The organism is Acidovorax sp. 210-6, assembly GCF_010020825.1.
Taxonomy (GTDB): Bacteria; Pseudomonadota; Gammaproteobacteria; order Burkholderiales; family Burkholderiaceae_C; genus Simplicispira; species Simplicispira sedimenti.
Map to the genome: position 1 here is coordinate 3,160,591 of NZ_JAACJE010000001.1, position 114,813 is coordinate 3,275,403.

The 114,813-nt window shown below is 66.3% G+C and carries 98 protein-coding genes and 2 tRNA genes (2 of these 100 cut by a window edge); 45 read left to right on the forward strand and 55 right to left on the reverse strand.

Translation table 11 applies throughout. The features are described from left to right. On the forward strand, window positions 1-311 hold the 3' end of the coding sequence (gene xdhB / locus GWK50_RS14660; RefSeq protein ID WP_162017108.1) for a xanthine dehydrogenase molybdopterin binding subunit. It extends 1,972 nt beyond the left edge of the window; only the last 311 of its 2,283 coding nucleotides appear in the window; its start codon lies off the left edge, out of view; the stop codon is at window positions 309-311. A gap of 152 nt (window positions 312-463) precedes the next feature. On the opposite strand, the gene GWK50_RS14665 is transcribed toward xdhB, so the two are convergent. Both GWK50_RS14665 and GWK50_RS14670 read right to left on the reverse strand, forming a co-directional pair. Then, entirely contained in the window at window positions 464-2,482 is a 2,019-nt protein-coding gene (locus tag GWK50_RS14665) for a diguanylate cyclase (protein ID WP_242455393.1), read from the reverse strand. 261 nt (window positions 2,483-2,743) lie between these two features. Further along, entirely contained in the window at window positions 2,744-3,367 is a 624-nt protein-coding gene (locus GWK50_RS14670) for a Crp/Fnr family transcriptional regulator (RefSeq protein ID WP_162017110.1), read from the reverse strand. A 273-nt stretch (window positions 3,368-3,640) separates the two neighbouring features. On the opposite strand from GWK50_RS14670, the gene GWK50_RS14675 reads away from it, so the two are divergent. After that, window positions 3,641-5,524 (forward strand): EAL domain-containing protein, encoded by a 1,884-nt coding sequence (locus tag GWK50_RS14675; protein ID WP_162017111.1) that lies wholly within the window; start codon window positions 3,641-3,643, stop codon window positions 5,522-5,524. Between the two features lie 8 nt (window positions 5,525-5,532). Here the strand turns inward: GWK50_RS14675 and GWK50_RS14680 are convergent, their stop codons facing one another. From GWK50_RS14680 to GWK50_RS14690, 3 genes are read right to left on the reverse strand one after another with little or no spacing between them, the layout of a single operon-like run. Then, window positions 5,533-6,933, reverse strand: coding sequence for an efflux transporter outer membrane subunit (locus tag GWK50_RS14680; RefSeq protein ID WP_162018135.1), 1,401 nt, complete (start codon window positions 6,931-6,933; stop codon window positions 5,533-5,535). A gap of 16 nt (window positions 6,934-6,949) precedes the next feature. Beyond that, complete coding sequence (locus tag GWK50_RS14685) at window positions 6,950-10,108, reverse strand: efflux RND transporter permease subunit (protein WP_162017112.1); 3,159 nt, start codon at window positions 10,106-10,108, stop codon at window positions 6,950-6,952. A gap of 12 nt (window positions 10,109-10,120) precedes the next feature. Continuing rightward, window positions 10,121-11,404 (reverse strand): efflux RND transporter periplasmic adaptor subunit, encoded by a 1,284-nt coding sequence (locus GWK50_RS14690; protein ID WP_162017113.1) that lies wholly within the window; start codon window positions 11,402-11,404, stop codon window positions 10,121-10,123. 188 nt (window positions 11,405-11,592) lie between these two features. On the opposite strand from GWK50_RS14690, the gene GWK50_RS20055 reads away from it, so the two are divergent. Then, entirely contained in the window at window positions 11,593-12,219 is a 627-nt protein-coding gene (locus tag GWK50_RS20055; RefSeq protein WP_162017114.1) for a TetR family transcriptional regulator, read from the forward strand. Window positions 12,220-12,231: 12 nt separating this feature from the next. On the opposite strand, the gene GWK50_RS14700 is transcribed toward GWK50_RS20055, so the two are convergent. Further along, window positions 12,232-13,464 (reverse strand): urate hydroxylase PuuD, encoded by a 1,233-nt coding sequence (locus GWK50_RS14700; protein WP_162017115.1) that lies wholly within the window; start codon window positions 13,462-13,464, stop codon window positions 12,232-12,234. Window positions 13,465-13,634: 170 nt separating this feature from the next. After that, window positions 13,635-14,468 carry a xanthine dehydrogenase accessory protein XdhC gene (xdhC, locus tag GWK50_RS14705; protein WP_162017116.1) on the reverse strand — a complete coding sequence of 278 codons (834 nt, stop codon included), beginning with the start codon at window positions 14,466-14,468 and terminating at the stop codon, window positions 13,635-13,637. Window positions 14,469-14,545: 77 nt separating this feature from the next. On the opposite strand from xdhC, the gene GWK50_RS14710 reads away from it, so the two are divergent. Continuing rightward, complete coding sequence (locus GWK50_RS14710) at window positions 14,546-15,010, forward strand: hypothetical protein (RefSeq protein WP_197905067.1); 465 nt, start codon at window positions 14,546-14,548, stop codon at window positions 15,008-15,010. A gap of 101 nt (window positions 15,011-15,111) precedes the next feature. On the opposite strand, the gene uraH is transcribed toward GWK50_RS14710, so the two are convergent. Further along, window positions 15,112-15,462 (reverse strand): hydroxyisourate hydrolase, encoded by a 351-nt coding sequence (uraH, locus tag GWK50_RS14715; RefSeq protein ID WP_162017118.1) that lies wholly within the window; start codon window positions 15,460-15,462, stop codon window positions 15,112-15,114. 97 nt (window positions 15,463-15,559) lie between these two features. Between uraH and puuE the strand changes: the two genes are divergently transcribed. From puuE to GWK50_RS14740, 5 genes are all read left to right on the forward strand, one after another. Further along, window positions 15,560-16,510: an allantoinase PuuE gene (puuE, locus tag GWK50_RS14720; protein WP_162017119.1), complete on the forward strand. Its 951-nt coding sequence runs from the start codon at window positions 15,560-15,562 to the stop codon at window positions 16,508-16,510. Between the two features lie 63 nt (window positions 16,511-16,573). Continuing rightward, entirely contained in the window at window positions 16,574-18,349 is a 1,776-nt protein-coding gene (gene uraD, locus GWK50_RS14725) for a 2-oxo-4-hydroxy-4-carboxy-5-ureidoimidazoline decarboxylase (RefSeq protein ID WP_162017120.1), read from the forward strand. Next, entirely contained in the window at window positions 18,346-19,605 is a 1,260-nt protein-coding gene (locus GWK50_RS14730) for an ArgE/DapE family deacylase (protein WP_162017121.1), read from the forward strand. Before uraD ends, GWK50_RS14730 begins: the two co-directional genes overlap by 4 nt. Window positions 19,606-19,664: 59 nt before the next feature. Next, on the forward strand, window positions 19,665-19,877 hold the full coding sequence (locus GWK50_RS14735; protein ID WP_162017122.1) for a hypothetical protein: 213 nt from the start codon (window positions 19,665-19,667) through the stop codon (window positions 19,875-19,877). A 335-nt stretch (window positions 19,878-20,212) separates the two neighbouring features. Beyond that, window positions 20,213-22,525, forward strand: a complete 2,313-nt coding sequence (locus tag GWK50_RS14740) for an NADP-dependent malic enzyme (RefSeq protein WP_162017123.1) — start codon at window positions 20,213-20,215, stop codon at window positions 22,523-22,525. A gap of 36 nt (window positions 22,526-22,561) precedes the next feature. Here GWK50_RS14740 and GWK50_RS14745 read toward each other — a convergent pair whose 3' ends face one another. Next, the gene (locus GWK50_RS14745; protein ID WP_162017124.1) at window positions 22,562-23,641 is read right to left on the reverse strand and encodes an adenylate/guanylate cyclase domain-containing protein; all 1,080 of its coding nucleotides are present in this window, start codon (window positions 23,639-23,641) and stop codon (window positions 22,562-22,564) included. Between the two features lie 206 nt (window positions 23,642-23,847). Here GWK50_RS14745 and GWK50_RS14750 point away from each other — a divergent pair. Further along, window positions 23,848-23,935 (forward strand) — tRNA-Ser (locus GWK50_RS14750). A gap of 58 nt (window positions 23,936-23,993) precedes the next feature. On the opposite strand, the gene GWK50_RS14755 is transcribed toward GWK50_RS14750, so the two are convergent. After that, entirely contained in the window at window positions 23,994-24,977 is a 984-nt protein-coding gene (locus tag GWK50_RS14755; protein ID WP_162017125.1) for a quinone oxidoreductase, read from the reverse strand. 102 nt (window positions 24,978-25,079) lie between these two features. On the opposite strand from GWK50_RS14755, the gene GWK50_RS14760 reads away from it, so the two are divergent. Continuing rightward, entirely contained in the window at window positions 25,080-25,979 is a 900-nt protein-coding gene (locus GWK50_RS14760; protein WP_162017126.1) for a DMT family transporter, read from the forward strand. 16 nt (window positions 25,980-25,995) lie between these two features. On the opposite strand, the gene GWK50_RS14765 is transcribed toward GWK50_RS14760, so the two are convergent. From GWK50_RS14765 to GWK50_RS14775, 3 genes are read right to left on the reverse strand one after another with little or no spacing between them, the layout of a single operon-like run. Further along, a complete protein-coding gene (locus tag GWK50_RS14765; RefSeq protein WP_162017127.1) occupies window positions 25,996-28,629 on the reverse strand; it encodes an EAL domain-containing protein in 2,634 nt (877 codons plus the stop codon). Continuing rightward, window positions 28,626-29,705: a TRAP transporter substrate-binding protein gene (locus GWK50_RS14770; RefSeq protein ID WP_162017128.1), complete on the reverse strand. Its 1,080-nt coding sequence runs from the start codon at window positions 29,703-29,705 to the stop codon at window positions 28,626-28,628. The genes GWK50_RS14765 and GWK50_RS14770 overlap by 4 nt, the downstream gene beginning before the upstream one ends. A 43-nt stretch (window positions 29,706-29,748) precedes the next feature. Then, window positions 29,749-30,579 carry an SDR family oxidoreductase gene (locus tag GWK50_RS14775; RefSeq protein ID WP_162017129.1) on the reverse strand — a complete coding sequence of 277 codons (831 nt, stop codon included), beginning with the start codon at window positions 30,577-30,579 and terminating at the stop codon, window positions 29,749-29,751. A 79-nt stretch (window positions 30,580-30,658) separates the two neighbouring features. On the opposite strand from GWK50_RS14775, the gene GWK50_RS14780 reads away from it, so the two are divergent. Beyond that, a complete protein-coding gene (locus GWK50_RS14780) occupies window positions 30,659-31,231 on the forward strand; it encodes an SH3 domain-containing protein (protein WP_162017130.1) in 573 nt (190 codons plus the stop codon). A 10-nt stretch (window positions 31,232-31,241) separates the two neighbouring features. Beyond that, on the forward strand, window positions 31,242-32,210 hold the full coding sequence (locus GWK50_RS14785; RefSeq protein WP_162017131.1) for a M48 family metalloprotease: 969 nt from the start codon (window positions 31,242-31,244) through the stop codon (window positions 32,208-32,210). A 185-nt stretch (window positions 32,211-32,395) separates the two neighbouring features. On the opposite strand, the gene GWK50_RS14790 is transcribed toward GWK50_RS14785, so the two are convergent. The 7 genes from GWK50_RS14790 to hisF form a co-directional block, all read right to left on the reverse strand. After that, complete coding sequence (locus GWK50_RS14790) at window positions 32,396-32,842, reverse strand: thioesterase family protein (RefSeq protein ID WP_162017132.1); 447 nt, start codon at window positions 32,840-32,842, stop codon at window positions 32,396-32,398. Window positions 32,843-32,853: 11 nt separating this feature from the next. Beyond that, window positions 32,854-34,161 (reverse strand): DUF3422 domain-containing protein, encoded by a 1,308-nt coding sequence (locus GWK50_RS14795; RefSeq protein WP_162017133.1) that lies wholly within the window; start codon window positions 34,159-34,161, stop codon window positions 32,854-32,856. Between the two features lie 14 nt (window positions 34,162-34,175). Next, on the reverse strand, window positions 34,176-35,984 hold the full coding sequence (locus tag GWK50_RS14800; protein ID WP_162017134.1) for a GspE/PulE family protein: 1,809 nt from the start codon (window positions 35,982-35,984) through the stop codon (window positions 34,176-34,178). Window positions 35,985-36,011: 27 nt separating this feature from the next. After that, the gene (locus tag GWK50_RS14805) at window positions 36,012-36,776 is read right to left on the reverse strand and encodes a spermidine synthase (protein WP_162017135.1); all 765 of its coding nucleotides are present in this window, start codon (window positions 36,774-36,776) and stop codon (window positions 36,012-36,014) included. 10 nt (window positions 36,777-36,786) lie between these two features. Further along, window positions 36,787-37,326: a DNA-deoxyinosine glycosylase gene (locus GWK50_RS14810; protein WP_162017136.1), complete on the reverse strand. Its 540-nt coding sequence runs from the start codon at window positions 37,324-37,326 to the stop codon at window positions 36,787-36,789. 96 nt (window positions 37,327-37,422) lie between these two features. After that, the gene (locus GWK50_RS14815; RefSeq protein ID WP_162017137.1) at window positions 37,423-38,247 is read right to left on the reverse strand and encodes a TatD family hydrolase; all 825 of its coding nucleotides are present in this window, start codon (window positions 38,245-38,247) and stop codon (window positions 37,423-37,425) included. A 72-nt stretch (window positions 38,248-38,319) separates the two neighbouring features. Beyond that, a complete protein-coding gene (gene hisF, locus GWK50_RS14820) occupies window positions 38,320-39,120 on the reverse strand; it encodes an imidazole glycerol phosphate synthase subunit HisF (protein WP_162017138.1) in 801 nt (266 codons plus the stop codon). Between the two features lie 156 nt (window positions 39,121-39,276). Between hisF and GWK50_RS14825 the strand changes: the two genes are divergently transcribed. Genes GWK50_RS14825 through GWK50_RS14835 form a run of 3 tightly spaced genes read left to right on the forward strand, consistent with a single transcriptional unit; the run spans window position 39,277 to window position 41,581 of the window. Further along, the gene (locus GWK50_RS14825) at window positions 39,277-40,575 is read left to right on the forward strand and encodes a SpoIIE family protein phosphatase (RefSeq protein ID WP_162017139.1); all 1,299 of its coding nucleotides are present in this window, start codon (window positions 39,277-39,279) and stop codon (window positions 40,573-40,575) included. Then, window positions 40,572-41,153, forward strand: a complete 582-nt coding sequence (locus GWK50_RS14830; RefSeq protein WP_162017140.1) for a SiaB family protein kinase — start codon at window positions 40,572-40,574, stop codon at window positions 41,151-41,153. The genes GWK50_RS14825 and GWK50_RS14830 overlap by 4 nt, the downstream gene beginning before the upstream one ends. 38 nt (window positions 41,154-41,191) lie before the next feature. Continuing rightward, window positions 41,192-41,581, forward strand: a complete 390-nt coding sequence (locus tag GWK50_RS14835) for a DUF1987 domain-containing protein (protein WP_162017141.1) — start codon at window positions 41,192-41,194, stop codon at window positions 41,579-41,581. A gap of 4 nt (window positions 41,582-41,585) precedes the next feature. On the opposite strand, the gene GWK50_RS14840 is transcribed toward GWK50_RS14835, so the two are convergent. The 6 genes from GWK50_RS14840 to GWK50_RS14865 form a co-directional block, all read right to left on the reverse strand. Beyond that, window positions 41,586-42,323 (reverse strand): lysophospholipid acyltransferase family protein, encoded by a 738-nt coding sequence (locus GWK50_RS14840; protein ID WP_162017142.1) that lies wholly within the window; start codon window positions 42,321-42,323, stop codon window positions 41,586-41,588. Window positions 42,324-42,539: 216 nt separating this feature from the next. After that, complete coding sequence (locus GWK50_RS14845; protein WP_162017143.1) at window positions 42,540-43,835, reverse strand: dihydroorotase; 1,296 nt, start codon at window positions 43,833-43,835, stop codon at window positions 42,540-42,542. Between the two features lie 220 nt (window positions 43,836-44,055). Beyond that, entirely contained in the window at window positions 44,056-45,018 is a 963-nt protein-coding gene (locus GWK50_RS14850; RefSeq protein ID WP_162017144.1) for an aspartate carbamoyltransferase catalytic subunit, read from the reverse strand. Between the two features lie 5 nt (window positions 45,019-45,023). Further along, window positions 45,024-45,545 (reverse strand): bifunctional pyr operon transcriptional regulator/uracil phosphoribosyltransferase PyrR, encoded by a 522-nt coding sequence (gene pyrR, locus GWK50_RS14855; RefSeq protein WP_162017145.1) that lies wholly within the window; start codon window positions 45,543-45,545, stop codon window positions 45,024-45,026. Beyond that, a complete protein-coding gene (gene ruvX, locus GWK50_RS14860; RefSeq protein WP_162017146.1) occupies window positions 45,542-45,967 on the reverse strand; it encodes a Holliday junction resolvase RuvX in 426 nt (141 codons plus the stop codon). The genes pyrR and ruvX overlap by 4 nt, the downstream gene beginning before the upstream one ends. Before the next feature lie 126 nt (window positions 45,968-46,093). Further along, window positions 46,094-46,696: a YqgE/AlgH family protein gene (locus GWK50_RS14865; RefSeq protein ID WP_162017147.1), complete on the reverse strand. Its 603-nt coding sequence runs from the start codon at window positions 46,694-46,696 to the stop codon at window positions 46,094-46,096. Between the two features lie 20 nt (window positions 46,697-46,716). Between GWK50_RS14865 and GWK50_RS14870 the strand changes: the two genes are divergently transcribed. Further along, window positions 46,717-48,189 (forward strand): deoxyribodipyrimidine photo-lyase, encoded by a 1,473-nt coding sequence (locus GWK50_RS14870; protein WP_162017148.1) that lies wholly within the window; start codon window positions 46,717-46,719, stop codon window positions 48,187-48,189. On the opposite strand, the gene GWK50_RS14875 is transcribed toward GWK50_RS14870, so the two are convergent. From GWK50_RS14875 to GWK50_RS14900, 6 genes are read right to left on the reverse strand one after another with little or no spacing between them, the layout of a single operon-like run. Further along, complete coding sequence (locus GWK50_RS14875) at window positions 48,170-49,351, reverse strand: PilT/PilU family type 4a pilus ATPase (RefSeq protein ID WP_162017149.1); 1,182 nt, start codon at window positions 49,349-49,351, stop codon at window positions 48,170-48,172. The genes GWK50_RS14870 and GWK50_RS14875 overlap by 20 nt on opposite strands. A gap of 31 nt (window positions 49,352-49,382) precedes the next feature. Further along, the gene (locus GWK50_RS14880) at window positions 49,383-55,532 is read right to left on the reverse strand and encodes an Hpt domain-containing protein (RefSeq protein ID WP_162017150.1); all 6,150 of its coding nucleotides are present in this window, start codon (window positions 55,530-55,532) and stop codon (window positions 49,383-49,385) included. Between the two features lie 42 nt (window positions 55,533-55,574). Next, a complete protein-coding gene (locus tag GWK50_RS14885) occupies window positions 55,575-57,836 on the reverse strand; it encodes a methyl-accepting chemotaxis protein (protein ID WP_162017151.1) in 2,262 nt (753 codons plus the stop codon). 21 nt (window positions 57,837-57,857) lie between these two features. Further along, entirely contained in the window at window positions 57,858-58,385 is a 528-nt protein-coding gene (locus tag GWK50_RS14890) for a chemotaxis protein CheW (protein WP_162017152.1), read from the reverse strand. 19 nt (window positions 58,386-58,404) lie between these two features. Then, on the reverse strand, window positions 58,405-58,770 hold the full coding sequence (locus GWK50_RS14895; protein WP_011794058.1) for a response regulator: 366 nt from the start codon (window positions 58,768-58,770) through the stop codon (window positions 58,405-58,407). After that, the gene (locus GWK50_RS14900; RefSeq protein WP_162017153.1) at window positions 58,770-59,168 is read right to left on the reverse strand and encodes a response regulator; all 399 of its coding nucleotides are present in this window, start codon (window positions 59,166-59,168) and stop codon (window positions 58,770-58,772) included. The genes GWK50_RS14895 and GWK50_RS14900 overlap by 1 nt, the downstream gene beginning before the upstream one ends. Before the next feature lie 322 nt (window positions 59,169-59,490). Between GWK50_RS14900 and GWK50_RS14905 the strand changes: the two genes are divergently transcribed. Genes GWK50_RS14905 through GWK50_RS14915 form a run of 3 tightly spaced genes read left to right on the forward strand, consistent with a single transcriptional unit; the run spans window position 59,491 to window position 62,631 of the window. Then, entirely contained in the window at window positions 59,491-60,435 is a 945-nt protein-coding gene (locus GWK50_RS14905) for a bifunctional hydroxymethylpyrimidine kinase/phosphomethylpyrimidine kinase (protein ID WP_162017154.1), read from the forward strand. Continuing rightward, on the forward strand, window positions 60,419-61,726 hold the full coding sequence (hemL, locus tag GWK50_RS14910; protein WP_162017155.1) for a glutamate-1-semialdehyde 2,1-aminomutase: 1,308 nt from the start codon (window positions 60,419-60,421) through the stop codon (window positions 61,724-61,726). The genes GWK50_RS14905 and hemL overlap by 17 nt, the downstream gene beginning before the upstream one ends. Window positions 61,727-61,773: 47 nt before the next feature. Beyond that, a complete protein-coding gene (locus GWK50_RS14915; RefSeq protein WP_162017156.1) occupies window positions 61,774-62,631 on the forward strand; it encodes an acyltransferase in 858 nt (285 codons plus the stop codon). 135 nt (window positions 62,632-62,766) lie between these two features. On the opposite strand, the gene purH is transcribed toward GWK50_RS14915, so the two are convergent. The 3 genes from purH to dusB form a co-directional block, all read right to left on the reverse strand. After that, entirely contained in the window at window positions 62,767-64,365 is a 1,599-nt protein-coding gene (gene purH / locus GWK50_RS14920; protein ID WP_162017157.1) for a bifunctional phosphoribosylaminoimidazolecarboxamide formyltransferase/IMP cyclohydrolase, read from the reverse strand. 79 nt (window positions 64,366-64,444) lie between these two features. Further along, complete coding sequence (locus GWK50_RS14925; protein ID WP_162017158.1) at window positions 64,445-64,678, reverse strand: Fis family transcriptional regulator; 234 nt, start codon at window positions 64,676-64,678, stop codon at window positions 64,445-64,447. Then, complete coding sequence (gene dusB / locus GWK50_RS14930; protein ID WP_162017159.1) at window positions 64,675-65,724, reverse strand: tRNA dihydrouridine synthase DusB; 1,050 nt, start codon at window positions 65,722-65,724, stop codon at window positions 64,675-64,677. The genes GWK50_RS14925 and dusB overlap by 4 nt, the downstream gene beginning before the upstream one ends. Window positions 65,725-65,869: 145 nt before the next feature. Between dusB and GWK50_RS14935 the strand changes: the two genes are divergently transcribed. Then, window positions 65,870-66,334: a YqaA family protein gene (locus tag GWK50_RS14935; protein WP_162017160.1), complete on the forward strand. Its 465-nt coding sequence runs from the start codon at window positions 65,870-65,872 to the stop codon at window positions 66,332-66,334. Here the strand turns inward: GWK50_RS14935 and GWK50_RS14940 are convergent. The 5 genes from GWK50_RS14940 to GWK50_RS14960 form a co-directional block, all read right to left on the reverse strand. Next, window positions 66,322-67,926, reverse strand: a complete 1,605-nt coding sequence (locus GWK50_RS14940; RefSeq protein WP_162017161.1) for a bifunctional aminoglycoside phosphotransferase/ATP-binding protein — start codon at window positions 67,924-67,926, stop codon at window positions 66,322-66,324. The genes GWK50_RS14935 and GWK50_RS14940 overlap by 13 nt on opposite strands. Beyond that, a complete protein-coding gene (locus GWK50_RS14945; protein ID WP_162017162.1) occupies window positions 67,907-69,214 on the reverse strand; it encodes a GGDEF domain-containing protein in 1,308 nt (435 codons plus the stop codon). Before GWK50_RS14945 ends, GWK50_RS14940 begins: the two co-directional genes overlap by 20 nt. Window positions 69,215-69,490: 276 nt before the next feature. Next, the gene (gene rarD / locus GWK50_RS14950; protein ID WP_162017163.1) at window positions 69,491-70,369 is read right to left on the reverse strand and encodes an EamA family transporter RarD; all 879 of its coding nucleotides are present in this window, start codon (window positions 70,367-70,369) and stop codon (window positions 69,491-69,493) included. Window positions 70,370-70,406: 37 nt separating this feature from the next. Then, the gene (gene ychF, locus GWK50_RS14955; RefSeq protein WP_162017164.1) at window positions 70,407-71,501 is read right to left on the reverse strand and encodes a redox-regulated ATPase YchF; all 1,095 of its coding nucleotides are present in this window, start codon (window positions 71,499-71,501) and stop codon (window positions 70,407-70,409) included. A 70-nt stretch (window positions 71,502-71,571) separates the two neighbouring features. Then, the gene (locus GWK50_RS14960) at window positions 71,572-72,453 is read right to left on the reverse strand and encodes an MOSC N-terminal beta barrel domain-containing protein (RefSeq protein WP_162017165.1); all 882 of its coding nucleotides are present in this window, start codon (window positions 72,451-72,453) and stop codon (window positions 71,572-71,574) included. A gap of 124 nt (window positions 72,454-72,577) precedes the next feature. Between GWK50_RS14960 and GWK50_RS14965 the strand changes: the two genes are divergently transcribed. From GWK50_RS14965 to miaB, 7 genes are all read left to right on the forward strand, one after another. Further along, the gene (locus GWK50_RS14965; RefSeq protein ID WP_162017166.1) at window positions 72,578-73,705 is read left to right on the forward strand and encodes an FAD-dependent monooxygenase; all 1,128 of its coding nucleotides are present in this window, start codon (window positions 72,578-72,580) and stop codon (window positions 73,703-73,705) included. Window positions 73,706-73,773: 68 nt separating this feature from the next. Further along, window positions 73,774-74,484: a DsbC family protein gene (locus GWK50_RS14970; protein ID WP_162017167.1), complete on the forward strand. Its 711-nt coding sequence runs from the start codon at window positions 73,774-73,776 to the stop codon at window positions 74,482-74,484. Beyond that, window positions 74,485-76,290, forward strand: a complete 1,806-nt coding sequence (locus GWK50_RS14975) for a M61 family metallopeptidase (RefSeq protein WP_162017168.1) — start codon at window positions 74,485-74,487, stop codon at window positions 76,288-76,290. It abuts the gene before it with no gap. A gap of 123 nt (window positions 76,291-76,413) precedes the next feature. Further along, complete coding sequence (locus GWK50_RS14980) at window positions 76,414-77,193, forward strand: enoyl-CoA hydratase (RefSeq protein ID WP_162017169.1); 780 nt, start codon at window positions 76,414-76,416, stop codon at window positions 77,191-77,193. 58 nt (window positions 77,194-77,251) lie between these two features. Then, window positions 77,252-77,328, forward strand: a tRNA-Met gene (locus tag GWK50_RS14985). Between the two features lie 83 nt (window positions 77,329-77,411). Next, window positions 77,412-77,831: a hypothetical protein gene (locus GWK50_RS14990; protein ID WP_162017170.1), complete on the forward strand. Its 420-nt coding sequence runs from the start codon at window positions 77,412-77,414 to the stop codon at window positions 77,829-77,831. Window positions 77,832-77,909: 78 nt separating this feature from the next. Next, window positions 77,910-79,244 (forward strand): tRNA (N6-isopentenyl adenosine(37)-C2)-methylthiotransferase MiaB, encoded by a 1,335-nt coding sequence (miaB, locus tag GWK50_RS14995; protein ID WP_162017171.1) that lies wholly within the window; start codon window positions 77,910-77,912, stop codon window positions 79,242-79,244. 211 nt (window positions 79,245-79,455) lie between these two features. Here miaB and ffh read toward each other — a convergent pair whose 3' ends face one another. Continuing rightward, complete coding sequence (ffh, locus tag GWK50_RS15000) at window positions 79,456-80,832, reverse strand: signal recognition particle protein (RefSeq protein ID WP_162017172.1); 1,377 nt, start codon at window positions 80,830-80,832, stop codon at window positions 79,456-79,458. An 89-nt stretch (window positions 80,833-80,921) separates the two neighbouring features. Here ffh and ccsA point away from each other — a divergent pair, with 89 nt between their 5' ends. From ccsA to GWK50_RS15040, 8 genes are all read left to right on the forward strand, one after another. Then, window positions 80,922-81,719, forward strand: a complete 798-nt coding sequence (gene ccsA / locus GWK50_RS15005; RefSeq protein ID WP_162017173.1) for a cytochrome c biogenesis protein CcsA — start codon at window positions 80,922-80,924, stop codon at window positions 81,717-81,719. Next, window positions 81,716-81,943, forward strand: a complete 228-nt coding sequence (locus tag GWK50_RS15010; RefSeq protein ID WP_162017174.1) for a PP0621 family protein — start codon at window positions 81,716-81,718, stop codon at window positions 81,941-81,943. The genes ccsA and GWK50_RS15010 overlap by 4 nt, the downstream gene beginning before the upstream one ends. 13 nt (window positions 81,944-81,956) lie before the next feature. Then, window positions 81,957-83,654, forward strand: coding sequence for a HAMP domain-containing sensor histidine kinase (locus GWK50_RS15015; RefSeq protein WP_162017175.1), 1,698 nt, complete (start codon window positions 81,957-81,959; stop codon window positions 83,652-83,654). 5 nt (window positions 83,655-83,659) lie between these two features. Continuing rightward, a complete protein-coding gene (locus GWK50_RS15020) occupies window positions 83,660-85,156 on the forward strand; it encodes a sigma-54 dependent transcriptional regulator (protein ID WP_162017176.1) in 1,497 nt (498 codons plus the stop codon). Beyond that, window positions 85,137-85,736 (forward strand): 1,6-anhydro-N-acetylmuramyl-L-alanine amidase AmpD, encoded by a 600-nt coding sequence (gene ampD, locus GWK50_RS15025; RefSeq protein WP_162017177.1) that lies wholly within the window; start codon window positions 85,137-85,139, stop codon window positions 85,734-85,736. Before GWK50_RS15020 ends, ampD begins: the two co-directional genes overlap by 20 nt. A 251-nt stretch (window positions 85,737-85,987) precedes the next feature. Continuing rightward, window positions 85,988-88,846: a ribonucleoside-diphosphate reductase subunit alpha gene (locus GWK50_RS15030; protein ID WP_242455487.1), complete on the forward strand. Its 2,859-nt coding sequence runs from the start codon at window positions 85,988-85,990 to the stop codon at window positions 88,844-88,846. A gap of 130 nt (window positions 88,847-88,976) precedes the next feature. Continuing rightward, window positions 88,977-90,176, forward strand: a complete 1,200-nt coding sequence (locus tag GWK50_RS15035) for a ribonucleotide-diphosphate reductase subunit beta (RefSeq protein ID WP_162017178.1) — start codon at window positions 88,977-88,979, stop codon at window positions 90,174-90,176. A gap of 170 nt (window positions 90,177-90,346) precedes the next feature. Continuing rightward, entirely contained in the window at window positions 90,347-91,003 is a 657-nt protein-coding gene (locus GWK50_RS15040) for a histone (protein ID WP_162017179.1), read from the forward strand. A gap of 62 nt (window positions 91,004-91,065) precedes the next feature. Here the strand turns inward: GWK50_RS15040 and GWK50_RS15045 are convergent, their stop codons facing one another. From GWK50_RS15045 to GWK50_RS15075, 7 genes are all read right to left on the reverse strand, one after another. Further along, window positions 91,066-91,980, reverse strand: a complete 915-nt coding sequence (locus tag GWK50_RS15045; protein ID WP_162017180.1) for a carbohydrate kinase family protein — start codon at window positions 91,978-91,980, stop codon at window positions 91,066-91,068. Between the two features lie 43 nt (window positions 91,981-92,023). Next, on the reverse strand, window positions 92,024-93,541 hold the full coding sequence (locus GWK50_RS15050; RefSeq protein WP_162018137.1) for a zinc-ribbon and DUF3426 domain-containing protein: 1,518 nt from the start codon (window positions 93,539-93,541) through the stop codon (window positions 92,024-92,026). A gap of 48 nt (window positions 93,542-93,589) precedes the next feature. Beyond that, on the reverse strand, window positions 93,590-94,477 hold the full coding sequence (gene prmA, locus GWK50_RS15055) for a 50S ribosomal protein L11 methyltransferase (RefSeq protein ID WP_162017181.1): 888 nt from the start codon (window positions 94,475-94,477) through the stop codon (window positions 93,590-93,592). Between the two features lie 46 nt (window positions 94,478-94,523). Then, window positions 94,524-95,873, reverse strand: a complete 1,350-nt coding sequence (accC, locus tag GWK50_RS15060) for an acetyl-CoA carboxylase biotin carboxylase subunit (protein ID WP_162017182.1) — start codon at window positions 95,871-95,873, stop codon at window positions 94,524-94,526. A 177-nt stretch (window positions 95,874-96,050) separates the two neighbouring features. Next, window positions 96,051-96,512 carry an acetyl-CoA carboxylase biotin carboxyl carrier protein gene (gene accB, locus GWK50_RS15065; RefSeq protein ID WP_162017183.1) on the reverse strand — a complete coding sequence of 154 codons (462 nt, stop codon included), beginning with the start codon at window positions 96,510-96,512 and terminating at the stop codon, window positions 96,051-96,053. Window positions 96,513-96,631: 119 nt separating this feature from the next. Beyond that, window positions 96,632-97,234: a TlpA disulfide reductase family protein gene (locus GWK50_RS15070; RefSeq protein ID WP_242455394.1), complete on the reverse strand. Its 603-nt coding sequence runs from the start codon at window positions 97,232-97,234 to the stop codon at window positions 96,632-96,634. After that, a complete protein-coding gene (locus tag GWK50_RS15075; RefSeq protein WP_162017184.1) occupies window positions 97,231-97,827 on the reverse strand; it encodes a hypothetical protein in 597 nt (198 codons plus the stop codon). The genes GWK50_RS15070 and GWK50_RS15075 overlap by 4 nt, the downstream gene beginning before the upstream one ends. 160 nt (window positions 97,828-97,987) lie before the next feature. On the opposite strand from GWK50_RS15075, the gene mpl reads away from it, so the two are divergent. Then, a complete protein-coding gene (mpl, locus tag GWK50_RS15080; protein ID WP_162017185.1) occupies window positions 97,988-99,415 on the forward strand; it encodes a UDP-N-acetylmuramate:L-alanyl-gamma-D-glutamyl-meso-diaminopimelate ligase in 1,428 nt (475 codons plus the stop codon). Window positions 99,416-99,490: 75 nt separating this feature from the next. Here mpl and GWK50_RS15085 read toward each other — a convergent pair whose 3' ends face one another. The 6 genes from GWK50_RS15085 to GWK50_RS15110 all read right to left on the reverse strand — a co-directional run bounded on the left by GWK50_RS15085 (window position 99,491) and on the right by GWK50_RS15110 (window position 107,140). Next, complete coding sequence (locus GWK50_RS15085) at window positions 99,491-99,802, reverse strand: hypothetical protein (RefSeq protein ID WP_162017186.1); 312 nt, start codon at window positions 99,800-99,802, stop codon at window positions 99,491-99,493. Between the two features lie 39 nt (window positions 99,803-99,841). After that, window positions 99,842-100,972 carry a 3-deoxy-7-phosphoheptulonate synthase gene (locus GWK50_RS15090; RefSeq protein WP_162017187.1) on the reverse strand — a complete coding sequence of 377 codons (1,131 nt, stop codon included), beginning with the start codon at window positions 100,970-100,972 and terminating at the stop codon, window positions 99,842-99,844. Between the two features lie 228 nt (window positions 100,973-101,200). Next, entirely contained in the window at window positions 101,201-101,743 is a 543-nt protein-coding gene (locus GWK50_RS15095) for a hypothetical protein (protein ID WP_162017188.1), read from the reverse strand. A 245-nt stretch (window positions 101,744-101,988) separates the two neighbouring features. Then, entirely contained in the window at window positions 101,989-103,473 is a 1,485-nt protein-coding gene (gene tldD / locus GWK50_RS15100) for a metalloprotease TldD (protein WP_162017189.1), read from the reverse strand. Between the two features lie 35 nt (window positions 103,474-103,508). Further along, the gene (gene rodA / locus GWK50_RS15105) at window positions 103,509-104,681 is read right to left on the reverse strand and encodes a rod shape-determining protein RodA (protein WP_162017190.1); all 1,173 of its coding nucleotides are present in this window, start codon (window positions 104,679-104,681) and stop codon (window positions 103,509-103,511) included. 38 nt (window positions 104,682-104,719) lie between these two features. Beyond that, a complete protein-coding gene (locus tag GWK50_RS15110; RefSeq protein ID WP_162017191.1) occupies window positions 104,720-107,140 on the reverse strand; it encodes a serine/threonine protein kinase in 2,421 nt (806 codons plus the stop codon). A 95-nt stretch (window positions 107,141-107,235) separates the two neighbouring features. On the opposite strand from GWK50_RS15110, the gene GWK50_RS15115 reads away from it, so the two are divergent. Genes GWK50_RS15115 through mtgA form a run of 5 tightly spaced genes read left to right on the forward strand, consistent with a single transcriptional unit; the run spans window position 107,236 to window position 112,395 of the window. Continuing rightward, window positions 107,236-107,820, forward strand: a complete 585-nt coding sequence (locus tag GWK50_RS15115) for a YqiA/YcfP family alpha/beta fold hydrolase (protein WP_162017192.1) — start codon at window positions 107,236-107,238, stop codon at window positions 107,818-107,820. A gap of 37 nt (window positions 107,821-107,857) precedes the next feature. Then, window positions 107,858-109,936, forward strand: a complete 2,079-nt coding sequence (locus GWK50_RS15120) for an RNB domain-containing ribonuclease (protein WP_162017193.1) — start codon at window positions 107,858-107,860, stop codon at window positions 109,934-109,936. Further along, window positions 109,933-110,796, forward strand: coding sequence for a TonB family protein (locus GWK50_RS15125; protein WP_162017194.1), 864 nt, complete (start codon window positions 109,933-109,935; stop codon window positions 110,794-110,796). Before GWK50_RS15120 ends, GWK50_RS15125 begins: the two co-directional genes overlap by 4 nt. Next, a complete protein-coding gene (gene aroE, locus GWK50_RS15130) occupies window positions 110,793-111,647 on the forward strand; it encodes a shikimate dehydrogenase (protein ID WP_162017195.1) in 855 nt (284 codons plus the stop codon). The genes GWK50_RS15125 and aroE overlap by 4 nt, the downstream gene beginning before the upstream one ends. Before the next feature lie 13 nt (window positions 111,648-111,660). Next, on the forward strand, window positions 111,661-112,395 hold the full coding sequence (gene mtgA, locus GWK50_RS15135) for a monofunctional biosynthetic peptidoglycan transglycosylase (RefSeq protein WP_162017196.1): 735 nt from the start codon (window positions 111,661-111,663) through the stop codon (window positions 112,393-112,395). Window positions 112,396-112,406: 11 nt separating this feature from the next. On the opposite strand, the gene GWK50_RS15140 is transcribed toward mtgA, so the two are convergent. Next, complete coding sequence (locus GWK50_RS15140; RefSeq protein WP_162017197.1) at window positions 112,407-113,027, reverse strand: LysE family translocator; 621 nt, start codon at window positions 113,025-113,027, stop codon at window positions 112,407-112,409. 114 nt (window positions 113,028-113,141) lie between these two features. Here GWK50_RS15140 and GWK50_RS15145 point away from each other — a divergent pair, with 114 nt between their 5' ends. The 3 genes from GWK50_RS15145 to GWK50_RS15155 all read left to right on the forward strand — a co-directional run. After that, window positions 113,142-114,158, forward strand: a complete 1,017-nt coding sequence (locus GWK50_RS15145) for a helix-turn-helix domain-containing protein (RefSeq protein ID WP_162017198.1) — start codon at window positions 113,142-113,144, stop codon at window positions 114,156-114,158. Between the two features lie 95 nt (window positions 114,159-114,253). Next, entirely contained in the window at window positions 114,254-114,721 is a 468-nt protein-coding gene (locus GWK50_RS15150) for a low molecular weight protein-tyrosine-phosphatase (RefSeq protein WP_162018139.1), read from the forward strand. 43 nt (window positions 114,722-114,764) lie between these two features. Continuing rightward, a protein-coding gene (locus GWK50_RS15155; protein ID WP_162017199.1) for a lysophospholipid acyltransferase family protein crosses the window boundary here: on the forward strand, window positions 114,765-114,813 show its start. 680 nt of this gene lie beyond the right edge of the window; only the first 49 of its 729 coding nucleotides appear in the window; the start codon lies at window positions 114,765-114,767; its stop codon lies beyond the right edge, outside the window.

A 114,813-nucleotide genomic window follows, 5' to 3' on the forward strand; every position in this document is an offset into this window, starting at 1 on the left:
GCATGGGCTGGCTCACCACCGAGCAGCTGGTGTGGAACGACCAGGGTCACCTTGCCACGCACGCGCCCAGCACCTACAAGATCCCGGCCACGGGCGACATCCCCGCGCATTTCGCGGTGCAGCTCTGGCCCGAGGCCAACCGCGAGGACAACGTGGGTGGCAGCAAGGCCGTGGGCGAGCCGCCGTTCATGCTGGCCATCAGCGTCTATGAGGCGCTGCGCAATGCCGTGGCGGCAGCCCGCGGCGGCGAAGGCCCCGTGCACCTGACAGCGCCCGCCACGCCGGAGCATGTGCTGCGCGCCTTGGCGTGAGCCTTTGAGGTCTTCACGTTTGCCGCGCAGACTGCGGCGAGCGCGGCCCCGCCAGGGCTCCCGCGCAAGGGCCGCCAGTATTCCCACATGCGGGCGCTGGGAACGTCCCCCTGCCCGCGTTGCGCAGCAATGCGAGAGCGGGGGGGGTGCCCCTACCCCACCACAGCACTGTGCAGCACCGGCCTGCGCTTGATGCAGTTGCGCCCGGCACGCTTGGCGTCGTAGCAGGCCATGTCGGCGGCGTGGAGGATGGCAGGCACATCGTGCACCGCGCCATCGAGCACCACCAGGCCGATGCTCACCTCCAACTGGAAGCTGCGCCCCTGCACGGTGGGCTGCCAGTCCTGCACGGCGTGGCGCAGTTGCTCGGCCAGGCTGCGCGCATGCGCTTCGGAGCAATCGGGCAGCAGCACGGCAAATTCGTCCCCGCCCAGCCGGGCAATCCAACCCGCCTTGCGCACCTGGGCCGCCAGCAGCAGGCCAATCTGGCGCAACACCTCGTCGCCCGCTTCATGGCCCAGGGCATCGTTGACCACGGTGAAATGGTCCAGATCCAGAAACAGCAGCACCGCTGTGGCTGGCGGGTCGCCCTCCAGCGGCATGGGCGCACTGTGCGCCACCCCGGCCATGGCCTGCAGGCGCAGTTCCAGGCCCTGGCGGTTGTCCAGCCCCGTGAGCGCGTCGTGCGTATGCGCCCAGGCGCCCAAGCGGCGCGCCTGGCGCAGGGTGGTGGTTTCTTCCATCAGCCACAGCGTGCCTGCCTGGGGATCGTCGTCGCGCACCGGGCGCGCCTGGGCCTGCACCCAGACGGTGCTGCCGTCCTTGCGGCGCAAACACAGTTCCCCGTCAATGCGCCCCTGTAGACCGCAGGGCCCGCCCAGGGTCAGGCCCAAGCCTTCGCGCGCCATGGGGGTGCACACCACCCCTGCCGGTCGCCCGCGCAGGTCTGCCGGCTGGTAACCCAGCATCTGGGCCAAGCGGTGACCCACGGATTCGAGCCGCCCATTGCGCGTGACCGCCACCCCTACCGAGGCGTGGTCCAGCATGGCCTGCAATTGGTCCTGCACCGTGCGCCAGTGCTGGTACTGTGTTGCCTGCTGGTCCAGCAAGCCCTCGAAGGCCTGCACGAGCTGGCCCACTTCGCCCCCCGCGCGAGGCCACGGTACCACGCCAGCGCTGGGCAGTTCCTGCCCACCCTCGCCAACAAGATGCTGTGCCTGCTGGCGCAGGCGGGACAGCGGCAGCGTCAGCCACCACAGCGCCAACACCAGCACCAGGGCCAACGTGGCCACCACCATCAGCACCTGTCCCCAGGCCTGGCGCTGCGCACCTTGCAAGGGCGCGGTCAGCGCCTGGGTATCGGTCACACGGGCCACGGTCCACTGCGCCAGGGGCATGCCGGCCAGGCTGACCATGGCCTGCGGCACACGGCGTGTAGTGCCGGTGCCGGACACCGACGCATCGCTGTGCATCCCCTGGCCCTGGGCCCAGACTTCGGCCAGGCCGGGCTCATCGCGCACCTGTCCCATGACCCGCACAGGATTGGAGTGGGCAACGATGGTGCCACCCTTGGTAAAAACCAGCAGCCGGGTATCCGCCCGCTGTGGCAGCGCCATGGACGCCGGGAGCAGGCCTTGCGATTGCAGGCGCAGCATGCCTGCCACCACGCCCAGCAAGGAGCCGTCGCTGCGGTGCAAGGGCATGGTCAACACGATGCGGGCGTCGTCCACCCCACCTTGCAGCAACTCCGCGACATGCGGTTTGCCATCGCGCAAGGTGCTCTCCAGGGCCTCCCGCACCTGGGGTTCCACCTGAGCGTTGCGCTGAAACCGTCCCTGGTGCAAGTGCACACGCACCTCGCCGTCCACACGCGCCACCAGCATGGCGTCAAAGAACTGCACGGAGGGCAGCCCGTGCTGCAGCAGCCATTCCAGCGTGGAGGGCAAATCCATCATGTCGGGGGTGATACCGGCCGTCACGGCGCGCAACACCTTCTGGCTCTGCTCGATCTTGCTCGACAGCAACCGGGCAAACACCTCGACTTCGTCGTTCTGTTGCGCCTCCAGGCGCTGGACGAGGTCGTGACCCGAGGCACGCGCCATCAGCCAGCCTGCGGCCCCGGCCGCCAGGCACAGCGCTAGCAAGGCCACCAGCACCGTGCGCAGCACCATGGGGCCAGGCAGGACACGCCCAGGCACCGCCTCCTCAATGGGGAGACTGCCTTGCGCCAGGGAGCCGGCGGCATGAAACGGGGCGGTGGGGACGGCGGGCATCGTTGCGGTGCGGCTATGCAACGAATATACGCAGCGCCCTGGCGCCAGGTCTTGGGTGGAACCCTCACCCCAGGGCAAGGAAAAACCCTGAGTTCAGCCGTGGTTCCGAGGCAGTGCAGAAAGCCCCGCGCAGTCAGCCAACCGACTCGGCGGGAAAGTTCAGCCAGCGGCCACCAGTTCCAGTGCGCTGGGTTGTGGGAGCTTGAGCACGTTGCCCGAGCCCATGATCAGCCCATGCTCGCGCAGGTTGCGCAGCACGCGCGAGAAGGTTTCCGGTGCAATGCCCAGTTGGGCAGCGATGATTCGCTTGCGCTGGTTCAGAATCACGCTCATGGCACCGCTGTCGTCGTGCTGAGCGTGCTGAAGCAGCCACTGGGCACAGCGCGCCTCGGCATCCTGTGCCAGACGGCTGATGGCCAGTTCGGTCTGCTGGCGGTAGCCTGCAGCCATGTCATGCAACAGCACCTGCACGGACTTGGGCAAGGACTCCAGACCGCGCTGGAATGCCTCGAGCGACTGGCGTCGCAACTGCACGCGCGTTTCAGCCACCATGTCCACCACACAGGGCAGGTTCAGCATCGCCGAGGAGGCATCCAGCCAGAAAGGCCCCTCCACCACGCCCAACTGGTGACGCATCTGGCCTTCCTCACGGATGCCCAACTGCACCCGGCCACTGACCAGGTAAAGCACGGAGTTGAGCTGCTCCTGACGCACCCGCAAGACTTCGCCAGGGGCGGCGGTCTCGCACTCGGAGTACATGTCGGGGGAAAGATTCGGCCACATAGGAGATGGACTTTGCAGCGCCCGCATGGCCAGGACATTGACACACATCAAACGACAACCGCAGACATTTTTGTGTGTTTGCCCGCATTTGCGCTGGGTCAAGACAGCGACCAAGGGCTCTTCGGGTTGACCCTTAGAACTTGTCCGTGCCCTGTGCTGGTGTCACTCGCCTGTCACCGCGCCCGGATACCGTAACTACCTGTTACCCACCTGCTGTGGGGCCTTGCCTCGGCGCCACCCGCGCCAGCGGCCGGGCCCGACCTGAAAGCCACTATGCCCGAACCCACCAACGACCCGCGCCAACGGGTGCTGGCCGCCCTGTCGCCCGCCTTGCGCCAGGGCCAAGGGCCGCTGGCGCAAATCATCCGCGAAGACCGCCTGCACTGCGTGTTTCAGCCGCTGGGCGACCTGCAGTCCGGCCATGTCTATGCCCATGAGGCGCTGATCCGCGGCCCGGTCGGCACCTCACTGCACCGCCCGGACGCACTGTTGGACATGGCGCGCTGCGAGCGCATCCTCACCGATTTCGAGTTGGTCTGCGTGTTTACCGCACTGCAACATTGGGCGCAGGTGCGCAGCCCAGGGCGCCTGTTCGTCAACATCAGCGCCGATGCGCTGGTGCACGGCGTGAACCTGTGCGGCTCCAACCTGCTGCTGCAGACGCTGCGCTCGCTGGGCCTGCCGCCACGCATGGTGGTGTTCGAGATCACCGAGCACGAGCGCGTCACCGACATGACCGCCCTGCGCGAGGCGGTACAGCATCTGCACCGAGCGGGCATGCGCCTGGCACTGGACGACTTTGGCGACGGGCGCTCCAGCCTGCGCCTGTGGTCCGAGGTCAAGCCCGAGTACGTGAAGATCGACAAGTACTTCATCGCCGAGCTCGCCGAACACCCCGAAAGCCTGCAGATGCTGCGCGCCATCAAGGGAATTGCAGAGATCTTTGGAACCCAGCTGGTGGCCGAAGGCATAGAAACGGCCGAAGACCTGCGTGCGCTGCGCGATCTGGACATCGCCTATGGCCAGGGCTGGCTGCTCGGGCGCCCAGCCCTGCAACCGCGCGCCAAGCTGGAAGCGGGCGCCCTGGAAGTGTTGCAGGACCGCCGCGTGGCCGTGCTGCCGCAACTGGAGCAATCCATCCGGCCCGGCATTCTGCGTGGCCTCCAGGTGGTGCAAGCCCCTACCGTGACCCCGGCCACCACCAACGATGAAGTGGCGCAACTGTTCATGCAGCACAACGCCCTGCATGCGCTGTGCCTGGTCGAAGGTGCGCGGCCGGTGGCGCTGATCAACCGCCACGACTTCCTCAACCACTACGCAGCGCTGTACTTCCGCGAAGTGCACGGCCGCAAGCCCTGCACCACGCTGGCCAACCATGCGCCGCGCATTGTGGAGTTGGACTGTGACGTGAACCAGCTCATCGGCATCCTCACCTCACAGGACCAGCGCTACCTGAGCGATGGATTCATCGTGACCGACAACGGGCGCTACGTGGGTTTGGGTACCGGGGACCAACTGGTGCGCGCCGTGACGGAGTCGCGCATCGAGGCGGCACGCCACGCCAACCCGCTGACCTTTCTGCCGGGCAATATTCCGATCAGCATGCACATCGAGCGCCTGCTGGCCAGCGGCAACCCGTTCGTGGCCTGCTATGCGGACCTCAACGACTTCAAGCCCTTCAACGACCACTATGGCTACTGGCGCGGCGACGAGATGATCCGCCTGGCTGCCCGCCTGGTGGTGGCGCACTGCGATGCACGGCGCGACTTTGTCGGCCATGTGGGCGGCGACGATTTTGTGGTGCTGTTCCAGAGCGACGACTGGCTGCTGCGCTGCCAGGCGATTGCGGACGCCTTCGCGCACGAAGCCCGGTTGCTGTACGACGAAGCAGGCCGCAAGGCCGGAGGCATCCACGCCGAAGACCGCCACGGGGTGCAGCGCTTCTTCCCCTGTACCAGCCTGTCGCTGGGCGTGGCACAGATTCTGCCGGGGAGCTTTCGCCACCCCGAGGAAGTGGCCAACCTGGCCGCCCGTGCCAAGCACGAAGCCAAGCAGTCGCGCAGCGGCATTGCCGTGCTGCCCTGCCCGGCCACGGCACCCGACAGCGGGTTGGCAGCCCCAGCGCCCCCGCAAACTGCCGACGCGCTGGTGGCCTGATCCGCCTGTCAGTCGGTCTCTGGCGCCTGGTCGGCCCAGCCACCCCCCAGGGCCTTGTACAGCGCGACCTGGTTCTGGCGCAGCGCGAGCCGGGTTTGGGCCAGCGCCTGCTGGGCACTGAACACCGAGCGCTGCGCGTCCAGCACTTCCAGTGAACTGGCCACACCGTTGCGATAGCGCAGGTCGGCCAGGCGCAGGCGCTCGGCCTCCGCCTCGGCCTGTGCCTGCTGGGCACTGACCTGGTCGGCCAGCGTGGCGCGACCGGCCAGCGCGTCGGCCACCTCGCGGAAGGCCATCTGAATGGCCTTTTCGTACTGCGCCAGGGCCATGCTGCGCGCCGCCTGCGCCGACTCCAGCGCGGCCTGGTTGCGTCCAGCATCAAAGATCGGCAACAGGGCCTGGGGCGCGAGCGACCAGCCCCAGGTGCCGTCCTTGAACAGGCCCGACAACGCACCACTGGCCGTGCCCGCGCTCGCCGTCAGGCTGATGCGCGGGAAGAAGGCAGCACGCGCCGCACCGATGTTGGCGTTGGCGGCCCGGAGGTTGTGCTCGGCCTGGCGCACATCAGCGCGCTGCACCAAGAGGTCGGAGGGGAGCCCCACCGGAATGTCGGCCAGCGCAGCGTGCGGGCTGGCAGTGCTCTCCAGCAGCGCCAGCGCCGGCGCCTTGCCCAGCAGCAGGGTCAGTGCATTGGTGTCGAGCGCGCGCTGGCGCTCCTGCTGCGCCAGGGCGACACGCGCCGTGGCCACCAGCGATTCGGCCTGGCGCAGATCCAGCGCCGAGGCCACGCCCTGCCGGTAACGCATTTGCACCAGGCGCAGCGACTCTTCGCGCGTGGCCAAGGTGCTGCGCGTCAAGGCCAGCAGCTCTTCGTCGGTCTGCAGGTTCAGCCAGGTGCTGGCCACGGCGGCCACCAGGCTGGTTTGCACCGCACGGCGCGCTTCCTCGCTGGCCAGGACCTGGGCCAGCGCAGCTTCCTTGAGGCTGGCAATGCGGCCGAAGAAGTCGATCTCCCACGAGGCAAAGGTCAGCCCCACGGTGTAGGCGCTGCTGATGCTGTCCTGGGAGGTCGTTTGCCGGCTGCCCGTGGCGCCCAGGTTGACAGTGGGGGTGAGGTCGGCGGCGCGGATCTGGTGCTGGGCGCGGGCCTGCTCGATGGCCAGCACGGCCACGCGCAGGTCACGGTTGTGCTCCAGCGCCTGGGTGATGAGCGCACGCAGGCGCTCATCGCGCACAAAGTCCTGCCAGGGCGGCATGGCCACAGGGGCGCTGGCGCCCTGGGGCGCGGCAAGGCCCGGCCAGTGCTCGGCCACCGGCGCAGCGGGTCGCTCGTACACCGGCATCAGCGAACAGCCGCCGAGCAGCAAAGCCACCAGCGCTGCCGCCACAGGCGCCGGACGCGAGGTCATCGGCTTAGACAAGGAATCACGCATGGGGGTCCTCCAGACCGGTCTGGTGCGCATGCTGCGCATCAAATTGGCGCTGGCGTGCGCTGCCCTTGAAGAAACCACGCACCAGCACAAAGAACAAGGGCACAAAGACCAGCGCCAGCGCCGTGCCCGTGAGCATGCCGCCGATCACGCCGGTACCGATGGCACGTTGGGATGCCGAGCCTGCCCCGGTGGCCAGCGCCAGCGGCAGCACCCCCAGCGTGAAGGCCATCGAGGTCATCACGATGGGGCGCAGGCGCAGGTGGGCGGCGGCCAGGGCGGCCTCGATCACGCTGCGACCCTGGGCCTGCAGGTCCTTGGCGAACTCGACGATCAGGATGGCGTTCTTGGCCGTCAGCCCGATGATGGTGATCAGGCCCACCTGGAAGTACACGTCGTTGGCATAGCCGCGCAGCAGCGTGGCCATCAGCACACCGACCACGCCCAGCGGCACCACCAGGATGACGGCAAAGGGAATGGACCAGCTCTCGTACAGTGCCGCCAGGCACAGGAACACCGCCAGGATGGCAAACGCATAAACGATGAGCGCCTGCGCACCCGCCAGCTTTTCCTCGCGCGACTGGCCGGTCCATTCAAAGCCAAAGCCCTGGGGCAACTGGCCGGCCAGGCGCTCCATCTCGGCCATGGCGGCACCCGTGCTGTAGCCCGGTGCGGCACTGCCGGTGATGCGCATGGCCGGGTAGCCGTTGTAGCGCACCGCCTGCATGGCGCCGGTCACCCAGCGCGTGCTGGCAAAGGCCGACAGCGGCACGGCCTGCCCCTTGTTGTTCAGCACCGTCAGACGCAGCACATCCTCGGGCTGCATGCGCGCGGGTGCATCGGCCTGGACCACCACGCGCTGCAAGCGCCCTGCGGCGGGAAAGTCGTTGACATAGGCCGATCCCAGCCCGGTGGCAATGGCGGCGTTGATGGCATCGAAACCCACGCCCTGCGCCTGGGCCTTGTTCCGATCGATGTCGATCTGCAACTGGGGTGCATCCTCCAGGCCGTCGGGACGCACCTGGGTGAGCACCTTGCTTTGCGAGGCCATGCCCAGCAACTGGTTGCGTGCAGCCACCAGCGCATCGCGCCCCTGGCCTGCGCGGTCCTGCAGGCGGAAGGTGAAGCCCGACGACGAGCCCAGTTCAGGGATGGGCGGCGGGCTCAGCGGGAAAATGAATGCGTCGCGCACCTGGGACAGCGCACCAAACGCACGCCCCGCCAGGCCCTGCGCCGAGCTGCCGGGACCAGGGCGCTCGGACCAGTCCTTGAGCGTGACGAAGGCCAGCGCCGCGTTCTGCCCTTGGCCCGAGAACGAGAAGCCCAGCACACCCACCATGCTCTGCACCTCGGGCTGCTTGAGCACGAAGCCTTCGACCTGCTCCATCACGGCCAGCGTGCGCTCGCGCGTGGCGCCCGGGGGCAACTGCACGTTGACGATCATGGTGCCCTGGTCTTCGTTGGGCAGGAAGGACGTGGGCAGGCGCTGGTACACCACCACCGCAGCCCCCACCACCGCCACATAGACGAACATGGTGCGTCCGGCGCGCGGCAACCAGCGTGCCAACCAGCCCTCGTAGCCCTTGGCCGTGCGGGAAAAGCCCCGGTTGAACCAGCCGAAGAAGCCGGTCTTCTCGTGGTGGTGCCCGGCAGGCACCGGCTTGAGCAAGGTGGCGCACAGCGCAGGCGTGAGCGACAGCGCCATCAGCGCCGAGAACGAAATGGACACGCCCATGACCGCCGCAAACTGGCGGTAGATATTGCCCACCGCACCGCTGAAGAAGGCCAGCGGCACAAACACCGACACCAGCACCACCGTGACGCCGACGATGGCGCCCGAAATCTGGCCCATGGCCTTGCGCGTGGCCTCCAGGGGTGGCAGGCCTTCCTCGCTCATGATGCGCTCGACGTTCTCGACCACCACGATGGCATCGTCCACCACGATGCCGATCACCAGCACCATGCCGAACATCGTCAGCACGTTGATCGAGAAGCCCATGGCCAGCAGCGACGCGAATGTGCCCAGCAGCGCCACAGGCACCACGATGGTGGGAATCACCGTGTAGCGCCAGTTCTGCAGGAACAGGAACATCACCATGAACACCAGCGCCACGGCCTCCAGCAGGGTGATGGCCACCTGCTGGATGGAGATCTTGATGAAGCGTGAGCTGTCGTAGGGCACGGCCCACTGCATGCCCTTGGGGAAGTAGCGCTCCAGCTCGGTCATCTTGTTGCGCACGGCCTGCGCCGTCGCCAGGGCGTTGCCCGAGGGCGAGAGCTGCACGCCGATGGCGGTGGACGGCTTGCCATTGAGGCGCGCCGAAGTGGCATACATCTGGCCGCCCAGTTCGATGCGCGCCACGTCCTTGAGGCGCACGGTGGCGCCGTCGGTGGTGGCACGCAGCACGATGTTGCCGAACTGCTCCACCGTGCTGAGCTGGCCGTTGACCACCACCGTGGCGGCAATGGACTGCCCGGCCACGTTGGGCAGCGCGCCGATCTCACCGGCCGACACCTGGGCGTTCTGCGCACGGATGGCGGCGGTCACATCGGTGGCACTCAGGTTGTAGCCCTGCAGCTTGGCCGGGTCGATCCAGATGCGCATGGCACGCTCGGTGCCGAACAGCTGCGCCTGGCCCACGCCGGGCAGGCGCTGGATTTCAGGCAGCACGTTGCGCGAGGCGTAGTCGCCCAGGGCCACCGGGTCCCAGTCCGGGTCGTCGGAGGACAGTACGGTGACCAGCAGGAAGTTGCTGCGCGACTTTTCGACGCGCACGCCCTGCTGCGTCACCGCCGCAGGCAGGCGCGGCGTGGCGCGGGCCAGGCGGTTCTGCACATCCACCTGGGCCAGGTCGGCGTTGGTGCCGGTTTCAAAGCTCAGCGTGATGGAGCCCGTGCCGTTGGCCTGCGCTATGGCCTCCATGTAGATCAGGCCGGGCGAGCCGTTCATCTCCTGCTCGATGACGGACAGAACGCTTTCCTCCAGCGTCTTGGCCGATGCCCCAGGGTAGGTGGCAGAGACAACAATGGCCGGCGGCGCCACCGGCGGGTACTGGGCGATGGGCAGCTGCGTGATGGCCACGCCCCCCGCCACCATGATGAACAGCGCAATGACCCACGCAAAGATGGGCCGGTCAATAAAGAATCGTGCCATGAAGCAGCTCCTTCAGCGGCTGGCCGCAGGGGCCGCGCCCGATGCCGCAGGCGCGGCGGCGGCGGCCGGGGCGGCACCCTCCGGCTGCCACGGCACGGCCTTGACGGGCGTTCCGGGGGGCAGCATCTGCACCTTCTGGAAGCCGTCCACCATCACCTGCTCGCCGGCCTTCAGGCCATCGAGCACCACCCAGCGCCCGCCCTGCTGGCCACCCACCTGGATACGGCGCTGCTCCACCTTGCCCTCGGGCGTGACGACCTGCACCGCGTCGCCCTGGGCCGAACGCATCACCGCCTGCTGCGGCAGCGTGATGGCGTTGGACGCACGCGCCTGCTCCAGGCGCACGCGCACGTACAGGCCCGGCAGCAGGCGCCCGCCGGGGTTGGGCAGTTCGGCGCGCAGGCTGACCTGGCCGGTGGCGGAATCCACGGTCAGGTCGGTGAACAGCAATTTGCCTGCTTGCGGGTGTTCACTGCCATCGTCCAGCACCACGCGCACCTCGGCCGAACCCTTGCCTGCGGCCTTGAGCTGGCCCGCTTCGAGCGCCCGGCGCAGTTGCAGCGCCTCGGACGCCGACTGCGTGAAGTTGACGTACAGCGGATCGACCTGCTGCACCACGGCCAATTGCGTGGCCTCGCCCTGGCCCACCAGTGCGCCCTCGGTTACCAGCGCGCGGCCCACGCGGCCTGCGATGGGGGATGTCACCGTGGCGTGCCCCAGGTTGATGCGCGCGTTGCGCACGGCGGCGGTGCCTGCGGCCACATCGGCCTCGGCCTGCTTTTGCGCGGCCACGGCGTTGGCGTAGTCCTGCTGGCTCACGGCCTGTGCCTCCACCAGCGGCTGGTAGCGACCGGCCAGCGCACGGGCCTGCGACAGGTTGGCCTCGGCACGCGCCAGTTGCGCCTGGGCGCTTTGCAGCGCGGCCTCGTAGGGTGCGGCGTCAATGCGGAACAGCACCTGCCCAGCCTTCACGTCGCTGCCTTCCTGAAAGAGCCGCTGCTGCAGGATGCCCGTGGCGCGCGCCCTGACCTGCGCCACGCGCGAGGCCTCCAGGCGGCCGGGCAGTTCGGTCTGCAAGCCCACGTCGCCGGGCTGCACGGTCAGCACGCCCACTTCGGGCGCAGGCATCTGGCGTGCGCCGCCGCCCTGCGCGGTCTTGCCGCCATCCCCCTGGCCGCAGGCCGCAAGGGTCAGGGCCAGGGCCAGCACGCCCAGGCGTGGCGCAGGGGATGCGCCCAAGGCGCCCAGCCACCCTCCGGGTGGCACTGAATGGGAGGGGGAGCGGAACAGTTGCATGGTGATCCTTTGAGGCGGAAGCGACAGCCAAGCCCGCAAGTCTAGTGAAGGCATGTGAAGCGCATGTCATCGGTCCATAAAAGCCTTGCGAACGCGGACAGGAAGGGCTTTTCGGGTGCGCAATTATACATACATTGATGTATGTATGTTGCGGTATAGTGTGTCCGGCGAGACTTTCCAACCAACCCATGGCACGACGCACCAAGGCCGAAGCACAGGCCACCCGCAATGCGCTGATCGACGCCGCCGAGCGGCTGTTCGACAGCCAGGGGGTGTCGCGCACCTCGCTGCAGGACATTGCCCAGGCCGCAGGCGCCACGCGCGGTGCGATTTACTGGCATTTCAAGGACAAGGCCGACCTCTTCAACGCCATGATGGAGCGCGCCACCGCGCACCTGGACGACATGGCGCAGCAGACCCCCGACGCCGAGGCCGCGCCCGACATGCAGGGCTATGTGGACGGCATGGTCCAGGTGCTCGGCCGCATTGCAGAAGATGAAGCCCTGAGCCGCGTGCTGCGCATTGCCACCTACCGCATCGAATACGTCGAGGAACTGGGCGCCGTGCAGGCCCGGCACCTGCAGGTGCACCGCCAATGGCTGGCCCACAACCGGCTGGCGCTGGAGCGCGCCTTTGCCGCCAGCCCCCACCCGGCGCAGGTACCACCGGACATGGCGGCGCTGGGGCTGCAGGTGCTGATCGAAGGCCTGCTGCACAGCTGGCTGCTGGACCCCGGCGCGTTTGATCTGGTGCAGGCCGGGCGCAGCACCATCACCACCTACCTGTGCGGGCTGGGCATCCGACTGCGGCCCTGACAGAACCTGTTCTCAGCGCACCGGCGCGCCCGCCTGGAACCAGCGCGCGACGAGCGCACGCTCGGCCTCGGTCATCTGCGTGGCGTTGTTCAGCGGCATGAGCTGTTGCTGCACCACCTGCTGGTAGATGAGCGACGCACGCGAGGCCACCTGTTCGGGCACATCGAGGCGCAGGCCCTTCATCTGCACCTCGGCACCGTGGCACTGCACACAGCGCTGTTGCAGCACGGCCTGCAATTCCTTGGTATCAAATTGGGCTCCAGCGCCCGTGGATTGGGCGCCGATAGCTATATTTTTAATAGCATCTCCCGATGCAGGCGCGGGCCGCAGCCAGGCGACCACGGCCAGCAACACGGCCACGCCCACCAGCGCATACGGCCAGGGGTGGGCATTGCGCCCGAGCTTGAAGCCGTGGCGCAGCACAAAAAACTGCCGTATGGCCGCGCCCGCAGCCATCATGAGGATGAGCACCAGCCAGTTCTGCGGGTGGCTCCAGGTGAAGCTGTAGTGGCCGCTCAGCATCGCAAACAGCACCGGCAGCGTGAAGTAGGTGTTGTGCACGCTGCGCTGCTTGCCGCGCTTGCCGTGGATGGGGTCCACCGGCCGCCCGGCTTTGAGGTCGGCCACCACGGTGCGCTGGCCCGGAATGATCCAGAAGAAGACGTTGGCGCTCATGGCCGTGGCCATCATCGCGCCCACGAGCAAAAAGGCCGCGCGCCCGGCGAACCAATGGCAGGCCAGCCACGAAGCGATGCACACCAGCACGAACACCAGCGCGCCAACGATGGCGTCGCCGTTCTTGCGCTGGCCGAAGGCACGGCAGATGGCGTCGTACAACAGCCAGAACACCACCAGGAAAGCCAGCGCCGCCACCACGGCCGTGGCGGGCGCCCAGTCCATGCGCGACTTGTCCACCAGGTAGGTGCCCGCGCTCCACAGATAGGACACGGAGAACAGCGCAAAGCCGCTGAGCCAGGTGCTGTAGCTCTCCCAATAGAACCAGTGCAGGTGACCGGGGAGCTTGGGGGGCGCAACGTTGAACTTGACCGGGTGGTAGAAGCCCCCACCGTGCACGGCCCAGAGCTCGCCGCTCACGCCCTGGCGCTTCAGATCCTCGTCCTCGGGCGGCGTGAGGCTGCTGTCGAGGAAGACGAAATAGAACGAGGAGCCGATCCAGGCGATGGCCGTGATGACGTGCAGCCAGCGCAGCAGCAGATTGGCCCAGTCGAGAAGGTAGCTTTCCATGGTTTTCACCCTTGGCGAGACGCCAAACGCCATTCACCACTGCGGGCGCTCTGAACAGCATGGGCCGCGCTCCAAAGCGGGGGGCACCGCCAAGGCTCCGCTGCGACCGGAGGATACAAAGTGTATGCAAAACCTGAGCGCAATGTCGGCACGGCTCTGGCCGCAGCGCATCAAGCGCGCTCGTTCCCGTCAGGCGGCAGGGTTTGCAACAGTTGGGCCGCTACGGCCACGGCAATCACTTCGGGCGCCTTGCCTGCAATGCCGGGTACGCCGATGGGGCAGGTCACCTGCGCCAGCTCGGCTTCGGCAAAGCCACGCTCGTGCAGGCGGTGGCGGAACGTGGCCCACTTGCTGCGGCTGCCGATCAGCCCGATGAAGGGCAGGTCGCCGCGTTCGCGCTGGCGGCGCAGGCAGGCGGCCACCACGTCCAGGTCCTCAGCATGGCTGAAGCTCATGATCAGCACGCGCGAGCCCGGCGCCAGGCCCGGCACGGCGGCCTGCACGGGGTCGGAATGCTCGCAAGCCGCTTCCGGCGCCACATCGCCCGGGAAGATGCCATCTCGGCTGTCGATCCAGGTGAGCGCAAACGGCAGCGGCGCCAGCACGCGCGCCAGCGCCTGGCCCACATGGCCGCCGCCGAACAACGCCACAGGCACCTGCCGTGGCGCCAGGCGCGCCACAAGCGCCGCCGCATCGGCCTGCGTGACCTGCTCGTAGCGCAGGTGCATCACGCCACCGCAGCATTGCCCCAGGCTGGGGCCCAGCGCATAGCGCAGCACGGCCGCGCCCGGCCCGGCCGCAAGCCGGCGGCGGGCCTCGGCAATGGCCTGGAACTCGACATGGCCGCCACCGATGGTGCCCACCACGGCATCGGCCGCCACCGCCATCCAGGCGCCACGCTCGCGCGGTGTGGAGCCTTCGGTCTGCTGCACGGTCACCAGGCAGGCCGGGGCCTTTTTGAGTGCCTTGAGCAAATGGTGCAAAAATGCGCCGCTACTGGTCATTGCCCACCGCCCCACCCATGGACCCCAAACCTTCGCAACGCAGCACCAAGCGCACCCACTGGCTGCTGGCAGGCCTGATGGCGGGCGTGGCTGCCGTGGTGGCGGCCTGCAAATCCTCGCCGGTCAGCACCATTGCCCCCGGCAAGCACCCAGGCAGCGACAGCCCCAGCACCCTGGGCCCGGTCACGCAGATCTCGCCCCCTTCGGAGGCCCGCAATCCGCGCGACTACCGCAAGGACGCGGCCACCCACCTGTATGCGCTCAACGCCGAGCGCATCTACCAGGGCAAGCTGCCGTCCATGCTCTACGCCATTGGCGTGCTGGAGGTGGACATCGACCGCAAGGGCCGCGTGAGCGGCGTGCGCTGGCTGCGCGCACCGCGCCACGCGCCCGAGGTGGTGGCCGAGATCGAGCGCACGGTGCGCGCTGCGGCGCCCTTTCCGCTGCCTGCACGCATGGGCAAGGTCACCTACACCGACACCTGGCTGTGGGACAAAAGCGGGCGCTTCCAGCTCGACACGCTGACCGAGGGGCAGCTCTGAAATCCATAGCGCCCAGCGCATGATTTCAGGCAATTTCAGGCACTTTTCATTCCTAATCGGCCTGAGCACAAGCGCCAGCAGCTCATTTTTTGATAGCACCCTCAAGACCCCCGGTAGGTCGAATAGCTCCAGGGGCTCACCAGCAGCGGCACGTGGTAGTGCTGGTCGGTATGGGCAATGCCGAAGTCCAGGTTCACCTGGTCCAGGAACGGGGGTTCGGGCAACTGCACACCGCGCGCCCTGAAGTAGCCCGCCACGTCAAAGCGCAGGCGGTAGGTGCCCACGCGCAGGCTGGTGTTGTCGAACAGCGGCGCATCGGTGCGGCCATCGCGGTTGAGCACCACACGCTGAAGCAGCGTGGCGCTCTCGCCCTCGGTGGCATACAGCGTCACGGCCATGCCCGCAGCGGGGCAGCCGTGCATGGTGTCCAGTACGTGGGTGCTCAGGCCCATGGCGAAGTCTCCTGGTGGCGTGCGTGCGATGTTGCAAGTGTAGGCAGCCTGGGCGGCTGTGCCTATGATTCCCCCATCTCCCTGCGGTGCCTGCAACATGACCTACGACACCACCCTGCCCTACCCGCGCGACCTCGTCGGCCACGGCCGCCACCCGCCGCACGCCCGCTGGCCCGGCGGCGCGCGCATTGCCGTGCAGTTCGTGCTGAACTACGAGGAAGGCGGCGAGAACTGCGTGCTGCATGGCGACGCGGGTTCGGAGCAGTTCCTCTCCGAGATGTTCAACCCGGCCAGCTACCCCGAGCGGCACATGAGCATGGAGGGCATCTACGAATACGGCGCGCGCGCGGGCGTCTGGCGCATCCTGCGCGAGTTCGAGCAGCGCGGCCTGCCGCTCACAGTGTTCGGCGTGGCCACCGCGCTGCAGCGCCACCCCGAGGTCTGCACAGCGTTCACCGAGCTGGGCCACGAGATCGCCTGCCATGGCCTCAAGTGGATCCACTACCAGAACGTGCCCGAGGACGTGGAGCGCGCCCACCTGCAGGAGGCCATGGCCATCATCGAGCGCCTGACCGGCACCCGTGCCCTGGGCTGGTACACCGGCCGCGACAGCCCGCGCACGCGCCGCCTGGTGGCCGATTTCGGTGGCTTTGCCTACGACAGCGACTACTACGGCGACGACCTGCCGTTCTGGATGCAGGTGCGCCGGACCGATGGCACGGTGGTGCCCCAGCTCATCGTGCCCTACACGCTGGACTGCAACGACATGCGCTTTGCCCTGCCCCAGGGCTATTCGCACGCCGAGCCGTTCTTCCAGTACATGCGGGACACCTTCGACGCGCTCTACGCCGAGGGCGACCCCGCCGCCCTGGACCGGCCCAAGATGATGAGCATCGGCATGCACTGCCGCCTGCTCGGCCGCCCCGGGCGCATCACGGCGCTGCAGCGTTTTCTGGACCACATCCAGCGCCATGATCAGGTGTGGGTGGCGCGGCGCATCGACATCGCGCACCACTGGCAGCACCACTATCCTGCCCCAGCAATTTGAACAAAATATGCCTCCAGCGCTTACAAATAAAGCGCAATAAGCTATCATTTTAGGAGCATTTCAGTGCCCTTGAGCCTCGGACAACTCAACACCGCGCATACCGACCAGGCGCTGCAACTGCTGGACGGCATCTACGAACACTCGCCCTGGATCGCCCAGGCCGCGCTGCGCGAGCGGCCCTTTCGCTCGCTCGCGCACCTCAAGCACGCCATGGCGCAGGCCGTGCGCCAGGCCGGCACCGAGGCGCAGCTTGCGCTGATCCGCGCCCACCCCGAACTGGCGGGCAAGGCCATGGTGGCGCAAAGCCTGACCGCCGAATCCACGCACGAACAGAGCGCGGCAGGCCTCACGCACTGCTCGCCCGAAGAATTTGCGCGACTGCAGCAGCTCAACCGGGACTACAACGCGCGCTTTGGCTTCCCTTTCATCCTGGCCGTGCGCGGGCCGCGCGGCACGGGGCTGACGCGCGCGCAGATCATCGACACCTTCGCGCGCCGCCTGGACAACCACCCCGACGTCGAGCGCGCCGAGGCGCTGCGCAACATCCACCGCATCGCCGAGATCCGGCTGAACGACAAGTTTGGCGCCGAGCCACTGATCGGCGGCGATGTGTGGGACTGGCACGAACGGCTGGCCCAGCACTCCGACCCCGGCTATGCCGAGAAGGGGCAACTCACCGTCACCTACCTCACCGAGGCCCACCGCGCCTGCGCGCAAACGATCAGCCAATGGATGCGCGAATGCGGCTTCGACGAGGTGGAGGTGGACGCCGTGGGCAACGTGGTGGGCCGCTACCACGCGGCCACGCCGCAGGCCCGCACCCTCTTGACCGGATCGCACTACGACACGGTGCGCAACGGCGGCAAGTACGACGGGCGGCTGGGCATCTTCGTGCCCATGGCCTGTGTGCGCGAGCTGCACCGCGCGGGCCGCCGCCTGCCCTTCGGCATCGAACTGGTGGCCTTCGCCGAGGAGGAAGGCCAGCGCTACAAGGCCACCTTCCTGGGCTCGGGCGCGCTCATCGGCGACTTCCAGCCCGAATGGCTGGAGCAGAAGGACGACAACGGCGTGACGATGCGCGAGGCCATGCAGCAGGCAGGCCTGTGCGTGGACGACATCCCCCGGCTGCGGCGCGACCCGGCGCACTACCTGGGCTTTGTCGAGGTGCACATCGAGCAGGGGCCGGTGCTGTGCGAACTCGACCTGCCGCTGGGCGTGGTCAGCTCCATCAACGGCAGCGTGCGCTATGTGGGCGAGATGGTCGGCATGGCCAGCCACGCGGGCACCACGCCCATGGACCGGCGCCGCGATGCGGCCGCCGGCGTGGCGGAACTAGCGCTGTACGTGGAGCAGCGCGCCGCGCGCGACGGCGACTCGGTGGGCACCATCGGCCTGCTCAACGTGCCCGGCGGCTCCATCAACGTGGTGCCGGGACGCTGCCAGTTCTCGCTGGACCTGCGCGCCCCCACCGATGCGCAGCGCGATGCGCTGGCGCAGGACGTGCTGCAGGAACTGCTGCGCATCGCGCAGCGGCGCGGCCTGCGCTGCACGCTGGAGGAAACCATGCGCGCCAGCGCCGCACCCAGCGCGCCGCAGTGGCAGCAGCGCTGGGAGCGCGCCGTGGCCGCGCTGGGCCTGCCGGTGCACTGCATGCCCAGCGGCGCCGGGCACGACGCCATGAAGCTGCACGAGATCCTGCCCCAGGCCATGCTCTTCGTGCGCGGCGAGAACGGCGGCATCAGCCACAACCCGCTCGAATCGACCACCCACAACGACATGCAACTGGCCGTGGAGGCCTTCAACCACCTGTTGTTGCAACTTTCCCTGGAGCCCGCATGACCCCCGACACCTACGCCCGGCTCGACGCCTGGATAGCCCAGCATTTCGACGAGGAAGTGCGCTTTCTGCAGGCCCTGGTGCGCGTGCCCACCGACACGCCGCCAGGCAACAACGCCCCGCACGCCGAGCGCACGGCCGAGCTGCTGCAGGGCTTTGGCTACACCGCTGAAAAGCACCCCGTGCCCGCCGCCGAGGTGCAGGCCTGCGGCATGCAGTCCATCACCAACCTCATCGTGCGCAGGCCCTACGGGGATGGCGGCCGAACCATCGCGCTCAATGCCCACGGCGACGTCGTGCCGCCCGGCGAGGGCTGGACGCATGACCCCTACGGCGCCGAGATCGAGGACGGCAAGCTCTACGGCCGCGCCGCCGCCGTGAGCAAGAGCGATTTCGCCAGCTTCACCTTCGCCGTGCGTGCGCTGGAGGCCGTGGCCCGGCCCACCCAGGGCGCCATCGAGCTGCACTTCACCTACGACGAGGAATTTGGTGGCGAGCTGGGGCCGGGCTGGCTGCTCAAGCACGGCCTGACCCAACCCGACCTCTTGATTGCGGCGGGCTTTTCCTACGAGGTGGTCACCGCGCACAACGGCTGCCTGCAGATGGAGGTGACCGTGCACGGCACCATGGCCCACGCCGCCGTGCCGCACACCGGGGTGGATGCACTGCAGGCCGCCGTCGCCATCCTGAACGCGCTGTACGCCGAAAACCAGGCCTACCGGCAGGTGCGCTCGCAGGTGCCGGGCATCACCCACCCGTATCTGAATGTGGGCCGCATCGAAGGCGGCACCAACACCAACGTCGTCCCCGGCAAGGTGCAGTTCAAGCTGGACCGCCGCATGATCCCCGAGGAGAACCCGGCCGAGGTGGAAGCACGCATCCGCAGCGTGATTGCGCAGGCCCTGGAGCGCTTCAACGCCGAGCGCGGCCACCACGGCGAGAGTGCGGCGCGGGCCGACATCCAGCGCCTGCTGCTGGCCCGCGCCATGACACCGCTGCCCGGCAACGCGCCGCTGGTGCAGGCCCTGCAAAGACACGGGCAGGCGGTGTTCGGCCACATGCCGCCCGCCGTGGGCACGCCGCTGTACACCGACGTGCGGCTGTACGCAGAGCGCGGCATCCCCGGCGTGATCTACGGCGCCGGGCCGCGCACCGTACTCGAATCCCATGCCAAGCGCGCCGACGAGCGCCTGGAGCTGGACGACCTGCGCCGCGCCACCCAGGTGATCGCGCGCAGTCTGCTGGATCTGCTGGCCTGACTACCCAAGCGCGCGTGACTGAGGCATACTGAAAACAGCGTTTTCTCGCGAGCACCGCCATGACCAAGTCCACCCCACCCGCCGACGAACGCAAGGCCACCACCGACCGCCGCTCGGGCGCTGACCGCAGGCAGCAGGACGTTGGGCCCGCCGCCAGCTATGAGCGGCGCAACACCGTCGAACCGCGCCAGCCCGAGGTGGCGGAGCTGGAGTTGTCGCCCGAAGAAATGCAGGCCATGGGCTTCAAGCCGCCCCCACCAGCGGCCCGCTGAACCCCTGCTGCGGCAGGTGTGCCACGGCACCTTTGTGAACGCACGTGCTTTAAATCCGTTATCCTGTGCGCCCTGACCACAGCCGTGGTCGTTTTTTCCTGGCGCCCCGCGCGACACCTTCGCGAACCGGGCGCCCCACGCCAAGCCCGCACCCACCTGTGCCCGGCCCGCGCGCTGCCCGAAAACCCACGGCACGCTGGCGCTGCCCCTTGCAGCCATGGCTCCAGGGGGTACATTGGCGTCATGCCCTATCGGCATGGCCAGGCCCTTGTGGCCGCGCCCGCATCAGCTACGCTTGTCCATCGCTCAACCGTCCTGGCTTTCCAGCTCTTTGTATGACCCAGAATCTCTCGGCGGCCGAATCCGCCCTGCGTGACGCAGCACGCGAATACCACCGCAATCCCAGCCGGGGAAAAATCGCCGTCACGCCCACCAAGCCCCTGTCGAACCAACGCGACCTGTCCCTGGCCTATTCTCCCGGCGTGGCCTACCCCTGCCTGGACATCCAGGCCGACCCGACCAAAGCCTTCGACTACACCTCGCGCGGCAACCTCGTGGGCGTGATCACCAACGGCACCGCCGTGCTGGGCCTGGGCGACATCGGCCCGCTGGCCGGCAAGCCGGTGATGGAGGGCAAGGGCTGCCTGTTCAAGAAGTTCGCTGGCGTCGATGTGTTCGACATCGAACTGGCCGAGCGTGACCCCGACAAGCTGATCGAGATCATCGCCAGCCTGGAGCCCACGCTGGGCGGCATCAACCTCGAGGACATCAAGGCGCCCGAGTGTTTTTACATCGAGCAAGAGCTCTCCAAGCGCATGAACATCCCGGTGTTCCATGACGACCAGCACGGCACGGCCATCATCTCCAGCGCCGCGCTGCTCAACGGCCTGGAGCTGGTGGGCAAAGACATTGGCGCCGTGAAGATCGCCGTCTCGGGCGCTGGCGCCGCCGCCATTGCCTGCCTGAACGTGATGGTGGGCCTGGGCGTGAAGCGCGAGAACATCTTCGTCTGTGACTCCAAGGGCGTGATCTACGAAGGCCGCCCCGGTGGCTACGACGAATCCAAGGCCCAGTACGCGCAAAAGACCGAGGCACGCACCCTGGCCGATGCGGTGAACGGGGCCGACGTGTTCCTCGGCTGCTCGGCCCCTGGCGTGCTCACGGCCGAAATGGTCAAGACCATGGCGGCCAAACCCATCATCCTGGCGCTGGCCAACCCCGAGCCCGAGATCCGCCCCGAACTGGCCAAGGCCGTCCGCCCGGACTGCATCATCGCCACGGGCCGCTCGGACTACCCGAACCAGGTCAACAATGTCCTGTGCTTCCCGTACATCTTCCGCGGCGCACTCGACTGCGGCGCCACCAAGATCACCGAGGCCATGAAGCTGGCCTGCGTGCGCCAGATCGCCGAGCTGGCCAAAGCCGATATCAGCGAAGAAGTGGCCACGGCCTATGCGGGCAAGGAGCTGACCTTTGGCCCCGACTATCTGATCCCCACGCCGTTCGACACCCGGCTGATCCTCAAGATTGCCCCGGCCGTGGCCCAGGCGGCCATGGATTCGGGCGTTGCCACCCGCCCCATCGAAGACATGGAGGTCTACAAGGAGAGCCTCTCGCGCTTTGTGTACCAGACCGGCATCCTGATGCGCCCGGTCATCAACGCCGCCAAGGCCCTGCCCGACGCACAAAAGCGCGTGGCCTATGCCGACGGCGAAGACGAGCGCGCGCTGCGCGCCGCGCAGATCGCGGTGGACGACCACATCGCCCGCCCCATCCTGATTGGCCGTCCCGCCGTGATCGCCGCGCGCATCGCCAAGGCCGGGCTGCGCATCCAGCCGGGCGTGGACGTGGAGGTCTGCGACCCCTCGGACGACCCGCGTTTCCGCCAGTACTGGGAGACCTACCACCAGATCATGAAGCGCAATGGCGCCACGCCCGAGGTGGCCAAGGCCGCCGTGCGCCGCTCCAACACCATCATCGCCTCGCTGATGGTCAAGCTGGGCGACGCCGACGCCATGATCTGCGGCTTGGTGGGCACCTTCGAGACGCACCTGGAGCGCATCCACAGCATCATCGGCCACGAGGCCGGCGTGGCCGACTACGCCACCCTCAACGCACTGATGACCGACCGCGGCCCGCTGTTCATCGCCGACACCTATGTGAACGAGAACCCCACGGCAGAGCAGCTGGCCGACATCGCCTGGCATTCGGTCAAGGAAGTGCAGCGCTTCGGCCTGCCGGCCAAGGTGGCGTTCCTGTCGCACTCCTCCTTCGGCTCGTCCAAGCGCGCCTCGGCGCGCAAGATGCGCGAGGCGCGCGACCTGTTCGTGGCGCGCCACCCCGAGATCGAGTGCGACGGCGAACTGCACGGCGATGCCGCACTGGAGCCCAACATCCGTGCCACCTACATGGCGGATTCGACGCTCACCGGTTCGGCCAATCTGTTGATCTGCCCGAACATCGATTCGGCCAATATCCTCTACAACGTGCTGAAGACGACCACCAGCGGCGGCGTGACCGTGGGCCCCATCCTCATGGGCGCAGCCGCCACAGCCTACATCCTCACACCCGCCGCCACTGTGCGCCGTGTGCTCAACATGACGGCCCTGGCCGTGGCCAGCAGCGCCTCGCGCATGGCGGCGCGCTGATCGGGGCTGCGCCGTCCGCTGCGGCGGACGGCGCACTCAGCGCGAAGCAACGAGCAACTGCACGAACATCTGCACTTTGGGACGGCATTCCTCGCTGATGTCGGTGAACTCCATCCCTGCAATCCAGCGGCCGCGCTCCTGCTTGATCTTGATGACCCGCGCATACACACCCACCGCCCGGTAATCCACCAGGGCCAGCTCAAACTCCAGTTGCAGCACGCGCTGCACATCGATGTGCTCGGGCAGCTCCAGCATGAGCCCGTGGTAGCTCATGTCCAGAATGGTGGCGTGGATGATGCGCGGCTGCACGTCATCGCCCTCCACCAACTGGCACAGGCAAGGCACCCGCGTTTGCGCGCGGTGGCTACGGCGGAATTCCTGGCGCGGCACCTTGAGCCGGCGTGCCGGAATGGCCACCAGTTCGCGCATGTCCACCGGCTCGCTGCGGCCCTTGACCCACACCTGCATGGGCGCGGTGGCCGACACAAGGTTCCAGCAGCGCTGGTAGGTGGACTCGCTCATCAGAATCTGCCCGCGCAGGCTGAACGCCTCGATGCGCGAAGCCAGGTTCACCTCTTCACCGATCACGGTGTACTGCGAGAACAGGTCCGACCCGAAGCGCCCCGCCATCACCGTGCCCGTGTTGATGCCTATGCCCAGATAGACCTGCGGCAGGTGCTCGCGCAAATGCTCCAGGTTCAGGTCGCGCATGGCCAGCTGCATTTCCACCGCGCACACCAACGCACGTTCCACATGGTCCTGTTTCTCCGGAGTGTCGGCAAACACCACCCGGATCGAATCCCCCAGGAACTGCTCAATGGTGCCCTGGTGCCGGAACACCACCGCGCTGAGCCGCGACAGACATCGGTTGAGCACCGCCACCACCTCCTGCGCAAGCCGCGTGGCCGCCAGCACCGCAAAGCCGCGCAGATCGGCAAGCAGCAAGGTCACCTCGTGCGCGCCCGGCTCGGCCACTGGCATCGAAGACTGCACCTGCCACCCCTGCAACAGTGCCTGCACCTCGGCCAGTCCCTGGGCAGACAGGGTCGCCCCGGTGTCTCTCTGGACCAGCGCCTGCAAGCGATCGGCAAAATCATTTACAACGGTGTGCTGCATCAATAAAACCTCCAGATTGCCACCCGATGGACGCAACGGTAACCATGGCTACGAGTCAAAGGCCGCGCGCAGTGACGGTCAAGCCATTATCAAAGAGAAAGCAAGCGTCCAATCCACCGATAGACACCGTTAAAATAGCGGGCTTATCGCTCGCAGGCCACAGGCGCAAATACCGCCGCTGTGACTTGCTGCAGCGTTCATGTTCAGGAAGCTTGGCAGAGTGGTCGATTGCACCGGTCTTGAAAACCGGCAACCCGCAAGGGTTCGTGAGTTCGAATCTCACAGCTTCCGCCAAACCAACAACCCTGGATCACCACTGGACACGGTAGCCTCGTCTGCTGATCCGCAAACCTCAGGGCAAGAGGATGGTCGATCCCGTGGTCTTGCGCGCCTCCAGGTCGCGGTGTGCCTGTTGCACCTGGGCCAGCGGGTAGCGTTGGTCGATGCGGATCTGCACCTGCCCGCTGGCCACCACGTTGAACAGTTCGTCGGCCATGGCCTGGGTGGATTCGCGCGTGGCGATGTGCGTAAACAGCGTCTGGCGCGTGACGTACAGCGAGCCCTTGGCCCCCAGCGCACCAGGGGCAAAGGGCGGCACCGGGCCCGAGGCATTGCCAAAGCTGGCCATCAGTCCGAAGGGGCGCAGGCAGTCCAGCGACTTGTCCCAGGTGTCCTTGCCCACAGAGTCGTACACCACCTTCACGCCCCGGCCGGCGGTGATGTCCTTGACCCGCGCGACAAAATCCTCGGTGTGGTAATTGATCGCATGGGCCGCACCATGGTCCAGCGCGAGGCGGCATTTGGCGTCCGTCCCTGCGGTGGCAATCAGTTGCAGACCCAGGGCCTTGGCCCATTGGCAGGCGATCAGCCCCACGCCACCTGCGGCGGCATGGAACAGCACGTAATCGCCCGCATGCAGCCCCTCGACGGGCAGGGTTTTCTTGAGCAGGTATTGCGCCGTCAGGCCCTTGAGCATCATGCCTGCGGCGGTCTCAAAATCGATGGCATCGGGCAGGCGGCAGACGCATTGGGCGGGCATCACGCGCACCTCGCAATAGCTACCGGGCGGCTGGCTGGCATAGGCAGCGCGGTCACCGGGGCGCAGGTGGGTCACGCCTTCACCCACAGCTTCGATCACCCCCGCGCCCTCCATGCCGATGCCTGCGGGCATGGTCAGCGGGTACAGGCCGGTGCGGTGGTACACATCGATGAAATTGAGCCCGATGGCATGGTGGCGGATGCGGATTTGACCGGGGCCGGGCTCGCCCACGGGCACGTCAACGAGCTGGAGTTCTTCGGGGCCACCGGGCTGGCGGATCTGGACGGCGAGGCTCATGGGGTTCACTCTCCTGCAGTGGTTCGGGATTCTGGCAATGATGCCTGGCATCGTGCCATGTTTCTGCAAGCCTTGCGCGCCGCAGCCCGCTACAGTGGCGGTATGAGACACACACTGACCCCAGGCACGGCCGTGCTCCTGGTGATTGCGCCGCTGATGTGGGCGGGCAACGCCGTGGTCGGGCGGCTGGTGCACGAGCTGGTGCCGCCCATCACGCTGAACTTTCTGCGCTGGCTGCTGGCCTTTGGGCTGCTGCTGCCGCTGGCCCATGGGGTGCTGCGCCCTGACAGCCCGGTGTGGCCGCACTGGCGGCGCTATGCCTTGCTGGGGCTGCTGGGCATTGGCACCTACAACGCACTGCAGTACCTGGCGCTGCAGACCTCCACACCCATCAACGTCACCCTGGTGGGATCCAGCATGCCGGTCTGGATGTTGGCCGTGGGCGCCCTGTGCTTTGGCGCCGCTGTCACGCGCCAGCAACTGGTGGGCGCCGCGCTGTCCATGGCCGGGGTGCTGCTGGTGCTGAGCCGTGGGGAGTGGAGCCAGCTCCTGTCGCTGCGGCTGGTACCGGGCGATGTGTTCATGCTGCTGGCCACGGTGTCCTGGGCCTTTTACAGCTGGCTGCTGGTACGCACCAGCGAACCCGCAAGCGTGCGTGGCGACTGGGCGGCCTTTCTGATGGCCCAAATGGTCTTCGGCCTGCTCTGGTCGGGCGGCTTTGCCGGAGCCGAATGGGCGCTGGCCCCCAGCCACATCACCTGGGGCTGGCCGCTGGTGGCTGCTCTGGCCTTTATCGCCATCGGGCCGGCCGTGGTGGCCTACCGCTGCTGGGGTATCGGTGTGCAGCGTGCGGGGCCAGCGATTGCGGGGTTCTTCTCCAACCTCACACCGCTGTTTGCTGCGCTGATGTCGGCAGCCTTCCTGGGCGAGGCACCGCGTGCCTACCATGCGCTGGCGTTTGCGCTGATCGTGGGCGGAATCGTCGTCTCCTCGCGACGCTGACGCCCGAAGTCGGCGCTCAGGCGGCGCCGCTGTTGAGCGTGTGCTCGAAATCGGCCACCGGCATGGGGCGCGCCAGCAGGTAGCCCTGATACAGATCGCAGCCGTGGGCAATGAGCAGGGCTTTTTGCGCCTCGGTCTCCACGCCTTCGGCAAGGACCTCCAGATCCAGGTTGCGGCCCATGCCGATGATGGTCTGCACGATGACATCGTCCGAAGGTCGAACCCCCAGGTTGCGCACGAAGGACTGGTCGATCTTGAGCTGGTGCAGCGGCAGGCGCGTAAGGTAGGCCAGCGACGAGTAGCCGGTGCCGAAATCGTCCACCGAGAAACGCACACCCTTGGTACGCAGCTGGTGCATCTTGTCGATGGCGTCTTCCACGTTGTCGAGCACCAGGGACTCGGTCAACTCCAGCGTGAGCAGGTGCGCCCGTGCGCCTGTGACCTGCAGGGTCTCGATCACCTGGTGCACAAAATCGCTCTGCCGGAACTGGCGTGCGCTGACGTTCACCGACAACTGCAGGTGCGCACACTGCGGCTGATCCTGCCAGCGTGCCAGCTGGGAACAGGCGCTGTGCAGCACCCACTGCCCGATGTGCAGGATGAGATCACTTTCTTCGGCGACCGCAATGAACTGCCCCGGCGGAACCATGCCGCGTTGGGGGTGCTGCCAGCGCAGCAGGCACTCGGCGCCCACCACCTCGCCCTGCAAGCTGGCCTGGGGCTGAAAATGCAGCACCAGCTGCTGGGTGATAAGCGCCTGGCGCAGGTCAGCTTCCAGCTGGGCCCGGTCGTTGATGGCGGTCTGCATCTTCGGATCGAAGAAGCACAGCGCATTGCCGCGGCGCGCCTTGACCTGGTACATGGCAATGTCGGCCTGACGCAGCAACTCGATGGCCGACTGCGCACTGGAGCCAAACAGCGTGGCGCCAATGCTGGCCGCACCTTGGTGGACATGGCCACGCAGCACATAGGGCTCGGAGAGGCCGCGCAGGATCTTTTCACCGATCCGCTGGGCCAAGGCGGCGGCTTCCTGGGTGCTGGTGGAGAGGTCGCTGAGCATCACCACGAACTCGTCGCCCCCCAGGCGAGCCACCGTATCGGCCACGCGCACGTTGGCCAACAGGCGTTGCGCCACCGCTTGCAGCAGCTCGTCGCCCACTTCGTGCCCCAAGGTGTCGTTGAGGTCCTTGAAGTGGTCCAGGTCCAAAAACAGCAAGGCGCCCACCTTGCCCGAGCGCTGGGACAGCACCAATGCCTGGCCCAGCCGGTCCAGCAACAGACGGCGGTTGGGCAGACCGGTCAAAGGATCGTAGAAGGCCAGGTGCTCGATTTCCTCATTGGCTCGGCGCAGATCGGTCACATCGTGGTAGGTGATGACCCACCCGCCCTCCGGGGTGGCGCGCTCCAGCACATGGATGCAATGCCCATCGGGCAAAACCTGCTCGTGCGCGCCGGTGCCCTCCCGCTGCTGCGCCAGGCGCAGCGCTATCCATTGCTGGCGCTCGGCATCGCTGCCCGCAGGCAGGTGGTGAACCACCGATTGCTCCAACACCTTGCGAAAGGACATGCCGGGCGCAATGACGCCACGCATCCAGGGAAACAACTCGATGAACCGGCGATTCCAGTGCACCACCCGTTGCTGCGCATCGAGCAGCACAAAGCCGCTGACCATGGATTCCAGCGCCTGGTCCAGCAAGGCTTTGGAATCGGCAATGTCCTTGCGCACCTGGGCCATGCGATCGAACCCCGCCACAGTCACCGCGGCAGCAACCAGCACCATGGCACAAAACACCAGTGCCGCAGCCGCCACCATGTTGCGCTCATACTCCCAGCGCTCCAGTGCCTGGTCCTCGGGCAGGCTGACCGACACCCGCAGGTTGGGATACACCAATTGCCGCGACACCACCAATGCGGGCTTGCCACTGATGCGCGCAGGCATGTTCCATGCACGGTCGGGCAAAGGGACATCGTTGCGCAGCGCCGGGATCGGCCCCGCCTCGGGCAAATCGGGCAGGGCCAACATGCGGCGCCCATCGTTCTGCTCAAAGACAATCTCCAGGCCCGACACCTCATGCTCTTGCGTCAGCACGTTGGCCAGTTTGGCCAGCGGCACCTCAGCCACGGCCGCCAGCCGCTGCCCGTCGCGTCCGGCCAAAGGCCGAGCAAAGTAGAGCACCTGCTGGGTGGTGGCAAAACTGAGCACGGGCGTACTGATATACAGCCGCTGCGCGGCCGACGACACCACACCGGCCAGGAAAGCCGTGGGCAGCGACATCTCCTGCAGCGCACCCGAAGGTTCGGAAGAGGCTCGCACCCGACCCTGGGCGTCCACCACAGCCACCCGCGAGACCAGCAGATTGCCCCGTGCCACCACAGCCAGCATCCGGCTCTCGGCCTGCACATCGGCGCTGGGCTGCAGTTGCAACATGTCCTGGGCACCCGACAGCAACAGGTCGATGGACAACATGTTGTGGTTGAGCGCCACCTCGGCGCCTGACACGAAACGCTCCACCGTCTCCTCGCTGGTGCGCACCGCGCTCTCGCGCAGGGACCAGACCTGCCACGCGGTCGCACCGGCCAGCACCGCCACCAACAAGGCAACGAGCAGCCAGAGGGCTGGTTTGATCCGTTCAGGTGGGAAGCGGGTCATTGTCGGTCGGGAGCACTCAATCCCCGGGCAGGCCCGATGGTCTTGTTCCAGATATCGGCACACCGCTGTCCGCAGCGCTGCAGCCAGCGCGGCAGTACGGTGGACACAAAAATGTCCTGGCGCTTGCGCTCATCCTGCGCCGAGATGGGCACCAGCACCATGTTGCCCTTGACACCCTTGGTACATGCGCTCTGCCCGGTGTTGCAGGCAATGCCCTGGGCCGTGTCGCGTTCGGACTCTTCCCAAATGGCGGCCTCCAGCAAGGGCAGCTCCTTGCGCAGCAGGGTGCGCAGGTCCGCAGGCAGGGCCTCCCAGGCACTGAGGTTGGCAGCAAACAGGGCAACGCCCCAGTTCAAGGGCATGGCATGCATGTGCGAGGTGACCGCCTGCAGCCCCAGCCCGTTGCCCGACAGCGTGCCGGTGATGGCGCAGTCGATGCTGCCCGCCTGCACACTGGAAACAATCTGCGCGAACGCGGTGTGCACCGGTGTGGCGCCCAAGGCGCCCACAAAATCGGCCTGCGCGGCCGAGGACACACGCACGCGGCGGCCCGACAAGTCAGCCAGGGCCGCGAACGGCCGCTTGCAAAACACGACCTGCGCAGGATAGACATACAGCGCCAACAGCTGCACCCCATGCTGTTCGCGCAGGCTCTTTTCCAGAAACGGCCGGAATGCCGCCACGCTGAGCTTGAGACTGGCGCTGTCCGGGTTCAAACCGGCAAGGTCAGGCGCCGTGTACTGGGGGTAGTTGGCCGTCATGGACCCCATCAACACCGTGCCAAACGGCACCACGCCCAGTTGCAACAAGCGCAGCATGTCGTCGCGCGGAACACCGGCCCGGTCAAAGGGCACGATGTCGGCCTTGAAACGCCCACCGCTCATGCGCGGAAGTTCACGGCTCCAGAACGGTTCTTCCCACTGCGTGTACTGGCTGACCCCCGCCAGACCGCCCACCACACGGAACTGGTATTGCGGCGGCTCTGCTGCCAGACCCACCGACTGCAGGCCCCAAGCCAGGGCCAGTGCCGCCCATGGCGCCCTGCGCACTGAGAAAATCTGCTGTTGGATGGACATCCCCCGGCCCCCGTTGTGGCGTTTGTGCTGCACCATGGCCCCGTCAATGGACGCCCGGATAGGCGCCCCCATCGGCCAGCCAGTTCTGGCCGGTAATGTAGCCCGCATGCACGCTGCACAAAAAGGCGCAGATCGCGCCAAATTCCCGCGCTGCGCCCAGGCGCCCCGCCGGAATGGCCGCGGTGTGCGCGGCCCGCACCTCCTGCAGGCTGCGGCCGGTGCGCGCGGCTTGAGCGGCAAAGGTGGAGGCGAGGCGGTCGGTGTCGAACTTGCCCGGCAAGAGGTTGTTGATCGTGACCCCGCGCGCCGCCAGCGGGCTGCGCGCCACACCGGCCACAAAGCCCGTCAGCCCGCTGCGCGCTCCGTTGGACAGACCCAGGATGTCGATGGGCGCCTTGACGGCGCTGGAGGTGATGTTGACGATGCGCCCAAACCCGCGCTCGGCCATGCCGTCCACGGTGGCACGGATCAGCTCGATCGGCGTCAACATGTTGGCGTCCAGCGCCTGCAGCCAGGCCTCGCGCTCCCAGTCGCGAAAATCCCCTGGCGCAGGCCCGGCGGCGTTGGTCACCACGATGTCAAAGGCCTTGCCCGGCCCGCCGGGTGCCGCAAAAACGGCCTCGCGGCCTTGCGGCGTGGTGATGTCTGCGGCCACGCACAGCACCTGAGGTTTAGGATGTTTTACGGCTCCAGCGCCCTCCGAATCAGCGCCAATAGCTATTAAATCAATAGCAGCCTGCTGCAACACATCGGCATTGCGGGCATTGATGACCAGGTTCACCCCTTCGCGCACCAAGGCCTCGGCGCAACCCCGCCCCAGCCCCTTGCTGGCGCCGCACACCAAGGCCCATTTGCCTGCAATGCCCAAATCCATAACAATCCCCCGTCACAATGGCTTGCCCCGCCCGATAGCCTCGCTGGCAGGGCGCAAGCGATCATAAGTGGAGATTCCAATGAAACCGTCGAGTTGGCAGGCCCTGAGTCGGGTGTTCGTGGTTTTCGGGCTGCTGTGGGGCTCGGCCCAGGCCCAGGAGGCCACCATCAAGCGCGCCACCGAGTTGCGCGAAGCGCCGGGAGACCAGGCGGCCAGCCGGGGCGCCCTGGCGGCCGACAGCAGCGTGGCCCGCACCGGAGACCGCAAGGGTTCCTGGGTCAAGGTACGCACCCCGCAGGGCACAGAAGGCTGGGTACACATGTTCGACCTGGGCTCACAACCGGCCACAGCCAGCAGCAACAGCACCGCCAGCGGTCTGCGCAGCGTGGGCGGCCTGTTCGGCGGGGGCAGCACCACCACGGCGACCGCTACCGTGGGCATCCGCGGCCTGAGCGCCGAGGACATCGCCAACGCCCAGCCCAACCCTGCTGCTGTGACCCAGGCCGAGAAGATGCGTCTGAGCGCCGACCAGGCGCGCCAGTTTGCCAGCACCGCCCCCTTGAAGCCGCGTTCCGTGGAAACGCTGCCTGAACCGCCGCGCCCGGCTTCGGGCAATACGGCTCCTTCCACAGACTCCACCTATGCCAATTGAGGAGCCCCCCATGACTGCCCCCTCCTCCCTGCACAATCGCCTGCGCACCACCGCCCTGTGCGCGGCGCTGTCACTGGCTCCCGCTCTTGGTCTGGCCCAGGGCGGGGTGATGAACCTGCTCAACTCACTGGGTGGCGGCTCGTCAGGCGGCGGCCTGCTGGGCGCCGTGACGGGCCAGAGCGCCCAGCCCCAGGGCGACGACCTGATCAGCCTGCTGTCGCGCTCGGTCGAGAACATCGACGAGGCGCGCGAGATCGATATCGGCCGCCAGCTGGCCTCGGTGCTGCTGGGCAGCAAGCCGCTACACCCCGACATGCGCCTGCAACACTATGTGAACCAACTGGGGCGCTGGATCAGCCTGCAGTCCACGCGCCCCCACCTGCCCTGGACCTTCGTCGTGCTGGACGACAAGGGCTACAACGCCTTTGCCGCGCCCGGCGGCTACGTGTTCGTGACCAAGGGCCTGATCGACAGTTGCGCCGACGAGGCCGAACTGGCGGGCATCCTGGCACATGAGATCACCCATGTGACCGCCAAGCACCACCTGCACGCCATGCGCAAGACCGCCCAGTCCGGCGTGGTGACCCAATTGGTGGCATCGCAGATCAAGACCAACGCCGTGGGCAACCTGGTGGCCTCGCAACTGTTTGCCCTGGGGCGCAACCTGTATGCCCGCGGCCTGGACCAGACCGACGAGTTCCATTCGGACCGCGAAGGCGTGGCCCTGGCAGCCCGCGCCGGGTTCGACCCCTATGGCCTGGTGTCGGTGCTGCAAAACCTGCGCACGGCCACGCCCGACAACCCCATGTTCACCCTGGCCCTTTCCACCCACCCCCCCGCACAGACCCGCCTGGACCAGTTGGAACAGGCCATGGGCCGCAGGCTCGACCCCTACGCCGGCGGCCCCGGTGTGACCGTGGCGCAACGCCTGGGCGGTGGTCAGGACGGTGGTGCGGCCGGACGCAAGGCCAAGAAATAGCGGATCGACGCCCTGCGCGCTCAAGCCCCCGCTAGTGTTCTGAGCTGGAGATTCGTTGAAGATGTAAAAATGTCGAGATCGTTGCCAGGCAAGGCGCAAACCACAGCGACAGCCGTAGCTATCGCGCGGATTTGCAACGCAGCATGGCGGCGATTCTCGGCCTTTTTATGAAACGAATTTCCAACTCAGGACACTAGGCCCGCATGGAGTGCAGCGATGCGCTCCATGAAGCGCGGCGGCACCAGGGCCACAGTCTTGTTTTGCGGGTGCACGAAAACCACCCCGAGCTTTCCGCGCGCCACCTCGCGACCGGTGGATTTCTCGGTCATGCGGTACACGATGTCAAACCCGTACTTGTTGAAGTCCGAGGGCAACATCTCCACCCGCATGACTTCGCCGTGGAACCCCTCGGACTTGTACTGCGCAACGATGTCCCCCACCACGATGGACAGGCCCTCGACCCCGGCCTCGCGGTAGCCCAGGGCCTGGAAGAAGCGCACGCGCGCCTCGGACACCAGGGTGAGCAACTGGGCGTTGTCCAGATGCCCGCCCTGGTTGACGTGGCTGATGTAGATCTGCAGCTCGGTAGCAAAGACAAAGCGTTCTGGCAGCGCAAACTGGATGCGGGGCATGATGAAAAATATCAGTGTTTGAACATGCGGTGGTGCAGGCGGCGCAGCGACCACCACACGCTGAACGCCACCACCGGAATGGCAATGGCAGCCGTGCTTTCGGGGGACAACGGCCAGCCCAGTTTTTGCGCCCCCTTGGCCAGATAGCTCACCAGACCAACGATGTAGTAGGTGATGGCGGCGACGGACAGCCCCTCCACCGTGGACTGGAGCTTGAGCTGCAGGTCCTGGCGCTGGTTCATGCTGGCCAGCAACGCCTGGCTGCTTTGCTGCTGCTCGATCTCCACGCGCGTGCGCAGCAACTGGCTGATGCGCGAAACGCGGCGCGACAGCGCCTCCTGGCGCCGCGCGGCCCAGTCGCAGGTCCCCCGTGCGGGGGTCAGGCGCCGGTCCATGAACTCACGGATGGTCTGCAAACCCGCCAGACGCGATTCGGCAATCTCGGCGATGCGGCGATCCACCAGCTCGAAATAGGCCGTACTCGCCGAAAAGCGCGAATGCGTAGCTGCGTACTGGCTCTCGACCTGCCCGGCCAAACGCGTGAGGCGGTCCAGCAGCGCGGGCTCATCGTCGCGGTTGGCCAGGCGGATGGCATCGGCCAACCCAGACAGCTCGCGCTCGGCCCCCGCCAGCACCTGGGCGGCCTCGCGCGCGGCGGGCAGGCCCAGCAGCGCGGCCATGCGGTAAGTTTCGATTTCCTGCAGGCGCTGCACCAGGCGGCCCAGGCGCCGGGGCGTCATGCCACCCGCCAGCAGCACCATGCGCGAGTAGCCGTCGGGATGGATGGCAAAGTCGGTATAGACCTCGCCATGCCCATCGGCCACGGTGGAGGCCACCAGCGCGTCCTCATTGAGCACATGCCGCACCAGCGAGCCCGAACCGAACTCGCGCGTGGGCAGCACCCACAGGTTCAGGCCGCACAGGCAATGGCCCGGCAACTGGGCCAGCCAGTCGCGCGGCACGCTGTGGGCCGCGCCCACCGGCTCGCTGTCGCCAAAACCTTCGGTGCGCAGCGGGACGGTGAAGGTCCAGGTCACGAATTCGGTGTGCATTTCCCAGCGGATGCGCACCGGCCCCAGGTCCACGCGCAAGTGCGTGGTGTCCGCATCGGGCTGGGGCTGGTGGTGGTTGCGCAGCAAGGTGCCCAGGTGGGCACGGCTGACCTCGCGCGCGGCGGCGTCGGTCCACATCACGATGTGGGTACTGGCCACCGGCGCCTCAATGGCCTCCGGCGGGCGGGCATGGATCTCGTTGTGCAGCAGCGCACGTTGCGGGTGCTGCGGCGGCAGGGAGGTGAGAAAGGGAGCAGCGGCATTCATCGCGGCAACACCCCTCAGTACGAAGTGGGGCTGGGGGTGGCGGCAATCACCTCCTCCAGCGTGGTGATGCCCTGCGCCGCCCGCAGCGCACCGGCCATGCGCAGCGGCCGCATGCCATCCTGCACGGCCTGGCGCCGCAAGCCATCGATGGAGGGCTCTGCGGTGATACCTTGCTTGAGCGCTTCGGTCACGGTCAGCAACTCGTACAAGCCCATGCGCCCGCGAAAACCGGTCATGCGGCAGTCGATGCAGCCCACCGGCCGGTAGGGCTGGAAGGTGCCGCTGAACTTCCAGGGTTTGACCGCCTCGGCCAGCACCTCGGGCGAGAGCTGGTCGTCGGGCTCCTTGCACTCCTTGCACAACGTGCGTACCAGGCGCTGGGCCAGAACGCCCAGCAGCGTGGCGCTGATAAGGTAGGCCGGCACGCCCAGCTCCAGCAGGCGGGTGATGGCGCTGGGGGCATCGTTGGTGTGCAGGGTGCTGAACACCAGGTGGCCGGTCAGCGCAGCCTGCACGGCCATTTCGGCGGTTTCCAGGTCGCGGATTTCGCCCACCATGATGACGTCGGGGTCCTGGCGCATGAGGGCGCGTACGCCCTCGGCAAAGCTGAAATCGAGCTGCGGCTGCACCTGGGTCTGGTTGAAGCTGGGCTCGATCATTTCGATCGGGTCTTCCACCGTGCAGACGTTGACCTCTTCGGTGGCCACGCGCTTGAGCGTGGAATACAGCGTGGTGGTCTTGCCCGAACCCGTGGGGCCGGTCACCAGGATGATGCCGTAGGGTCGCTTGATGAGCGATTCCCAGCGACCCGCATCGTGCGTGCCAAAGCCCAGCGCATCCAGCCCCTTGACGGCGTTGTCGGGGTCAAAGATACGCATCACCATCTTCTCGCCAAAGGCCGTGGGCAGCGTGGCAAGGCGCATTTCCACCTCGTCGCCGCGCTGGTTGCGCGTCTTGATGCGGCCGTCCTGTGGGCGGCGCTTTTCCACCACATCCATGCGCCCCAGCAGTTTGACGCGCGCGACCATGGCGGCCATCACGCCCAGCGGCATCTGATAGACCGGGTGCAGCACACCGTCGATGCGGAAACGGATCACGCCCTGCTCGCGCCGGGGCTCCAGGTGGATGTCGCTGGCGCGCTGGTCAAAGGCGTACTGCCAGAGCCAGTCCACCACGCGGATCACGCCCTGGTCGTTGGCATCGAGCTGCTTGTTCGTCTTGCCCAGCTCGACGAGCTGCTCGAAGCTGTTGGACACCGTGGTGCCGCCCGCCTTTTGCGCGGCGCGCACGGATTTGGCCAGCGCAAAGAACTCGGCCGTGTAGCGCTGGATGTCCTGCGGGTTGGCAATGACACGACGCACCGTGCGCTTGGACTGGCGCTCGACCTCGGCCACCCAGTCGGTGATGAAGGGCTCGGCCGTGGCCACCACGACTTCCTTGGCCGTCACCTGCACCGGCAGCACCTTGTGGCGCTCGGCGTAGGTGGCGCTCATGGTGTCGGCCACCTTGCCCACATCGACCTTGAGCGGGTCGATGCGCAGGTACTCCAGCCCGCTGCGCTGCGCCAGGTACTCGGTGAGCATGTCCACGTCCAGCGGCTTGCCGTCGCTGGCGCGCTCCATGGCGACGTTGGCCAGGCGCACCAGGGGGTTCTGGCGGCTCTCTGCCTGCGAACAGCGCGCAATGGTGCGCTGCGCCTCATCGGGCGAGATCACGCCATCGGCACTGAGCCACTCAACGACGCGGCGCCAATCCAGAGGGCCGTGGTGCTTGGCGTGGGCACTGTCCTGTGCGGTCGTGGAACGGTGGGAATGGGGAGGCATGGTGTGTGGGCAGAAAACGATGAAGAATCAGTCGGCCAGGGGCTTGAAGCCGCGCACCCACTTGGCCGTGGGAATGCCCCAGCGCTCCTGGATGTCTGCGCAGCGCGCGGCCAGCTCGCCGCGCTTGAAACGGCTGGGCGTGCGCTGGGCCAGCACCACGGTGTTGCCCTCGCGCGTGGGCTTGAAGGCCCAGAGAGCGTCCTCGCCAAACACTGCCGCCAGCTTCTCCACGCTCTGCGCAAAGCTCGATGCACGACCGAACAGGTTCACCGTCATGCAGCCGCCCTCGCTCAGCAGGGCGCGGCAGTCGGCGTAGAACTCGGCGCTGTCGAGCACAGGCGCTGCTGCGTTGTCGTCGTACAGATCGACGCAGAGCGCGTCCACCGTGCCCAGCCACATCGGGTTGCGGATTTCCTGCGCGGCGTCGGCCAACACCACGCGCAGCTTGGGGCCGTCGGGCGGCAGCTTGAACCAGGCGCGGCACACGGCCAGAACCTGCGGGTTCAGCTCGATGGCGGTGGCGCACATGCGCAGCTTCTTGTGGCAGAACTTGGTGATGGCGCCTGCCCCCAGGCCCAGTTGCATGGCATGGCCCTTGCGCACGGCCTCGGGCTCCATGAACAACAGCCAGGCCATCATGCGCTGGATGTATTCCAGCTCCAGGTCAAAGGGCGCATCAATGCGCATGGAACCCTGGATCCAGGGCGTGCCCAGGTGCAGGTGGCGCACCTCGCCATCGTCGGAGACGCTGACCTCGGGCAGTTCGGCGGTGGTGTTTTTCTTGCGGGCCATTCGTTTCTTGTCAAAGGAGTCCGTGCGCGGCCAGGGCCTGTGCCCACGCTGCGCGCTTGCGCTCAAAGCTCCACGAGGCATTCGCCGGGCTGGTGGATGGCAGCTTGAGCACCGGCACGCCGAGCTGCGCCGTGGCGCGCGCGTGGCGAAAACTCTCGCCGCCATTGTGGACGATGGCCGCCAGGCGCGGACAACGTGGGCGCAGGCCGGCGAAATCGTTCACCTCAGCGTTGCGGATGCGGCTGTCGAGACTGCCTTCGCGCTCGCAGGCGCCATACACGTCCCACAGGCCCAACCCACGCGCGAGCAGCCAGACACAGCGCCCGGCATAGTCCTCAGGGCCGGGCAGGACATGCTGCGGCCACAGCGCCTGCAGGATGCGCCAGAAGTGGTTTTGCGGGTGCGCGTAGTACTGCTGCGCACGCAGCGAGGCCACGCCCGGGAAGCTGCCCAGCACCAGCACCACGGTGCCCGCGCCCACCACCGGCGGCAGGCCCGCCAACCGTGCGGCAGGCACGGCGGAGGACACAGCGGGGGAAGGAGGCGTCATGGCGGACAGCAGGCGGTGGGTGCCGTGGTTACATTTACTATCAAATCAATAGCTGCCTGCGCTTGACCAACAAGCGCAAACGGCCATTTTGGCCCATTATCCGACACGCCCCCGCAAGCGCGGCAGTGCCTGCACGGCATTGGCCTCCGTCTGTTGCGCCAACGCCTCCAGCGGCATGCCCCGCAGATCGGCCAGCACCTGCGCGATGCGCGGCAGCTCGGCCGGGGCATTGCGCCCCTGCGGCAGGCCTGCCGAACGCTCGGCGGCGGTGCGGTAGATCCAATGCGGCGGCATATCGGGCGAGTCTGTCTCCAGCACCAGGGCTTCAATGGGCAGCTCCGTGGCCAGGCGGCGCAACTGCAACGCACGCTCGTAGCTCAGCGCCCCACCCAAACCCAGCTTGAAGCCCAGCGCGATGAAGGCACGCGCCTGCTGCAAGCTGCCATTGAAGGCGTGGGCGATGCCCCCCTGCACCGGCAGCTCGCGCAGGCCCTTGAGCAGTGCGTCGGCCGAGCGGCGCACGTGCAGGATCACGGGCAGGTCGAAGCGCCGTGCCAGTTGCAGTTGCTGGCGGTAGAAGCGCGTCTGCCGCTCGGCGTCAAGCCCTGACACGAAGAAGTCCAGCCCGATCTCGCCCACGGCAACGAGGTGCGGGTCACTGCGGTACTGCGCCAGCAGGTCTGCCAGGCACTCCAGGTCATCGTCCGCGGCCTGCGGGGTGTAAAGCGGGTGAATGCCCAGGGCGTAGCTGTCGCCATGGCGATGGGCCAAGCTGCGCACGGCGTCGGCATGGGCCACCTGCACCGCAGGGATGACAATGTGCTGCACACCGGCGGCACGGGCCTGGGCGCGCACCCCATCCGCATCGGCAGCAAATTCAGGGGCGTCCAGGTGGCAGTGGGTGTCGATCCAGTGGGGCATGGGCCCGATGATTCCACAGCCTTGCGTGCCGGGGAACTCCAACCTCCAAGGCGGCACCCCGGCAACTCGCCCTCACAGGCGCACCGGAATGCCCCGCTCCCGCATGTGGCGCTTGGCCTGCTCCACGGTGTATTCGCCGTAGTGGAAGATGCTTGCCGCCAGCACCGCATCGGCACCGCCAATCTGGATGCCGTCGGCGAGGTGGTCCAGGTCGCCCACGCCGCCCGAGGCGATCACTGGCACATCCACCGCGTCGCTCACCGCACGGGTGAGCGCGAGATCAAAACCAGCCTTGGTGCCGTCGCGGTCCATGCTGGTGAGCAGGATTTCGCCGGCGCCACGGCGTGCCATCTCAGTGGCCCATTGCACGGCATCCAGACCGGTGTTCTTGCGGCCGCCATGGCTGAACACGTCCCAGCCGGCACCCACAGGCTGGCCGTCGGCACCGATGCGCGTCTGCTCCTCGGCGCTGCGGCGCTTGGCGTCGATGGCCACCACAATGCACTGCGCACCGTACTTGGCCGATGCCTGGCTGATGACATCGGGGTTGGCAATGGCGGCGGAGTTGAAACTGGTCTTGTCGGCCCCGGCATTGAGCAGGCGGCGCACGTCGTCCACGGTGCGCACGCCGCCCCCCACGGTCAGGGGGATGAACACCTGGCTGGCCACGGCCTCGATGATGTGCAGGATCAGGTCCCGGTCGTCACTGGTGGCGGTGATGTCCAGGAACGTGAGCTCGTCGGCCCCCTGTGCGTTGTAGCGCGCGGCAATCTCCACGGGATCGCCCGCGTCGCGCAGTTCCACGAAATTGACCCCTTTGACGACCCGGCCACCGGTCACGTCCAGGCAGGGAATGATGCGTTTGGCAAGCATGCGCTGGCTCTTGAGTGATGGAAGAAGAAGGCCCGCAAGATACCACGACCGCCAGGGGGCACAGGCGTAGCGACGCGTGAGGCGCCCCGAAGGCAGCGTCATCGCACCGTCACGGCGCCCGACCAGAATGCATTGCATCTGGTTACAGCTTGCCCCATGAATTCCCTGGATCGCCTTTATGAGTCACTGGCCGCCGGTGCTGCCGACAAGCGCCATGCCCACACGGCCCTGGCCACGCGTGCCGAGCATCTGACCGCGCCGGCCGAACCCGTCACTCCCGAGCACACCAACGACGACGTGCGCCAGCGCTTTGCCCTGAACGAAGTGCAGGAGACCCTGGCCGTAGTGGAGAACGGCCAGCCCATCGGGCTCATCAACCGCCACATCTTCATGGAGCAGTACGCACGCCCGTTTGCGCGCGATGTGTTCGGGCGCAAGAGCTGCATTGCCTTCATGGACAAGAGCCCGGTGATCGTGGATCGGGGCCTGCCGATTGAAACGCTGGTCAGGACCGCCGTCGAAGCGGGTACGCGCGTGCTCAAGGACGGCTTCATCACCACCGCCGAGGGCCAGTACCTGGGCCTGGGCACGGGCTATGCGCTGATGAAGGCCATGTCCGACATCGAGGCCGAGAAGACACGCCAACTGCTCTCCAGCATTGGCTATGCCAGCCTGATCCAGCGCTCGCACCTGGCCGAATCCGACCTGGCCCTGCGCGACGGGCTGCCCGACCACGCCCTGCTGTGGCAGCCGCGCGATGTGGTCGGCGGCGATGCCTACTTCTTCCGCCACACGGCGGCGGGCCTGGTGGGCTGCGTATTCGACTGCACCGGCCATGGCGTGCCCGGGGCGTTCATGACGCTGATCGCACTGTCCTTTCTGGAGCAGACCATCGCGCCGGAATGCAGCACCATCGACCCCGGCGCCACACTGGGCGCCATGAACCGCTACATCAAGCGCGTGCTGCAGCAACGCCAGCGCGAGGGCGACAGCAGCTACGGCAGCGGCAGCCGCCCGTCCAACGACGGCTTGGACGCGGCGCTGTTCCTGCTGGCGCCCGATGGTGCGTCGCTGCACTTCGCCTCGGCCCGGCTGCACCTGCTGATTGCCCCCGACGATGGCGGCGCGCTGCGCACCATCGACGGCGACCGCAACGGCATTGGCTACGCCGACACGGCCGACGACCAGACATGGACCACGCAGCAGGTGGCGCTTTGCGGCCCCAGCCTGCTGGTGATTCCCACCGACGGTGTGATCGACCAGATCGGCGGGCCGCGCCAGATCGCCCACGGCAGACGGCGCCTGGTGCAGTTCATGGAACAGCGCCGCGGCGTGAGCGCCCGCGCGCTGTGCGCCGAGTTTGCCGAGCATTTCAGCCAGTGGCAGGGCCAGGAGCGGCGCCGCGACGACGTGTCGCTGCTGGCCTTTCGCTGCGGCACCCCCGTGAAGCCATGACACCACAGGACTTCGAACGCTTTCAGACCAGCACCCAGGACTGCGGCGTGCTGTTCTATTACGCCGGTGAATTCACGCCCACCATGATCGCCGCCGCGGCCGACACACTCAAAGGCCGCCTGGCCAGCGAGGAGGCGGGCTCCGCCGCCAAGCGCAAGGTGTTTTCCACCTTCATTGAAATGGCGCAGAACGTGCTGCACTACGCCGCTGCCCACGCTGAGCCCGGCCAGCCGCAGCCACCGGCAAGCGGCGCCATTGCGGTGGGACGCGACGCCAGCGAGGGCGATGCCGGCCATTACTGGCTGGTGTGCAGCAACCCAGTGCATGTGGAACACATCGCCCGCCTGACCGAGAAGCTCAGCGCCCTGCGCGCCATGAGCCTGGCCGAGATCAAGGAAAGCTACCGCACGCAGTTGCGCAACAGCGAGCACGCGGACAACGACGCCCTCAGCAAAGGCGCAGGCCTGGGGCTGCTGACCATCGCGCGCGACGCCAGCGCACCGCTCGAATACAGCTTCGCCTCCACGCCCGATCCGCAGGCACGCACCGCGCTCTTCCATGTGAAGGCGCGCATCTGAACCCCTTGTCGAACGTCCCCTTTTGAGAGGAGCACTCCATGCACAACCTGCACATCGAACGCAGCAACGTCACCCCCGAAATCCTGTTCATCCCCGCATCGCAGCGCATGGAAATCGCGGGCGAGTGCTACCCCGAGAACCCCCTGCCCTTCTTCCAGCCGCTGCTGCACACGCTGCAGCAGTATTTCGAGCAGCAGCGCCCTACCCGCTTTGAAGCCCACATGCAGTTGAAGTACATCAACAGCGCCTCGACCATGGGCCTGCGGGCACTGTTTGCGCTGCTCGACCGCGCAGGCCACCAGGGCACGGACATTCGCGTGGTCTGGGCCTACGACGCCGAGGACGACGCCATCGAAGAACTGGGCATGGACCTGGTGGAGGACTACCACCACGTTCAACTGGAGCGCCAGCCGCTGAGCCTGGCCTGATGCTCTAGCCTTTGCGCAGCGCATCCACCACCTGGTGCAGGTGCTGCGCCCATGCGCGGCGGTCACGCTCACCCGCCAGCTCGGGGCGGCCAAAGTGCACCACCGCATCGATGGCCGGGCACGAGAGGGTGCGCCAAACCGAACCGACCAGCGTTTCGTCGCCCTGGTAACTGGGGTAGAAGCAGACTTCCCCGGTGGCACGCTCCACAAAGCGCAGGCCCACGGGCTGCACCGGTGCCTGGGCCTCCAGCGCCGCCTGCAACAGGTTGGCGTGAAAGGGCAGCAGCGTGCGGCCGTCGCCCGTGGTGCCCTCGGGAAACACGGCCAGCACCTCGCCGTCCTCCAGGGACTTTTGCATGGCGCGCACCATGCGCATGGCGTCACGCCGCGAGCTGCGCTCGATGTACAGCGTGCCCGCCGCCGTGGCCAGGGCGCCAATGAGGGGCCAGCCCTGCACGTCGGACTTGGAGATGAAGCGGCAGTAGCGCGCCGCGTGCAGCACCGGTATGTCGAGCCAGGAGATGTGGTTGGCCACCAGCATCACCGGCCCCTGCACCGCAGGCTGGCCCTGCACCACCAGCCGAATGCCCGCATGGCGCAGCAGCGCCAGCGACCAGGCCTGCACACGCGCCTGCTGCTGCGTGGGCGCGAGTGTGGGAAAGCGCAGCGCCACGACCATGAGGCCGTGGAGCAGATGAACCATCAGGCGCACAACGCGCCAGCAGGCGACAAGGCTTCGCATGGTGAAAATTGGCAAGGCGCCCGGCGCTGGCGGGCGCCTGGCTGCATGTCAGTTTGTCATGTTGATGGCGCCACCCGCAACGCATGAAACAGGCGTGCCCCAAGCCAGAGCTCCCGCGCAAGGGCCGCCCCGCCGCGCTGGGAGCGTCCCCCCTCCGCGAGCGAAGCGAAGCAGAGAGGGGGGAAGGCCCGTAGGGCCTCAGGGGGGTGTTTCATGTCATTCCCGCTCAAAAGCCACCTGTCCGCCCACCAGCGTGCAACGCACCCGCGCTGGCAGTTCGTAGCCCGAGAACGGCGTGTGCTTGCCCTGGCTGCGCAGCGCGGCGGGCTCGGCCAGCCAGTGCGCACCGGGATCGACGATGCACACATCGCCCACCCCGCCCTCGACCAGGCGACCCACGCTGGCCTGCAAAGTGCCGAGCGCGGTGCCCAGCACCGCAGCGGGTGCACTGGTGACCACGGCCAGCGCGCGCTGCAGCGGCACGCTGTCGTCCTGCGCCCACTTGAGCGCCAGGCTCAGCAGCAGCTCCAGCCCGGTGGCTCCGGGTTCGGCCTCGGCAAAAGGCAGGGTCTTGGCGTCCTGCTCCACCGGGGTGTGGTCGGACACCAGCGCGTCGATGGTGCCGTCGCGCAATGCGGCACGCAGGGCATCGCGGTCGCGCTGCTGGCGCAGCGGCGGAGTGAGGCGAGCACGGCTGTCGAAGAAGCCGATGTCGAGGTCCGTGAGGTGCAGCGAGTTGATGCTCACATCGCAGCTCACCTTGAGCCCTTCGGCCTTGGCCTGACGCACCAGCTCGACCCCGGCAGCACTGGAGAGGCGGCACAGGTGCACGCGCGCATCGGTGGCCTTGAGCAGCTCAAAAATGGTGTGCAAGGCAATGGTCTCGGCCGCCACGGGCACGCCGCTCAGGCCCAGGCGCGTGGCCAGCGGGCCGCTGGCGGCCACGCCCTTGCCCAGGTACAGCTCCTGCGGGCGCAGCCACACGGTGTAGCCGTAGGTGGCGGCGTACTGCAGCGCACGCTGCAACACCTGGGTGCTGGTCAGCGCCACATCGGCCTGGCTGAAGCCCACGCAGCCCGATTCGGTGAGCTCGGCCATTTCGGTGAGTACCTCGCCCGCCAGGCCGCGCGTGAGGGCGCCCAGGGGGAACAGGCGCGCCTGGTGGAGTTTTTCCGCTCGGAACTTGAGCATCTCCACCAGACCGGGCTCGTCAAGCACCGGGTCGGTGTCCGGCGGGCAGACCAGGCTGGTGACGCCACCGGCCACAGCAGCGGCCATTTCGGATTCGAGCATGCCTTCGTGCTCATGCCCTGGCTCGCGCAGGCGCGCTGCCAGGTCCACCAGGCCCGGCAGCACGAGACAACCCGATGCGTCGATGCTGCGGTGGGGCGCAAAGTCGGGCGGCACGCGGTTGACGCCCACAATGCGCCCAGCCGCCAGGGCAATGTCGCAGATCTGGTCAAGGCCCGAGGCGGGGTCGATCACCCGGCCGTTCTGGATCAGAATTTTCATGATTTCAAGCCAAATTGGCCGCTATCGCTTATGAAATAAGCGCTAGTAGCTATTAAATTTATAGCATACAAACTGGCTGCATGGGCATGCCGCATGAACCCGGCACAACCCACGCCAGGGCCGCCGTGCAAGGGCCGCCCCGCCGAACGGGCGGCGTCCCCCTGCCCGCAGCACGCAGCGCTGCGAGAGCAGGGGGAAGGCGCGCAGCGCCACAGGGGGGTCATGCCTCATTCCCGGCGACGATGGACATGACGGCCATGCGCACGGCAATGCCGAAGGTCACCTGCGGCAGGATCACGCTTTGCGGCCCATCGACCACGGCGGAGTCGATCTCCACCCCCCGGTTGATGGGGCCGGGGTGCATGACGATGGCGTCCGGTTTGGCCCAGCGCAGCCGCTCGGGCGTGAGACCGAAGCTCTTGAAATACTCCTGGCTCGACGGCAACAACGCGCCGCTCATGCGCTCATTCTGCAGGCGCAGCGCGATGACCACGTCGGCGTCCTTGATGCCTTCTTCGAGCGTATGGAATACGCGCACACCCATGTCGGCCAGGTTGGATGGCACCAGCGTGCGCGGCCCCACCACGCGCACTTCGGCGCAGCCCAGGGTGGTCAGGCCGTGGATGTCCGAGCGCGCCACGCGCGAGTGCAGCACGTCGCCCACGATGGCCACGGTGAGGTTGGAAAAGTCCTTCTTGTAGTGCCGGATGGTGTACATGTCCAGCAGGCCCTGCGTGGGGTGGGCGTGGCGCCCGTCGCCGGCATTGATCACGTGCACATGCGGCGCCACATGCTGGGCGATGAGGTAGGGCGCACCCGATTCGCTGTGCCGCACCACGAACAGGTCGGCCGCCATGGCCGAGAGGTTGGCAATGGTGTCCAGCAGCGACTCGCCCTTGCTCGCCGAGCTGCGCGCGATGTCGAGGTTGAACACGTCGGCCGACAGGCGCTTGGCCGCGATCTCGAATGTGGTGCGCGTGCGCGTACTGTTCTCGAAGAACAGGTTGAACACGCTCTTTCCGCGCAGCAGCGGCACCTTCTTGACTTCGCGCTCGTGCACGCTGACGAAGTTGGCCGCCGTGTCGAGGATGTGCGTGACGATGTCGCGCGGCAGGCCTTCGACGGACAGCAGGTGGATCAGTTCGCCGTTGCGGTTGAGTTGGGGGTTGCGGTGGTGTCGCACGGGATTCACGCCTCCTTGACCTGGAACACAAAGCTGCCGCCGTCGTTGCGCGCCAGCGCCAGCGACTGGCTCGCGGGCAGCGTGACGCGCGCGGCGGCAAAGTCGGGTTGCACGGGCAGCTCACGCCCGCCGCGGTCCACCAACACGGCCAGGCGCACGCGCGCGGGGCGACCGTAGTCGTACAGCTCGTTGAGCACGGCGCGCACGGTGCGGCCGGTGTAGAGCACATCGTCCAGCACCAGGATGTCGGCGCCGTTCACATCGAAGGGCAGCGCGGTGTGTGCACTCGACGCCAGGCCGCGCTGGGCAAAATCGTCGCGGTGCATGGCCGAAGAGAGCACGCCCGGCGCACCCTCCAGACCCAGGTCCTGCTGCAGGCGCTGCGCCAGCCAGGCACCGCCGGAGGCAATACCCGCCAGGCGCGTGTGCGGCTCGCGCAGGCTGCGCACGCCGCGCAGCAGTTCGCGGTACAGGGCCTCGGCGTCGAGCACCAGGCTGCCCTGCTCGCCCGAAGAAGCTGTAGTCATGAAAGACTCCTCAAAAATTGTTCGAGAATGATGCAAGCCGATGCAGCATCGGCATCGCGCGCGTTGGCGGCCAGTGCCTCGGTGGTGCTGTAGCGCTCGTCCACCTCATACACCGGCAAACCAAAACGCCCGCGCAACTGGCGCGCAAAGCGCTGCGCGCGGCGGGTGTTGTCGTGGCTCGCGCCGTCGGGGTGGTAGGGCACGCCCACCACCAGGGCATCGGGTTGCCACTCGGCAATGGCCCGCGCCACCGGGGCAAAGCGCGCGTCGCCGTCGGCCTGGATGGTGGGCCGGGGCGAGGCCGTGCCCAGCATGCGCGTACCAAAGGCCACGCCGGTGCGGCGCAGCCCAAAATCGAAAGCGAGAAAGGTCTGGAAATGCGCGGGAACGGCAGCGGAGGCGGACGGGGCCGGTGCGCTCACTGTGGAACCTCCGTGCTGCGCACTGCGGTGCGAGCTTGCTTGGGAGCGGCCCGGCGCGCGCTCATTGGAAAACCTCCGTGCTGCGCACTGCGGTGCGAGCTTGCTTGGGAGCGGCCCGGCGCGCGCTCATGCGTGTCCCGCCCCTGGAGAAAGTTGCCACGCCTGCAGGCCCAGCAAGCCGAGTGCGCTGTCGTAGCGCTTGTCGATGGGGGTGTCAAAAATCACCCCCAGGTCGGCGCCCACGGTCAACCAGGTGTTCTCGGCCAGTTCGGATTCCAGCTGACCCTCGCCCCAGGCCGAATAGCCCAGCGTGACCAGTACACGCCGGGGGCCTGCGCCCGTGGCCAGGGCTTCCAATACGTCCTTGGAGGTGGTCATCTCCAGCCCGCCGCCCGGTATGACCATGGTCGAGGCATAGGCAGATTCCTCGCCCTGTTCGCCCTGGGCCTGCATGGGTTCGTGCAGCACAAAGCCGCGCTCGGTCTGCACCGGCCCGCCCAGAAACACCGGCGCATCGCTCAGGTCTGGCCGCCCCAGCGGAAGATCGACTTTCTCGAACAAGCCCTGGAGCTTGATGTCGGTGGGTTTGTTGATGATCAGCCCCAACGCGCCGCGTTCGCTGTGTTCGCACAGGTACACCACGCTGCCTGCAAAAGACACATCCTCCAGTCCGGGCATGGCAATGAGGAAATGGTGTGTCAGATTCATGGGCGCAGAATGGGCGGGCATCTTTGAATTTTACGGTCAACATGTCTGCACCCTACCGCACGGGGCTGGTCTGGTTCCGCCGCGACCTGCGCGCCGAGGACCACGCCGCCCTGCACCACGCCCTGCTGCAATGCCAGCAGGTGCACTGCGTATTCGTCTTTGACAGCGCCATCCTCGCCCCCCTGCCACGCAAGGACCGGCGCGTGGAATTCATCCGCGAGTCGCTGGTGGAACTGGACGGCCGCCTGCGCGCCCTGGCGGAGCACCCCCAGGCGGGCCTGATCGTGCTGCAAGGGCCGGCCGACAGCCTCATTCCGAACCTGGCTCAGGCGCTGGGTGCAGACGCCGTATTCACCCACCATGACGACGAACCGGCTGCCCTCGCACGCGACGCACGGGTGCGCACGCAGTTGGCACGGCAACGGCAGGCCCTGCACACCTATCAGGACCACACGGTGTTCGAGCGCAGCGAGCTGCTCACCCGCACCGGCAGCCCCTACACGGTGTTCACCCCCTACAAAAGGGCCTGGCTGGCACGCATCGACGATGCCAGGCTGGCCCCGTGGCCAGTGGAACCACACGCCGCAAGGCTGGCGCCACGGCCTGCCGAACACTGCCGCCCCGTGCCCACGCTGCAAGACCTGGGTTTTGAACCCAGCGACCTGGACCTGCGCGTGCTGCCCGCAGGCAGCCAGGGCGCGCAGCAGCTGTTGCAGGACTTTGCAGGCCGCATCGACCGCTATGACCAGGCGCGCGATTTCCCCGCCGTCAAGGGCCCCAGCTACCTCAGCACCCACCTGCGCTTTGGCACAGTGTCGGTGCGCAGCCTGGCGCGCATGGCGCTGGAACGCTCCCGCCAGGGCAGTGCCGGGGCCGATGTATGGCTCAGCGAGCTGGTCTGGCGCGATTTCTACTTCCAGATCCTGCACCACCATCCGCATGTGGTGGAGCGCAGTTTCAAGCCCGCCTACGACGCCATCGCCTGGGAAACCGGCGCGCAAGCCCAAGCGCATTTTGCCGCCTGGTGCGAGGGCCGCACCGGCTTCCCCCTGGTGGACGCGGCCATGGCCCAAATTCTGCGTACGGGCTACATGCACAACCGGTTGCGCATGGTGGTGGCGAGTTTTCTGACCAAGGACCTGGGCATCGACTGGCGCTGGGGCGAGCGCTTTTTTGCGCAGCACCTCAACGACTACGACCTGGCGGCGAACAATGGTGGCTGGCAGTGGGCCAGTTCCAGTGGCTGCGATGCACAGCCCTATTTCCGCATCTTCCACCCAGTCACGCAAAGCCGCCGCTTCGATCCGCAGGGACGCTTCATCCGCCGCTATCTGCCTGGGTTGGCCGCGCTGCCCGATGCCGCACTGCATGCCCCCTGGGAAGCATCCCCCCTGGAGCTGCAGGCTGCGGGCGTGGTGCTGGGGCGCGACTACCCCCTGCCTATCGTGGACCATGCCACCGCGCGCGAGCGCACGCTGCAGCGCTATGCGGTGGTCAAGACGGTGGAGCGTTAGGAGTGGTGCCCGGCACTGGCTCCACACCGTCCTGCGCTTCTGGCGCCATCTGCATGCCTTCCACCCCGAGCGAGGCGCCCGAGGCCAGGCGCATGCGCAGGCCCATGTCGGTGCGGTTGTCGGCATGGGCCACGGCTTCGGCCTGGGTGATGGCGCCGCGTTCAAACAGCGCGTAGAGCGCCTGGTCGAAGGTGCACATGCCCACTTCGCCGCTGCGCTCCATGGCGGTGCGCAAGCCCTCGATTTGACCCTTTTGGATCAGGTCGGAGACATAGTGCGACAGCAGCATGACCTCCACCGCTGGCACCCAGCCGCCGTGCCCGCCTGGCACCAGGCGCTGCCCCACCACTGCCTTGAGGTTGAGCGACAGGTCCATGAGCAGCTGCCGGTGCGCCTCTTCGGGAAAGAAGTTCAGCACCCGCTGCACGGCCTGGCTGGCATTGTTGGCGTGCAGTGTGGACACACACAGGTGGCCTGCTTCGGCATAGTGCAGTGCGTGCTGCATGGACGTGCGGTCGCGGATCTCGCCGATCATGATCACATTGGGCGCCTCGCGCATGGCATGGCGCAGGGCTTCGTCGTAGGACAGGGTGTCCAGCCCCACTTCGCGCTGCGTCACCAACGATTTCTTGTGCGCATGCAGGTATTCGATGGGGTCTTCCACCGTCAGGATATGGCCCGCCGTGTGCTCGTTGCGGTAGTCCAGCATGGAAGCCAGTGTGGTGGTCTTGCCCGAGCCCGCTGCGCCCACCACGAGGATCAGCCCGTTCTTGAGAAACGCCAACTGTTTGAGCACCGACGGCAGATGCAAGTCATCGATCGACGGAATCTGCGGTGATACATAGCGCACCACCATGCCGACCTGTCCGCGCTGCTGGTGCACGTTCACCCGGAAGCGCTCCGTGGGGCTGGTCTGGTAGGCCAGGTCGCACTCCATGCGCGCCTCGAATTCAGCGATCTGCGATGCACGCATGACCGAGTACGCCGCCTCACGCGTCTGCTGGGGCGTGAGCGGGTCGAACGGCAGCGGCACGAAGGCGCCTTGGCGCTTGAGCGTGGGCGGCGCCCCTACCGTCAGGAACAGGTCGGAGGCACCTTCCTGCGCCATGCGGGCCAAACAGGCCTGCAGCCAGGAGCATGCAGCAGCAGACGGCGCATCCATGGGATTTGTCGCCTGCACCCGCTGATGCGCCTCAGGCTGGAGCAGCCGCCTGCGCCTGTTGGGCGTAGTGCTGGATCAGGCTCAGCAACTCGTCGTCCGAGTAGGGCTTGCCCAGGTAGTGGTTCACACCCAGCTCCATGGCGTGCTCGCGGTGCTTTTGGGCAATGCGCGAGGTGATCATGATGATGGGCAGGTCGTGCAGATTGGCATCTGCGCGGATGTTGCGGGCCAGATCGAAGCCATCCATGCGCGGCATTTCGATGTCCGAGAGCACCACCGTGGGCCGCTCTTCCTGGAGTTTCTCCAGGGCCTGCAAGCCATCGGCAGCCAGCACCACACGGTAGCCTTCGCGCTGCAGCAGGCGCTGCGTGACGCGGCGCACGGTGATGGAGTCGTCCACCACCAGCACCAGCGGTACCTGCCCTGCAGCGGAAGTGGCCGGCATGGGAGCCGCGGTTCCTGCATCGGACATGACCGTGACCGACACGGCCCCCAGAGGCAGGCTGCTGGCCGTCGCACGGATCTGATCGCCGTACACGGTGGCCAGCGCCACCGGGTTGTAGATGAGCACCACGGCACCGGACGCCAGCACCGACATGCCCGCCAAACCCGGCAGACGCGAGAGTTGCGGCCCCAGGTTCTTGACCACCACTTCACGGTTGCCCAGCACTTCATCCACATGCATGGCGATGCGCTGTGCCGCGCTGCGCAGGATGACCACGGGACGGGTCTTGCCCACCGCGGGCTCGATGCTGTACTGCGACGCCTGCAAGAGCGCCCCGCACCAGAAGAAGGGCAGGCTTTCACCAGCCATCTCGAACACGCCGCTGCGATAGGCCGATTCGAGCTCGACCGAGGGCACACGGCGAACGATTTCTACCAGGTTGGCAGGGATACCGATGGCCAGATCGCCTGCGCGCAGCATCACCACCTGCGTCACGGCCGTGGTCAGGGGCAGCACCATGCGGAAGGAAGTGCCCTTGTCCGCTTCGGTCTGGGTCTCGATGCGTCCACCCAGGGCGTTCACCTCGGACCGCACCACATCCATGCCAATACCGCGCCCAGCCAGGGTGGACACTTCGGATGCCGTGGAGAAACCCGGTGTGAAGATCATGTTGGCCGCTTCGGCATCACTGAGGGTGGCGTCGGCTGCTACCAGCCCCTGGGCCACCGCCTTGGCACGGATGGCCGGGAGGTTGAGGCCAGCACCATCGTCGCGGAATGCGACCGACACGTCGTTGCCTTCGTGCTGCAGATCGATGGTGATGGTTCCCGAAGCGGCCTTGCCTTTGGCCGCGCGCTGGTCGGGCATTTCAATGCCGTGCGCCACGCAGTTGCGCAGCAGGTGCTCGAACGCCGGGGTCATGCGGTCCAGCACCCCCCGGTCCATCTCGATGGAGCCACCGGTGATGTCCAGCTTGATCTGCTTGCCCGTCTCCTTGGCGGCCTGGCGCACCACGGCGTACAGGCGCTCGGAAATGCCTTCAAACTCCACCATGCGGGTGCGCAACAAATCGCGCTGCAACTCGCGTGCCTGGCGACCTTGTGCAATGAGGTCGTCTTCGGTGCCTTCCATGGCGCGCAGCAAGTTGCGCTGAATGGTGGCCACGTCGTTGACCGACTCAGCCATCATGCGGGTCAGTTCCTGCACGCGTGTGAAACGGTCGAATTCGAGCGGGTCGAAGCCCGCTGCAGTGTCCTTGGACTGTGCCAAGCGGGACTGCATCTGCGATTCGGACTGGAGTTCGATATCGCGCAGCTGCTGGCGCAAGCGTTCGAGGTTGCCCGACAGGTCGGCCATGGAGCCACGCAGCTGCGCCAACCGTGCCTCCATGCGCGAACGGGTGATCATCACTTCGCCGGCCTGGTTGACCAAGCGGTCCAGCAACTGGGCGCGCACCCGGACCGAATGCGCAGCCGCGGGACGCGCCGGTGCGATGTCCAGTCCCTGCGGCCGTGCCAGCAACGGACGAACCGGTGCAGGGGCTGCCGGGGCCGTTGCAACAGAAGCCGTTTCGCCCACAGACACTGCTGGTTCGGGCGCTGCAGGCGCTTCGTCGCCACGGGCTGGGGAAACCACCACGGCCTCGGTCGGCGCCTGGGCACTGATGGCCCGCAACGCGCCAAAGTTGGCCTGCAAACCGTCAAAGCTGCCGAGCAACGGCTCCACATCGGCCGACTGCACGGTTTCCACATCGATCTGCTCGATGGCGGATTCCAGTCGGTGGGCCATTTCGCCCAAGCGCATGGCTCCTGCCAGTCGCGCGCTGCCCTTGAGCGTGTGCAAGGCACGCAGGACCTCGGTACGTGCACCCATGTTGTCTGGTCGTGCCGCCCATTGGCGCAACGCACCACCCAAGACCGGCAGCAGTTCTGCCGCCTCTTCCTCGAAAATGGGGAACAGATCGGGATCGATCACGTCCACCGCGTCGATGTCGTCGTCGATGTCCGGTGTCGTACCAGCAAGCTCCGGTGCAGGTGCAAGGGCCTGTGCTGCAGGTACCAGCACCGACAAAGGCGGTGCCACGGGCGCATGGGCCACCTGCGGTGGCACTGCGGGAGTGCTTTCCTCCGGCGCGGGGGCTGTGGTTTCGGACACTGGCTCTTCGGCCATGGCGGCATCTTGCGCCAGCATGGCTTGGGCGTTTTCGATGCGCCAGGCTTCCATGGCCTGCTCGGCATCTTCCACCGGCGGCGACTGGGTGCTGACCACTTCGGTTTCAAGAATGCGGCGCAGAGCGTCGAGTACCTCGGTTTGCGCCTCCTTGAGGAAGCCTGCAGCGAATTGGTGCAACAGACGGCGGATATCTTCTGCCGCATCCAGGAAGGCTTGCGCGTCTTCGGCAGTGCCGCGCGCCTGTAGCTGCACATGCTCCAACGCATGCTCCAACAGACGGGCCGTCTCGGACAGTGCGCTGAAGCCCACCGTCGCCGAACTGCCTGCCAGTGAATGGGCCAGAGCCACGGCCGTATCCGGCAGAGGCTCTTGCAGCTCCATCGACCATTCCTGCAGGCTGGTGACCAGGCGACGGGACCATTCGTCGGCTTCGTTGAGATAGACGTTGTAGAGCGGAATGCTGATGCGCAGGTCCCCGATGACCTTGACGGTTTCGTCCATGGGCATGGGTGCAGAGGGCATCGCCTCCGCGACGGCATCCTGCGCCTCTACTGGGGTGGACATCGGGCCTTCGTGCACCTCGGATTCCTGCTCCAGCACCGGCGGCAGGGTCTCGGGCTCTTCGGGCTCCTGTGCCACGGACGCAGGCGCCGCTTCCAGCGGGGGCAGATCTTCAGCCACAGGCTGGTCAGGAATCGCTATGGGCTCAGGCATCGACTCCGGAACATCGAGCAAGAGATCGATGGCTTGACCGGAGGCAGTCGCCTCGGGCGCTGCATCGGCCTGTGCGCCCAGCGCTGCAGAAAATTCCGAGAAATCGATATCCTCTGCCAAAGCCACAGGCGCAGGCTCCTCGGCGGGAGCCACCTCCCCAAGCTCGGGAAACTCCAGGGGTGCGGTGTCCGAAAAATCGGGCGTTGGCCCAGAGTCTTCTTCGAGAGCGACCTCCATCGCTGAAACATCCGGCGCTTGCGCCACCTCCAGTGGCTGAGTCGCTTCCATGGAGACATCCAACGGAGAGCTCTGCACCTGCCCAGGAAGCACCAACTCGATCTGCTCCCCCCGCAGTCGCAATGCGTCAGCGGCAGCGGAAAACGCCGATGCCTGCCATGCACCCGCCAGACCCTGTGCGATGTCGTCGGCCCAACGTGCAAAGGCTTGAAGCGCTTTGTCCGAAAGATCCATGATCGGGGGCTGCATGGGCTTTTGCTCCGCCAACCATGCATTGAGCAATTGCTCCATCGACCATGCGGCTTCGCCAAACTCGTTCAGGCCCACCATGCGCGAGCTGCCCTTGAGCGTGTGGAATGCACGGCGCAAGGTGGTCTGCTCGCTCAGGTCTCCGGGCTCGGAACGCAGTGTCTGGATAGCGGCCAGGCCATTGGTCACGACTTCGCGTGCTTCCTCCAGGAAGATACCCAGCAGCTCGTCGTCTTCTTCATCGACCAGGGTCGATGCAGGAGCAGCCACTGGCACGGATACAGGTATGGTGGCCAACGCGTCAAAGGCGGGCGCCTCGGAGGGGGCGGCAACGTCGGTAGCCACCTCTGCAGCAGGCAGCTGCGCAGAGACAGATGTCTCCTCCGCCTCCGGCGCAGAGGGCAGCAACTCGTCCATGAGCGCTGCCGCAGGCGATGCGGCCAAATCAGCGACCACCTCGGGGCTGCTGGGCAGCGCGGGTGGCACGTACAGACTGGCCCGCGGCACCACGTCGGGCAATGGCACCGCTGCCCGCTCCTCGATCTTGTGCGCCAACTCATCGGGGCTTTCATCCTGATCGGTGGCGCGCGGACGCGCCCGGCCCATCAGCAAGCGAAGCTCTCCCAGCTCTTCGTCATAGACAAAGAGCTTGCGCGCCATGGCGCGCTGGTAACTCAGCATGTCAATCAGAAAACCCAGAGCGCCCAGGCTATTGCCCAGTTTCTCGAAGGTCTGCTTGCGCTCGGCTTCGTCTGCGGGCTCGTTGACCATCAAGCGCTCGACCGTTTCGCGCATACGCAGCACCGCAATGGATGCCTGGTCCAGGCCCAGCACCGATAGCACCCCGCGCATCTGCGCCAACCGCCCGGGCACGCTGGCCAGGGGAGAGGCATCGGCAGGATTGCGGAAGAACTGATCCATCGACCGCTCGGCCTCACCCAGTGTGGCGCGCAACTCGTCCACCACGCTGCCCATGGTCTGGTTGTCGCTGACCCGACGGTACAAGTCCTCCATCCAAGGCTCAAGCGGCTCGGGCTCCGCCCCACCACACACTGCGTCCAACCGCTGGGCCAAGTGGGTGGAGCGCTCCAGCAGCTGCTCTTCAGGGGTGTCGGTCTCCTCCAGGGCGGCCTGAAGGTAGAGCACTGAGGTGGCCACTTCCATGGCCAGCGCCGGCGCGGGTGGCTCACCACTGCGCGCGGTTTGTTCCACAGCACGGGTCAGTGCCTGTGCCAAAGGCTCGCTGCTGCGGTGGAGCTTGCGCAGCGAATCGCATACCAGCGAGAACTGGTCGGCCGATGGCTTGAGCTTGTTGCGGTCTCCACCGGCAAACGCCGACCAGGTCTCGGCAGCGGCCGAGATACGCTTGCGGGCCTGCGCCAGAACAGCCGGATCAAACCGACCAAATCGCCGGGCTTCGTAATCGACGGGAGTGGAGCGATCCAGACCAAAGGCCTTGCGCACCGCAGCCAGACACGGGAGGTCCATTCCTTCCGGCGGCTTGGCCTGCGCGCAGAAGAACAGCAAGTCCTGCACCAGACGGTCTGCCACACCTGCATCCCCGCGCGCCAAGGTGGCGTACTGGATCAGGATGCGGGAAGCAACCCGCTTGGCATACACATCGGCGACGATCAATCCGCGGCTGAAGCCCTCGAAGAAACCTGCACAGATCTTCCAGAAAGCGCGTACCTGCCGATCCGTCTGACCGGCTGCAATACCCAGGGACAGCTCGCGCAGATCACGCGCGGCCTCGGTTTTTCCATCCTTGACAATGCGCAGCACCGCTTGGTCCAGGCGCGCACGCGCCGCAGGCCCATAGGCGATGGATGCAGAAGGCAAGGCAATGTCAGGCTCCCGAAACCGACGCTCCACGGGCCAGAGATCGGCCGGGTGAACGCGCTCCACACCCGTAAGGGCCTGGACATCGCGATATTGAGGAAACAGAGCCACCGGCGATACCGGCTTGCCCGCCAGCACGCTCTCCAAAAATTCGCTCAGCGCGAAACTGGCGCGCTCGATGGCGCCTGATGCGTCGTCGGTGCAGAGCTCAGGGCGCTGCACAAAACGCTGCACCGCAGACTCCATGGCCCGCAACAAAAGCGCCGGAGAAGCCATGCCCACCATCTCCAGGGCACCGCCCGACTGGTGGAGCAACTGACGGGCCATGCGCAAGCTGGAAACGTCCAGGCTCGCCAAGTCCGATTCGCGGGCCAATTCGGCTTCGTGGACAAACCGGCGCAGGGCTTTGACAGCGCCATCCAGGGATTTGCGCAGTTCTTCCAGCACCCAAGCCAAGGGCCCCAGATCCTGCTCGGACGGAGATCCTTCTGCCTGCGGAGCGTTGACGGCGTCGAGAGATGACATGGATTGTTTCCCGGCTGCACAGAGCCCGAAGTTGGTTTGTCGTCAGGCAATCTTGAATCGCGACACGGACTGGCGCAGTTCCTCGGCCATGGTGGAGAGCTCTCGCACCTGCTGCGCCGTGGCCCGCGTACCTTCACCGGTTTGCTCGGTCACTGCGAAGATGTGCTGGATGTTGTCAGCCACTTCGTTGGCGAGCGATGCTTCACGGGAGGTCGAGGACGAAATCTGCTCGATCAGGTCTGCCAGACGACGCGACACGCGGTCGATTTCAGTCAGTGCCGTACCGGCACTGTCGGACAGTCGCGCCCCCTCAACCACACCCTGCGTGGAGCGCTCCATGGCGGCCACGGCATCTTGCGTGTCGGTCTGAATGGCTTTCACCAGGGCAGAAATCTGACGCGTGGCGTCTGCAGAACGTTCAGCCAGTCGCTGCACTTCCTCGGCCACCACCGAGAAGCCTCGGCCGGCTTCACCGGCGGACGCGGCCTGGATGGCGGCGTTCAGGGCCAACACGTTCGTCTGCTCGGTAATGTCGGAAATCAGTTCCGTGATTTCACCGATCTCCTGCGAGGATTCGCCCAGCCGCTTGATACGTTTGGAGGTTTCCTGGATCTGGTCGCGGATGGAGTTCATACCACCGATGGCGTTCTGCACAGCCTGCAGACCCGAATCCGCAGCCTGCAGCGATTGGCGCGCCACCTGGGCAGACTCTTCGGCTTGCACGGACACATCGTTGATGCGACCTGCCATGTCCAGAACGGACTGACCGGTTTCACGAATTTCTCGCAGCTGCTCGGTGGACGCTGCGAGCAGTTCCGTGGAGGTGTTGTCCACCATGGCCGTCGTCTGCGCCACCCGGGTGGCAGTCTTCTGCACGCTGCCCACCAGCTGGCGCAGTTCTTCCACCGTGTAGTTCACCGAGTCGGCAATGGCACCCGTGATGTCTTCGGTCACGGTGGCTTCCTGGGTCAGGTCCCCTTCGGCAACCTGCTGCAGTTCGTTCATCAAACGCAAAATGGCGGCCTGGTTGGCGTCGTTGATACGTTTGGCTTCCTGCTCCTGGCGACGTGCATCACGCTGTTGCATTTCGGCCATCTGCTGGCGGTGGCGGCTGTCCAGCAGCTGCACCCGCGAGATTCCCACACCGCACAACAGCACGAACAAACCTGCAAGCACCAGCGCACCCAACTGGCCCACACCCACGCCCGTCTGGGCAGACAGCTTGTTCTGCAGGGTTTCCATCTGGCGACGCAGGGGCTCACTGTCACCGATGATCGCCGTCTGCGCCTCACGCGCAGACACCAGACCCTGCAGGTTGCCCAGAATGGCACCGGCTTGGTTGCGTGTGTCTTCGTACAGCTTGATCAGTGCTTCCAGCTGCTCGCGCGTCTGGGCATCCTTGGTGGCGGCCAAGCGCAACTCGGGACTGCCATCCAGCAGACCCTGAGCGATCTCCTTGAACGAGTTCAAGTCCTTACCCAACAGGAACACCGCCTCGGGACTCACGCCTTCAGAAGTCTGGAACTCGTTCGCCGACTTGCCGATACGCTGCGTCAACATCACCAACTGCCCTGCCGCAGAGATCTCGGCCGCAGGAGCGTTCTGCTGCAGCTTGAGCGACGAAATGGTTTCGGCGATTTCCAGCAGGTCGGACGACTGGCGGTTGATGGTTCGCAGAGCGTCACCCACCTGCGTCAGGATTTTTTGCTGACCCATGACCACGGCAGCATTGCGCTCGGCACGTTCCATCAGCGGCGTGATGGCATCCAGTTCTGGCTTGTAGGGCTCGCCGAGGGATTCAACCCCCAGCTCGGCATCCCCACCGTTGAGGGCGCGCACGTTGCGCGCCAGCACGCCGGAGCTCTCCACCACGTCAGGGAACGCCTGCGGGCTTCCCACCAGTGCCTGCGACACCGATTTGGCCAATCGCTGGGACTGCATCAAGGACTGGCCCGTGGCCGCGAGCTGCTGTGCGGTGCGATCTGCCTGCTGCAGCACCCAGCCCGCAATGACTGCCAGAACCACCACACCCAAAGCCAGCAGCATCAGCAAGCGACGCTGGTGCGCCGCTGCGGTGGCCTGCCCCAGAACAGGCAGCGCAATGAGTTCGGCGTCGGAGTCGGCCGACGGCAGTTCACTGACCGGAGCGTCCGGATCGCCCTGCACACTGTTGAGTGCGTCGGCCTGATAGGGCCTGAGCTCTTCGGACGCGAGCAAGTCTTGATCCGAAGCGGGACCAGCATCCGTCTGCGGCGCGTCCGGCTTGCGGTTGAACAGATTTCCAATTTTGTTGACAACAGACATGGGGCAGCCTTACAGAAGAACTCAAGCACTGATGCTCAGAAAAGCGTTGTTTTGCGACAGGGCCTGCAAATTCAGCTCCTGCCAGCGATGACCTTCGGCGTCGATATAGGTCGAACCAAAAAAAGAGGGTGCATCTTCGGCTGGTGGCTCCGAGGCCACGAATGCGTCGGTTCCGCGAAGGCCTGCCAGACGATCCACCAACAGTGCAGCATTGACCTCCAGCATGGGGTTGAACGCCAGCAGGTTGGCCTCGGAGAGCGCCTGCTCGGTGCGCACAGGCGATTGCCCCATCAGGCCCGCCAGATCGACCACACCGGTGAGACCACCGCGCAGGTTGGCCACACCCATGAACCATTTCTGGGTATAGGGCACGGGTTGCACCACGGTCCAAGGAAAAATCTCTCCCGCATGCCCCAGGGGCAAAAGGTATTTGCTACCGGCAGCCTCCACGGCCAGCCAGGAAGAAACAGACAAGCCCTCGGTACGCGCCGCCTGTAGGCGGCTGGCGAGTCGGATCTGAAGTTCTCGTAGTGCTTCGCGATTGGCCATATCAGGACTGCAGACTTCTTCAGTTCAGCGCGTCGATCTTGGCCTGCAGTTCGGCAGGATCCACCGGCTTGGTGATATAGCCGCGCGCACCCTGACGCATGCCCCAGACACGGTCGGTTTCCTGGTTCTTGCTGGTGCACATGATGATGGGCACATCGGCATACTGGGGATCGCGGCTGATGGCGCGCGTCAGCTGGAATCCGTTCTGGCCGGGCATCACCACGTCCATGAGGATCAGGTCGGGCTTTTCCTCCGCCAGGCGGCGGAAAGCTTCATCTGCGTTTTCTGCCGTGCGTACCTGCATGCCTTTTTTCTGCAGCAGATCGGTGAGGAACATCAGCTCGGTCTTGGAATCGTCCACGACAAGCACTTTCTGGATAGGCATTACATCGCTCCTTGATCGAGGTTGCCATACTGCTGCACTGCCTGCAGCAACTGGTCTTTGGTAAACGGTTTGGTCAGGTAATCCTGGCAGCCCACCATGCGCCCCCGCGCCTTGTCAAACACACCATCCTTGGAGGACAGCATGACCACCGGGGTGTTCGCAAAACGGGCATTGCGCTTGATGATGGCCACAGTCTGGTAGCCGTCAAGCTTGGGCATCAGGATGTCGCAAAAGATCAGCTGGGGATGGTAGTCGTTGATTTTTGCCAGAGCATCAAACCCATCGTCCGCCAGTACGACCTCATGCCCGCCCTGCTTGAGAAAGATCTCCGCGCTACGCCGGATGGTGTTGCTGTCATCCACCACAAGCACTTTGAAAGGTGCGCCAGTTGTAGTCAATTGTTACTGCTCCCGATGGGAAAAACAAACAACGCTGGCAAGAGCGTCGCACACGCCATCCGTCAGTGCGGACATGCTCGATACCTGTGCTTTGCGATCCCTCCTGCCCATGGCAGCAAGTATCCCAAACCCTTGCCCCTCATTGCTTCGTGTCGAACCCGGGTTAACCCTGGAAACCGCTCCTTGCGGCCTTCGCGGGTCCACCCCATATGCCGGTCACAGCTTAAGGGGCCTTCACATAGAATGCAATGATTGTATCTAGCCAACTGCGCGGGTTTGCGCTGGTTTTATCGTTTGCAACCCCCTCACAACGCACTGGGCCATGTCCTTCCAGCCGACTCCCCCCTCCACCGATGACGATCGCAGCGATGACGTGCCGACCCATCCCGCCTGCGTGATGGTGTTCAATGCCTGCGACCCCAGTGGCGCGGGCGGGTTGACTGCAGACATCGCCACCATCGCCTCCGTGGGAGGCCACCCGGTGGCCATTTCCACTGGAGCCTATGCCCGCGATACGGCGCGGATCTACGAGCATTTCTGTCTCGATGACGAAGCCGTGACAGAACAGGCCCGCACCGTACTGGAAGACCTTCCGGTGCAGGTGATCAAGGTGGGTTTTGTCGGCAGCGCCGAGAACATCAGTGCCATTGCGGAGTTGTCCAACGACTATTCCGAGCTGCCCCTGATCAGCTACATGCCCGACCTGTCCTGGTGGCAGGAAGACCAAATCGACCAGTACCTTGATGCGTTCCGCGAGCTGCTGCTGCCGCAAACCTCGGTGTTGGTTGGAAACCACAGTACCCTGTGGCGCTGGCTGCTACCCGATTGGAGCAGCGAACGCAGCCCCTCCGCGCGCGACCTTGCCGCCGCTGCCGCCGAAATGGGCGTGCCCTACACCCTGGTCACCGGCATCCCTCTGCCGGACCAGCAAATCGAAAACGTGCTTGCCAGCCCCGAAACCGTGTTGTGCCACGCCAGGTTCGAGCTGTTCGACGCCACCTTCACCGGCGCCGGCGATACCCTGACGACCGCGCTGGCCGCCTTGCTGGCCTGCGGCAGCGATCTGGCCACGGCCTGCACCGAGGCGCTGGACTACCTGGACCGCTGCCTGGACGCGGGCTTTCGCCCTGGCATGGGGCATGTGATTCCGGATCGCATGTTCTGGGCCGAACCCGAAGAAGCCGACAATCCCTCCTCCGACGACGACAAAGACGACCAGCCCAGCCTAGAAGGCTATGGCTTTCCCTCCCATGACACCAAGCACTGACCTCAATATTCCCCTGTTCGAACGCGCCAAGGCCGTAATCCCCGGCGGCGTCAACTCTCCCGTGCGCGCCTTCCGCGCCGTCGGCGGCACGCCGCGCTTCGTCAAGCGCGCCCAAGGCGCCTATTTCTGGGACGCGAACGACCAGCGCTTCATCGACTACATCGGCTCCTGGGGCCCGATGATCCTGGGCCACGGCCACCCGGCCGTGCTCGAAGCCGTGCAGAAGGCCGTGCTCGAAGGCTTTTCCTTCGGCGCGCCGACCGAGCGCGAGGTCGAACTGGCCGAAGAAATCCTCTCCATCATGCCTTCCATGGAGATGGTGCGCCTGGTCAGCTCGGGCACCGAGGCCGGCATGAGCGCCATCCGCCTGGCGCGCGGCGCCACGGGCCGCAGCAAGATCATCAAGTTCGAGGGCTGCTACCACGGCCATGCCGACGCGCTGCTGGTCAAGGCCGGCTCGGGCCTGGCCACCTTCGGCAACGCCACCAGCGCGGGCGTGCCGCCCGAGGTCGTGCAGCACACGCTGGTGCTCGAATACAACAATGTGCAGCAGCTCGAAGAAGCCTTCGCCCTGCACGGCAAGGACATCGCCTGCCTGATGATCGAGCCCATCGCCGGCAACATGAACTTCGTGCGCGCCAGCGTCGAGTTCACGCGCCGCTGCCGCGAGCTGTGCACGCAATACGGCGCGCTGCTGGTGTACGACGAAGTCATGACGGGCTTCCGCGTGGCGCTGGGCGGCGCGCAGAGCGTCTATGCCCAAGCCATCCCCGGCTTCGAACCCGACCTCACGGTGATGGGCAAGGTCATCGGCGGCGGCATGCCGCTGGCGGCCTTCGGCGGCAAACGCGCCATCATGGAACACTTGGCGCCGCTGGGCGGCGTGTACCAAGCGGGCACACTGTCGGGCAACCCCGTGGCCACGGCCTGCGGCCTGGCGACGCTGCGCGAGATCCGCAAGCCAGGCTTCTACGAGGCCCTCTCGGCCTCCACGCGCTCGCTGGTCGATGGCCTCAAGGCCGCTGCCGACGCCGAGGGCGTGCCTTTCAGCGTGGACTGCCAGGGCGGCATGTTCGGATTCTTCCTGATGCCTGAACTGCCACAGAACTACCCACAGGTCATGCGCACCGACAGCGCGCGCTTCAACCAGCTGTTCCATGGCCTGCTCGACCGCGGCGTGTACATCGCCCCGGCGCTCTATGAGGCTGGCTTCGTGAGCGCGGCCCACACCGCCGACGACATCGCGGCCACGGTGGATGCCGCCCGCGCCGTCTTCCAGACCATGCGCTGAAGCGCCCTCGCTACACACTGCCTCACTGCCCTCCAGCAAAGCCCTTGATGTCGGCCCTGAAGTTTGTCTTTTCCGCCGTCATCCTGGTGCTGAACACCCTGCTGTTCTGCGCCTCGATGACGCCCTTTGCACTCATCAAACTGCTGCTGCCTTTTGCCCCGGTGCGGCGCGCCACCGACCGGGTGCTCAACTTCATCCCGCAGTTGTGGATCAGCGTCAACAACTTCTGGCTGATGGCAGTGAACCGTTCACAGTGGCAGGTCAGGGGCCTGGAAGGCCTGCGGCCCGACGGTTGGTACCTGGTGACCAGCAACCACCTGAGCTGGGTGGACATCCTGGTGTTGCAGCGCGTGCTCAACCGGCGCATCCCCATGCTCAAATTCTTCCTCAAGTACGAGCTGATCTATGTGCCCGTGCTGGGCCTGGCATGGTGGGCGCTGGACTTCCCGTTCATGCGCCGGGGCGGCGGCGCCAACGCGCGCAAGGATCTCAAAGCCGCCCGCGAGGCCTGCGAGAAGTTCCGCCTGCTGCCGACCTCGGTGATGAGCTTTGCCGAGGGCACGCGCTTCACGACCGCCAAGCACGCAGACCAGCAATCGCCCTACCAGCACCTGCTGCAGCCCAAGAGCGGCGGCCTGGGCATGGCGCTGAGCACCATCGGCGAGCTGTTCACCGGCCTGGTGGACGTGACCCTGGTGTACCCCAATGGCACCCCCAGCTTTGTGGACGCCATGTCAGGGCGTCTTGGGAATGTGGTGGTGGTCGTGCGCCAGCAACCCATCCCACCCGACCTGTTCAAGAACGGCGCCCGCCAGCGCGCCCAGCTGCAAAGCTGGCTTGATGGCGTCTGGCAATCCAAGGACGCGTTGATCGCTCAGATCAAGGCGGCGCCGCCCAACCCTTAGACCAGGGCGCAGCCCAGACCAGCGCCCCCCCGCGCAAGGGCCGCCCCGCCGCGCTGGGGGCGTCCCCCTGCCGCGAGCGCAGCGAAGCAGAGAGGGGGGAAGGCGCCGAAGGCGACTCAGGGGGGTGCACCCCTCTCAATGCCGGAAGTGGCGCACGCCCGTGAACACCATGGCCACGCCGCGCTCGTTGGCGGCGTCAATCACTTCCTGGTCACGCATGCTGCCGCCGGGCTGGGCCACGCAGGTCGCGCCTGCATCGACCACCACGTCCAACCCATCACGGAACGGGAAGAAGGCGTCGCTGGCTACCACCGTGCCCTGCAGGCTCAGTTGGGCCGCCTCGGCCTTGATGCTGGCAATGCGCGCTGAATCGAGACGGCTCATCTGGCCGGCGCCCACGCCCATGGTCATGCCGTTCTTGCAGAACACGATGGCGTTGGACTTGACGTACTTGGCCACCTTCCAGGCGAACAGCAGGTCCTGCAGCTCCTCGGGGGTGGGCTGCTTGACGGTCACCACCTTCAGGTCGGCCAGCGCCAGCTCGTGGTTGTCCGCCGTCTGCAGCAGCAGGCCTGAGCCCACACGCTTGGCGTCCATGGCGTTGCGGCCCTGGTCCCAGGCGGACGCGCCGCCCTGGGGCAAGGCGATCTTCATCAGGCGCACATTGACCTTGGGCTTGAAAACCTCCAGCGCCTCGGGCGTGAAATCGGGCGCCATCAGCACCTCGACGAACTGCTTGACCACGGCCTCGGCCGCTGCCTTGTCCACCGTGCGGTTGAAGGCAATGATGCCGCCGAAGGCGCTGGTCGGGTCGGTCTGGAAGGCCTTGCTGTAGGTCTCCAGCGCGTCCTTGCCCACGGCCACGCCGCAGGGGTTGGCGTGCTTGACGATCACGCAGGCGGGCGCGTCAAAGCTCTTGACGCATTCCCAGGCAGCGTCGGCGTCGGCGATGTTGTTGTAGGAGAGCTCCTTGCCCTGCAGTTGCACGCCGGTGACCAGCGAGCCGGGGGCCGGGTACAGGTCGCGGTACAGCGCGGCCTGCTGGTGGCTGTTCTCGCCGTAGCGCAGGTCCTGCACCTTGGTGAAAATGCCGTTGCTCTGGCCGGGGAACAGCGCACGCTGGGGCACGTAGGACTCAGACAGCTTCTCTGCCTCGAACGTGACGGACGAAAGGTAGTCGCTGATCGCGCCGTCGTACTGCGCGATGCGGTTGAACGCGGCCACCGACAGCGCGAAGCGCAGCTTGTCGGACAGCTTGCCGCCCGCCTTCAACTCGGCCAACACGGCTGCGTACTGGTCGGCCGAGGTGATGACACCCACGTCCTTCCAGTTCTTGGCGGCGCTGCGCACCATGGCGGGGCCGCCGATGTCGATGTTCTCGATCGCGTCGGCCAGCGTGCAACCGGCCTTGGCCACGGTGGCTTCAAAGGGGTAGAGGTTGACCACCAGCAGGTCGATGGTGTCGATGCCGTGCTCCTTGAGCGCCGCCATGTGCTCGGGCAGCTCGCGGCGCGCGAGCAGGCCGCCGTGCACCTTGGGGTGCAGGGTCTTGACCCGGCCGTCAAGCATCTCGGGGAACTGCGTGACCTCGGCCACCTCGGTCACGGGCAGGCCTTTGTCGGCCAGCAGCTTGGCGGTGCCGCCGGTGGAGAGCAGCTTGATGCCCAGCGCGTGCAATTCCTTGGCGAATTCAACGATGCCGGTCTTGTCGGAGACGGAAAGTAGTGCGTTCATGGTGGTGGTTTTGAAGTGAAATCGTGCTCTAACGCCCGTCCAACAAGCGCTAATAGCTATTATTTATATAGCAAAAGGCTCACAGCAGCTTGTGCTCGACCAGCTTCTTGCGCAGCGTGTTGCGGTTCAGGCCCAGCCATTCCGCCGCGCGCGACTGGTTGTGGTCGGCGTGGCTCATCACCACCTCCAGCAACGGCTTCTCGACCACGCGCACCAGCATGTCGTACATGCCGTCGGGCGTCTCGCCGCCCAGGTCGCGAAAGTAGCCCTGCAGGCTCTCGCGCACGCATTCCTCGATGTGTTTCTTGCTCATGCAGCCAATCCCTCTTGTTCTTGTGGTTCACCGTGCACACCGTGGTCGGGGGCAGGCAGGCGGTCCATGCGCTCGCCCAGGGCGTCGAAGAAACCTGCCACCGCCTCCCATTGCACACGGCTGTCGGTGATGGTGTTGATGTGTTGTCGAAAATCGTCGCCCCCCGGCAGACCCCGCACGTACCAGCCAATGTGCTTGCGCGCACTGCGCACACCGCTGTCTTCGCCATAGAGCTGGTAGTGGTCCTGCAGGTGGTCCAGCAGCAGGCGCCGCACCTCGGCCACCAGGGGTGGCGCCAGTGTCTCGCCCGTGGCCAGGAAGTGGCCGATCTCGCGAAAGATCCAGGGCCGACCCTGGGCTGCTCGGCCCACCATGATGGCGTCGGCCCCGGTGCAGGCCAGCACCTCGCGCGCCTTTTGCGGGCTGGTGATGTCGCCATTGGCCACCACGGGAATGGCGACCTGCGCCTTCACGGCGGCGATGGTGTCGTATTCGGCCTGGCCCTGGTAGCCCTGCTCGCGGGTGCGCCCATGCACGGTGAGCATCTGCACGCCCACGTCCTCGAACCGGCGTGCCAGCGCCACCGCATTGCGGTGCTGCGCGCTCCAGCCGGTGCGCATCTTGAGCGTGACGGGCACATTGAGCGGCGCGCAGGCCTGCACCACGGCCTGGGCAATGGCCACGGCCAGGGCCTCATCCTGCATCAGCGCGGAACCGGCCCATTTGTTGCACACCTTCTTGGCCGGGCAGCCCATATTGATGTCAATGATCTGCGCACCACGGTCCACGTTGTAGCGCGCCGCATCGGCCATCATGCCTGGCTCGGTGCCCGCGATCTGCACGGCAATGGGGCCGGGCTCGCCGGTGTGGTCCGCACGGCGCGAGGTCTTGAGACTGTTCCACAGGTCCGGGCGCGAGGTCACCATTTCGCTGACCGCGTAGCCCGCCCCCCACTGCTTGCACAGCCGCCGGAACGGGCGGTCCGTGACCCCGGCCATCGGCGCGACGAACAAACGATTCGCCAGGAGGTGGGGGCCGATGCGCATGGTGGGGAAAGCTGTGGGTGCTGAAAAAGGAGGCAGGATTGTAGCTGCTGAAAATTTCAGCAACCGAAATCCGCCACGCCTGTTTCGCAGGGGCTTTGCTCCTGCGCTGCAAGCCGCATCGCCACAGCCCCTACACTCGCCCTCCATGGAACCCTGGATGCATGCCTTGATGCAGTGGCTGGCCCTGCCGCAGTTCGGTCTGAGCACCGTGTTCGTGGTGGCTTTGGTGTCGGCCACGCTGTTGCCCGTAGGCTCGGAACCCGCGGTCTTCGGGCTCATCAAGCTGAACCCCGAACTGTTCTGGCCCGCTATCCTGGTGGCCACGGTGGGCAACACGCTGGGCGGCGGCATCAGCTGGTGGGTAGGTCTGGGCGCACACAAGGTCGTGGACCGCGCCCGTGGCTACCACCGCGAAGCCCGTGCCCTGGCCTGGCTGCAAAAGTTTGGTGCCAAGGCCTGCCTGCTGAGCTGGTTGCCTGTGGTGGGCGATCCGCTGTGCGCCGTGGCAGGCTGGCTCAAGCTGCCGTTCTGGCCTTGCATGGCCTACATGGCCGTGGGCAAGTTCCTGCGCTACCTGGTCATGACCTCGGCGCTGCTCTACTTGGTGTGAGCGGCGGGCAGCAGGTGGTCCCAATCGACCGCCCGCGTGGTGTCCACCCGCAGCACATGGCCCTGCTCAGCGGCAGCAAACGGCTGGCGCGCAGCCCATTGCGCCAGCAGCACCGCTTCATCGGCCTCGGACGGATCGCCACCGGCCTGCTGGCGTGCGCGCACGCGCTCGCGCAGCACCGCCAGCGGCGCCTCGAACGCCAGGATGCGGCAGACCACGCCCAGCTCTTGCGCCAAGGCCAGAAACGGCGCGCGCATGGCCGGGTCCAGAAAGCTCGCATCCACCAACACCGTGTAGCCCGACTGCAGCACCAGGCGCGCTTGCTGGCGCAGGTGTTCGTAGGTGCGCTCGGTCGCCTGCGGGGTATAGATGCCGCCATCGATGGCCGTGCTGTCCGCTCCGGGCGTCAGACCGAACAGGCGCTTGCGCTCCACATCGGCGCGCAGGCGCACCACACCGCGCGCCTGCACCAGGCCGAGGGCCTGAGTGCTCTTGCCCGAGCCCGACAGGCCATGGGTGAGCCACAGCTCGGCGCTGCGGGGCTGCATGCACTGGCGGGCGAGCGCCAGGTACTGCGCGCATTCGGCGCGTGCCATGGCTTGGGCCGACGCAGGCAAGGCCTGGGTAGCGCGCATGCCCGCCACCCGCGCACGCACCAGGGCGCGGTACACGGTGTAGTAACGCAGCACGGCCATCCCGGCAAAGTCGCCCTCCTGCGCCAGCCAGCCATCCAGAAAACGCCAGGCCCCATCGGCCCGGTCGCGCGCCTGCAGGTCCATGACCAAAAACGCAATGTCGGCCACCACATCGATCCAGCGCAGTGCGGGATTGAACTCGATGGCATCGAAGGCCTGTGGCTGCCCTTCCAGCAGCACCAGATTGCCCAGGTGCAGGTCGCCGTGGCATTCGCGCACCCGCCCCGCCAGGCGCCGGGCCTCGAACACGGGCGCCAGGGCCTCGCCCTGCTGCTGGCACCAGGGGGCCAGTGACTGCAATGCTGGCACCAGCGCCGCCCAACCGCTATCGGCCTGGGCTTGCAAGGCCGCCAAACAGTCGCGCACTGGAGCCTGTACCGCAAGGGGCGTGCCCCAGCCCTGCGCGGTACCGGCCACTGCGGCCGAGGCATGGAAGCGGGCGATTTCGCATGCCAAGGCATCCATGTCTGCCCCGCCCAATTGCCCGTCCTGCAGACGCTGCAACAGCAGGTCGTCCTGCGCAAAGCGGCGCATGCAAACGGCTGGCTCGGCGTCCTGGGGGGCTTGCCCCAACGGCTGCAGCCGCAGGCCCTGTGCGGCCGTGCCCGACAGCCCCACCAGCCCCAGGTAGAGGGATGGCGCGGTGCGGCGGTTGATGCGCAGTTCCTCCTCGCACGCAGCGCGGCGCAAGGCGCGGGTGCTGAAGTCAAGGAAATCGAGCTTCAGGGGCTTTTTGAACTTGTAAACGCGGTCTCCCGCCAGCAGCAACCAGGAGATGTGGGTTTCGATCCATTCCACCTCCGCCACGTCGGGGTCGAACACGGCAGGCTGGCGCTGCAAGGCGCGCAGGCGCTGTTCGGCCTGCGGGACGGGGATATCAGCCTCTGCTGGAAGCAAAGCGCCGCTCCGGCTCCAGCGGGGAGGGAAGTGTGGCCTCGGGTTCCAGGTCGTCTTCTTCGTCAGGGATGGGTTCGACCGTGACGGACGGATCGCCCTTGCGGGTGGGCTCCTCCACCACCACCTGGTTGCGCCCGCCTTCCTTGGCCAGGTAGGTGGCCGTGTCGGCGCGCGAGAAGAACTCCAGCACCGATTCACCCGGCACATACTGGGTCACGCCTATCGACACCGTCACCTTGCCGCGCAGCAGCCCTTTCCAGGCGTGCGCCTCGACCTGGGCGCGGATGCGCTCGCAGGTGTTGAGCGCGGGCAGCAGCGAGGTGGCGGGAAAGATCAGCAAAAACTCCTCCCCCCCGTAGCGACCAAAAATGTCCCCGGCACGCACGTTCTCCTGGGCGACACGGGCGAAGTGGCGCAACACCTCGTCACCCCCCAGGTGGCCCAGTTCGTCGTTGATGCGCTTGAAATGGTCCAAATCGATGACGGCCAGGCACAAAGGAATGCCTGTCTCGTCGGCCACCTGGCGCTGCTCTTCCAGGGCCGCCACGATGTAGCGCCGGTTGAAGCAGCCCAGCAAAGTATCGCGCTGCGCATCTTCCTGGATGTTCTTGATCTTGCGGCTGGCGCGGTGCAGGATGTGGTGCAGCAACTGCACCTTGGCAATCAAGAACAGGAAAGCCGGAATGGCCGCCCCCAGCGCCAGCAGGTGCATCAGCTCCAGGCGCAGCAAGGCCTCGTTCTGTTGCTCCCAGTAGTGCAAGGCCACCACCGTGGCATATCCGACCACAAACAGGAAACCCAGCAGATAGGATTGCACGCGCTGGATGCGGTACATGCCATAGGCCAGCGCCACAAAGGCAAACGGCGCCAGCGCAATCTGGGTGACGGGGTCGAGATAAAACACCACGAGCAGGCCGCCAAGGGCACAGGCCACGATGGGAAATTTGAGGCGCTTTTCAGAAAACTTGCGGTTCAGTCCCGACTTGAACACGGCCAAAAACAGCAGCAGCCCGCCGCCAATCATGGCGCCCAGCACCATGACCGTCTGCGTCTGCACCATGCCCAGGGCATGGAACACCACCACCACCATGAGGTACAGGCTGACCAGGCTGATGGCGATGAGCCATTTCTGAAACAGGGTGCGCTGACCGGGCAGGCGGCGCACATCGACCTCGCGCCGCGAGAGGCGCACCACCTCCGCAGCGGAGTCGTCGAAATCCATGATCGCGTCGGTCAGTGGAAAGACGTCCGTGGTCGAAAACTGCGGTTTGCTGCGAGCGGCGAACATGGATCAAAGGGCGGTGGTACCCGGGAGCGAATGAACAAAACAAGCCCGCCGACCAAGGTCACCACGTTGGCGGCGGCCCTTCCATCGACTGCGGAACAGTATCACGCCGGTGCCCGGCAAAAACAACTCCAATGGTCACAAACCCGGCAGACAGAGGCCCCGGGAAACCATGAAGCCACCACCCCAAGTGGGGAAGGGACCGGGCATGTTACGTTTACTCACCGAACGATGCCTCGGTGTTTACCAGTAGCGCGACGGTCCACACCCCGTGTCATGTCACGGCCTTGCCGCGCGGCGCATGTGGCTCCAGCCTTCGAGGCTGTAGAGCAACAATGCCGTCCAGATCAGCCCAAAGCCCAGCATGCGCCCAGTATCGAACGGCTCGCCGAACCACCACACCCCCAGCAGCAACTGCATGCTGGGCGAGATGTATTGCAGGATGCCCATGGTCGCCAGTGGTATGCGGCGCGCGCCCGCGGCAAACCACAGCAGGGGAATGGCCGTCACCGGGCCTGCCAGCATGAGCCAACCCAAGGTGCCCGCATCGCCCTGCACCAGTGCGCCCTGCCCCTGCAGAGCCCACCAGCCCAGCACAGCCAGAGTGACCGGCGCCAGCACCATGGTCTCCAGCGCCAGGCCCTCGAGCGCACCAAGTGCAGCCACCTTGCGCAGCAGCCCGTAAAAGCCAAAGGTCACTGCCAGGATCAGCGCGATCCAGGGCACCCGCCCGGCCTGGAGCGTGAGCCACAGCACCCCGCAGGCGGCCACAGCCACCGCCACCCATTGCCCAGAACGCGGGCGCTCGTGCAAGAACACGAAACCCAGCCCCACGTTGACCAGGGGCAGGATGAAATAGCCCAAACTCGCATCCACCACATGCCCGTGGTGCACGGCCCACACGTAAGTCAGCCAGTTGGCCGCCAACAACAGTGCCGACAGCGCAAACGCGCCCAAGACCTTGGGCTGGCGCAGCACATCGCGCATCCAGGCCCACTGGCGCCGCAGCGCCAGCACCCCCAGTACCAACACCAGCGACCACAGCGTGCGATGCAGCACCACCTCCAGCGCGGGCACGCTGGCTACCTGGTGGAAATACAGTGGGAACAGCCCCCAGGACAGGTAGGCCAGGGCCGCGTAGCCAAGGCCTGGATTCACGCGCCGCCCCCAGGCGGCGCCATGGCGGCCACGTTGGTCACACGTTGAACAGGAAGTTCATCACGTCGCCATCCTTGACGACATAGTCCTTGCCTTCGGCGCGCATCTTGCCGGCATCCTTGGCACCCTGCTCACCCTTGTACTGGATGAAATCCTCGAACGCGATGGTCTGGGCGCGGATGAAGCCACGCTCGAAGTCACCGTGGATCACCCCGGCCGCCTTGGGCGCGGTATCGCCGATGTGGATGGTCCAGGCGCGCACTTCCTTGACACCTGCGGTGAAGTAGGTCTGCAGGCCCAGCAACTTGAATCCCGCACGGATCAGGCGGTTGAGGCCGGGCTCGTCCTGGCCCAGCTCCTTGAGGAATTCCAGCCGGTCGGCGTCGTCCATTTCGGCCAGCTCGGCTTCGATCTTGGCGCAGATGGCGACCACGGGCGCGTTCTGCTTGTCTGCGTATTCCTTCAGGCGGTCGAGCAGCGGATTGTTGCTGAACCCGTCCTCCGCCACGTTGCCGACAAACATGGCGCGCTTGGCGGTGATCAGGCACAGCGGCTTGAGCAACGCGCTTTCCTCGTCGGTGAATTCGAGCGCACGCACGGGCGTGCCCTGATCCAGCGCAGCCTGCACGCGCGTGAGCACCTGCACCAGCTTGGCGGCTTCCTTGTCGTTGCCGCTCTTGGCCGCCTTGGTGTAGCGCTGCAGGCTTTTTTCCACGGTGCCCAGGTCGGCCAGGCACAGCTCGGTCTGGATGACCTCGATGTCTGCAATCGGGTCCACCCGGCCGGCCACGTGGATCACGTTCGGGTCTTCGAAGCAGCGCACCACGTTGACGATGGCGTCGGTCTCGCGGATATGCGCCAGGAACTGGTTGCCCAGGCCCTCACCCTTGCTGGCACCGGCCACCAGGCCCGCAATGTCCACAAACTCGACGATGGCGGGCACGATGCGTTCGGGCTGGATGATGTCGGCCAGCTGTTGCAGGCGCGGGTCGGGCACTTCCACCACACCCGTGTTGGGCTCGATGGTGCAGAACGGGTAGTTCTCGGCGGCAATGCCAGCCTTGGTCAGCGCGTTGAAGAGGGTGGACTTGCCCACATTGGGCAGGCCCACGATGCCGCATTTCAGGCTCATGGCAGGGCTTTCTGGTGTCTATCGGGGAAAACCGGCCATTTTACGGCCCACGCCCCGTGCCCGCTGCTGCTCAATCGAAAGACAGGTCGGCCGCGATACGTTGCCCCACGCGCAGCACTTGGCCCACCCCCTTCAGCACGATGGCGTTCATGCCAAAGGTCACCGCACCGTCCAGGCGCCGGTCCTGGCGGTAGCTGCGCAAGGTGTCACCCACGGCCGGATCGCTGTGCGCCGTGGCGGGGTCGATGTTGGGAATGGGGCAACGCGCGCAGGGCTTGACCGGCTGCAGGTGGATGGGGCCTGGCTCTGCCTCGATGCGCAACAGCTCGATCCGGTCCTCGTCGTGGGACTGCACGCCGTCGATCACCACGTTGGGCCGGAAGCGCTCCATACCCACTGCGGCATGGCCTGCCGCCTGGAGCCGGGCATTGAGATCGTCCAGCGACGCCACGCTGGTGAGCAGCACCGGAAAGCCGTCGCTGAACTGGTTGGGCACTGCACGACCCTGCGTCCAGCGCAGGCTGGACAGGCGGCGCTGCGCCGGGTCAAAGCGCACCATGCGGCAGGGCTGGCCCAAGAAGGTGCTGAACCAGTACGCCGCCGTGTCACCCATGTCCCACGCGTTCACCTGGTCTTGCCAGACCTCCACCACCAGGGTTGGCGCGCCCTGCACAGGCGCCAGCGGCACGGCCAGATCGTCCTGGCCAGGGGCCTGCAGCACCAGCAGGCCGCGCGCGCGGTCGATGTGCGGGCGCACCAGCGCCATGCGCGGCAGGCTGCGCTGGGTCAGAAAGCGATGCTGGTCATCGACGAGCATCCAGGTCCGATCGAATTCCAGACCCGCCTCGGTCAGCACGGCCTCCTGCACCTCCACGCCCGCGCAGGACTTGACGGGGTACACACACAGGCGCGCGACGGCACCGCACAGATCGGCTTGGGAGTCAAAGGTCATCACAGGGCCCTGCAAGGCAAATGGCACGGCGGCCACAAAGGGGGACAAGCATAGCAACGCATACCGACAGCGCCGGAGCACCCCGGCGCCACAGGGCCAGGGCGGCGCTCCTACAATCCCCGGCATGGCGCAATCCTTCGACATTTGTATCCGCGGCGCAGGCGTGGTGGGCCGCACACTGGCGCTGCTGCTGGCCCGCGAGCGACTCTCGGTCGCCCTGGTGGCCAACCCGGCCGGCCCGGCCACGGGCTCCGATGTGCGGGCCTATGCCCTGAACGCGGCTTCGCGCAGCCTGCTGGAGGGCTTGCGTACCTGGCCCGACGCACACCACGCGACCCCGGTCGCGCGCATGGAAGTGGCGGGCGACCAGGACGGGCGCGTGGTGTTTGATGCCGCCACCCAGGGCACGGACGCCCTGGCCTGGATTGTCGATGTGCCCGCACTGGAAGCACGCCTGCAGGACGCCGTGCGCTTTCAGCCCCTGGTGGAAATGGTGACCGAGCCCGTGGCCGCGCCGCTGACGGTGGTCTGCGAAGGCCGCGCCAGCCGCACGCGCGAGGAGTTCGGCGCTCAGTTCGACGTGACCCCCTATCCCCACCACGCCATTGCCACACGGCTGGAATGCGAGCACCCCCACGGGCAGGTGGCGCGCCAGTGGTTTGCGCCAGACGGCAGCATTCTGGCGTTCCTGCCGCTCGATGGCCCCCAGGGCCATGGCGTGGCGGTCGTTTGGTCGGTGCAGCCCGCCCTGGCGCAGGAACTGCAGGCCCTGGACGACGAATCCTTTGCTCACCGCCTGCTGGCCGCCAGCCAGGGCACGCTGGGCGCCCTGCGCACCCGTGGCGCACGTGTGACCTGGCCATTGCAGTACGCCCAGGCGCGGCATTGGTGCGGCGCGCTGGCCGGCCAGCAAGGCGCCAGTTGGGCCCTGGCCGGAGACGCCGCGCACAACGTACACCCCCTCACCGGCCAGGGCCTGAACCTGGGCCTGGGCGATGTGCAGGCCCTGGCCCAGGTGCTGGCCCAGCGCGAAACCTGGCGCAGCACCGGCGACCTGCGCTTGCTGCGGCGCTACGAACGCCAGCGCAAAACCGCCCTGCTGCCCATGGGCCTGACCACCGACGGCTTGCAGCGCCTGTTCTCCCTGCCCCAGCCACCGTGGCAACTGCTGCGCAACTGGGGCATGCTGGGCTTTGACCGCAGCGGACCACTCAAGGAATGGATGGCCCGCCAGGCCATGGGAACGCGTTGACGCCAAAACACTCCAATGCCCATGCCGCCCTGGGCATCCCTCCCACTTCTCACGGAAAGACCTGTTCCATGCACGCACTGTTCCCCCTGCTGGCCGCCGCCGCCCTGACCCTGGGCCTGCCCGCCGCCGCGCAGGAAGCCACCATCCGCAAATCCCTGGGCGAGCGCCTGCCGCAGCTCAAGTCCATCGACGAAGTCCAGCCCACCGCCATGCCCGGGCTGTACGAAGTGCGCGTAGGCACCGACCTGTTCTATACCGATGCCAAGGGCAACTACCTGATCCAGGGCGAGCTGTTCGACACCCGCGCCAAGCGCAACCTGACCGAAGACCGCATCAACAAGCTCACGGCCGTGGATTTTTCGGCACTGCCCCTGAACGATGCCTTCACCATCGTGCGCGGTGACGGCAAGCGCAAGCTGGCCGTGTTCGAAGACCCCAACTGCGGCTACTGCAAGCGCTTTGAACGCGATCTGCAGAACGTGGACAACATCACCATCTACCTGTTCCTCTACCCCATCCTGAGCCCCGACTCGGCCGAAAAGTCGCGCAACATCTGGTGCGCCTCCGACCGCGTGGCCGCCTGGCAGGACTACATGGTGCGCGACAAGGCCCCGGCCGCCGCCACCTGCGACACCGGCGCCCTGCAGCGCAACCTGGCCTTCGGGCGCAAGCACAAGATCACCGGCACACCCACGCTGATCTTCGCCAACGGCGCGCGCGTGCCCGGCGCCATCGGCGCCAAGGACGTGGAAAAGCGCCTGGCCGAGGCCGCGCAGTAAATGGCACGCGCCCAGCCCCCTGCCCCCGCCGGGGTGCACTACCGCATCGCAGCGCCGGATCCGCGCAACCACCTGTTCCAGGTCACGCTGACCGTGGCCCAGCCTGCGGCGGCGCAAGAACTGGTGCTGCCGGTGTGGATTCCGGGCAGCTACCTGGTGCGCGAGTTTGCGCGCCACCTGCAAGGGCTGCAGGCACGCCAGGGCCGCAAGGCCTGTGCGATCACGCAGATCGACAAGCACCGCTGGCGCGTGGACTGCCTGCCGGGCAAGCCGCTGGAACTGCGCTACGCCGTGCTTGCCCACGACGATTCGGTGCGCACCGCATGGCTGGACAGCACACGCGCCTTCTTCAACGGCACCAGCCTGTGCCTGCGGGTCGAAGGCCAGAGCGCCCAGCCGTGCAGCATGGACATTGACGCTCCTGAATTGATAGCTGATAGCGCTGATTGGTATTGCGCTACAGCCCTTATTCCTCAAAAAGTCAACGCCCATGGCTTTGGCCGTTATGGCGCCCAGGACTACGACCACCTGGTGGACTGCCCGGTGGAAATGGGCCCCTTCTGGAGCGCGCGCTTCACGGCCTGCGGCGTTCCGCACCGCATCGTGGTGGCGGGGGCGCCGGCCTCGTTTGACGGCCAGCGGCTGGTGCAGGACATGCGCCGCATCTGCGAAACCACCATCCGCTTCTGGCATGGCGAAGGCCCTGCGCCCTTCGACAACTACCTGTTCCTGCTCAACGTGGTGAACGAAGGCTTTGGCGGCCTGGAGCACCGCAATAGCACCGCACTCATCTGCGGTCGGCGCGACCTGCCGCGCCTGGGGGAAGCCAAGCTGACCGAGGGCTACACCACGCTGCTGGGCCTGGTGAGCCACGAATACTTCCACGCCTGGAACGTCAAGCGCCTGCGCCCGGCCGCATTCACGCAGTACGACTACACGCAAGAGAACTACACCCAGATGCTGTGGTTCTTTGAAGGCTTCACCAGCTACTACGACGACCTGCTGCTGCGCCGCGCCGAGCTGATCGACCACGCCAGCTACCTCAAGCTGCTGACCAAGGCGGTGCAGCAGGTGCTGCAGACACCAGGGCGCGCCGTGCAGACGGTGGCGCAAGCAAGTTTTGACGCCTGGATTCGCTACTACCGGCCCGACGCCCACACGCCCAACAGCACGGTGAGCTACTACACCAAAGGCGCGTTGGTGGCCCTGTGCCTGGACCTGAGCCTGCGCCGCGAAGGCCGCACCACCCTGGACGACGTGCTGCGCACGCTGTGGCAGCGCAGCGCGGGCGGCCCCATGGACGAAGCCCTGCTGCGCGAGGTGCTGCAGGACCTGGGCGGGCGCAGCTTCGACGCCGAGCTGGACGCCTGGGTGCATTCCACCGCCGAGCTGCCGCTGGCCGAGCTGCTGCAGGCCCACGGCATGGCCCTGCAAAGCGATACCCCGCAACCGGCCCAGCGCCTGGGCCTGCGCGTGACGGAGGGCAGCGCCGTGCTGGTCAAGACCGTGCTGCGCGGCGGCCTGGCCGAGCAGGCGGGCATGGCGCCGGGCGACGAATGGCTGGGCATTGAGGTGCAAGGCCAGGGCTGGCGCATCACCCAGCTGGACGACCTGGCCTTGTACGCAGGCAAAGCCACCCAGGTGACGGCCCTGGTGTCACGAGACCGCCGCCTGCTGCGCCTGCCGCTGGCCTTGCAGCGCCCCACCGGCAGCAAGCACAAGGCCAGCGCGCCCGAACAGCCCGACACGGTGACGCTGGCCATCACCGACGCCGCGCGTGCCGCGCGCTGGCTGGACGGCCACTGACACACCGCGGGTCTGCAATTGCGCAGACCCGCAGCGCAGGAATGCACAGCCCCCAGAGGGCATTTGGGCGCGGTGCTTGGGTATAGTCCCAAGGCTTGTCCAGGAACCTGAACGGAGACCCCCATGACGTACGAATGCATCGAAGTCCGCACCGAAGCCGACAAGGTCGGCATCATCCAGCTCAACCGCCCCAAGCAGCTCAACGCGCTCAACGACCAGCTCATGGACGAGCTGGGCCAGGCGCTCAAAACCTTTGATGCGGACGAGAAGATCGGCTGCATCATCGTGACCGGCAGCGAAAAAGCCTTTGCCGCCGGTGCCGACATCACCGCCATGGCCAAATTCAGCTTTGCCGACGCCTACAAGGGCGACTTCATCACACGCAACTGGGAAACCATTCGCTCCATCCGCAAGCCCGTGATTGCCGCCGTCAGCGGCTTCGCCCTGGGTGGCGGCTGCGAACTGGCGATGATGTGCGACTTCATCATCGCCGCCGACAATGCCAAATTCGGCCAGCCGGAGATCAAGCTGGGCGTGATTCCCGGCGCTGGCGGCACGCAGCGCCTGCCACGCGCCGTGGGCAAGTCCAAGGCCATGGACATGTGCCTGACCGCGCGCATGATGGACGCCCAGGAGGCCGAACGCGCCGGGCTGGTCAGCCGCGTGGTGTCTTATGACAAGCTCATGGACGAGGCCCTGGGCGCCGCCCTGGTCATCAGCGACTTCTCGCAGATCGCCGTGATGGCCGCCAAGGAGGCCGTGAACCGCGCCTACGAAGGCACACTGTCCGACGGGCTGATGTTCGAGCGCCGCCTGTTCCACGCCCTGTTTGCCACCCAGGACCAGAAGGAAGGCATGGACGCCTTTGTGAACAAGCGCAAGGCGCAATTCCAGAACCTCTAAAAAAATTAGCGGCGGCTCGATTCACCGCCAAATTTTTTGTTCTATAATTTTGGTCTTCGGTGGTATAGCTCAGTTGGTTAGAGCGCAGCATTCATAATGCTGATGTCCCAGGTTCAAGTCCCGGTACCACCACCAAACTCCAAGCCACTGGCTCGCAAGAGCTGGTGGCTTTTTTCTTGCGCCGTAGAATCGCACTTTTCAGCCCCTGGATAGACACCATGCTCCGCTGTACTCCTTTGCTGCGCCACTTGGCAACCACCCTGGCCCTGGGCGCCAGCGCCTGGATGGCGGCAGCCCCCGCCACGGCACAGAACACCCCGCCCACCGCACTGACCGGGCAACGCAATTTCCCGGAGGCTGCCCTGCGCGGCACCCTGGTGGTCACCTCGGCCACCACGGCGACCATCAATGGCAACCCCATCCGCATGGCGCCCGGCATGCGCCTGCTCAACCCTGAAAACGGCTTGGTGATGTTGCACACCGTGGTGGGGCAGGAGTTCACGGCCAACTACCTCATTGAAAACAGCACCGGCATGCTGCTGACCGCCTGGATTCTGAGCAAGTCCGAGGCCGCGCAGGCCCGTGCGGGTGGTGCAGCCAACACCGTCAACTACACCACGGGCGGCGCCAGCCAGTAAGCCCTGTTCCCCGTGCCGCAGGCGGTGCTCCAGCACACCGCCCGCTGCGCCATTGCACCAGCCCCTGCGAGACACGCCATGGCTAAAAAAATCTACATCAAGACCTTCGGCTGCCAGATGAACGAGTACGACTCGGACAAGATGGTGGACGTGATGCACGCCGCCGAGGGCTACGAAACCACGCAGGACCCCGAGGAGGCCGACCTGATCCTGTTCAACACCTGCTCGGTGCGCGAGAAGGCGCAGGAGAAGGTGTTCTCCGACCTGGGCCGCGTCAAGCACCTCAAGGAGCGCGGCGTGAAGATCGGCGTGGGCGGCTGCGTCGCCAGCCAGGAGGGCGAGGAGATCATCAAGCGCGCGCCCTATGTGGACATCGTCTTCGGCCCGCAGACCCTGCACCGCCTGCCCGAGCTGCTGAATGCCCGCCAGCAGCAGGACCGCCCGCAGGTGGACATCAGCTTCCCCGAGATCGAGAAGTTCGACCACCTGCCCCCGGCGCGCGTGGAGGGTGCCAGCGCTTTCGTTTCCATCATGGAAGGTTGCAGCAAATACTGCAGCTACTGCGTGGTGCCCTACACGCGCGGCGACGAGATGAGCCGCCCGTTCGACGACGTGCTGGTGGAAGTGGCCGGCCTGGCTGACCAGGGCGTGAAGGAGATCACCCTGCTGGGCCAGAACGTGAATGCCTACCGCGGCGCCATGGGCGGCACCAGCGAGGTGGCCGACCTGGCGCTGCTGCTCGAATACGTGGCCGACATCCCCGGCATCGAGCGCCTGCGCTTCACCACCAGCCACCCCAACGAGTTCACGCCGCGGCTCATCGACGCCTATGCGCGCATTCCCAAACTGGCCAACCACCTGCACCTGCCGGTGCAGCATGGTTCGGACCGCATCCTCATGGCGATGAAGCGCGGCTACACGGCCATGGAATACAAGAGCACGGTGCGCAAGCTGCGCGCCATCCGCCCCGACCTGGCCATGAGCAGCGACTTCATCGTCGGCTTCCCTGGCGAGACGGAGGAGGACTTTGCCAAGATGATGAAGCTCATCGCCGACGTTCACTTCGACAACTCGTTCAGCTTCATCTTCAGCCCGCGCCCCGGCACGCCCGCCGCCAACCTGCACGACGACACGCCGCACGAGGTCAAGCTGCGCCGCCTGCAGGAGCTGCAGGCCGTGATCAATGGCAACATCAAGAGCATCAGCGAAAGCCTGGTGGGCAAGGTGCAGCGCATCCTGGTCGAAGGTGCCTCCAAGCGCGATGGCAGCGAGCTGATGGGCCGCACCGAATGCAACCGCGTGGTCAACTTCGCGGGGGGGCAACGCCTCGTAGGCCAGATGGTGGACGTGACCATCACCGAGGCCAAGGCCTACACGCTGCGCGGCGAGGTGCTGACCCGCGATCCAGCCTGATGCTTCAAAAAAGTGAGCTGCTTGCGCTTGATTGACGGTCATCTGCGGCAGAAATGCATGTGAAAACCATGCAAATCAAGCGCCAGAAGCTCTCATTTATATAGCAATCTCAATGTACCGCGCCCATTAAAAAACCGGCTAAACGCCGGTTTTTTGCTTTGGTTTTGATAGCTTCCAGCGCTTGCCAGGCAAGCGCTGGAAGCCAAAAACATCAGAAAGGCATCTTGGGCATGCCGCCGCCCAGGCCCTTCATGCCGCCCATCTTCTTCATGAGCTTCATGAGGCCGCCGCCCTTCATCTTCTTCATCATCTCCTGCATCTGCTCGAATTCCTTGAGCAGGCGGTTGACTTCCTGCACCTGAACCCCCGCACCGGCGGCAATGCGTTTCTTGCGCGTGGCCTTGATGAGCTCGGGCTTGCGGCGCTCCAGCGGCGTCATGCTCTGGATGATGCCTTCCTTGCGCTTGATGTCCTTCTCGGCCTTGTCCAGGTCCACCTGCCCAGCCTTGGCCGTGAGCTGCGCGGGCAGCTTGTCCATGAGGCTGGAGAGGCCGCCCATCTGCTTCATCTGCTGGAGCTGGCCGAGGAAGTCGTTGAGGTCGAAGCCGTCGCCGCTCTTGACCTTGGCGGCGAGCTTCTGCGCGGCCTCCATGTCCACGCCCGCGGCCACCTGCTCGACCAGGGCCACGATGTCGCCCATGCCCAGGATGCGGCCGGCGTGGCGCTCGGCGTCGAACACCTCCAGGCCGTCGATCTTCTCGGACACCCCGGCAAACTTGATCGGCGCGCCCGTGATGGCGCGCACCGACAGCGCCGCGCCGCCGCGCGAATCGCCGTCCAGCTTGGTCAGCACGATGCCGGTGAGCGGCAGCGCCTCCTTGAAGGCCTTGGCCGTGTTCACCGCGTCCTGGCCTTGCATGGCGTCCACGACGAACAGGGTCTCGACCGGGTTCAGCGTGGCGTGCAGGTCCTTGATTTCCTGCATCAGCACCTCGTCGATGGCCAGGCGGCCGGCGGTGTCCACCAACAGCACGTCAAAGTAGTGCTTCTTGGCATAGTCCAGCGCGGCCACGGCGATGTCGTGGGGTTTCTGGTCGGGTGTGCTTGGGAACCACTCGGCGCCGGCTTGCTTGGTCACGGTCTTGAGCTGCTCGATGGCCGCCGGGCGGTACACGTCGCCCGACACCGTCAGCACCTTCTTCTTGCGCTTCTCGATCAGGTGCTTGGCCAGTTTTGCCGTGGTGGTGGTCTTGCCCGCGCCCTGCAGGCCGGCCATCAGGATCACGGCGGGCGGCTGGGCGGCGAGGTTGATGTCGCTCACACCTTCGCCCATCGTGGCGGCCAGCTCCTTGTTGACGATGCCCACCAGCGCCTGGCCCGGCTTGAGCGAGCCCAGCACCTCCTGGCCCAGCGCCTTTTCCTTCACGCGGGCGATGAAGTCGCGCACCACGGGCAGGGCCACGTCGGCTTCGAGCAGGGCCATGCGCACCTCGCGCAGCATGTCCTGCACATTGGATTCGGTGATGCGGGCCTGGCCGCGCATCTCCTTGACGAGGCGCGAGAGTTTTTCGGTAAGGGCGGAGGCCATGTCGGGGGTTCCAGGATAGTCCGCAAAGGGTTGCGGCGGGGGAGGTCGCGCCAGGCCGCACGGCCTGGGCGAAAGGTACACTGTGCAGCATGATTTTAGCGAGTAGCTCTCCCGTGGGTCTGTGGCTCGGGCTGGCAGCGGCAGCGGCCTATGCCGTGCCAGCGCTTGCGGCGGCATCGCTGCAGGCAAGCAGCGCGCGTGCAGCCTTGTGGCTGGCGTGGGTATTGCACGGCAGCGCATTGGCCTGGGCCATGCTGGAGCCCACCCCGCGTTTCGGTTTTGCGTCGGCGCTGTCCGTCACCGCGTGGCTGGTGCTCACGGTATATGCCATCGAACGCCAGTTGTTTCCCCAGCTGCAGGCGCGCTGGGCGCTGGCGGCACTGGGCAGCGTGGCCGTGCTGCTGGCACTGGTGTTTCCGGGCAGTGCGCTGCCTCTGTCAGCCACGGCCTGGCTGCCGTTGCACCTGGCACTGGGCATCTCGGCCTATGGTCTGCTGGCGGCCGCGGTGGTGCATGCGGCCTTGATGACGCGCGCCGAACGCCGCATCCGGCTGGCCGAAGACCCCCACAGCGGCATGCCTCTGCTCACCCTGGAGCGCCTGACGTTTCGCTTCGTCACTGCGGGTTTTGTGCTGCTGACCGCCACCCTGGCCGCTGGCATGCTGTTCAGCGAAGCACTGTACGGCCGCGCCTGGCGCTGGGATCACAAGGCCGTGTTCTCTGTGCTGTCCTGGCTGACTTTTGCGGCGCTGCTGATTGGTCGAAAACGCTTTGGCTGGCGCGGTCGCAGCGCCGTGCGCGTGCTGTATGCGGGTGCGCTGCTGCTGCTGCTGGCATATGTGGGATCGCGCTTTGCGCTGGAAGTAGTCCTGGGGCGCGCCGCATGAAGTACCTGGTACTGCTGGGTGTGCTGGCGCTGGCCTATGCCTTGTGGCGTCAGCAGAGGCGCAGTCCGCCCCCCACACACAGAGCAAGTCCCCCGCCTCCAGCCGCCCCGCTGGATATGGTGGCCTGCGCCCATTGCGGTGTACACCTGCCCCGCGACGAGGCGATCACCATCGATGCGCGCCACTATTGCTGCGCGGAGCACCAGCAACGCGATGCACGCTGAGCCCCAGCCCGCCATGGCGCCTCTCCTTGCCCCAGGCGCCGAAGAGGCTCCGTTTCTGCGGCTGTGGCATGGATTTCTGACCGGCCGGGTGATGGTGGCGCTGACGCTGCTGCTGTTCATGGCAACAGGCCTGGTGCTGAACCAGAACACCGAGTCCTGGATGGTGGCACTGTGCCTGGCTTATCTGGTGTCCTCGATCGCGGTGCGCGTCATGTCCCGGCACCAGGCACCGCGCCCCCAGGCGGGCTTGCACTGGTTACCCACCATCGGCGTAGATCTGGCGGTGGTTGCAGCCTTGCAGACATTGCACAGCGGCGGCATGAATTTCACGCCGCTGTTCGGAATGCCCATCCTGATGGCGGCAGTCCTGGGCACCCTGACCCTGGCGCTGGGCACCACGGCCGCGGCCACGCTGCTGCTGCTGGGCTGGGCGACCTGGGTGAGCGCCACCCCCGCCGGGGGCGACGCCGCACCACACTACCTCCAGGCGGCACTCACTGGAACAGGCTACTTCATCGTGGCCTTTCTCACACACCAGCTGGCCACGCGCCTGGTGCGCGAGCAGCGCCTGGCCCACACCAACCGCATGGCGGCACAGGTGCAAGGACAGGTCAGCAGCCTGGTGATCAAGAACCTGAACGACGGCGTGCTCGTCGTGGACGAGGCGTTCACGGTGCGCATGGCCAACCCGGCCGCACTGGCACTTCTCGGCTGTGCCGCCCATATGCAACCGCCGTTCAGCCTCCTGGAAAACCGTTACTGGCACCCCCTGATGCTGCTGGCGCGCCGGTGTTTCCGCCAGGGACAATCGCAAGTGGCCGACGTCAACCTGCTGGCCGAGGGCCAGAGCCCCGTGGGCCTGCACGCGCAGACCTGGCTGACATCCCCCGACCAGGAACACCCCATCGCCGAAGAAGAACGCCTGTGCGTGGTGTTTCTGCACGACCTGCGGGAGATGCAGGCCCGCCTGCGCACCGAGAAGCTGGCCGCCATGGGGCGCATGTCGGCTGCCGTGGCCCATGAAATCCGCAACCCGCTGGCCGCCATCGTGCAGGCCACCGCCCTGCTGGAGGAAGACCTCAAAGATCCGACGCATCAGCGCCTGACCCAGATGGTGCAGCAAAACGCCGACCGACTGGCGCGCATTGCCGAGGAGATTCTGGACATCGCACGCGTCAAGCACCAGATCAGCCACGCAAACTCATCCACCATTGCGCTGGACGGCACCGTAGCGCAGGTCTGGCATGACTGGCGCGACCAGGACCCCGCGCGACGGCGCGGTCAACTCCATCTGGGTGCGCAAGACATCCATGTGGAGTTCGATCCCGAGCACCTGCGGCGCGTGCTGTTCAACCTGCTGGACAACGCGCTGCGCTACATGGGCCCCGAGGAAGACTCCCTGCAATTGTCCACCCGCGTGACGGCCTCTGGCCGCGCCAGCGTGCAGGTCTGGAGCGATGGCGCGCCACTGGACCAGTCGATCGAGCGCCACCTGTTCGAACCCTTCTTCTCGTCCGAGAGCCGCTCCAGCGGGCTGGGCCTGTACATCTGCAGAGAGCTGTGCGAGCGCCATGGCGCCACCATCGATTACCAGCGGACAGGGCGCACCACCCAGCGTGGCGATATGCAGGGCAATGCCTTCACGGTAAGCTTCCGCAAGACCGGGCGGCTGAAGGAGCCTGCGTCGCTGTTTGACACCGTTGTTGTTTGATTCCCATGAACGCCCCTGCCGCATCCATTCTTGTGGTCGATGACGAGCCCGACCTGCGCACGCTCTACGAGCTGACCCTGCTGCGCGAGGGCTACCACGTGAGCACGGCAGCCACGCTGCAGGAAGCCCACGAGCAACTGCAGACCCAGCGCTTTGACGTGGTCATCACGGACATGCGCCTGCCCGACGGTTTTGGCATGGAGCTGCTGCACGCCTTGCGCGACCAGCAGCGCCCTGAGCGCTGCGTGGTGATGACAGCCTATGGCTCGGCAGAGAACGCTGTCGAGGCATTGCGCTCGGGCGCGTTCGACTACCTCACCAAGCCGGTCGATCTGAAGCAGTTCCGCTCCGTCGTGGCCTCTGCCGTGCAGGGGGGCGAGGGCGTGCCCGCACCGCGCAGCCAGCGAGCGACCGTGGCACGCAGCGAGGCCCTTCCGTGTGCTGCCGGCAGCAATCCGGCATTGGACCGCCTGGTAGGCGAATCCGAGGCCATACGCACCGTCAAACAACGCGTGGCCAAGGTGGCCCGTGGCATGGCCCCCGTGCTCATCCGCGGCGAATCCGGCACCGGCAAGGAGCTGGTGGCGCGCGCCCTGCACGCCAGCAGCCAACGCGCCGCAGGGCCACTGGTGGCCGTCAATTGCGGCGCCATTCCGGAAAATTTGCTGGAAGCCGAGTTCTTTGGCGCCCGCAAGGGTTCATACACTGGCGCAACCGCCGACCGTGTGGGCTACTTCCAGGCAGCGCAGGGCGGCACCCTGTTCCTGGACGAGATTGGCGACCTGCCGCTGTCCATGCAATCCAAGCTGCTGCGCGCCATCCAGGAGCGCAGCGTGCGGCCGCTGGGCTCCACACAAGAGGAGACGGTGGACGTGCGCATCCTCAGCGCCACGCACCACGACCTGGCAGCCGCCGTGCAGGCCGGGCGTTTCCGGCAGGACCTGTACTATCGGCTCAACGTCATCGAAATCTTCATTCCCCCGCTGCGCGAGCGCAAGGAAGACCTGCCCGCGCTGTGCCAGGCCCTGTTGGAGCGCATTGCGCGCGAATCCCACAGCCCTGTGGCCAGGCTGACATCCACCGCCTTGGACGCCATTGCCAGCTACCCGTTGCCAGGCAACGTGCGTGAACTGGAAAACCTGCTGCACCGTGCGGTGGCCCTGAGCGAAGGTGACGAACTGCATGTCGAGCCCTTCACTTGCACCAGTGCCCCGGCAGACGCAGTGGCCTCTGCTGCATCCACGCCCCACAGCACGGCGGCCGCAGTCTCTGCACCCAACGGCAGCGACGCTGCCCATGCCCTTCCCTTACCCAAGGACCTGCAGGCCTGGCTGGACCAGCAGGAACGGGACATCCTGGTGCGCGCACTGCACGCCAACCATTTCAACCGCACGGCCACTGCGGCCCAGTTGGGCATCAGCCTGCGCCAGATCCGCTACCGCATTGCACGGTTGAACATCCAGGGCCCGCAGGACGATCTGCATGCCGACAGCGAGCACTGAGCCCAATACGCAGCCCTGGCAGGGTGGCTGGCACACTGGCGCCAAGGCCCTGTCTTCGCCCCATTGCGGCCCACGGCCCGAGGGCGCCCTGATCGATCTGATTGTGGTGCATTCGATCAGCCTGCCGCCCGGTGAGTATGGCGGGCGCGCCGTGCACGACCTGTTCGTGGGCCGCCTGGACTGGGATGCGCACCCCTACTTCCAAGGCATCCGAGGCCTGCAGGTATCGGCCCATTTCTTGATCACCCGTGAAGGCGCACTGTGGCAGTTTGTGGATTGCGACCAGCGCGCCTGGCACGCCGGGCGCTCCAGCTACCGAGGCCGCATGGAGTGCAACGACGACTCGGTGGGCATCGAGCTCGAAGGCCTGGAAGGCCTGCACTTCGAGCCTGCACAGTACACAGCCCTGGCGCAGCTTTGCAAGGACCTGGCACTGCGCTACCCCATTGCCCATGTGGCGGGCCACGAGCACATCGCCCCAGGCCGCAAGGCCGACCCGGGCGCTGGTTTTGACTGGCCCCGCCTGCAAGGCCTGCTCGGCTGGGCTCCCGAACGCTTCCCGGCCACCATTAGTCCGTAACCTCCCCACCCCTTGACCCCTGGCCTGCCACCGGCAAGCCAGGCACGGTGCTGCACGTTTTCCGGATCGTCGATACACTACATATAGTGTTTTGTTTTTAATAAAACATTACCTATGGTGTTTGATTGACTGCTATCAAAACACCATGCAGCGCAAGCAGCGCTGCCCTTTGTCCGTGTTTCGACCACCCTTTGGAGGACACCGTGCCCACCACCCAGCCCAGCCCCGCACCAGCACCCCACACGCTGCCCATAGCGACCCCGCCATCCCACGCCTTGCCCCCACCCGTTGCCGGGACGTCGAGCCTGGCCCACTACCAGATCATTCGGCGCAATGGTGCGGTGGTTCCTTTCGAGCCTCCCAAGATCGCTGTGGCCATGATGAAAGCCTTCCTGGCAGTGCACGGTACCCAAGGCGCCGTATCGGCCAGTGTGCGTGATGCGGTGGAGGCATTGACCCACACCGTGGTCCGCGCCCTGCTGCGCTCGCGCCCCCATGGCGGCACCTTCCACATCGAGGACGTGCAGGACCAGGTGGAACTGGGACTGATGCGCGGCGGCCACCACGAAGTGGCGCGTGCATATGTGCTGTACCGCGAGCAACGGGCACAGGAGCGGCAGCGAACGGCACAGCCCCCTCAGGACGCCACGCCGGTGCTGCATGTGACCGATGGTTCCCAAAGGCGCGCGCTGGACGTGCACAGCCTGCGAGCGCTGGTGGAGTCGGCATGTACCGGCCTGGATGCGGCGGTGCAGGCCGCGCCCATCGTGCAGGAAACGCTGCGCAACCTGTACGACGGCATTGCCGTGCAGGACGTGCACAAGGCCGCCATCCTGGCCGCACGCACCCTGATCGAGAAGGAGCCCGGCTACACCTATGCGACAGCACGCCTGCTGCTGCACTCCATCGTCCGGGAAGTTCTGGGGCATGAGCTAACACATGCCGAGCTCGCCCCCCACTATGGCGAGCAGTTTGTCGAGGGTCTACGCAAGGGTGTCGAGCACCGCCTGCTGGACGAACGGCTGCTGCAGTTCGATGTGCAGCGTCTGGGGGCCGCACTGGTGCCCTCGCGCGACCTGCAGTTCGACTACCTGGGGCTGCAAACCCTGTACGACCGCTACTTTCTGCACGTACAGCAACGGCGCTTTGAACTGCCCCAGGCCTTCTTCATGCGCGTGGCCATGGGACTGGCACTGAACGAGATCGACCGCGAGGCCCGCGCCATCGAGTTCTATGAGCTGCTGTCGTCGTTTGACTTCATGTCGAGCACGCCCACGCTGTTCAACAGCGGTACGCCGCGCTCGCAACTGTCGAGCTGCTATCTCACCACCGTACCCGACACGCTCGACGGCATCTACGAATCGCTCAAGGAAAACGCCCTACTGTCCAAGTACGCAGGAGGTCTGGGCAACGACTGGACGCGCGTGCGCGCACTGGGCAGCCATATCCAGGGAACCAACGGCCAGTCCCAGGGCGTGGTGCCTTTCCTCAAGGTCGTCAACGACACCGCCGTGGCCGTGAACCAAGGCGGCAAACGCAAGGGCGCGGTGTGCGCCTACCTGGAGACCTGGCACCTGGACATCGAAGAGTTCCTGGAGCTGCGCAAAAACACGGGCGATGACAGGCGCCGCACGCACGACATGAACACGGCCCACTGGATTCCGGATCTGTTCATGAAACGTGTGCTGGAAAACGGCCCCTGGACCCTGTTTTCGCCTGCCGACGTGCCCGACCTGCACGAGCGCTATGGCACCGATTTTGAGGCGGCCTATCTGGCCTACGAAGACAAGGCGCAGCGCGGCGACATTCACCCCACCAAGACCGTGCAGGCCACGGACCTGTGGCGCAAGATGCTGACTATGCTGTTCGAAACAGGCCATCCATGGATCACATTCAAGGACGCCTGCAACGTGCGCTCGCCTCAGCAACACGCAGGGGTGGTGCACTCGTCCAACCTGTGCACGGAAATCACCCTCAACACCAGCGACCAAGAAACCGCTGTGTGCAACCTGGGCTCCATCAACCTGGCACGCCACATCAAGGACGGCGGCATAGACCATGACAAGCTGCGGCGCACGGTGGGCACGGCCATGCGCATGCTCGACAACGTGATCGACATCAACTACTACGCCGTGAAGAAAGCACGCGATGCCAACCTGCGCCACCGCCCGGTGGGGCTGGGCCTGATGGGGTTTCAGGATGCGCTGTACGCACTGCGCATCCCCTACGCCAGCGAGGCGGCGGTGGTTTTCGCCGACCATTCCACGGAGGCGCTGTGCTACTACGCCTACTGGGCATCATCCGACCTGGCAGCAGAGCGCGGGCGCTATTCCAGCTACCAGGGCTCCCTGTGGGACCAGGGGGTCCTCCCGCTCGACAGCATCGACCTGCTCGCACGCGAACGTGGCGGCCATGTGGAAGTGGACCGCAGCACCACACTGAACTGGGATGCACTGCGCCAAAAGATCAGGCATGACGGCATGCGCAACTCCAACTGTGTGGCGATTGCACCGACCGCCACCATCTCCAACATCGTGGGCGTGGATGCGTCCATCGAACCCTGCTTCGGCAACCTGTCGGTGAAATCCAACCTGTCGGGCGAGTTCACCGTGGTCAACCAAGCGCTGGTAAGCGAGCTCAAGGCACTGGGTTTGTGGGACGAGGTGATGCTCATGGACCTCAAGCATTTCAATGGTTCCCTGCTGCCGATCGACCGCGTTCCGCAAGAGATCAAGGTGCTCTATGCAACGGCCTTCGAGATCGATCCAAGCTGGTTGGTGGAAGCCGCCGCGCGGCGCCAGAAATGGATCGATCAGGCCCAGAGCCTGAACATCTACATGGCCGGCGCCTCCGGCAAGAAGCTCGATGCGCTGTACCGACTGGCGTGGCTGCGCGGGCTCAAGACCACCTACTACCTGCGCACGCACAGTGCCAGCCATGTGGAGATGAGCACCGTGAACAAGCGACAGCTCAACGCCGTCTCCACCGATATGGATGCGCAGGCCCTGACGGCCGGTGCATCTTCCACGAGCACGGGCCATGGCGACCTGCCTGCCAGTGATGTGCGCATGTGCGCCATCGACGATCCCTCCTGCGAAGCCTGTCAGTGATCGCACACACGCAAGACGCGATCTCTGCATCGCCTTGCGTGTGTTTTGACGCAACAAATCCGCGCAGCGCAACGCAAGCGTGCTTTTCTTTTTGCAGCGCTGCTTCCATAATTCACGCACTGGAAAAACCATGTTGACCTGGGACGAAGAAGTCACCTCCGCATTGGCAAAAACCGCATACGCTGGTCTGCAACAACACCGCGTGGTGGACACGCCACCGCCTCCATCCGCCACTGCAGCACAAACCGACCGCACCGCTGCAAGCACCGTGGCCCCTGCCCGCACCGCTCCCGAATCCAGAGCATCGGGCACACACCGCATCCAGGCCGCCGACAAGCGCATCATCAACGGCAAGACCGATGTCAACCAGTTGGTGCCCTTCAAGTACCAGTGGGCCTGGGAGAAGTACCTCGCCACTTGCGCCAATCACTGGATGCCGCAAGAGGTCAACATGTCGCGCGACATCGCGCTGTGGAAGAACCCCCAGGGCCTGACCGAAGATGAGCGGCGCATCGTCAAGCGCAACCTCGGCTTCTTCGTCACGGCAGACTCGCTGGCGGCCAACAACATCGTGCTCGGCACCTACCGCCACATCACAGCTCCGGAGTGCCGCCAGTTCCTGTTGCGCCAGGCCTTCGAAGAAGCCATCCACACGCATGCCTATCAGTACATCGTCGAGTCTCTGGGGCTGGACGAGGGCGAGATCTTCAATGCCTACCATGAGGTCCCGTCCATCCGCGACAAGGACGAATTCCTGGTGCCGTTCATCGACACCATCATGGACCCGGCCTTCCACACCGGCACACCCGACAACGACCAGAAGCTGCTCAAGAGCCTGATCGTCTTTGCCTGCCTGATGGAAGGGCTGTTCTTCTACGTCGGCTTCACCCAGATCCTCGCCCTGGGCCGTCAGAACAAGATGACCGGGGCCGCCGAGCAGTACCAATACATCCTGCGCGACGAGTCCATGCACTGCAACTTCGGCATCGATCTGATCAACCAGATCAAGCTGGAGAACCCACACCTGTGGACAGCGCATTTCAAGGAAGAGATCAAGGCCTTGTTCGCGCAGGCCGTCGATCTGGAATACCGATACGCCGAGGACACCATGCCCCGGGGCGTGCTCGGCATGAACGCATCGATGTTCAAAGGCTACCTGCGTTACATCGCCAATCGCCGTGCCCAGCAGATCGGACTGGAGGCACTCTTCCCCCACGAGGAAAACCCGTTCCCGTGGATGAGCGAAATGATCGACCTGAAGAAGGAACGCAACTTCTTCGAAACCCGCGTGATCGAGTACCAATCGGGCGGCGCACTCTCCTGGGATTGACACAGCGCCATGCCACAACACACCACGCCCCGCACACCACGGCCCGCCCCAGGCCGTACTGCGGAGCGTTACTGCATTCATGGAGATGGGAGGGTCCCCAACGCCATGGATCGCTTTGGGTCTTGCGCAGACCTGAAGTGCTCTCAATCCAATGACCCAAGGAGAAAATGATGGCAACTGCGAAGAAACCGGCCGCCAAGAAGGCCGCCGCCCCTGCGAAGAAAGCTGCACCGGCCAAGAAGGCTGCTGCCCCAGCGAAGAAGGCCGCTGCACCCGCCAAGAAGGCCGCTGCTCCTGCGAAGAAGGCCGCTGCACCCGCCAAGAAGGCTGCCGCTCCTGCGAAGAAGGCCGCCGCACCCGCCAAGAAAGCTGCCGCTCCTGCGAAGAAGGCTGCTGCTCCTGCGAAGAAGGCCGCTGCTCCTGCGAAGAAGGCCGCTGCTCCCGCCAAGAAGGCTGCTGCTCCTGCGAAGAAGGCTGCACCCGCCAAGAAGGCTGCGGCTCCTGCGAAGAAGGCCGCTGCTCCCGCCAAGAAGGCTGCTGCTCCTGCGAAGAAGGCCGCTGCACCCGCCAAGAAGGCTGCCGCTCCTGCCAAGAAGGCTGCACCCGCCAAGAAGGCCGCTGCTCCTGCAAAGAAGGCCGCTGCACCCGCCAAGAAGGCTGCCGCTCCTGCCAAGAAGGCTGCACCCGCCAAGAAGGCCGCTGCTCCTGCAAAGAAGGCCGCAGCCCCTGCGAAGAAGGCCGCTGCAGAAAAACCTGCCGCCCCTGCCGCACAGACCACGCTCAATCCCCAGGCGGCCTGGCCCTTCCCTACGGGCGCAAAGCCCTGAGATTCAGGGCCCCTGGCCCTGTCTCCAACCCGGTGCCCAGCACCGGGTTTTTTTATGGCAAATCAGGCGGCCACAATCGCTGGATCAAAGTCCAGCACGTAGTTTTGCGGCCCGCGGGCGGCAATCTTGAGCGCCCCCATCCGATTGCCCAGCTCGGCGCAGCGCGCCAAGGGCCAGCCACGCTCCAGTCCAAACAACAGGGCGCCTCGCCATGCATCGCCACAACCCGTGGGATCCACCACAGCCGCAGGAGCCACGGGAGCAACCAGGGTGCATTGCCCCCGCTCCCAGACCTCACAGCCCTTGCCGCCCAGGGTCACAACCAAGCCCTGCACCTTTCGAGACAAGCCGGCCAGATCCAGGCCGGTGCGCTCACACAGCATCTTGCCCTCGTAATCGTTGACAGTGACCCAAGTGGCCTGCTCCACGAAGCGCAGCAGCTCGTCCCCAGAGAACATGGGCAGCCCCTGCCCCGGATCGAACACGAATGGAATGCCGGCCGCATGCATCTGCTGCGCGTGCTGCAGCATGGCGTCACGCCCGTCGGGCGCAATGATCCCGAGGCGAATGCCCTGCGCGTTCCCGGCGCCGATGGTTTGTGTGTGGGCCTGCATCATGGCGCCAGGATGAAAGGCCGTGATCTGGTTGTTGTCACGGTCGGTCATGATCATGGCCTGGGCGGTGTAGGTGTCCTGCACCTGCCCCACGCAACGGGTGGTGATGCCCAGCGCCTGCAGGCGCTGCAGGTAGGACTCGCCATCGCTGCCCAGCATGGCCATGGGCACCGCCTCACCGCCCAGCAAGCGCAGGCTGTAGGCGATGTTCCCCGCACAGCCCCCGAAATCGCGGCGCAGCGCAGGCACCAGGAACGACACATTGAGGATGTGCAACTGGTCGGGCAGGATCTGTTCGGCAAACCGCCCCTCAAAGCCCATGATGGTGTCGAAGGCCAGCGAGCCACAAATCAGAACAGCCATAGTCTCTTTCGTTGTTTGCGCCACCCCAGTGGCGACCTGGAAATCAGGGATAAAAAGCCACCACCCGGTAGCCTGTGATGCGGACCCCTGTGGCGCTGAGCACCAGGGTGCGCGAAACACTCCATTCACCATGGGCCGCCAATTCCTGCGGTGCGTTCCAATGCGCTGGCAAGAGCACACGGCGCAGCACCGGCTGGTCTGCGGCATCCGTCAGGGTCAGCTCCACGGCAGGCATCGCTACCGCGATGGCCGAACGGTTCTTGAGCACGAGCGAGAACTGGTATTCGTCACCGCGCAGTTTCTGAAATGAGGAACTGTCCACTTCGACCGCAGCAATGTCACGCCTCGGCGCCAACACGCAGCCCCACTGGCGGCACAAGGCCTCCAAGCCCGGCCGCAGCGCAGGCACACGCGCTGCCAGATCATCCCGCTCCCGCACCGCCACCTGCGCAGCGAGCAAGGCCACGGACGCCAGAAGCACCACGGACAACGCTGCCCTCACCCAGGGTTTGCGCCAGAAGGCCTTGCGCCGGGCCGCGCGCATGAACGACAACTCTTGCACCCCTGGTTCGGCAGCATCGGCGTCGTGGTCGAGGCCCTCTGGCCGGGAATCTTCCGCCGTGGCCTGCTCCACAGCCATCGGGGACTGCGCAGGGATTTCGGTTGGCACCGCAGCGCGGGCGTCGGGGTCCGGCACCTTGGTTAGTGGTGGCTCCTGTGTGGCGCCCTTCTTGGGCTCGGTGGGTGGCACCACCGTTTCTTCGGCCTCAGCCACGGGCAAAGAGGGGGGGCGCGGCGTCGAGCGCAAAGGCGCGAAGGCCCGGTCTGAGGCCTTGGGCAACAACTCCAGTGGCGGCACCTCCGGCAGCGGCGCAAATGCCGCTTGCGCCCCATCGGAGCCCGTGTCTGGCACTGGCAATTCATACCCCGCCGAGGATGGGGCAGGCAATTCGATGGAGGGCCACTCGATCACGCCGCCATCCTCTTCTGCCCGAGGCTGCATGACAGGCGCGGCCGCCTGGGACTGCGCGGCAGGCACTTCCTGGGGTGGACGTGTGGACGCGCCGACGGCGAGCAGCGAAGGCAACACCTCTGCTGCACCAACAGGCTGCGCCCCTTCCACCAAAAAAGCAGGCACCACCGGCTCGGGGACATGCAAAACCGAGGGAACGGGTGGCGGCGCGGCTGGAGGCGGTGGCGACTGCACCGGAGGCTCGTGGGCGGCAACGGCACCCGCCGAATCGCTGGGCGCAGTGGTGGAAGCCGATACCGGGCGCTCCGGCCGAGAAGCAGCTTCCGCCACGCGCGCGGGCGCTGACTCCGGGGCACCCCAGAGCCGCTCTACAGGCTCCGCGCGCCGCACGGGCGCAGGCGGCGGGCGCAGGCGATCGAGCGCCATGTCTGGCAGCAAGGGGGCCGGAGCGGTCGCCTGCAGATGGGCCGAGGCATCGAACACCTGCTGGCAGCTTCCACAGCGCACCCACCCGTCCGAGATGCGCAACTGGTCTGCCACCACCTTGAACAGGGTTCCACAGGATGGGCAGCGGGTGGTCTGGCTCATGGGCTGTGGATTGTAGGGCCGGCTCACCGCCTTCGGCACTGTGGCGCGTCAGCGCCGGGCCGTCATCAGGATCCAGCCGTCTTCCTGGTCGGCCACCGTGAGCTGAACCCAGGGGGCGTAGGCCTGCATCAATTCGTCGGCCTGCCGCTCCAGAATGCCCGCCAGCACCAGGTGCCCGCCTTCGGCCACATGGCTACACAGCAGCGGCGCCAGCACGCGCAGGGGCGTGGCAAGAATATTGGCCAGCACGGTCTGGTAGCTGCCCTGGGCGAGCTCGGGCAAGCCCGTACGCAACTGCACGCCATTGGCCTGCGCATTGAGTGCCGCAGACTCCACGGCCGCCGGGTCGATGTCCACCGCATCGATGTCCGTGGCGCCGAACTTGGCCGCACCAATGGCCAGAATGCCCGAGCCGCAGCCATAGTCCAGCACCCGGCCCAATGCGGCCGGGGAGCCTTGGCGCGCGATCCAGCGCAGACACATGCGCGTGGTGGGATGCGTACCGGTGCCGAACGCCAAGCCGGGGTCCAGACGAATCACCCGCTGCGCCTGCGCGGGCGGCTCGTGCCAAGTGGGCACGATCCAGAAATCGGGCGTGATGTCCACCGGCGCAAACTGTGACTGCGTCAGTCGCACCCAGTCCTGGTCCTGCAGCGGCGCCAGCGCCACCACGGTGCAGCCTTCAAAAAAGTCCTGCACTGCCAACAGCGCCTGTGCTTCGAGCGCCGCCTCCTCGGTGGCAAACAAGGCCACCACCTTGCTGCGCTGCCAACCTGCCTGGGGCGGCGGCATGCCGGGCTCGCCAAAGAGCGCCTGCTCGGCGTCGGTCTGCGCGTCGGCATCTTCGACCGACACGCTGAGCGCCTCCAGCGCTTCCAACGCCTCGCTCAAGGTTTCCACCCGGTCTTGCGGGCACAGCAGGCTCAGTTCATGCATGTTCAGGTTTCCCGCAAATGGCACCCGGCATGGGCACCTGCTTCACTCAGCGCTGGCGCTGGGACAGCCACTCTTCCAGGTAGTGGATGTTGGTGCCGCCTTCCATGAACTTGGCGTCCACCATCAGTTCGCGGTGCAGGGGCACGTTGGTGTTGATGCCTTCGATCACGGTCTCGGAAAGGGCTGTGCGCATGCGCGCCAACGCCTGCTCGCGCGTGTCGCCGTGCACGATGAGCTTGCCGATCATCGAGTCGTAGTTGGGCGGCACAAAATAGTTGGTGTAGGCGTGGGAGTCCACGCGCACGCCCGGCCCGCCCGGCGCATGCCACATCGTGATCCGCCCGGGGGAAGGTGTGAACTTGTACGGATCCTCGGCGTTGATCCGGCATTCGATCGCGTGGCCACGGATCTCGATCTGGCGCTGGGTGAAGGGCAGCTTCTCGCCCGCAGCCACCATGATCTGCGTCTTGACAATGTCCACCCCGGTGATCCATTCGGTCACCGGATGCTCCACCTGCACGCGGGTGTTCATTTCGATGAAGTAGAACTCACCGTTCTCGTAGAGAAACTCGAACGTGCCCGCGCCCCGATAGCCGATCTTCTTGCACGCAGCCACGCAGCGGTCGCCAATGCGATCGATCATTCGACGCGGAATACCGGGAGCAGGCGCCTCCTCGATCACCTTCTGGTGGCGCCGCTGCATGGAGCAGTCGCGCTCGCCCAGGTACACGGCGTTGCGGTGCTTGTCGGCCAGGATCTGGATCTCGATGTGGCGCGGGTTCTGGAGGAATTTCTCCATGTAGACCGCCGGATTGCCAAACGCGGCACCCGCTTCGGCCTTGGTCATCTGTACCGCGTTGATGAGTGCCGCCTCGGTGTGCACCACGCGCATGCCGCGCCCGCCACCGCCACCTGCGGCCTTGATGATGACGGGATAGCCAATGGCCTTGGCGATGCGCTTGATCTGCACCGGATCGTCAGGCAGTTCGCCATCCGATCCCGGCACACAGGGTACGCCTGCCTTGATCATGGCCTGCTTGGCCGACACCTTGTCGCCCATGATGCGGATCGACTCCGGCGTGGGGCCGATGAACTGAAAGCCGCTGCGCTCCACGCGCTCGGCAAAGTCGGCGTTTTCCGACAGGAAGCCATAGCCGGGGTGAATGGCCTCGGCGTCGGTCACCTCGGCCGCCGAGATGATGGCCGGCATGTTGAGGTAGGACAGCGGCGAGGGTGCAGGGCCTATGCAGACGGCCTCCTCGGCCAGCTTGACGTACTTGGCGTCACGGTCAGCCTCGGAATAAACCATCACCGCCTTGATGCCCAGTTCATGGCAGGCACGCTGGATACGGAGGGCGATTTCGCCGCGATTGGCGACCAGAATCTTTTTAAACATGTTGTTTGTCCACCATGCGACGTGATGAATGCGAATGCGGCGCCTGCAATTGAAGCGCCCCGCACAAGGGCCAGCAGCACTCCCATGTTCGGGCATCGGCGGTATCTCCCCTCCCGGAGGCGGCAGCCCCGCGAGACATGGGAGAAGCTGCACAGCCGCTCACGGGCTTGCTCCCCATCACTCGATCACGAACAGGGGTTGACCGTACTCCACTGCCTGGCCGTTCTCACCCAAAATGCGCGTGACCGTGCCGCTCTTGTCGGCCTCGATCTCGTTGAGAATCTTCATGGCCTCGATGATGCAGAGCGTCTCGCCTTCCTTGACCTGGCTGCCCACCTCGACAAAGGGCTTGGCACCAGGGCTGGAGGAACGGTAGAACGTTCCCACCATGGGCGACTTGACCACATGGCCCTTGACCTCGGCCACCGCCGGAGCGGGCAACTCAGCCACCGGAGCCGCAGCGGGCTGCGCTGGGGCGGCGGCTGCGGGCGCAGGGGCGGCTGCGGGGACATACTGCTGGACCACGGTGGGGCCGCTCTTGACGATGCGAACCTTGCCCTCGGCCTCGGTGATTTCCAGTTCGGAGACGTTGGACTCCGAGACCAGGTCGATCAGGGTCTTGAGTTTTCGCAGATCCATGTGAGCTTCCTCAGCAAAACTGAACAGGGCGCGAATGTACCCCAATTCACGCCATCTTTGGCCTACGACCGACTTTTTAATTCAATAGCCGCCAACTACAGACCATAGGCCAGCGGCCATCAGCCCAGGCGCAGCCAGGCGCGCAGGTCACCGTCGGTCACCTGTCCCATTTTACGATGCAAGATGCGCCCATCTGCACCGAACAGCACCGAAAACGGCAGGCCGCCATGCAGATTCCCCAGAGAACGCGCCAGCTCTATGCCACCCTGCCCCGCCATGGCCACAGGGAATGTCACCGGCGAGCGCTCCAGGAATCCTTTGACGGATGCAAGCTGATCGACCGCAATTCCAAGCACCTTCCAGTTTTTTGACGCATTTTCACGGTAAAAACCATCCAGCAAGGGCAGCTCTGCAATGCAGGGAGGGCACCAGGTCGCCCAGAAGTTCACCAACAGCGGATTGCCGCGCAGCGACTGCACGGACAGGGTCTCGCCCACGGGTGTTTCAAAGCTGCGATCCCAAAAAGCACTGCCCGCGTCCTGTTCTGCTGCCGTGGGGCGACCACGCCACCAGGCCCAGCCGCCCCCGGCGGCGGCTGACGCCACACCCACGCCCGCCAGCAGCGCCCATTGCCGACGCGACAGCAGTGGAACCTCCCCTGCCGCCGCCTTCATCTCGGCCTGGGCCGGGTCTTGCGCTTCTTCCGTCATACGCTGATTCACGTTTCGTTCTCCAACAAGCGGCGCACCGCCTGCACATCACCCCGTGGCGGGCGGCCCTTGCGGTCCAGACGCAGCGCACCGCGCAGATCGTCCAGGTCGTACACCAGCAGGTGCACTCCGACCACCAACCCGAGCGAACGCTGCGGGCAGGCCACACTGAGGACGTCCACCGCCTGGCCATGCAAACCCGGCACCGAGCCAGGCTCGTAGTTCACGCCCTGGTTGATCAAGGCAATCTCGGCCGATTTCGGATCATCGCAGAACAACTGCAGGTAAATGTCCGACAGCCGCGTGGCCGTGCCGTGCCACACGGCTCCGCCAAGGTGGGGTCGAAAAGCGGCCAAGCGCTCCATCCACTCCAGCGCCAGCGCACGCAGGGCACGCAACTCGGTCGGCTGGGTGTCTGCGCAATAGAGGGCAATGTGCTCGCGCACCGCGTCCTCGACCACATCGTTGTCCGGCAAAGGGCTGCGCGCCGGCAGGCCCAGCAGCTTGACCGCCCGCCGCTTGGCGGGACCATACTCCAGCCCCTCCTCCACCACCATGCGGGCGGCGGCCTGGGCAATTTCAGCGTCAAGGGGCAAGGAGGTCATAGCAAGCGCATTGTGACGGCTGCGCGGTCCGGACCGGGCGATCTCCCCGCGCAGCCCAGGGCCGCCCCGGTTGTTCAGGCAAAAAAATGCTATTATTTTTATAGCTATTTGCGCAATTAGAATGCGCCTTGAATGCCAATTTCATTCAAAGAATTCATCCATGCACATCCATATCCTGGGCATTTGCGGAACCTTCATGGGCGGGCTGGCCGCACTGGCGCGCGCGGCGGGCCACCGCGTCACGGGCTGCGACGCAGGCGTTTACCCTCCCATGAGCGACCAACTGCGCGCACTGGGCATCGACCTGATCGAGGGCTACAGCGCCGACCAGCTGGCGCTGCAGCCTGACCTGTACGTCATCGGCAACGTCGTGAGCCGGGCGCGCCTGGCCGACGGCAGCCCCAAGTTCCCCCTGATGGAAGCCATTCTGGACAGTGGCGCCGCCTATACCAGCGGCCCCCAGTGGCTCAGCGAGCATATCTTGCAAGGACGCCATGTGCTGGCCGTGGCGGGCACGCATGGCAAAACCACCACGACCTCGATGCTGGCCTGGATCCTGGAATGCGCGGGTCAGGAGCCAGGCTTTCTGGTGGGTGGGGTGCCGCTGAACTTCGGCGTTTCGGCCAGGCTGGGCGCCGCCCGGCGGCCCCAGCCCGGCGCTGGTCCCAAGGGCGAGGCACCGCTGTTCGTGATCGAAGCCGATGAATACGACACCGCTTTCTTCGACAAGCGCAGCAAGTTTGTCCACTACCGGCCACGCACCGCCGTGCTGAACAACCTGGAATTCGACCACGCCGACATTTTTGACGACCTGGCCGCCATCGAGCGCCAGTTCCACCACCTGGTGCGGACCGTACCGCCCTCGGGCTGCGTGGTGGCCAACGGCCTGGAAGAAAGCCTGACCCGCGTGCTGCACCAGGGCTGCTGGAGCCCGGTGCTGACTTTTGGCGCGGAAGTGAGCGACTTCACCGCACAGGGGGAGCCGCACGACTTTGCCGTGCTGCAACAAGGCCGCAAAGTCGCGCAGGTGCAATGGGCACTGGGCGGCGTACACAACCAGCTCAACGCGCTGGCCGCCATCGCGGCAGCCCACCATGTGGGTGTGGCACCGCAGGATGCAGCCCAGGGCCTGGCCCGCTTTGAGAACGTGCGCCGCCGCATGGAGCGGCGCGGCATGGTACGCGGCATCACTGTGTACGACGACTTTGCCCACCACCCCACGGCCATGCGCACCACACTGGACGGCTTGCGGCGGCAGGTGGGAAGCAGCGCGCGAATCCTGGCCGTTTTCGAGCCACGCAGCAACACCATGAAGCTGGGCACCATGAAAGCGCAGTTGCCCTGGGCACTGGAGAGCGCCGATCTGGCGTTCTGCCACACCGCTGGGCTGGACTGGGATGCCGCCGCAGCGCTGGCACCCCTGGGCACCGGCCCCGGTGGCCGCGCACAAACGGCCCCCAATGTGGAGCACCTGGTGGCCCAGGTGGTGCAGGCCGCGCAAGCGGGCGATCACATCGTCTGTATGAGTAACGGCGCCTTTGGCGGCGTGCACGAGCGCTTGCTGCAAGCGCTGGGCAAAGCCCATTGATGCGGTCCGCGCCGCATTAGCTATTATTTTTGTAGCGCTCTGCGCCCTATCGATGGGCGCAAAGCACCTATTCCATCAGTAAGCGATGGTCATTCCCTGCAGGTCAATACGCACCACAGGGCGCGACAGCGCTGCAGTCACTGCGCGTGCAAACTGGCCCAGCCACTCGCGATCGCCCAGCCGGGAGACGCCCGCATCCCGCGCCACCACCAGCACCTTGTCGGCCAGCAGCACCTTGCCGCTGGCACGCAGAGGCTCGCACTCCATGGCAGTGAATTCGCCATCGAGCCAGAGCCGCGCCTCTTCGTGCGCCATGGGTGCGACGCCATCGAGTTCGAAACGAAATTCCTGACTTTGACCCAGGGAAACCGTCACTACGCTATGCATGAAATGCCTTTCAGTGGGGGATAAGAAACAGCCGCTAGCTTACACCTTGGCACGCTGGCGGCGCGCCAGAACGGCCTGAGACAGGTCGGCCAGCGCGTGGAGCGAGTCGTCCCAGCCCAGGCAGGCGTCGGTGATGCTCTTGCCGTATTCCAGTGCACCGGGCTGGTCCTTGCCCGGCGTGAACTTCTGCGCGCCTGCCACCAGATGGCTTTCGATCATGACGCCAAACACGTTGTGCGAGCCCGCAGCGATCTGAGCGGCAATGTCCCCCGCCACGTCGCGCTGCTTCTGGTGCTGCTTGCTGCTGTTGGCGTGGCTGCAGTCCACCATCAGCGTCGGCAGAAGCTTGGCGGCTTCCAGTTCCTTGCAGGCGGCGGCCACACTGGTCGCATCGTAGTTGGGCGCCTTGCCGCCACGCAGGATGACGTGGCAGTCCTTGTTGCCCTTGGTATTGACGATGGCGACCTGGCCATTCTTGTGCACCGACAGGAAGTGATGACCCCGGCTGGCCGACTGGATGGCGTCGGTGGCAATACGGATGTTGCCGTCCGTGCCGTTCTTGAAGCCGATCGGCGCCGACAGGCCCGAGGCCAGCTCGCGGTGCACCTGGCTCTCCGTCGTGCGCGCACCGATGGCACCCCAGGCGATCAGGTCGCCGATGTACTGGGGCGAGATCACATCCAGGAACTCGCTGGCCGCCGGCACGCCCAGGCGGTTGATCTCAATGAGCAACTGGCGTGCGATGCGCAGCCCCTCGTCGATGCGGTAGCTCTCGTCCAGATAGGGGTCATTGATGAGGCCCTTCCAGCCCACGGTGGTGCGCGGCTTCTCGAAGTACACGCGCATCACGATCTCCAGCGTGTCCTGGTACTGGGCGCGCACTTCCTTCAGGCGGCGCGCATAGTCCAGCGCAGCCGCCGGGTCATGGATGGAGCACGGGCCGATCACCACCAGCAGGCGGTCGTCCTTGCCGTGCATGATCTGGTGGATGGTCTTGCGCGTCTGGGTGATCAACTGCTCCACCGCCGTGCCACGGATCGGGAAGAAGCGAATCAGGTGTTCGGGAGGGGGCAGCACGGTGATGTCCTTGATGCGTTCGTCGTCGGTCTCGCTGGTTTTCTCGACGCTTTGGTACCAGGCATCACTGGCGCTCAGGGCTTTGGGGCTCATGGGGTGCTTTCTGTGAGAAGTGGAAAGGGAAAACGCTCAAAAACAAAAAACCGCCGGGCTTTGCAGCTTCGGCGGTTGGGTGGGAAGTGTCTGGGTGCTCGCGCGCTCGCCTCTCATCCGCCTGGGACCGAGAACCAAAACCAAAAGTAAAAAGCGAAACGCGATGGCATAGGGGTCGAATGTAGCATATTTGCGTTGCACTGCAGTATCGCGCCCGCGCCCGGCATTTCAGCCACGCAGCCGCTTCCACCAGGCCGCCATGCGCATCCAGGGCGTGGCGCTGGGAGGTGGCGAAGACTCCGGCACACCGCTGAGCAGGCTGGTGCCGCCCTGCTCATACATATCGATGAGCAACACCCCCTCGCCCAGGGTGCGCCAGGCCAGCAGTTCCACACGGTCAAAAGCGGCGCCTTCGCGGCTGCTGCGGCGCTCCAGCGCCTTGAGCCAGTCTTCGGCCGCCCTGCGCAGTTCGCGCAGAGCACTCTGGTAGGCACCGAACTCGTACAACGCATGCCAGGCCGAGCCAAGCCCGGTGATGAAACGCTGGTGCTCACGCACCGTACCCACCAGGCCTTGCGCATGCTGCGTGACCAGCGCCGCCTCGTGGCGCGCATGGCGCACCTTGACGGCCTCGTCGATCACCTGGGCCAAAGCACCCACGCTGTCGCGCATCTGGCGCGAATCCTCGTCCGCCACGCCCTCGCGCAGAAAACGGCTGATATCGCCAAATGTCTGGAGCGTTTGCAAGGACAAGGGGCGAGAGGCAGCCATGGCACGATTGTCCAACCTTCCCCCGCCATGCGCACCGGCCACCGACGCCCCCAGCCCCGAGGTGGTGCATGGCCGCAACACCTGCGGGCCCTTCCGCCCCAAACCCCAGTAGCGGGCGCGGCCCCACCAGGGCTCCCGCGCAAGGGCCGCCCCGCAGCGCAGGGAGCGTCCCCCTGTCCGAATTGCGCAGCAATGCGAGAGCGGGGGGAAGGTGCCGAAGGCGACAAGGGGGGTGCCCCCTCCACCTATGCCGTGCCGCCCACCGTCAGCCCGTCGATGCGCAGGGTGGGCTGGCCCACGCCCACCGGCACGCTCTGCCCTTCCTTGCCGCAGGTGCCCACGCCGCTGTCCAGGCGCATGTCGTTGCCGATCATGCTGACCTTCTTGAGCGATTCCGGGCCGCTGCCCACGATGGTGGCGCCCTTGACGGGGTAGAGGATCTTGCCGTTCTCCACCCAGTAGGCCTCGCTGGCCGAAAACACAAACTTGCCCGAGGTGATGTCCACCTGCCCACCACCAAAGTTGGTGGCATAGAGGCCCTTGCGGATGCTGGCAATGATCTCCTTCGGGTCCTTGTCCCCCGCCAGCATGTAGGTGTTGGTCATGCGCGGCATGGGAATGTGGGCATAGCTTTCACGCCGGCCATTGCCGGTGGGCGCCACGTTCATCAGGCGGGCATTCATGCGATCCTGGATGTAGCCGCGCAGAATACCGTCCTCGATCAGCACATTGCAGCCGCTGGGCTGGCCCTCGTCGTCCACATTGAGCGAGCCGCGCCGGTCGGCCAGCGTGCCGTCGTCCAGCACGGTCACGCCCTTGGCGGCCACGCGCTGGCCGATGCGCCCGCTGAAGGCACTGGAGCCCTTGCGGTTGAAGTCGCCCTCCAGCCCGTGGCCCACGGCCTCGTGCAGCAGGATGCCGGGCCAGCCGGGCCCGAGCACCACCGTCATTTCGCCGGCCGGCGCGGGTCGGGATTCCAGGTTGACCAGTGCGGTGTTGACCGCCTCTTCCACATAACGCCCGATCTGGACGTCGTCGAAATACGCCAGGCCGAAACGCCCGCCCCCGCCCGCAGAGCCCACCTCCCGGCGACCGCCCTGCTCCGCAATCACCGTGACGGACAGGCGCACCAGCGGGCGCACATCGGCGGCCAGGGTGCCATCGGCACGCGCTACCAGCACCACGTCGTATTCGCTGGCCAGCCCGGCCATGACCTGCACCACGCGCGGATCGCGGGCACGGGCGCGCTGCTCCACCTTCTCCAGCAACGCCACCTTGGCCGTGCTGTCCAGCGTGGCAATCGGATCGACGGCCGGGTACAGGCTGCGGCTTTTGGCCACCTTGCGTGCCTTGGCAGCCACCCGCGCGGAATGCCCCGCCGCCGCAATGCTGCGCACCGTGCGTGCAGCGTCCAACAGGGAGGCTTCGGAGATGTCGTCCGAATAGGCGAAGGCCGTTTTTTCTCCGCACACGGCACGCACGCCCACCCCCTGGTCGATGGAAAACGAGCCGGTCTTGACAATGCCTTCCTCCAGGCTCCAGCCCTCGCTGCGTGTGGTCTGGAAGTACAGGTCGGCATCGTCCACGCGGTGGGCGCGGATCTCTGCCAGGGCCCGTGCCAGGTGGCTTTCGTCCAGGCCAAAAGGGGCCAGGAGACACTGCTGGGCCTGAGCGATGCGATCAATGGTGGGCGCGCTGCGCGGCGCGCCAAGGGTGGGGCGAGAGGTCATCCGCAGGATTTTAGGCGGCCACGGCCCAGTGCGCCTCAGGCCACCACCGGTTTGCCGGGAACCGGCAGGCGCTGCGCCCGCGCAATCGACATGAGAATGCCCAGCGCCAGGCCCAAGGTCACCATGGCCGTGCCCCCGTAGCTCACAAACGGCAGTGGCACCCCCACCACGGGAAGCATGCCACTGACCATCCCCATGTTCACAAACGCATAGGTGAAGAAGATCATGGACACCGCGCCTGCCATGAGTCGGCCAAACAGCGTTCCCGCGCCCATGGCAATGGCCAGGCTTCGCCAGACGAGCATCAGAAAACCGAACACCAACACGAGGTTGCCCAGCAGCCCGAACTCCTCGGAGTAGGCGGCAAAGATGAAGTCCGTGGTGCGCTCCGGAATGAACTCCAGGTGCGTCTGCGTCCCCGCCATGAAGCCCTTGCCAAACACCCCGCCGGAGCCGATGGCAATCATGCCCTGGATGATGTGGAACCCTTTGCCCAGGGGGTCGCGCGTGGGATCCAGCAGCGTGCAGATGCGCTGCTGCTGGTAATCATGCAGGATGGGCCAGCGCACGCCGTCGGCACACCAATCGTCGCCCATCGCCACCAGCACGGCAATGCCGACCAAACCCAGCACCACGGGCGGCAGCACCAGCCTCCAGGGCAGGCCGGCGAAATAGATCACGGAAAGCCCTGCTGCCAGCACCAGCAGCGACGTGCCCAGATCGGGCTGCTTCATGATCAGCCCCACGGGCAGCGCCAACAACAGCCCCGCCACGACAAAGTCCAACGGACGCAACTGCCCCTCGCGCCGCTGGAACCACCAGGCCAGCATCAGCGGCATGGCAATCTTGAGAATCTCGCTGGGCTGGATGACGATGCCTACGTTGACCCAGCGCTGCGCCCCCTTCTTGGTGATGCCGAACAGGGCCACCGCCACCAGCAAAGCCACCCCTGCCAGGTACAGCGGCACGGCAAACGCCATGATGCGCTGGGGTGGCACCTGGGCCACCAGGAACAAAATGCCCGCTGCGATCAGCATGTTGCGCCCATGGTCCACAAACCGTGTACCGTGGTCATAGCCCGCCGAATACATGGCGACCAAGCCCACGCCTGCCAGCATGAGGACAATGGCCACCAGCCAGCCGTCAAATCCCCTGAACAAGGGGAGGACGCGTTGCAGCAGTGTGGGCTTGTCGATCGTGGTGGCCATCCCGCGATTATCGCGGCCAGCGCGCAGCCCCTCCAGGGTCAGGTCCGCTGGCGAAACGCCATGACGGCCTGGTTGCGCAGCGTGCGCAGCAGCCCCAGCACCTTGTCATCCACCGCCAGGGCGCCGGGGCGCTCCTGGTCCGCATAGATCAGCGCAAACGGCCGCCCCTTGATCTGCAGGGGCAGCAGCAAGAAGGTGGGCGCATTGAGCCCCTTGCGGTACCACGCAGGAAGACGCTCCTGCATGCGGGCCTCGGTGGCGTCGCTGATGAGGGTATCGGCCCCACGCAGACAGACCGCGGTGAACAGGTCGGCGGTTTCGCGCAAGGGCACCGCCAGGGAACGCACCGCCGCTTCGCTGCCCTCCCCCAGCCCGAAGCGTCCCGTGAGCACGTCGGTGCGCGCATCACGCAGGGCAAACACGATGCGGCGCGCACCCAGCGCGCGGAACATGGCCTCCAGAATCATGCGCAGCACATCGTTGAGCGCAAAACCCTCGTTGACCATGGCATTGGTCACATCCTGGATGCCGGCCGACAGCACGTCCGCCATCTGCGCCTGGGCCTGGGGGCCACTGACAGGGGCCTGCACCGTCAGCGGCTGGGTGGCATGGGGATGGAGCTCGTGCGGCGCCAGCTCATCGCTGGCGGCGGCATCCACCACCGGCGCAGGCAAGCGCAGCAGACGTGCGGCGGCACTGTCGGGGGCCACCTGCAACTCCAGCGCCTGCGCCAGCGCCACCAACTGCTGGCGCGCGCGCAAGGTCGCATCGGCAAAGGCTTGTGGCTCCAGGGCCAGGGTGCGCGACCATTCCGAACCCAGCTTTTGCAGGCGAGCGTCCAACTGCTGCGGCTCCGTCTGCAGGATGGCCGTGGCCACTTCATTGGCCGCCCGCGCCAGCCAGCGCAGGCCCTCGGCCCCTTTTTCGGGCGGGCGGTGGGGCGGCGCCCCCAGCGGTTTGCGAATGCAGCGCTGCAAGGTTTCGGGCAGGCCCCACACCCGCGCCACGCCAGCGCCCAGGTCCTCCAACCCCAGCCCCAGCACCTGCATCGCGGCCGCCTCCTCCTCAGTGCCCGCCGCCACGGCGGTGCGGATCTGCGCCGCCTCTTCGGCGAAGTAGAAGGAACACAGCATGCGGCCCAGGTTCTGGAACAGTGCACCGATGAACGACTCCTCCGACATGGCCGCGCCACCCAGCTCGGAGGCCAGCGACGCAGCCATCATGGCGCGCAGAAACTCCTCGCGCATCTGCCCCGCATGCTGCCTGTCCTGCATGTGCTCCAGCAACACCAAGCCCAGCGCCATGTTGCGCACGGCATTGAAGCCCACCAGGCTGACTGCGCGCGAGACCGTACTGACCGAGCCTTGGCTGGCATGCGCAAACAACACGCTGTTGACCAGACGCAGCAGCTTGTGCGTCAGTGCCACGTCCTTGAGGATTTCGCGTGTGAGGTCGCTGATGCTGTCGTCCTCGGAGCTGGCCACGCGCTGGATGCGCGCCACCGAATCCGACAGCGCCGGAAAGTCGCTCTTGTGGCGCATGCGCCGCAGCAAAAAGTCCAGCGTGGCGTTGCCCGCTGTGGTGGAGGCACTCACCGGTGCGGCCCAGGCCTGCAGCGCATCGCGGAACTCCGCTGCCGAGGCATAGCGCTGCGCCGGGTCACGGGCCAAGGCGTGCTGCAGGATGGCGCGCAAGGCATCGTCCACACCGCTGCCCAGGTCTTCGGGCAGTTCGATGCGGTCGTTGGCAATGCGGTACAGGGCCTGCCAGGTATCGGTCTGGTGGATCAGGGGGCGGCCCGTCAACAGCTCCACCAGCACCAGCGCGGCAGAGTAGATGTCCATCGCAGGCGCGGGCGGCATGCTGGCCGTGGCCTCGGGCGCCATGTAGGCCGGGGTGCCGCTGGCCAACTGCGCATCGGGCGTGCTGGCCACGGCGGCAGCCAGGCCAAAGTCCATGACACGGGCGTTGCGCTGGGCGTCCACCATCACGTTCGAGGGTTTCAGGTCGCGGTGCACGATGCCCGCCGCGTGGGCCGCCTGCAGGCCGTCGAGCACATCCACCACCAGGGACACCGCGTCGTGTGGCGCACAGCGCCCCTGCCGCTCCAGGTGCTCGGCCAGCGTGCAGCCGGGCACATATTCAAAAACGATGTAGGGCTGCTGGCCCTGCACATCGGCCTCGAACACGGGCACGATGTGCGGATGCGCCAGGCGCCCCACATGGCGTGCCTCACGCAGCCAATGCTCCAGCACCGCGGCGGCGTCCTGCCCCTGCACCGGCGGCAGCAGCTTGATGGCCACCTCGCGCTGCAGGCGCGGATCGTGTGCCAGCCACACGCTGGCCTGCGCCCCCTTGCCCAGCAGGCGCCTGAGTTCAAAGCGCCCCACGGCGGCAGGCTGTGCACTGCCCCCGGTCAGCAGGCGCTTGGCAGTGGAGAGCGGGGCAAAATCGGGCATCGTGGGCCTGGGTTTGTAACAGTCTGTTCGCACATCTTATGCCTGCGCTTGCGCTTTGTACCAGTGTTTGCACCGGCTCCTCTTTTTGTCGCACCATGGCCACAACCCATCTGCTCTACCCGCACGGTTTTCGCTCCTCCCCCCAGTCTGCCAAGGCCCGGCGCATGGCGCAGCATGTGGCCCAGCACCACCCAGGACTGCACTTCTGGTGCCCCCAGCTCCCCCCCTCGCCGCGCCTGGCCATGGAGCAGGTGGCCCAGGGCATCGCCCAATGGCCGCGCGGCCAGATGGCCGTGGTGGGCTCTTCACTGGGCGGTTATTACGCCACCTGGGTGGCACACCAGGCCCACTGTCCGAGTGTGCTGCTGAATCCGGCGGTGAACCCGGCCCGCGACCTGGAGCGCTACATCGGCGAACAAACCGCCTGGCACCAGCCCGAGGAGCGTTTTTTCTTCCGGCCCGAGTACGTGCAGGAGTTGCGCGCGCTGGACCTGCGCGGCCAGCCCCCGGCCGGGCCCGAACTGGCCATCATCGCCAAGGGAGACGAAGTGCTGGACTGGCGCGAGATGGTGGCACGCTACCCCCAGGCCCGGTTGCGCCTGCTGGAAGGCGGAGACCATGCGCTGAGCGACTTCGACACGCACCTGGACGCCATCGTGGACTTCCTCGAACTGGCCTGACCCCTCCCTGCGGCAAGCCCATGGGACAATCGCGCCCATGTACGCATTGTTTGAAGAAGCCAGCAAGTTCCTGGCTGGCCGCATCCTGTCCGAAGCCGAGACCTCAGCCCAGATCGAGCTCGATTCCGGCAAACGGGTCAAGGCCAAGGCCGCCCACATCCTGCTCAAGTTCGAAAAGCCCGCCCCCGCCGAACTGGTGGCCCAGGCCCAGGCCGTGGCTGCCACCATCGAGCTGCCCCTGGCTTGGGAATTCGCCCCCGAGGAGGAATTCGGCTTTGCCGACCTGGCGCGCGACTACTTTTCCACCAGCGCCACGCTGGCCGAGCAGGCCGGCGCGCTGTTCGCGCTCTACGATGCGCCGCACTACTTCCGCCGCGCCGGCAAGGGCCGCTTCAAGAAAGCCCCGGCCGAAATCCTGCAGCAGGCACTGGCCGCCATCGAGAAGAAAAAGCTGGTGATGCAGCAGATCGCCGACTGGGCCGAGCAACTGGGCCAGGGCGAGTGCCCGCAGCCCATCCGCGACCAGCTCTACAAAATCCTGTTCCGCCCCGACAAGAACGCGCCCGAATACAAGGCCGTGGTCGAGGCCAGCCGCGCCACGCACACCGCGCCGCTGGCGCTGTTGCAGAAGGCGGGCGCCATCGATTCGAGCTACCAGTTCCACTGGAAGCGCTTCCTGTTCGACTTCTTCCCCAAGGGCACGGGCTTTCCCGCCGTCGCCGCGCCCCAGCCACCGGCAGACCTGCCGCTGGCCCCCGTGCAAGCCTATTCCATCGACGACTCGCAGACCACCGAGATCGACGACGCGCTCTCGGTGCAGGGCCTGGGCACGGGCACCGTCACGCTGGGCATCCACATTGCCGCACCGGGCCTGGCCATCCAGCCCGGCGGCGACCTGGACAAGCTGGGCCGCACGCGCCTGTCCACCGTCTATATGCCGGGCTACAAGATCACCATGCTGCCCGACGCCGTGGTGCAGATCTATACCCTGGACGAAGGCCGCGCCAACCCGGCCGTGTCGCTCTACGCGACCATCGACGAGCAGACCCTGGAGATCACCGCCACCGAAACGCGCCTGGAGCGCGTGCCCGTGGCCGTGAACCTGCGCCACGACCAGCTCGACCACATCGTCACCGAGGCCTGGCTGCAGGACCTATCGATTCAGGTCGAAAACACGCCCCAGGCCTTGCTGGACCGGCGCGAGCAGCTATCCTTTTTGTACCGCCTGGCACTCAAACTGAAGGCCGGGCGCGAGCTGGTGCGAGGCAAGCCCGAAACCTTCAACCGCCCCGACTACACCTTCCGCCTGCACGGCAACGACGGTGCCGAGCCGCAGGGCACGGAGCAGGTCACCATCGGCACGCGCAAGCGCGGCGCGCCGCTGGACCTGATCGTGGCCGAGGCCGCCATCGTCGCCAACAGCACCTGGGGCCAGATGCTGGCCGAACACGGCGTGCCTGGCATCTACCGCAGCCAGGCCAGCCTGGCACCGGGCGTGAAGGTGCGCATGGGCACCAAGGCCCTGCCGCACGCGGGCATCGGCGTGAAGAGCTATGCCTGGGCCACCTCGCCGCTGCGCCGCTACACCGACCTGGTGAACCAGTGGCAGATCATTGCCTGCGCGCGCCACGGCAAGACCGCCGCACTGGCCGCGCCGTTCAAGCCCAAGGACGCCGACCTGTTCTCCATCATCAGCAGCTTCGACGCCGCCTACAGCGCCTACAACGGCTACCAGGCCGGCATGGAGCGCTTCTGGACGCTCAAGTACCTGGAGCAGAACGGCATCACCGAGCTGGAAGCCACCGTCTTCAAGGAAGGCCCCGGCGGCAGCTTTCTGGTGCGCGCCGATGCGCTTCCGCTGGTCTTCCCGGTGCTGGGCGCGCAAAACCTGCCGCGCGGCGCGCGCATCCGCGTGCGCCTGGGCGAGGTCGATGAGATCGCGCTGGACGTGCACGGCACCCTGATCGAGCGCCTGGACGACCCTGCGGACCCGAGCGACGACGGCCCCGTGGACGAGGCCGAGGACGACGAAGCCCTGCAGGCCGGCCCCATCGCCATTGCCGTGGACGTCAACGAGCCCGAGGCCGGCGCAAGCACCGATAATCCCTCCCCGTGAAACCGCTGACTTCCTTCCTCTCCCAGTGGAACACGCTGCAGCTGACGCTGGGCGTGTCGGTGGCGCTGCATGCCGCCGTGCTCTCGGTGCGCTTTGTCGATCCCGCAGGGTTTGACCGCATGTTCCAGGACACGCCGCTGGAGGTCATCCTGGTCAACGCCCAATCCACCGAGAAGCCCGACAAGGCCCAGGCCATTGCCCAGTTCTCGCTGGCCGGGGGCGGCGACGCCGACAAGGGCCGCGCCACCAGCCCCCTGCCCTACTCGGCACTGACCACCGTGGGCGACGACTTCGAGGAAGCCCAGCGCAAGATGGACGCGCTGCAGGAGCAGCAAACCCTGCTGCTCGCCCAGTTGCGCAAGGACATTGCCGCGCTGCCCGCACCCGACCCGCGCAAGCCTGCGCAGAACGCCCAGGAGGCAGCCGAGCAGGAGCGCCGCCGCCAGCTCATCAAGATGCTGGCCGAGATCGAAAAGCGCATCAACGAAGAAAACTCCCGCCCCAAGAAGCGCTACATCAGCCCCGCCACGCGCGAGGAGGTGTACGCCGTCTATTACGACCAGCTGCGCCGCAAGGTCGAGGACAAGGGCACGGTCAACTTCCCCGAATACGGCGGCAAGAAGCTCTACGGCGAGCTGGTCATGATCCTCACCGTCAACCACGACGGGCGCGTGCTCGGCACCGAGATCGTGCAGGGCTCGGGCAACTCGCGCCTGGACCGCCAGGCCGAAGCCATTGCCGTGGGCGCCGGGCCGTTCGGCAGCTTCAACCCCGACATGCGCCAGAAGGCAGACCAGATCGCCGTGGTCTCGCGCTTCAGGTTCACCCGCGACCAAACGCTGGAAACCTCCGTCCGATGACCCGCCCCACCGACCTGTACTGCGTCATGGGCAACCCGGTGGAGCACAGCCGCTCGCCGTGGATCCACGCCCGCTTTGCCGAACTCACGGGCCAGCGCCTGGTGTACGAGCGCCGCCTGGTGCCGCTGGACGGCTTTGCCCAGGCGCTGCGCGACTTCGCCCTGGCAGGCGGGCGCGGCTGCAACATCACCGTGCCCTTCAAGCTCGAAGCCGCGCAGGCCGCCACCGTGCGCAGCGAGCGCGTGCAGCTGGCCGGCGCAGCCAACACCCTGCGCTTCATCGATGGCGCCATCCATGCCGACAACACCGACGGCCTGGGCCTGGTGGCCGACATCGAACACGGCGCCGGCTTCGCCCTGGCCGGGCGCGACGTGCTGCTCGTCGGCGCGGGCGGCGCCGCCGCCGGGGCCCTGGGCCCGCTGCTGGCCGCCGGGCCGCGCCGCGTGGTGGTGGCCAACCGCACGCTGGAGCGCGCGCAGGCGCTGGTGCAATCGCATGCCGCGCTTGCAGCGCTACAAAAAACAGAGCTATCAGCGCAGTCCCCACAAGCGCTGGAGCATGATTTTGATCTCATCATCAACGCCACGGCCAGCAGCCTGGCCGGCGCCGAGGTGCCCGTGCCCGCGCGCGTGCTGCGCCCCGGCAGCCTGGCCTACGACATGATGTACGGCCCCGCCGCCGAGGGCTTTCTCGGCTGGGCGCGCCAGCACGGCGCGACACCGCGCGACGGCCTGGGCATGCTGGTGGAGCAGGCGGCCGAGGCCTTCCGCATCTGGCGCGGCGTGCGCCCGCCCAGCGGCCAGGTGCTGGCCGAGCTGCGCGCCCTGATGGCCACACCCGCCGCGCACTGAGCGCCCACCGCCCATGAAAGCCCTGCTGCGCTGGATCGGCCTCGTCGCGTTCGCGGTGCTCGCGCTGGAGCTGTTCTTCGTGCTGCGCATCGCCGCCATGGCGGTGGTGAATCCCGAATCCACCACCTTCCAGCGCTCCGAGGCCTGGGCGCAGCTTGCCAGCACCGGTCAGGTGCGCTGGCGCCAGCAATGGGTGCCCTACGCGCAGATATCCAGCCACCTCAAGCGCGCCGTGATCGCCTCGGAGGACGACGGCTTCGTCAACCACGAGGGCGTGGACTGGAACGCCATCGAAAAGGCCTGGGAGCGCAACGCCAAGGCCGAGGCACTGATCGCCAAGGCCCAGGCCCGCGCACCCGACAAGCCGGTGCGCGCACCCAAGATCCGCGGCGGCTCCACCATCACCCAGCAGCTGGCCAAGAACCTGCTGCTCTCGGGCGAGCGCACCCTGGTGCGCAAGGGCCAGGAATTTTTGCTCACGCTGGCGCTGGAGCAGTTCCTGACCAAGGAGCGCATCCTGGAGATTTACCTCAACAACGTGGAATGGGGCAACGGCGTCTTCGGCGCCGAGGCCGCCGCGCGCCACTACTACCGCAAGAGCGCCGCCGACCTCGCCCCGCACGAGGCCGCGCGCCTGGCCGTCATGCTGCCCGCGCCCAAGCGCTTCGAGAAGACGCCGAACTCGGCCTATCTGAGCGGGCGCACGCGCACCATCCTGGCGCGCATGGGGAGCGCCGAGCTGCCCTGACGCTCAGCGCCTCAGTTCGTCAGCGGCAGCGCTGCCCCCATCACCGCGAACAGCACGCCGCAGCCCTGGTTGAAGCGCCGCCCCACGCGCCGCAGCCAGGGGCGCACGCGGTGCGCCAGGCTGGCGAGGCCGAACTCGACCACGCACTCGATCATGCAGAACGTGCCCGCCATCACCACGTATTGCAGCCACAGGCTGCGCCCCGGCTCGATGAACTGCGGCAGGAAGGCGCCGTAGAACAGCAGGGCCTTGGGGTTGGAGATGGCTGCGAGCAGCCCCTGGCGGAACATCACCGAGCGGCGCACGGGGCCGTGCTGGCCGTCGATCTCGGGCATGTCCAGCTGCAGCGGCGGGGCGCGCCAGAGCTGGATGCCCAGCCACACCAGGTAAGCGCCGCCGCCCCATTTGAGCAGCACCAGCGCGTCGGCCGAGGCGCGCAGCAGTGCGCCGATGCCCAGCATGGACAGGCCAATCAGCAGCGCGAAACCCAGGGCGCCGCCTGCGATGGTCCAGAGCGTGCGCCGGCGCCCGTGCAGTGCGCCGTGCGCCAGCACCAGCAGGCTGTTGGGGCCGGGCGTGAGCGACAGGCCCACCGACGCCAGCAGATACACCCACCACAGGGACCAGGCCATTGCTGCACTCCGAAAAGAACGTTCCAGACGCCGTGCAGTCTAGGCCGGTGGTACGCCATTGCCATGCTCCGATCTGGCTTATATTGCGACCGATCTGGACATTTTCTCACCTGCATGGCCGCGCATCCCTCCCACGAACCGGCGCCGCAGCGGCCCGACGTGCGCCTGCTGCTGCTGCCGCTGCCAGAGTTCACGCTGTTGCCGTTCGGCGGCTTCCTGGACAAGCTGCGCTTTTCGGCCGACGACGCGGACCGCAGCCGCCAGCGCCACTGCGCCTGGACGCTGCTGGGCCTCGACGCGCAGCCCGTCACCTCCAGCAGCGGCGTGCGCGTGGAGATCGACGCCACGCCCGCCGATGTGGACTGGCGCGCGTTCGACTACCTGGTGGTGTTCGGCAGCCGCACGGTGGAAAAGTCCATGGCCTTGGCCGCCGCCTATGCGCCCGTGCTGCGGGCCGCCAGCCGCCACGGACTGCCGCTGGTGGCCATCGACAACGCCAGCTTCCTGCTGGCGCGGGCCGGGCTGCTGCGCGGCCACGAGGTGGCGCTGCACTGGCGCCACGTGGCCGAGTTCCGCAGCGCCTTCCCGCGCATCGCGGTGCGCGGCGAACTGATCTACTGCTTCGACCGCGACCGCATCACCTGCGCCGGCGGCACCGCCGCCATCGACATGGCGGTGGAGCTGCTGGCGCGGCACTGCGGCCGGGCACGCGCCTGCAAGGGCCTGGCCGACATGCTGGTGGACGAGCCCCGCCACCCCGCGCACCCCCTGCGCTCGATGGAGGGCGACCCGCGCCTGGGCCGGCACCTCTCGCGCGCCATCGCGCTGATGCGCAGCGCGCTGGGCGAGCCCATGGGCATTCCCGAACTGGCACGGCGCATCGGCATCGGGCGCCGCCACCTGGACCGGCTGTTCCAGGAGCGCTTTGGCGTGAGCGCGCACGAACACTGGACCCGGATGCGCCTGGAGCATGCGCAATGGCGCGTGCAGCACTCCCACCACAGCCTGGCGTCCATCGCCGGCGAGGTGGGCCTGGCCAGCGCCGCCAGCCTGGGCCGGCTGATGCGCCAGCACCTGGGCCAGAGCCCCGGCGCGCTGCGCGCACAGCGCGCCGCTTCGCCATCCCCTTGAACCTTTTTCCTGTCCGCCCCATGCCTCACGCCCCTTCACTACCCGCCCTGCCCCACCTGGCCCAGCGCACGGAGCCCGGCCCCGTCCGCGTCCTCATGGTCTGCATGGGCAACATCTGCCGCAGCCCCACCGCCCACGGCGTGCTGGAAAAACTGGTGGCCGACGCCGGCCTGGCCGCACAGGTCACCGTGGATTCGGCCGGCACGCATGGCTACCACGTGGGCGAGCCGCCCGACGAGCGCGCCCAGCAGCATGCCGCGCTGCGCGGTTATGACCTCTCGGCGCAGCGCGCGCGCCGCCTCGTGGCCCGCGATTTCGAGGAATTCGACCTGGTGCTGGTGATGGACGCAGCCAACGAAGCCCATGCCCGCCCGCTGTGCCCACCCGGACAGCACCACCGCCTGCTGCGCCTCACGGATTTCTGCACCACCGTGCAGGCCTACGAGGTGCCCGATCCCTACTACGGCGGCGCGGCGGGCTTCGAGCAGGTGCTCGACATCGTGGAAGACGCCTGCCGGGGCCTGCTCGGCGTGCTGGCGCCCGCCACCGGGAGCCGCCCCTAACGGTTGCCTGCGCGCCGCCCTGTTCGCCCCCTATCATCCCCCCATGCTTGCCAAGTTGATGGGTTTCTTCCTGCTGGGCCTGGTGCGCGTGC

Excerpts from the sequence above, each read along its gene's own strand:
- GWK50_RS15010 (WP_162017174.1), top strand. The coding sequence starts at position 81,716 with ATGAAGTACCTGGTACTGCTGGGTGTGCTGGCGCTGGCCTATGCCTTG.
- hisF (WP_162017138.1), bottom strand. The coding sequence starts at position 39,120 with ATGCTTGCCAAACGCATCATTCCCTGCCTGGACGTGACCGGTGGCCGG.
- GWK50_RS14665 (WP_242455393.1), bottom strand. The coding sequence starts at position 2,482 with ATGGTGCTGCGCACGGTGCTGGTGGCCTTGCTAGCGCTGTGCCTGGCG.
- GWK50_RS15110 (WP_162017191.1), bottom strand. The coding sequence starts at position 107,140 with ATGCCCGATTTTGCCCCGCTCTCCACTGCCAAGCGCCTGCTGACCGGG.
- purH (WP_162017157.1), bottom strand. The coding sequence starts at position 64,365 with ATGAACGCACTACTTTCCGTCTCCGACAAGACCGGCATCGTTGAATTC.
- GWK50_RS14945 (WP_162017162.1), bottom strand. The coding sequence starts at position 69,214 with ATGTTCGCCGCTCGCAGCAAACCGCAGTTTTCGACCACGGACGTCTTT.
- ccsA (WP_162017173.1), top strand. The coding sequence starts at position 80,922 with ATGATTTTAGCGAGTAGCTCTCCCGTGGGTCTGTGGCTCGGGCTGGCA.
- GWK50_RS14880 (WP_162017150.1), bottom strand. The coding sequence starts at position 55,532 with ATGTCATCTCTCGACGCCGTCAACGCTCCGCAGGCAGAAGGATCTCCG.
- hemL (WP_162017155.1), top strand. The coding sequence starts at position 60,419 with ATGACACCAAGCACTGACCTCAATATTCCCCTGTTCGAACGCGCCAAG.
- GWK50_RS14885 (WP_162017151.1), bottom strand. The coding sequence starts at position 57,836 with ATGTCTGTTGTCAACAAAATTGGAAATCTGTTCAACCGCAAGCCGGAC.
- GWK50_RS14875 (WP_162017149.1), bottom strand. The coding sequence starts at position 49,351 with ATGGATGCGCCGTCTGCTGCTGCATGCTCCTGGCTGCAGGCCTGTTTG.
- GWK50_RS15040 (WP_162017179.1), top strand. The coding sequence starts at position 90,347 with ATGGCAACTGCGAAGAAACCGGCCGCCAAGAAGGCCGCCGCCCCTGCG.
- GWK50_RS14680 (WP_162018135.1), bottom strand. The coding sequence starts at position 6,933 with ATGACCTCGCGTCCGGCGCCTGTGGCGGCAGCGCTGGTGGCTTTGCTG.
- GWK50_RS14670 (WP_162017110.1), bottom strand. The coding sequence starts at position 3,367 with ATGTGGCCGAATCTTTCCCCCGACATGTACTCCGAGTGCGAGACCGCC.
- GWK50_RS15020 (WP_162017176.1), top strand. The coding sequence starts at position 83,660 with ATGAACGCCCCTGCCGCATCCATTCTTGTGGTCGATGACGAGCCCGAC.
- GWK50_RS14825 (WP_162017139.1), top strand. The coding sequence starts at position 39,277 with ATGAATTCCCTGGATCGCCTTTATGAGTCACTGGCCGCCGGTGCTGCC.
- GWK50_RS14835 (WP_162017141.1), top strand. The coding sequence starts at position 41,192 with ATGCACAACCTGCACATCGAACGCAGCAACGTCACCCCCGAAATCCTG.
- GWK50_RS14730 (WP_162017121.1), top strand. The coding sequence starts at position 18,346 with ATGACCCCCGACACCTACGCCCGGCTCGACGCCTGGATAGCCCAGCAT.
- GWK50_RS14800 (WP_162017134.1), bottom strand. The coding sequence starts at position 35,984 with ATGCCTCCCCATTCCCACCGTTCCACGACCGCACAGGACAGTGCCCAC.
- uraH (WP_162017118.1), bottom strand. The coding sequence starts at position 15,462 with ATGGGCCTGAGCACCCACGTACTGGACACCATGCACGGCTGCCCCGCT.
- puuE (WP_162017119.1), top strand. The coding sequence starts at position 15,560 with ATGACCTACGACACCACCCTGCCCTACCCGCGCGACCTCGTCGGCCAC.
- GWK50_RS15120 (WP_162017193.1), top strand. The coding sequence starts at position 107,858 with ATGTACGCATTGTTTGAAGAAGCCAGCAAGTTCCTGGCTGGCCGCATC.
- ampD (WP_162017177.1), top strand. The coding sequence starts at position 85,137 with ATGCCGACAGCGAGCACTGAGCCCAATACGCAGCCCTGGCAGGGTGGC.
- GWK50_RS14685 (WP_162017112.1), bottom strand. The coding sequence starts at position 10,108 with ATGGCACGATTCTTTATTGACCGGCCCATCTTTGCGTGGGTCATTGCG.
- pyrR (WP_162017145.1), bottom strand. The coding sequence starts at position 45,545 with ATGACTACAGCTTCTTCGGGCGAGCAGGGCAGCCTGGTGCTCGACGCC.
- GWK50_RS15085 (WP_162017186.1), bottom strand. The coding sequence starts at position 99,802 with ATGCATAGCGTAGTGACGGTTTCCCTGGGTCAAAGTCAGGAATTTCGT.
- GWK50_RS14805 (WP_162017135.1), bottom strand. The coding sequence starts at position 36,776 with ATGGCCCGCAAGAAAAACACCACCGCCGAACTGCCCGAGGTCAGCGTC.
- GWK50_RS14815 (WP_162017137.1), bottom strand. The coding sequence starts at position 38,247 with ATGCCCCACTGGATCGACACCCACTGCCACCTGGACGCCCCTGAATTT.
- ffh (WP_162017172.1), bottom strand. The coding sequence starts at position 80,832 with ATGGCCTCCGCCCTTACCGAAAAACTCTCGCGCCTCGTCAAGGAGATG.
- GWK50_RS15095 (WP_162017188.1), bottom strand. The coding sequence starts at position 101,743 with ATGGCTGCCTCTCGCCCCTTGTCCTTGCAAACGCTCCAGACATTTGGC.
- GWK50_RS15015 (WP_162017175.1), top strand. The coding sequence starts at position 81,957 with ATGGCGCCTCTCCTTGCCCCAGGCGCCGAAGAGGCTCCGTTTCTGCGG.
- GWK50_RS14740 (WP_162017123.1), top strand. The coding sequence starts at position 20,213 with ATGACCCAGAATCTCTCGGCGGCCGAATCCGCCCTGCGTGACGCAGCA.
- GWK50_RS14965 (WP_162017166.1), top strand. The coding sequence starts at position 72,578 with ATGGCGCAATCCTTCGACATTTGTATCCGCGGCGCAGGCGTGGTGGGC.
- GWK50_RS14990 (WP_162017170.1), top strand. The coding sequence starts at position 77,412 with ATGCTCCGCTGTACTCCTTTGCTGCGCCACTTGGCAACCACCCTGGCC.
- GWK50_RS15090 (WP_162017187.1), bottom strand. The coding sequence starts at position 100,972 with ATGAGCCCCAAAGCCCTGAGCGCCAGTGATGCCTGGTACCAAAGCGTC.
- GWK50_RS14780 (WP_162017130.1), top strand. The coding sequence starts at position 30,659 with ATGAAACCGTCGAGTTGGCAGGCCCTGAGTCGGGTGTTCGTGGTTTTC.
- GWK50_RS15145 (WP_162017198.1), top strand. The coding sequence starts at position 113,142 with ATGGCCGCGCATCCCTCCCACGAACCGGCGCCGCAGCGGCCCGACGTG.
- accB (WP_162017183.1), bottom strand. The coding sequence starts at position 96,512 with ATGGATCTGCGAAAACTCAAGACCCTGATCGACCTGGTCTCGGAGTCC.
- GWK50_RS14890 (WP_162017152.1), bottom strand. The coding sequence starts at position 58,385 with ATGGCCAATCGCGAAGCACTACGAGAACTTCAGATCCGACTCGCCAGC.
- GWK50_RS14785 (WP_162017131.1), top strand. The coding sequence starts at position 31,242 with ATGACTGCCCCCTCCTCCCTGCACAATCGCCTGCGCACCACCGCCCTG.
- GWK50_RS14970 (WP_162017167.1), top strand. The coding sequence starts at position 73,774 with ATGCACGCACTGTTCCCCCTGCTGGCCGCCGCCGCCCTGACCCTGGGC.
- prmA (WP_162017181.1), bottom strand. The coding sequence starts at position 94,477 with ATGCATGAACTGAGCCTGCTGTGCCCGCAAGACCGGGTGGAAACCTTG.
- GWK50_RS14895 (WP_011794058.1), bottom strand. The coding sequence starts at position 58,770 with ATGCCTATCCAGAAAGTGCTTGTCGTGGACGATTCCAAGACCGAGCTG.
- GWK50_RS14960 (WP_162017165.1), bottom strand. The coding sequence starts at position 72,453 with ATGACCTTTGACTCCCAAGCCGATCTGTGCGGTGCCGTCGCGCGCCTG.
- GWK50_RS15140 (WP_162017197.1), bottom strand. The coding sequence starts at position 113,027 with ATGGCCTGGTCCCTGTGGTGGGTGTATCTGCTGGCGTCGGTGGGCCTG.
- GWK50_RS20055 (WP_162017114.1), top strand. The coding sequence starts at position 11,593 with ATGGCACGACGCACCAAGGCCGAAGCACAGGCCACCCGCAATGCGCTG.
- GWK50_RS14915 (WP_162017156.1), top strand. The coding sequence starts at position 61,774 with ATGTCGGCCCTGAAGTTTGTCTTTTCCGCCGTCATCCTGGTGCTGAAC.
- xdhC (WP_162017116.1), bottom strand. The coding sequence starts at position 14,468 with ATGACCAGTAGCGGCGCATTTTTGCACCATTTGCTCAAGGCACTCAAA.
- GWK50_RS14760 (WP_162017126.1), top strand. The coding sequence starts at position 25,080 with ATGAGACACACACTGACCCCAGGCACGGCCGTGCTCCTGGTGATTGCG.
- GWK50_RS14870 (WP_162017148.1), top strand. The coding sequence starts at position 46,717 with ATGTCTGCACCCTACCGCACGGGGCTGGTCTGGTTCCGCCGCGACCTG.
- GWK50_RS14810 (WP_162017136.1), bottom strand. The coding sequence starts at position 37,326 with ATGACGCCTCCTTCCCCCGCTGTGTCCTCCGCCGTGCCTGCCGCACGG.
- GWK50_RS14765 (WP_162017127.1), bottom strand. The coding sequence starts at position 28,629 with ATGACCCGCTTCCCACCTGAACGGATCAAACCAGCCCTCTGGCTGCTC.
- GWK50_RS15045 (WP_162017180.1), bottom strand. The coding sequence starts at position 91,980 with ATGGCTGTTCTGATTTGTGGCTCGCTGGCCTTCGACACCATCATGGGC.
- mtgA (WP_162017196.1), top strand. The coding sequence starts at position 111,661 with ATGAAAGCCCTGCTGCGCTGGATCGGCCTCGTCGCGTTCGCGGTGCTC.
- GWK50_RS14840 (WP_162017142.1), bottom strand. The coding sequence starts at position 42,323 with ATGCGAAGCCTTGTCGCCTGCTGGCGCGTTGTGCGCCTGATGGTTCAT.
- GWK50_RS14775 (WP_162017129.1), bottom strand. The coding sequence starts at position 30,579 with ATGGATTTGGGCATTGCAGGCAAATGGGCCTTGGTGTGCGGCGCCAGC.
- GWK50_RS15150 (WP_162018139.1), top strand. The coding sequence starts at position 114,254 with ATGGTCTGCATGGGCAACATCTGCCGCAGCCCCACCGCCCACGGCGTG.
- GWK50_RS15075 (WP_162017184.1), bottom strand. The coding sequence starts at position 97,827 with ATGACCTCCTTGCCCCTTGACGCTGAAATTGCCCAGGCCGCCGCCCGC.
- aroE (WP_162017195.1), top strand. The coding sequence starts at position 110,793 with ATGACCCGCCCCACCGACCTGTACTGCGTCATGGGCAACCCGGTGGAG.
- mpl (WP_162017185.1), top strand. The coding sequence starts at position 97,988 with ATGCACATCCATATCCTGGGCATTTGCGGAACCTTCATGGGCGGGCTG.
- GWK50_RS15035 (WP_162017178.1), top strand. The coding sequence starts at position 88,977 with ATGTTGACCTGGGACGAAGAAGTCACCTCCGCATTGGCAAAAACCGCA.
- GWK50_RS14830 (WP_162017140.1), top strand. The coding sequence starts at position 40,572 with ATGACACCACAGGACTTCGAACGCTTTCAGACCAGCACCCAGGACTGC.
- GWK50_RS15050 (WP_162018137.1), bottom strand. The coding sequence starts at position 93,541 with ATGAGCCAGACCACCCGCTGCCCATCCTGTGGAACCCTGTTCAAGGTG.
- GWK50_RS15115 (WP_162017192.1), top strand. The coding sequence starts at position 107,236 with ATGGCCACAACCCATCTGCTCTACCCGCACGGTTTTCGCTCCTCCCCC.
- GWK50_RS14845 (WP_162017143.1), bottom strand. The coding sequence starts at position 43,835 with ATGAAAATTCTGATCCAGAACGGCCGGGTGATCGACCCCGCCTCGGGC.
- GWK50_RS14865 (WP_162017147.1), bottom strand. The coding sequence starts at position 46,696 with ATGCCCGCCCATTCTGCGCCCATGAATCTGACACACCATTTCCTCATT.
- tldD (WP_162017189.1), bottom strand. The coding sequence starts at position 103,473 with ATGACCTCTCGCCCCACCCTTGGCGCGCCGCGCAGCGCGCCCACCATT.
- GWK50_RS14675 (WP_162017111.1), top strand. The coding sequence starts at position 3,641 with ATGCCCGAACCCACCAACGACCCGCGCCAACGGGTGCTGGCCGCCCTG.
- GWK50_RS14690 (WP_162017113.1), bottom strand. The coding sequence starts at position 11,404 with ATGCAACTGTTCCGCTCCCCCTCCCATTCAGTGCCACCCGGAGGGTGG.
- GWK50_RS14975 (WP_162017168.1), top strand. The coding sequence starts at position 74,485 with ATGGCACGCGCCCAGCCCCCTGCCCCCGCCGGGGTGCACTACCGCATC.
- GWK50_RS14935 (WP_162017160.1), top strand. The coding sequence starts at position 65,870 with ATGGAACCCTGGATGCATGCCTTGATGCAGTGGCTGGCCCTGCCGCAG.
- GWK50_RS14770 (WP_162017128.1), bottom strand. The coding sequence starts at position 29,705 with ATGTCCATCCAACAGCAGATTTTCTCAGTGCGCAGGGCGCCATGGGCG.
- GWK50_RS14925 (WP_162017158.1), bottom strand. The coding sequence starts at position 64,678 with ATGAGCAAGAAACACATCGAGGAATGCGTGCGCGAGAGCCTGCAGGGC.
- GWK50_RS14755 (WP_162017125.1), bottom strand. The coding sequence starts at position 24,977 with ATGAGCCTCGCCGTCCAGATCCGCCAGCCCGGTGGCCCCGAAGAACTC.
- accC (WP_162017182.1), bottom strand. The coding sequence starts at position 95,873 with ATGTTTAAAAAGATTCTGGTCGCCAATCGCGGCGAAATCGCCCTCCGT.
- dusB (WP_162017159.1), bottom strand. The coding sequence starts at position 65,724 with ATGCGCATCGGCCCCCACCTCCTGGCGAATCGTTTGTTCGTCGCGCCG.
- GWK50_RS14790 (WP_162017132.1), bottom strand. The coding sequence starts at position 32,842 with ATGCCCCGCATCCAGTTTGCGCTGCCAGAACGCTTTGTCTTTGCTACC.
- GWK50_RS14980 (WP_162017169.1), top strand. The coding sequence starts at position 76,414 with ATGACGTACGAATGCATCGAAGTCCGCACCGAAGCCGACAAGGTCGGC.
- ychF (WP_162017164.1), bottom strand. The coding sequence starts at position 71,501 with ATGAGCCTGAAATGCGGCATCGTGGGCCTGCCCAATGTGGGCAAGTCC.
- rodA (WP_162017190.1), bottom strand. The coding sequence starts at position 104,681 with ATGGCCACCACGATCGACAAGCCCACACTGCTGCAACGCGTCCTCCCC.
- miaB (WP_162017171.1), top strand. The coding sequence starts at position 77,910 with ATGGCTAAAAAAATCTACATCAAGACCTTCGGCTGCCAGATGAACGAG.
- GWK50_RS14710 (WP_197905067.1), top strand. The coding sequence starts at position 14,546 with ATGGCGGGCGTGGCTGCCGTGGTGGCGGCCTGCAAATCCTCGCCGGTC.
- GWK50_RS14745 (WP_162017124.1), bottom strand. The coding sequence starts at position 23,641 with ATGCAGCACACCGTTGTAAATGATTTTGCCGATCGCTTGCAGGCGCTG.
- GWK50_RS14795 (WP_162017133.1), bottom strand. The coding sequence starts at position 34,161 with ATGAATGCCGCTGCTCCCTTTCTCACCTCCCTGCCGCCGCAGCACCCG.
- GWK50_RS14700 (WP_162017115.1), bottom strand. The coding sequence starts at position 13,464 with ATGGAAAGCTACCTTCTCGACTGGGCCAATCTGCTGCTGCGCTGGCTG.
- GWK50_RS14735 (WP_162017122.1), top strand. The coding sequence starts at position 19,665 with ATGACCAAGTCCACCCCACCCGCCGACGAACGCAAGGCCACCACCGAC.
- GWK50_RS14905 (WP_162017154.1), top strand. The coding sequence starts at position 59,491 with ATGTCCTTCCAGCCGACTCCCCCCTCCACCGATGACGATCGCAGCGAT.